Annotated in this window: 103 protein-coding genes, 7 pseudogenes, 3 riboswitches and 1 other annotated feature (1 of these 114 only partly in view); of the genes and pseudogenes, 35 read left to right on the top strand and 75 right to left on the bottom strand. The window is 35.2% G+C overall.

Annotated features, from left to right (window positions below; translation table 11 throughout):
- Positions 1-162: 162 nt before the first annotated feature.
- Positions 163-729, top strand: a complete 567-nt coding sequence (locus tag B3D94_RS19485; protein WP_291759592.1) for a TetR/AcrR family transcriptional regulator — start codon at positions 163-165, stop codon at positions 727-729.
- A gap of 57 nt (positions 730-786) precedes the next feature.
- Positions 787-2646 (top strand): alpha/beta fold hydrolase, encoded by a 1860-nt coding sequence (locus B3D94_RS19490; protein ID WP_291759594.1) that lies wholly within the window; start codon positions 787-789, stop codon positions 2644-2646.
- A 617-nt stretch (positions 2647-3263) separates the two neighbouring features.
- Here B3D94_RS19490 and B3D94_RS19495 read toward each other — a convergent pair.
- The gene (locus B3D94_RS19495) at positions 3264-4673 is read right to left on the bottom strand and encodes a VanZ family protein (RefSeq protein ID WP_291759597.1); all 1410 of its coding nucleotides are present in this window, start codon (positions 4671-4673) and stop codon (positions 3264-3266) included.
- A 465-nt stretch (positions 4674-5138) separates the two neighbouring features.
- Positions 5139-5459: a general stress protein gene (locus B3D94_RS19500; protein WP_069481407.1), complete on the bottom strand. Its 321-nt coding sequence runs from the start codon at positions 5457-5459 to the stop codon at positions 5139-5141.
- Positions 5460-6243: 784 nt separating this feature from the next.
- Between B3D94_RS19500 and B3D94_RS19505 the strand changes: the two genes are divergently transcribed.
- The 7 genes and pseudogenes from B3D94_RS19505 (at position 6244) to B3D94_RS19535 (ending at position 13313) form a co-directional block, all read left to right on the top strand.
- On the top strand, positions 6244-7098 hold the full coding sequence (locus B3D94_RS19505) for a M23 family metallopeptidase (RefSeq protein ID WP_069481408.1): 855 nt from the start codon (positions 6244-6246) through the stop codon (positions 7096-7098).
- A gap of 306 nt (positions 7099-7404) precedes the next feature.
- Entirely contained in the window at positions 7405-7851 is a 447-nt protein-coding gene (locus B3D94_RS19510) for a GNAT family N-acetyltransferase (RefSeq protein WP_069481409.1), read from the top strand.
- A gap of 128 nt (positions 7852-7979) precedes the next feature.
- Positions 7980-8375: a DUF3888 domain-containing protein gene (locus B3D94_RS19515; RefSeq protein ID WP_069481410.1), complete on the top strand. Its 396-nt coding sequence runs from the start codon at positions 7980-7982 to the stop codon at positions 8373-8375.
- 359 nt (positions 8376-8734) lie between these two features.
- Entirely contained in the window at positions 8735-9511 is a 777-nt protein-coding gene (locus B3D94_RS19520; RefSeq protein WP_291759605.1) for a GNAT family N-acetyltransferase, read from the top strand.
- Between the two features lie 898 nt (positions 9512-10409).
- Positions 10410-11086: pseudogene (locus tag B3D94_RS19525) on the top strand (C39 family peptidase).
- A 50-nt stretch (positions 11087-11136) separates the two neighbouring features.
- The gene (locus B3D94_RS19530; protein WP_291759608.1) at positions 11137-11676 is read left to right on the top strand and encodes a TVP38/TMEM64 family protein; all 540 of its coding nucleotides are present in this window, start codon (positions 11137-11139) and stop codon (positions 11674-11676) included.
- A 125-nt stretch (positions 11677-11801) separates the two neighbouring features.
- A complete protein-coding gene (locus tag B3D94_RS19535; protein ID WP_291759611.1) occupies positions 11802-13313 on the top strand; it encodes a multicopper oxidase family protein in 1512 nt (503 codons plus the stop codon).
- 893 nt (positions 13314-14206) lie between these two features.
- Here B3D94_RS19535 and B3D94_RS19540 read toward each other — a convergent pair.
- Positions 14207-15634 carry a serine hydrolase domain-containing protein gene (locus tag B3D94_RS19540; protein WP_069481414.1) on the bottom strand — a complete coding sequence of 476 codons (1428 nt, stop codon included), beginning with the start codon at positions 15632-15634 and terminating at the stop codon, positions 14207-14209.
- Positions 15635-16163: 529 nt separating this feature from the next.
- On the opposite strand from B3D94_RS19540, the gene B3D94_RS19545 reads away from it, so the two are divergent.
- Positions 16164-16625 carry an SAM-dependent methyltransferase gene (locus B3D94_RS19545; protein ID WP_291759616.1) on the top strand — a complete coding sequence of 154 codons (462 nt, stop codon included), beginning with the start codon at positions 16164-16166 and terminating at the stop codon, positions 16623-16625.
- 317 nt (positions 16626-16942) lie between these two features.
- On the opposite strand, the gene B3D94_RS19550 is transcribed toward B3D94_RS19545, so the two are convergent.
- Together B3D94_RS19550 and B3D94_RS19555 are read right to left on the bottom strand one after the other, a co-directional pair.
- On the bottom strand, positions 16943-17380 hold the full coding sequence (locus B3D94_RS19550) for a DUF3021 domain-containing protein (RefSeq protein WP_254664282.1): 438 nt from the start codon (positions 17378-17380) through the stop codon (positions 16943-16945).
- A 4-nt stretch (positions 17381-17384) separates the two neighbouring features.
- Entirely contained in the window at positions 17385-17825 is a 441-nt protein-coding gene (locus B3D94_RS19555; protein WP_069481416.1) for a LytTR family DNA-binding domain-containing protein, read from the bottom strand.
- A gap of 188 nt (positions 17826-18013) precedes the next feature.
- Between B3D94_RS19555 and B3D94_RS19560 the strand changes: the two genes are divergently transcribed.
- The 6 genes from B3D94_RS19560 to B3D94_RS19585 all read left to right on the top strand — a co-directional run bounded on the left by B3D94_RS19560 (position 18014) and on the right by B3D94_RS19585 (position 23575).
- The gene (locus B3D94_RS19560) at positions 18014-18643 is read left to right on the top strand and encodes a CPBP family intramembrane glutamic endopeptidase (protein ID WP_291759619.1); all 630 of its coding nucleotides are present in this window, start codon (positions 18014-18016) and stop codon (positions 18641-18643) included.
- A gap of 1427 nt (positions 18644-20070) precedes the next feature.
- Entirely contained in the window at positions 20071-20397 is a 327-nt protein-coding gene (locus B3D94_RS19565; RefSeq protein WP_069481418.1) for an ArsR/SmtB family transcription factor, read from the top strand.
- On the top strand, positions 20390-21445 hold the full coding sequence (arsB, locus tag B3D94_RS19570) for an ACR3 family arsenite efflux transporter (protein WP_291759621.1): 1056 nt from the start codon (positions 20390-20392) through the stop codon (positions 21443-21445). The genes B3D94_RS19565 and arsB overlap by 8 nt, the downstream gene beginning before the upstream one ends.
- Positions 21446-21456: 11 nt before the next feature.
- Positions 21457-21882: an arsenate reductase (thioredoxin) gene (arsC, locus tag B3D94_RS19575; protein ID WP_291759624.1), complete on the top strand. Its 426-nt coding sequence runs from the start codon at positions 21457-21459 to the stop codon at positions 21880-21882.
- A 34-nt stretch (positions 21883-21916) separates the two neighbouring features.
- Positions 21917-22117 carry a hypothetical protein gene (locus B3D94_RS19580; protein WP_291759627.1) on the top strand — a complete coding sequence of 67 codons (201 nt, stop codon included), beginning with the start codon at positions 21917-21919 and terminating at the stop codon, positions 22115-22117.
- A gap of 99 nt (positions 22118-22216) precedes the next feature.
- Positions 22217-23575 carry an NAD(P)-binding domain-containing protein gene (locus tag B3D94_RS19585; protein ID WP_291759629.1) on the top strand — a complete coding sequence of 453 codons (1359 nt, stop codon included), beginning with the start codon at positions 22217-22219 and terminating at the stop codon, positions 23573-23575.
- 172 nt (positions 23576-23747) lie between these two features.
- On the opposite strand, the pseudogene B3D94_RS19590 reads toward B3D94_RS19585, so the two are convergent.
- The 6 genes and pseudogenes from B3D94_RS19590 to B3D94_RS19615 all read right to left on the bottom strand — a co-directional run.
- A pseudogene (locus tag B3D94_RS19590) lies at positions 23748-23831 on the bottom strand (hypothetical protein); the annotation flags it as partial.
- Between the two features lie 28 nt (positions 23832-23859).
- Positions 23860-24438: a tyrosine-type recombinase/integrase gene (locus B3D94_RS19595; protein WP_291759632.1), complete on the bottom strand. Its 579-nt coding sequence runs from the start codon at positions 24436-24438 to the stop codon at positions 23860-23862.
- A gap of 630 nt (positions 24439-25068) precedes the next feature.
- The gene (locus B3D94_RS19600; protein WP_291759635.1) at positions 25069-25887 is read right to left on the bottom strand and encodes an SPL family radical SAM protein; all 819 of its coding nucleotides are present in this window, start codon (positions 25885-25887) and stop codon (positions 25069-25071) included.
- Positions 25888-25923: 36 nt separating this feature from the next.
- A complete protein-coding gene (locus tag B3D94_RS19605) occupies positions 25924-26457 on the bottom strand; it encodes a methylated-DNA--[protein]-cysteine S-methyltransferase (RefSeq protein WP_291759637.1) in 534 nt (177 codons plus the stop codon).
- The gene (locus B3D94_RS19610; protein WP_291759640.1) at positions 26441-27079 is read right to left on the bottom strand and encodes a bifunctional transcriptional activator/DNA repair enzyme AdaA; all 639 of its coding nucleotides are present in this window, start codon (positions 27077-27079) and stop codon (positions 26441-26443) included. Before B3D94_RS19610 ends, B3D94_RS19605 begins: the two co-directional genes overlap by 17 nt.
- Before the next feature lie 86 nt (positions 27080-27165).
- Entirely contained in the window at positions 27166-27879 is a 714-nt protein-coding gene (locus B3D94_RS19615) for a 2OG-Fe(II) oxygenase (RefSeq protein ID WP_291759643.1), read from the bottom strand.
- 163 nt (positions 27880-28042) lie between these two features.
- Between B3D94_RS19615 and B3D94_RS19620 the strand changes: the two genes are divergently transcribed.
- Complete coding sequence (locus B3D94_RS19620; protein WP_069481431.1) at positions 28043-28954, top strand: DNA-3-methyladenine glycosylase family protein; 912 nt, start codon at positions 28043-28045, stop codon at positions 28952-28954.
- Positions 28955-29043: 89 nt separating this feature from the next.
- On the opposite strand, the gene B3D94_RS19625 is transcribed toward B3D94_RS19620, so the two are convergent.
- The 3 genes from B3D94_RS19625 to B3D94_RS22960 all read right to left on the bottom strand — a co-directional run bounded on the left by B3D94_RS19625 (position 29044) and on the right by B3D94_RS22960 (position 31199).
- Entirely contained in the window at positions 29044-29901 is an 858-nt protein-coding gene (locus B3D94_RS19625; protein ID WP_291760679.1) for a LysR family transcriptional regulator, read from the bottom strand.
- A gap of 634 nt (positions 29902-30535) precedes the next feature.
- Positions 30536-30982: a hypothetical protein gene (locus B3D94_RS19630; RefSeq protein WP_349679808.1), complete on the bottom strand. Its 447-nt coding sequence runs from the start codon at positions 30980-30982 to the stop codon at positions 30536-30538.
- A gap of 19 nt (positions 30983-31001) precedes the next feature.
- A complete protein-coding gene (locus B3D94_RS22960) occupies positions 31002-31199 on the bottom strand; it encodes a RepB family plasmid replication initiator protein (RefSeq protein WP_349679809.1) in 198 nt (65 codons plus the stop codon).
- Positions 31200-31290: 91 nt separating this feature from the next.
- Between B3D94_RS22960 and B3D94_RS19635 the strand changes: the two genes are divergently transcribed.
- Complete coding sequence (locus B3D94_RS19635) at positions 31291-32190, top strand: PhzF family phenazine biosynthesis protein (protein ID WP_291759648.1); 900 nt, start codon at positions 31291-31293, stop codon at positions 32188-32190.
- A gap of 353 nt (positions 32191-32543) precedes the next feature.
- Here the strand turns inward: B3D94_RS19635 and B3D94_RS19640 are convergent, their stop codons facing one another.
- The 3 genes and pseudogenes from B3D94_RS19640 to B3D94_RS19650 form a co-directional block, all read right to left on the bottom strand.
- Entirely contained in the window at positions 32544-33200 is a 657-nt protein-coding gene (locus tag B3D94_RS19640) for a Type 1 glutamine amidotransferase-like domain-containing protein (protein WP_291759652.1), read from the bottom strand.
- A 261-nt stretch (positions 33201-33461) separates the two neighbouring features.
- Positions 33462-33856: pseudogene (locus tag B3D94_RS23095) on the bottom strand (GrpB family protein); the annotation flags it as partial.
- 398 nt (positions 33857-34254) lie between these two features.
- Positions 34255-34608, bottom strand: a complete 354-nt coding sequence (locus B3D94_RS19650) for a LysR substrate-binding domain-containing protein (protein ID WP_349679820.1) — start codon at positions 34606-34608, stop codon at positions 34255-34257.
- Between the two features lie 51 nt (positions 34609-34659).
- Here B3D94_RS19650 and B3D94_RS19655 point away from each other — a divergent pair, with 51 nt between their 5' ends.
- Positions 34660-35427, top strand: coding sequence for a sulfite exporter TauE/SafE family protein (locus tag B3D94_RS19655; RefSeq protein WP_291759655.1), 768 nt, complete (start codon positions 34660-34662; stop codon positions 35425-35427).
- Positions 35428-35500: 73 nt separating this feature from the next.
- Here B3D94_RS19655 and B3D94_RS19660 read toward each other — a convergent pair whose 3' ends face one another.
- Together B3D94_RS19660 and B3D94_RS19665 are read right to left on the bottom strand one after the other, a co-directional pair.
- Positions 35501-37222 (bottom strand): sensor histidine kinase, encoded by a 1722-nt coding sequence (locus B3D94_RS19660; RefSeq protein WP_291759658.1) that lies wholly within the window; start codon positions 37220-37222, stop codon positions 35501-35503.
- Complete coding sequence (locus B3D94_RS19665; RefSeq protein ID WP_291759661.1) at positions 37219-37950, bottom strand: response regulator transcription factor; 732 nt, start codon at positions 37948-37950, stop codon at positions 37219-37221. Before B3D94_RS19665 ends, B3D94_RS19660 begins: the two co-directional genes overlap by 4 nt.
- 224 nt (positions 37951-38174) lie before the next feature.
- Here B3D94_RS19665 and B3D94_RS19670 point away from each other — a divergent pair, with 224 nt between their 5' ends.
- On the top strand, positions 38175-38861 hold the full coding sequence (locus tag B3D94_RS19670; protein ID WP_069481442.1) for an ABC transporter permease: 687 nt from the start codon (positions 38175-38177) through the stop codon (positions 38859-38861).
- Positions 38861-39769: an ABC transporter ATP-binding protein gene (locus B3D94_RS19675; protein ID WP_291759666.1), complete on the top strand. Its 909-nt coding sequence runs from the start codon at positions 38861-38863 to the stop codon at positions 39767-39769. The genes B3D94_RS19670 and B3D94_RS19675 overlap by 1 nt, the downstream gene beginning before the upstream one ends.
- Before the next feature lie 308 nt (positions 39770-40077).
- Here B3D94_RS19675 and B3D94_RS19680 read toward each other — a convergent pair whose 3' ends face one another.
- The 16 genes from B3D94_RS19680 to B3D94_RS19755 form a co-directional block, all read right to left on the bottom strand.
- The gene (locus B3D94_RS19680; RefSeq protein WP_254664284.1) at positions 40078-40401 is read right to left on the bottom strand and encodes a stage III sporulation protein AH; all 324 of its coding nucleotides are present in this window, start codon (positions 40399-40401) and stop codon (positions 40078-40080) included.
- Positions 40402-40636: 235 nt separating this feature from the next.
- Positions 40637-41266: a DUF3885 domain-containing protein gene (locus B3D94_RS19685; RefSeq protein ID WP_291759670.1), complete on the bottom strand. Its 630-nt coding sequence runs from the start codon at positions 41264-41266 to the stop codon at positions 40637-40639.
- A gap of 73 nt (positions 41267-41339) precedes the next feature.
- Positions 41340-42260, bottom strand: coding sequence for an ABC transporter ATP-binding protein (locus B3D94_RS19690; protein WP_069481446.1), 921 nt, complete (start codon positions 42258-42260; stop codon positions 41340-41342).
- Between the two features lie 11 nt (positions 42261-42271).
- Entirely contained in the window at positions 42272-43483 is a 1212-nt protein-coding gene (locus tag B3D94_RS19695; RefSeq protein WP_291759673.1) for an ABC transporter permease, read from the bottom strand.
- A gap of 17 nt (positions 43484-43500) precedes the next feature.
- Complete coding sequence (locus tag B3D94_RS19700; RefSeq protein ID WP_291759675.1) at positions 43501-44625, bottom strand: ABC transporter; 1125 nt, start codon at positions 44623-44625, stop codon at positions 43501-43503.
- Positions 44626-45160: 535 nt separating this feature from the next.
- Entirely contained in the window at positions 45161-45913 is a 753-nt protein-coding gene (locus tag B3D94_RS19705; RefSeq protein ID WP_069481449.1) for an SDR family NAD(P)-dependent oxidoreductase, read from the bottom strand.
- 107 nt (positions 45914-46020) lie between these two features.
- Positions 46021-47319 carry an opine metallophore biosynthesis dehydrogenase gene (locus B3D94_RS19710; protein ID WP_291759679.1) on the bottom strand — a complete coding sequence of 433 codons (1299 nt, stop codon included), beginning with the start codon at positions 47317-47319 and terminating at the stop codon, positions 46021-46023.
- A 688-nt stretch (positions 47320-48007) separates the two neighbouring features.
- The gene (locus B3D94_RS19715; RefSeq protein ID WP_069481451.1) at positions 48008-49099 is read right to left on the bottom strand and encodes a low temperature requirement protein A; all 1092 of its coding nucleotides are present in this window, start codon (positions 49097-49099) and stop codon (positions 48008-48010) included.
- Positions 49100-49484: 385 nt separating this feature from the next.
- Positions 49485-50363: an Hsp33 family molecular chaperone HslO gene (gene hslO, locus B3D94_RS19720; protein ID WP_291759684.1), complete on the bottom strand. Its 879-nt coding sequence runs from the start codon at positions 50361-50363 to the stop codon at positions 49485-49487.
- Positions 50364-50688: 325 nt separating this feature from the next.
- The gene (locus B3D94_RS19725) at positions 50689-51126 is read right to left on the bottom strand and encodes a MarR family winged helix-turn-helix transcriptional regulator (RefSeq protein WP_036148446.1); all 438 of its coding nucleotides are present in this window, start codon (positions 51124-51126) and stop codon (positions 50689-50691) included.
- 583 nt (positions 51127-51709) lie between these two features.
- Positions 51710-52567, bottom strand: a complete 858-nt coding sequence (locus tag B3D94_RS19730) for a CPBP family intramembrane glutamic endopeptidase (protein ID WP_025115222.1) — start codon at positions 52565-52567, stop codon at positions 51710-51712.
- 2 nt (positions 52568-52569) lie between these two features.
- Complete coding sequence (locus B3D94_RS19735; protein WP_139133733.1) at positions 52570-52917, bottom strand: hypothetical protein; 348 nt, start codon at positions 52915-52917, stop codon at positions 52570-52572.
- 11 nt (positions 52918-52928) lie between these two features.
- Positions 52929-53222, bottom strand: coding sequence for a M1 family metallopeptidase (locus B3D94_RS19740; RefSeq protein WP_144422585.1), 294 nt, complete (start codon positions 53220-53222; stop codon positions 52929-52931).
- Positions 53223-53738: 516 nt separating this feature from the next.
- Positions 53739-54020, bottom strand: a complete 282-nt coding sequence (locus tag B3D94_RS19745) for a hypothetical protein (protein WP_291759703.1) — start codon at positions 54018-54020, stop codon at positions 53739-53741.
- Between the two features lie 10 nt (positions 54021-54030).
- Positions 54031-54420 carry an SHOCT-like domain-containing protein gene (locus tag B3D94_RS19750; protein WP_069481455.1) on the bottom strand — a complete coding sequence of 130 codons (390 nt, stop codon included), beginning with the start codon at positions 54418-54420 and terminating at the stop codon, positions 54031-54033.
- Positions 54421-54432: 12 nt separating this feature from the next.
- Entirely contained in the window at positions 54433-54801 is a 369-nt protein-coding gene (locus tag B3D94_RS19755; protein ID WP_036126004.1) for a DUF2089 domain-containing protein, read from the bottom strand.
- 308 nt (positions 54802-55109) lie between these two features.
- Here B3D94_RS19755 and B3D94_RS19760 point away from each other — a divergent pair, with 308 nt between their 5' ends.
- Positions 55110-55280, top strand: a complete 171-nt coding sequence (locus B3D94_RS19760) for a hypothetical protein (protein WP_291759711.1) — start codon at positions 55110-55112, stop codon at positions 55278-55280.
- A gap of 33 nt (positions 55281-55313) precedes the next feature.
- Here the strand turns inward: B3D94_RS19760 and B3D94_RS19765 are convergent.
- Positions 55314-55581: pseudogene (locus B3D94_RS19765) on the bottom strand (heme-binding protein); the annotation flags it as partial.
- Positions 55582-56002: 421 nt separating this feature from the next.
- On the opposite strand from B3D94_RS19765, the gene B3D94_RS19770 reads away from it, so the two are divergent.
- Positions 56003-56968 (top strand): arsenic resistance protein, encoded by a 966-nt coding sequence (locus B3D94_RS19770; RefSeq protein ID WP_291759714.1) that lies wholly within the window; start codon positions 56003-56005, stop codon positions 56966-56968.
- A gap of 449 nt (positions 56969-57417) precedes the next feature.
- Positions 57418-58896, top strand: coding sequence for an Lsa family ABC-F type ribosomal protection protein (locus B3D94_RS19775; protein ID WP_291759717.1), 1479 nt, complete (start codon positions 57418-57420; stop codon positions 58894-58896).
- Between the two features lie 131 nt (positions 58897-59027).
- On the opposite strand, the gene B3D94_RS19780 is transcribed toward B3D94_RS19775, so the two are convergent.
- From B3D94_RS19780 to B3D94_RS19810, 7 genes are all read right to left on the bottom strand, one after another.
- The gene (locus B3D94_RS19780) at positions 59028-59852 is read right to left on the bottom strand and encodes a sugar phosphate isomerase/epimerase family protein (RefSeq protein ID WP_291759720.1); all 825 of its coding nucleotides are present in this window, start codon (positions 59850-59852) and stop codon (positions 59028-59030) included.
- Positions 59849-60823: a DUF6005 family protein gene (locus B3D94_RS19785; RefSeq protein WP_069481467.1), complete on the bottom strand. Its 975-nt coding sequence runs from the start codon at positions 60821-60823 to the stop codon at positions 59849-59851. The genes B3D94_RS19780 and B3D94_RS19785 overlap by 4 nt, the downstream gene beginning before the upstream one ends.
- A gap of 13 nt (positions 60824-60836) precedes the next feature.
- Positions 60837-61094: a petrobactin biosynthesis protein AsbD gene (asbD, locus tag B3D94_RS19790; protein ID WP_069481468.1), complete on the bottom strand. Its 258-nt coding sequence runs from the start codon at positions 61092-61094 to the stop codon at positions 60837-60839.
- Positions 61091-62326: an AMP-binding protein gene (locus tag B3D94_RS19795; protein WP_291759725.1), complete on the bottom strand. Its 1236-nt coding sequence runs from the start codon at positions 62324-62326 to the stop codon at positions 61091-61093. Before B3D94_RS19795 ends, asbD begins: the two co-directional genes overlap by 4 nt.
- The gene (locus B3D94_RS19800; RefSeq protein WP_069481470.1) at positions 62323-64074 is read right to left on the bottom strand and encodes an IucA/IucC family protein; all 1752 of its coding nucleotides are present in this window, start codon (positions 64072-64074) and stop codon (positions 62323-62325) included. Before B3D94_RS19800 ends, B3D94_RS19795 begins: the two co-directional genes overlap by 4 nt.
- Positions 64046-65869 (bottom strand): IucA/IucC family protein, encoded by a 1824-nt coding sequence (locus B3D94_RS19805; RefSeq protein WP_291759728.1) that lies wholly within the window; start codon positions 65867-65869, stop codon positions 64046-64048. The genes B3D94_RS19800 and B3D94_RS19805 overlap by 29 nt, the downstream gene beginning before the upstream one ends.
- A gap of 476 nt (positions 65870-66345) precedes the next feature.
- Entirely contained in the window at positions 66346-66864 is a 519-nt protein-coding gene (locus tag B3D94_RS19810; protein WP_069481472.1) for a GNAT family N-acetyltransferase, read from the bottom strand.
- A 121-nt stretch (positions 66865-66985) separates the two neighbouring features.
- On the opposite strand from B3D94_RS19810, the gene B3D94_RS19815 reads away from it, so the two are divergent.
- The gene (locus tag B3D94_RS19815; protein WP_069481473.1) at positions 66986-67618 is read left to right on the top strand and encodes a YczE/YyaS/YitT family protein; all 633 of its coding nucleotides are present in this window, start codon (positions 66986-66988) and stop codon (positions 67616-67618) included.
- Positions 67619-67733: 115 nt separating this feature from the next.
- Here B3D94_RS19815 and B3D94_RS19820 read toward each other — a convergent pair whose 3' ends face one another.
- From B3D94_RS19820 to mmgD, 6 genes are all read right to left on the bottom strand, one after another.
- The gene (locus B3D94_RS19820) at positions 67734-68792 is read right to left on the bottom strand and encodes an enoyl-CoA hydratase/isomerase family protein (protein WP_069481474.1); all 1059 of its coding nucleotides are present in this window, start codon (positions 68790-68792) and stop codon (positions 67734-67736) included.
- A 14-nt stretch (positions 68793-68806) separates the two neighbouring features.
- A complete protein-coding gene (locus B3D94_RS19825; RefSeq protein WP_069481475.1) occupies positions 68807-69592 on the bottom strand; it encodes an enoyl-CoA hydratase-related protein in 786 nt (261 codons plus the stop codon).
- 10 nt (positions 69593-69602) lie between these two features.
- Positions 69603-71261 carry an acyl-CoA dehydrogenase family protein gene (locus B3D94_RS19830; RefSeq protein ID WP_291759738.1) on the bottom strand — a complete coding sequence of 553 codons (1659 nt, stop codon included), beginning with the start codon at positions 71259-71261 and terminating at the stop codon, positions 69603-69605.
- Positions 71262-71292: 31 nt separating this feature from the next.
- Entirely contained in the window at positions 71293-72207 is a 915-nt protein-coding gene (prpB, locus tag B3D94_RS19835) for a methylisocitrate lyase (protein ID WP_291759742.1), read from the bottom strand.
- Between the two features lie 42 nt (positions 72208-72249).
- Complete coding sequence (locus B3D94_RS19840) at positions 72250-73683, bottom strand: bifunctional 2-methylcitrate dehydratase/aconitate hydratase (protein ID WP_291759745.1); 1434 nt, start codon at positions 73681-73683, stop codon at positions 72250-72252.
- Between the two features lie 98 nt (positions 73684-73781).
- On the bottom strand, positions 73782-74903 hold the full coding sequence (gene mmgD, locus B3D94_RS19845; protein ID WP_291759748.1) for a citrate synthase: 1122 nt from the start codon (positions 74901-74903) through the stop codon (positions 73782-73784).
- A gap of 190 nt (positions 74904-75093) precedes the next feature.
- A riboswitch (cobalamin riboswitch) is annotated at positions 75094-75288 on the bottom strand.
- 229 nt (positions 75289-75517) lie between these two features.
- Here mmgD and B3D94_RS19850 point away from each other — a divergent pair.
- A complete protein-coding gene (locus B3D94_RS19850) occupies positions 75518-76003 on the top strand; it encodes an NUDIX hydrolase (protein WP_291759751.1) in 486 nt (161 codons plus the stop codon).
- A 47-nt stretch (positions 76004-76050) separates the two neighbouring features.
- Here the strand turns inward: B3D94_RS19850 and B3D94_RS19855 are convergent, their stop codons facing one another.
- The 7 genes from B3D94_RS19855 to B3D94_RS19885 all read right to left on the bottom strand — a co-directional run bounded on the left by B3D94_RS19855 (position 76051) and on the right by B3D94_RS19885 (position 85364).
- Positions 76051-76869 carry an ABC transporter ATP-binding protein gene (locus B3D94_RS19855; protein WP_291759754.1) on the bottom strand — a complete coding sequence of 273 codons (819 nt, stop codon included), beginning with the start codon at positions 76867-76869 and terminating at the stop codon, positions 76051-76053.
- A 2-nt stretch (positions 76870-76871) separates the two neighbouring features.
- Positions 76872-77645, bottom strand: a complete 774-nt coding sequence (locus B3D94_RS19860) for an ABC transporter ATP-binding protein (RefSeq protein WP_069481480.1) — start codon at positions 77643-77645, stop codon at positions 76872-76874.
- A gap of 10 nt (positions 77646-77655) precedes the next feature.
- Positions 77656-78438, bottom strand: a complete 783-nt coding sequence (locus B3D94_RS19865; RefSeq protein WP_069483357.1) for an ABC transporter permease subunit — start codon at positions 78436-78438, stop codon at positions 77656-77658.
- A gap of 22 nt (positions 78439-78460) precedes the next feature.
- The gene (gene nikB / locus B3D94_RS19870; protein WP_069481481.1) at positions 78461-79414 is read right to left on the bottom strand and encodes a nickel ABC transporter permease; all 954 of its coding nucleotides are present in this window, start codon (positions 79412-79414) and stop codon (positions 78461-78463) included.
- Positions 79415-79485: 71 nt separating this feature from the next.
- A complete protein-coding gene (gene nikA, locus B3D94_RS19875; protein WP_291759760.1) occupies positions 79486-81105 on the bottom strand; it encodes a nickel ABC transporter substrate-binding protein in 1620 nt (539 codons plus the stop codon).
- A 144-nt stretch (positions 81106-81249) separates the two neighbouring features.
- Positions 81250-81442: riboswitch (cobalamin riboswitch) on the bottom strand.
- A gap of 130 nt (positions 81443-81572) precedes the next feature.
- Entirely contained in the window at positions 81573-83870 is a 2298-nt protein-coding gene (gene metE / locus B3D94_RS19880; protein WP_291759763.1) for a 5-methyltetrahydropteroyltriglutamate--homocysteine S-methyltransferase, read from the bottom strand.
- 282 nt (positions 83871-84152) lie between these two features.
- A riboswitch (cobalamin riboswitch) is annotated at positions 84153-84331 on the bottom strand.
- Between the two features lie 157 nt (positions 84332-84488).
- Positions 84489-85364: an aminoglycoside phosphotransferase family protein gene (locus B3D94_RS19885; RefSeq protein WP_291759765.1), complete on the bottom strand. Its 876-nt coding sequence runs from the start codon at positions 85362-85364 to the stop codon at positions 84489-84491.
- Between the two features lie 446 nt (positions 85365-85810).
- On the opposite strand from B3D94_RS19885, the gene B3D94_RS19890 reads away from it, so the two are divergent.
- Positions 85811-85999 (top strand): DUF4177 domain-containing protein, encoded by a 189-nt coding sequence (locus B3D94_RS19890; RefSeq protein WP_008177708.1) that lies wholly within the window; start codon positions 85811-85813, stop codon positions 85997-85999.
- Between the two features lie 596 nt (positions 86000-86595).
- Positions 86596-86853 (top strand): IS110 family transposase, encoded by a 258-nt coding sequence (locus tag B3D94_RS19895; RefSeq protein ID WP_291759767.1) that lies wholly within the window; start codon positions 86596-86598, stop codon positions 86851-86853.
- Between the two features lie 71 nt (positions 86854-86924).
- Here B3D94_RS19895 and B3D94_RS19900 read toward each other — a convergent pair whose 3' ends face one another.
- The 5 genes and pseudogenes from B3D94_RS19900 to B3D94_RS23100 all read right to left on the bottom strand — a co-directional run.
- A complete protein-coding gene (locus tag B3D94_RS19900; RefSeq protein ID WP_291759769.1) occupies positions 86925-87365 on the bottom strand; it encodes a hypothetical protein in 441 nt (146 codons plus the stop codon).
- 87 nt (positions 87366-87452) lie between these two features.
- Complete coding sequence (locus tag B3D94_RS19905; RefSeq protein WP_291759771.1) at positions 87453-87962, bottom strand: MepB family protein; 510 nt, start codon at positions 87960-87962, stop codon at positions 87453-87455.
- Between the two features lie 229 nt (positions 87963-88191).
- The gene (locus B3D94_RS19910) at positions 88192-88548 is read right to left on the bottom strand and encodes a hypothetical protein (RefSeq protein ID WP_291759773.1); all 357 of its coding nucleotides are present in this window, start codon (positions 88546-88548) and stop codon (positions 88192-88194) included.
- A gap of 468 nt (positions 88549-89016) precedes the next feature.
- Positions 89017-89511: a GNAT family N-acetyltransferase gene (locus tag B3D94_RS19915; protein WP_291759775.1), complete on the bottom strand. Its 495-nt coding sequence runs from the start codon at positions 89509-89511 to the stop codon at positions 89017-89019.
- Between the two features lie 556 nt (positions 89512-90067).
- Positions 90068-90303 (bottom strand): annotated as a pseudogene (locus tag B3D94_RS23100) (hypothetical protein); the annotation flags it as partial.
- A gap of 470 nt (positions 90304-90773) precedes the next feature.
- Here B3D94_RS23100 and B3D94_RS19920 point away from each other — a divergent pair.
- Positions 90774-90920 (top strand): YrzI family small protein, encoded by a 147-nt coding sequence (locus tag B3D94_RS19920; RefSeq protein WP_083244685.1) that lies wholly within the window; start codon positions 90774-90776, stop codon positions 90918-90920.
- 558 nt (positions 90921-91478) lie between these two features.
- Here the strand turns inward: B3D94_RS19920 and B3D94_RS19925 are convergent.
- Positions 91479-91982, bottom strand: a complete 504-nt coding sequence (locus tag B3D94_RS19925; protein WP_291759776.1) for a DUF6241 domain-containing protein — start codon at positions 91980-91982, stop codon at positions 91479-91481.
- Positions 91983-92371: 389 nt separating this feature from the next.
- On the bottom strand, positions 92372-94405 hold the full coding sequence (locus B3D94_RS19930) for a peptidase G2 autoproteolytic cleavage domain-containing protein (protein WP_291759778.1): 2034 nt from the start codon (positions 94403-94405) through the stop codon (positions 92372-92374).
- A 933-nt stretch (positions 94406-95338) separates the two neighbouring features.
- Between B3D94_RS19930 and B3D94_RS19935 the strand changes: the two genes are divergently transcribed.
- Positions 95339-95758, top strand: a complete 420-nt coding sequence (locus tag B3D94_RS19935; protein ID WP_291759780.1) for a hypothetical protein — start codon at positions 95339-95341, stop codon at positions 95756-95758.
- Positions 95759-95789: 31 nt separating this feature from the next.
- Here B3D94_RS19935 and B3D94_RS19940 read toward each other — a convergent pair whose 3' ends face one another.
- From B3D94_RS19940 to B3D94_RS19950, 3 genes are all read right to left on the bottom strand, one after another.
- Positions 95790-98210, bottom strand: coding sequence for a hypothetical protein (locus B3D94_RS19940; protein ID WP_291759783.1), 2421 nt, complete (start codon positions 98208-98210; stop codon positions 95790-95792).
- Positions 98176-98883 (bottom strand): ABC transporter ATP-binding protein, encoded by a 708-nt coding sequence (locus B3D94_RS19945; RefSeq protein ID WP_291759785.1) that lies wholly within the window; start codon positions 98881-98883, stop codon positions 98176-98178. Before B3D94_RS19945 ends, B3D94_RS19940 begins: the two co-directional genes overlap by 35 nt.
- Before the next feature lie 1129 nt (positions 98884-100012).
- The gene (locus B3D94_RS19950) at positions 100013-101059 is read right to left on the bottom strand and encodes a 6-bladed beta-propeller (RefSeq protein ID WP_291759787.1); all 1047 of its coding nucleotides are present in this window, start codon (positions 101057-101059) and stop codon (positions 100013-100015) included.
- Positions 101060-101342: 283 nt separating this feature from the next.
- Between B3D94_RS19950 and B3D94_RS19955 the strand changes: the two genes are divergently transcribed.
- The 3 genes from B3D94_RS19955 (at position 101343) to B3D94_RS19965 (ending at position 103627) form a co-directional block, all read left to right on the top strand.
- Positions 101343-101813, top strand: a complete 471-nt coding sequence (locus tag B3D94_RS19955) for a DUF2975 domain-containing protein (RefSeq protein WP_291759789.1) — start codon at positions 101343-101345, stop codon at positions 101811-101813.
- A gap of 370 nt (positions 101814-102183) precedes the next feature.
- Positions 102184-102438: a GlsB/YeaQ/YmgE family stress response membrane protein gene (locus tag B3D94_RS19960; RefSeq protein ID WP_069481490.1), complete on the top strand. Its 255-nt coding sequence runs from the start codon at positions 102184-102186 to the stop codon at positions 102436-102438.
- Positions 102439-103351: 913 nt separating this feature from the next.
- Positions 103352-103627, top strand: a complete 276-nt coding sequence (locus tag B3D94_RS19965; protein WP_069481491.1) for a YqhV family protein — start codon at positions 103352-103354, stop codon at positions 103625-103627.
- Positions 103628-104031: 404 nt separating this feature from the next.
- Here the strand turns inward: B3D94_RS19965 and B3D94_RS19970 are convergent, their stop codons facing one another.
- The 7 genes and pseudogenes from B3D94_RS19970 to B3D94_RS20000 all read right to left on the bottom strand — a co-directional run bounded on the left by B3D94_RS19970 (position 104032) and on the right by B3D94_RS20000 (position 111512).
- Complete coding sequence (locus B3D94_RS19970) at positions 104032-106188, bottom strand: ATP-dependent helicase (protein WP_291759792.1); 2157 nt, start codon at positions 106186-106188, stop codon at positions 104032-104034.
- A 301-nt stretch (positions 106189-106489) separates the two neighbouring features.
- Complete coding sequence (locus B3D94_RS19975) at positions 106490-107614, bottom strand: S-layer homology domain-containing protein (protein ID WP_069481493.1); 1125 nt, start codon at positions 107612-107614, stop codon at positions 106490-106492.
- Positions 107615-107918: 304 nt separating this feature from the next.
- Positions 107919-108587 carry a DNA alkylation repair protein gene (locus tag B3D94_RS19980; RefSeq protein ID WP_291759795.1) on the bottom strand — a complete coding sequence of 223 codons (669 nt, stop codon included), beginning with the start codon at positions 108585-108587 and terminating at the stop codon, positions 107919-107921.
- 275 nt (positions 108588-108862) lie between these two features.
- Positions 108863-110224 (bottom strand): amino acid permease, encoded by a 1362-nt coding sequence (locus B3D94_RS19985; protein ID WP_291759797.1) that lies wholly within the window; start codon positions 110222-110224, stop codon positions 108863-108865.
- An 81-nt stretch (positions 110225-110305) separates the two neighbouring features.
- Positions 110306-110557 (bottom strand) — a binding site (T-box leader).
- A gap of 121 nt (positions 110558-110678) precedes the next feature.
- Positions 110679-110759, bottom strand: a pseudogene (locus B3D94_RS19990) (N-acetyltransferase); the annotation flags it as partial.
- 51 nt (positions 110760-110810) lie between these two features.
- Positions 110811-111016, bottom strand: a pseudogene (locus B3D94_RS19995) (helix-turn-helix domain-containing protein); the annotation flags it as partial.
- 10 nt (positions 111017-111026) lie between these two features.
- A complete protein-coding gene (locus B3D94_RS20000; RefSeq protein ID WP_069481498.1) occupies positions 111027-111512 on the bottom strand; it encodes a DUF2975 domain-containing protein in 486 nt (161 codons plus the stop codon).
- A 317-nt stretch (positions 111513-111829) separates the two neighbouring features.
- Here B3D94_RS20000 and B3D94_RS20005 point away from each other — a divergent pair, with 317 nt between their 5' ends.
- Positions 111830-112450: a class I SAM-dependent methyltransferase gene (locus tag B3D94_RS20005; protein WP_069483358.1), complete on the top strand. Its 621-nt coding sequence runs from the start codon at positions 111830-111832 to the stop codon at positions 112448-112450.
- A 246-nt stretch (positions 112451-112696) separates the two neighbouring features.
- Here the strand turns inward: B3D94_RS20005 and B3D94_RS20010 are convergent, their stop codons facing one another.
- Together B3D94_RS20010 and B3D94_RS20015 are read right to left on the bottom strand one after the other, a co-directional pair.
- Positions 112697-113716, bottom strand: coding sequence for a C45 family autoproteolytic acyltransferase/hydolase (locus B3D94_RS20010; RefSeq protein ID WP_069481499.1), 1020 nt, complete (start codon positions 113714-113716; stop codon positions 112697-112699).
- Between the two features lie 3 nt (positions 113717-113719).
- Positions 113720-114496, bottom strand: a complete 777-nt coding sequence (locus B3D94_RS20015) for a MerR family transcriptional regulator (RefSeq protein ID WP_069481500.1) — start codon at positions 114494-114496, stop codon at positions 113720-113722.
- A gap of 373 nt (positions 114497-114869) precedes the next feature.
- Between B3D94_RS20015 and B3D94_RS20020 the strand changes: the two genes are divergently transcribed.
- Positions 114870-115343 carry the start of a methyl-accepting chemotaxis protein gene (locus B3D94_RS20020; RefSeq protein ID WP_291759804.1) on the top strand. 1236 nt of this gene lie beyond the right edge of the window, so only the first 474 of its 1710 coding nucleotides appear in the window; it begins with the start codon at positions 114870-114872; its stop codon lies beyond the right edge, outside the window.

The raw sequence follows: 115343 nt of genomic DNA on the forward strand, positions 1-115343 counted from the left end.
CAAGTGATTGTAAAGGGAAAGGTATTGCCTCAAAGCTCTTTAAAATAGCAGTAAAATCAATTAACGTTAGCTTTTTTGCTCAATTTTTTATTAAACTAACAAAAATACTTGCGACACCTATTGTAGTACTGTATAGTACTACTTATGACAAGAGTAAAATTAATGAATCAAAAACGTGTGATTGAAGTAGCTGCAACATTATTTTTAGAAAAAGGGTTTGCTTATACAAGTATGGATGAATTAGTTCGTGTAAGCAAAGTTTCAAAGTCTAATGTGTATTATCATTTCTCTAATAAGGAAGAATTGTTGGAAGGGGTCGTTGATTATTGGATTGAAATGTATCAAACTGCAATTGATGGCTTACTATCTCAAAACCAATTATTAGTTGAAGATCGTATCCAACTGTTTTTAAAGCAATTATCACAAGGAGTTCAGACGAGAGAATATCAGGGGAGCTGTCCATTTATTACGCTTTATATTCAAAGTCCTACAAATGCCACAAAAGTAAAAGAAAAAATAGGTCTTTTCTTTATAGGATTACAAACGAAAGTTTCTCTATTCCTTAAACAAGGAGTAGAGAATGGCGAATTTAGAAAGACAATTAATATTGACGAGGTTGCATCTCTTTTTATTACAAATCTTGAAGGCGCGCTATTTATTTCAGAAACACTGAAGGATGCAACTGTAATCATGAAAACAGCAGATCATTTTTTTAACTTGCTTCGATAAAAGAAGCATTTTTTTTACATCAAATTAGTACTAACTAGTACTAAAAGGAGGATTTATATGAGAACAGTATTTTTAACAGGTGGAACAGGTTTTATTGGAAAGCAATTAGTGAAGGAATTAGCCAAAGAAGAGCAAGTTACAATTCTTCTATTAGTGAGATCGAAAAGTAAAGCAACACGCATTTTTCAAGAAAGAGGCATCTTAAAAGAGGCAGTGATGCAGTTTATTGAAGGTGATTTAACGAAAATAGACTTAGGTCTAAGTGCTGAAGATAAGGAGTTGGTATTGAAAACGGATGTGATTATTCACGCAGGTGGTCCCATGGATATTCAAGCGACAAGTAAAGAGGCAGCTTCCGTATTTTTGAATGGTGCCCAACATATTAGTGAATTCGCTAAAAATATTCACCAATTGAAGGGATTGCAACAATTTATTCATGTTGTAGGTTATATGAGTCCCTTTGATGATAAAAATAGCAAGATTGCGATAGATGTGTTTAAAGAAGGAAACGATTTTTTGAAAATAAAAAATCCATATGAGAGAACAAAGTTTTTAGCAGATCTTTATATCCGTCAGCAGGCATCAACAGTAGGTTATCCGCTGTCTGTCATTAATCCGCCAACTGTGGTCGGTAGTAGTAAAACAGGGAGTACAGAGCAGATAGCAGGATTAGGTTTGCTTGTGACAAGTATGCGAAGAGGGCTCATGCCAGTGATTCCTGGAGGTAAGGGATATAGGTTGCCACTGATTTCAAACGATGAGTTTGCGAAGTTTATTGTGCAGGTTTTCAAATTGGGGCAGCCGGCTATTCAAACATATACACTTGTTGAAGACAAAGAGAACGATCCGAACATTGCTGAATTATTAAGTGTTATGTCGGAAAGTATGAATATGAGGGCACCAAAAATCTCTGTTCCAATGCCGCTTATGAAAACAATAATGAAAAGTGGAGTAAGTAAAATAACAAACATTCCTTCTGATGGATTGAATTTTATGACAAAACGAACATTTTCAAATGTTTCGGTGAAAAACATGATGGGGGGAGATTGGTTTAAAAAGACGAGTGTCATGAACTTTTTCCCTGCCGTAGTAGCTGATCTGGATTATCGATTGATGTATCAAAATGGTGAGCAGCATCATTTTTTTGAGCGAACATTATGCGATAACAATACCCTTTACCAATCACAAGGAGAGGATAAACCGTTTATTTTATTACATGGTTTATTAAGTGATGGAGAGGATTTATTTCCTTTAGGGAAAGAACTTCATGAAAAAACGGGTCGACCTGTATGGATCATGGACCTTCCAGGTTTGGGACGTTCTCCTTCTAAACGAGGGAAAAATCTTTTAGATATCTATTTGAATGTAGTGAAAAATTTATTGGAGAAAGCTACTAACGGTGCCCATCTAATTGGTCATTCATTTGGTGCCTATATTCTTTTGGAAGCATTAGTACAAAAGTACATAGATAAGAAGTATACAATTACTTTACTTCAGCCACCTGTTGCTAAAAAAAATGCTAAATCGATAAATGTTCCTCCATTTATGAACAAATGGACATTGAAATTGGCAACTACTAATTTGATAGAGCGATATTTATTAAGTAATGGTTTATTTGAAAGTATAGAGAGCATCCCTGAACATTATATTGAAAAAATAATTAAAAGTTTTACTTCTCCTAGAATTTTAAATACTACCGTTCAGCTTAACAATTTACTATCGAAAAACGTTCAAGGTGATTTCAATGAAGTAACAAAGTATAATCTTCACATTATTTGGGGGGATTCTGACAAAGGCTATTCTGCTCCTTCGCATCTGGGTAAGGTTGATTTTGTTCCATATGGTCATCATTTTCCTCTTAACCATCCGAGTGAAACGGCTAATTTGGTAATAAAAAATAGTAGCACTAGCAGATGAGCGTGTGGGATAAATAAATAGCGTGTAGTAAGATTGTGCCAAAAAAGGATGAGATCTTGTCTCAGGTGATAAAAACTATCTGACCTTTTATCAGGAACATTATTAATGGAAACTCCCGTTAAAAGCAGCATAAAGCTATTTCACAGAGTTCTTTTTGAGTAAATAGAAGATAATTTGAATTTGAAGACCAACAAAAATTGGTCTTTTTTTGTAGAACCGGTCAATCAAAATCTCTTTTATTTATAAAAATGCTGGCTTGTGTAGTTTTATAGAAACATTTGATCATTTAAAACAAAGTTCGATCATTTATAATAAAATTTGTTTAAACATCCTGTGTTTATATGCAGGATGTTTTTGTTCAACAAACCGGCCAGATTGTTAAGGGACAGTTATTTTGCAAGTACAAACGAGGCTTTGCTAAGGTTATATATACTGTAGACTGGAATTCGTAAAGTATTTAGAAAGGTGGTGTTGTTAATTGGAAAACAAAGAAACCTACCTTATAGTATTAGATAAAGAAAAATATCTTTCAATAAATGACTAGTATGAACAAAAAACCCGAATAGCTACACTTTTTCAGTGTTTACTATTTGGGCAAGTTCGGTTCGGTTTTTTATTTACTGAATAGCTGAGATTAATACTTCAATTATGTAGTCTGAATCATTTACAATGCAGGTAAATACATATACGGGCTGATAATAACCTTTTGTATCATAAGTATAGGTTAGGCGAACATCCGTTATCGTTAATGTATCACCTTTTTGTAAAGGATTGTATGTGCTAAACTCTCCGGTTACCAATACATTGTATGCTTGCTGTTGTGAAATTAATTGCTTTTTGGCAACCATTTCATTGTCACTGATGTCAAATAATATGTCGGGTACTTGCTGATTAAAAAGACTAATCAAAACCAGACCCTTAGAGAAATCTTCACATGTGGATTGTAAATTCTCTGGTTCAGCTAAATCCCATCGAATTGTACGTTCATCTTGCTGCTGATAGATAGCGTTATTAGGTAATAATCCTTCATTTTTTAACCAATTTTCTAAAAGTTGCTTTTGCTGTTTAACATCAACTTTTTGGGGGGCATCATTTATATTATCGAATGATAAGGACCAAGAACCATTTGACATGAAATAAGTTAAATAATAGGCACTGCCTTCATCGTCTTGAAATGTAAATATACGATTATCCACTTCAATCCGTATGCCACCTTGTTGTTTCAAATTAAATTGTTTAGCAATGGATTGGGCAATTAATTTTCCTTTTTTTATATCATTCACATCTTTATTGTAATAAACACATGCGTTAGGTGATTTATTGGAAAGTTCAGTTTCCAGTTGCATCTGTATGTGTTCCATATTTTGCTTTTGTGCAGGTTTGAATGGCAGATTCCCAAATTCTTGTGCGTTATATACCATATTTGCTACGCCAAATAACGTAATAAAAACTAGTGGAATAGAAATAGCTTTCACAATCGGTATGAATGTTAATTTTCGTTGTTCGGTCCATAAAATGAATACCATCACGATAAAGTACCCTGCTAAACTCCCAATGGTATTATGCAAAAGGTCGTCTAATTCAAAAATCCCTTTACCTGTAATCAATTGGGAAATTTCAATACACGACGTGAAAGTAATTGATATGACGAGTACACGCCAAAATGATTTGTTTTTATGATGAATCAACGGTAATAGGGCGCCTAACGGTACAAACATTAACATATTAAAGATGATTAATTGAAATTCAGTCAGTGACCACTTGTTCCATGCATTTACATAACTGGTGAATAGACTGAAATTAATCTGTTCTGTATATTTTGCCCCTCTACTAAGAGTAGTGATTCCAAATACAACAATGAACCAACAAATTAGTAAAGTGATGAAAACAAATTTAGAAAGGTGTATTGGATACTTCCCCTGATAAAATTTTCTATATATTAAGTATCCAATTATCAAGATTATGATCATAAAAATAGAATATTTTACATACGGTAAAAGACCCGATACTATACTAATTAAATCCATTGCAACGTAACCTCCTAAATAATTTGATTTGTTCATTGTAGCAAGTAATTCTTAAGGTTTTTTAAGTATAAAACTTAAGATTTTATGAAGTATGTTTAGTTATTAAGTATTTAATAATGGCTGTTTTTAAAAAGTTCGTTGTTATTCGACTAATAGGGGCTTTACTTTAACAAGCAAAAGACTAATCACCGACTTGATATTCGGCAAAAGGGCGCTTTCCTGGAAACAAGGGAAGTGCCTTTTTAATTAGAGTCGAACTATCAATATTTTTTTAGTTTGTTGAATATCCTTGTATAGTAAAATCTTTCATTGAACATAATGTCCTCGAGCAGATCATTGACAATAAAGAAGGATGGTTTTTTTACTGACTTGGTTGAAAGGCTATCTGGAATACAGAGTCCACGGAATACGAGGAGGACTTGTAAAATGAAAAACAAACCCGGGATTGGATTCCCGGGTTTGTTTTTACTTATTGGCAACTATGACCAATTTACCTGTATCCAGTTCCTTTTCGAATTGAGCAGCTTCCGATTCACTTAATCCGACAGAAGCTAACTTATTGCGGAGTTCATCTCCACGGGAATTCACCAGGTTCTTCATAGAAGTCAGGAACCCTTGCTCGCTAATACCAGCTTCCTCTGTCCCGAGTGCTTCGTTAATATCATCTTCACGCTCTTCATAGTGCGCAAAGATGTAAATGTTATCTCGAAGATATCCTTGCGCTTCTAATTTCTCCACTTCTTGTTTCGCCTGTACTACGTTTTCTACTGTCAATTTGACTGTCATTATTTATCCCTCCTATATATGTTCACATTCAATCTATTCCACTAAATTGAATGAATAAAACATCTTTTTAGTTTTTAATTATGTTAGACTGGCATTAACAACTAATGGAATACTAATGAACAACTCGAAAACATTGTAAGTTTTTATTCTATAATTGGGCACTATTCTATTTAGGGATTGTACCTTATTCAAGAATAGGGCGCGATTCTGTAATAAGGATCAGTGCTCGTTTTCATTAAAGGGCCAGATTGTGGAATAACGAATTTAAATAATTTGAGGGAATTATGTTAAAATAGGGGTCATTGTGTTCAACCAATTAATACCTACATAAGAAGGAGTAAGATAATGCGCTCTACGAAATTAATGTTATTTGGTATCTCAATAATGATAATCTCATTATTTATTCAAAATGAAGAAGGAATTAGATTTTATGGTAACGAGATATTTATATTAGCTTTTGGTTTTATCTTGACACTAATTGGATTCTTTATTAAAGGTAAAAGTAATAACAGTTAAAGTATATATCCTAAAACGAGAATTAAATAATGAACTTCCACAATCGGGTGCTTTCCTTGAATAGGAGAGTGTCCTTTTTTCATGAAAGGGCCAAATAGTGTAACAACAGTTTTTGATAAGTAGCAAACTACGCTTTGGGAAAATTTCTTCACCTAACGATGCAGGTTTGTTTAATAGTGAAACTTTATTCTTTCAGATTCGTACTTAAAATATAAGTGAAAATTAAACCACTTATGTTAAATACAGTTAACTGTATCTAGGAGAGAAAATGATGAAGCCAAAAGACTTATCCGATGTTTTACTTAGTGGAAACTTTGAGAAAGTGTACAAACAAATAAGCGAATATTTTCAAAACGAAGTATCCTTAAAGCAGTTTCAGGAGTTATGTGAAGAATTTAATAAAGATATTACTAAATTTATATTACAGTCTGAGCTTCCTTACGATAACGGGGCAAAACAATATGTATGGACTGATGATAGTGGTACTAAAGGAATAATTGCAGTTTTTGACGTAGATTACGTTATACAGGCATTACAGCTGATTCCACTAGCTGTTCATCACGAAACAGATGAAATTTTCACTAAAACAAATTTACATTTACCTTTTCGAGACGAGTGGTTCGTATTTTGGGGAGGTACGAACAAGCTGGTAAATTACCATTATGAATTTGAAAATCAACGCTATGCTTATGATTTTGTAATAATGAATGAGAATAGGTCCTACAAAAGTGATCCAACCTTAAATGAAAGCTATTTTGCATTTGGCAAGGAATACCTGGCACCTGCTGATGGAGTGGTTGTTAGTATGGAGAATAATGTAGAAGACAATCGACCAGTTGGTACATTTAATGAGGAACAACCTTTAGGTAATTATGTTATTCTTGATCATGGAAATGAGGAATTCAGTTATCTTGTTCACTTTAAACACCAGTCAATTGTAGTGAAGCAAGGGGATAAAGTAAAGCAGGGTGACTTGCTTGGACTCGTCGGAAATTCAGGGAATTCCAGTGAACCTCATATCCATTTTCATGTAGCTGACTCTCCAAACCCCATGAATTCAAAAAGTATCCGTATCAACTTTAACGGAAAGAGGGATCTCATTCAAGGGAATTTTGTGAAATAAATCCTTTTTGAATTAGAAGGTAGCTTTATATAAACACTACAGGGGTTTTAGTTGAAAACAATCTTCAATAATCGGGCGCAAATGTGGAAGATCAAAGGTAGAAAATGATTTTATAAAAACCAAACTTAAATCTGTTGTAAAATATAGGTTTGTGAGGTGAAAAAATAATAATTTGATTTTAATTGTACTTTTAAGGAGGCGTTGTCGATGAGAAATTATTTATACTTGATTGGGCGAAAAAACAAGGGGATAACGTTTCAATAGCCCGTAAACTACGTGGTTCCCCTTCAAAGGAAGAGTATCAGATTGAAGAAAATTTATTTAAAGCCCATTGACAAAAGTAATTGGGAAGAAGCAATTAGATTATCTGTTAAAGAAGAACAACAAACATTTATTGCATCCAACCTTTATTCTATCGCAGAAGTTCAATTTCTTGATAATTTCTATGCAAAAGGTATTTATCTTGATAATAAAATGATAGGATTTACTATGTTTGGAATAGACCCTGATGATAATAATTATTGGATTTATAGACTTATGATTGATGAAGAATTTCAAGGTAAAGGTATAGGCAAACAAGCTATATATCTGGTTATTGAAGAGATAAGACGAAATAATAATGCAAATATTTCTTTAATAATGATTGGATATAATCCTGAAAATCTTACAGCAAAATTTGTATATAAAAAAGCAGGATTTATTGAGACTGAATTATCATCTTGGGGTGAACAATTAGCTAAGTATTCCTTGTAAGCACGTGAATTTACCACAATGACTTTTAGACTTATTAAAGTAAAGGGCCAGTTTAGTTAAACAAATAAATAACTTTTATAAACTGGACAAACTACCTTAAGTGATTAAATAAGGTGGTAATTAATAATATGAAAAACAAACAATTTACCTTTATTTTGGTTTTATTCATTTTGTTATTGACGTTATTTGCTACGGGAGTAATGTTATCGAACAAAGATACAGCTGAAGCTGAGAATGTCGGTGCTGAAAAAATACACTCTGATTTATATGATGTATTATTAGTTTTATTAGACCCTGAAGCAAGAAAAGTAATTAATAAGGAATACCCAAATCGTAGTTATGCACTTTGGAATGCAGAAATATTAGAAGTAAAACGACTAACTGGCAGGTATTCTCAATATGATTTTACTGTGAAAGTAAAGTATGATACGTATACAGGTCCTTTTAATCCACCTGAAGGTCCTATTACAATAACCTTTCATGTAACCACAGATGGAGTTTCAGTAGTAAAAATTCAAAAATGAATCTCGATACACTCGATACATTGTATCTAATTTATCTAACACGAAGACTTTAGTGAAACTAGGATTTATAACGTATACAAACTAAACCTACTAAACGTTTCCAAATCAAAGTTTAGAAAGAGATCAAAATCCAAGAAATGCTGTTAAACCAACATTTCTTGGATTTACCTTTGAATATTGTTTATACAGCTATATATGCAAAAATATATACAGGAAGTTAAGCATCTTTATTCATGGAAAGGGCTATATTCTGAAACAAGGAAAAGCGTCTTTTTACGGATAAAAAAGATTGAGTTGAACGTCTTCTTTTGCAATAATTGGTAGTAATCAATAAGTTAATTAATGAAGGAGGGTAGCCCATGGATAAAAATGAATTACTATCACTATTTCACAAAGAACTTCGACAAGAGGCTCAAGTAAAAGGGTACAGAAGAGAGGAAACAGAGCATGTTGTACGTCACATTTCACAGTTTGGTGAAAAAGGATTCATTGTCTCATCTAATGTAAACGAAGGTGATGTAAGAGAAATTATTAAGAACGAGTTAAACTATTTTAGTAACATTGAGCAGGATTTTGAGTGGAAGGTGTATAACTACGACAAGCCTGATAGTTTAAAAGATATTCTTAAACAAGAAGGATTCACAATAGATGATCCTGAAGCATTAATGGTCATGAAGTTAGATAATCAGCACCCCTTGCTTAATAATGGCCAACACGTCAATTTAAAGGAAATAACAGATGAACAAGGTATTCAAGACATTATTAATCTAGAAGATGCCATCTGGAATGTACCGCATGCTGAGCTGGGAGAAAGACTTTGGAGAGATAAACAGAATAATCCTGAATCCCTATACATTTATGGAATTTATGAAGATGGTCAGCTTGTAAGTGCTGCTTGGATGTACTTAGAAAAAAACTCCTCCTTTGCTAGCTTATGGGGAGGTTCAACGCTACCGTTGTTCCGAGGAAAAGGTTACTATACAGCACTTTTAGCTACTCGTGCAAAAAAGGCATATGAAAATGGGCATCCTTTCCTTACTGTTGACGCCAGTCCAATGAGTAGACCTATCCTAGAAAAGTGTGGTTTTCTATGTCTTGCATACTCTTATGGCTGCCAGTCACCTACTACAAAGTAGTAAAGCATCTTATTATAAAACTAGCAAATAGTTGTTCATGTGTAATGGACGCTATTGTTGAACAACATCGCTGAAAACAATCAACCTTTTTTATAAAAATCTCATACTTATATAAAAGGAGTAACTCCATTTTGAACAATCTTTTTTCAAAATGGAGTTTTTGAAGTTGCTATTAGATAAGGAGTGAAGGATATTTTTTAATCAATCTTTACTCGAAAACTACAGTAACATCGATAAAAAGGTAAAGATAAACAATTCCAGAACGAAAAGTAGGGACTCGGCAACATTACCGTTTAGTAGAGAATCAAACGCCACTGATGAAGGGCATTTTAGAACAAATTCATTCTTTAAACAGGTGCAACTGTGGCACAGATTGTTGCCATGTAGGCTACTACTGGCGAAAAAGTAACAAATCATAAATGGCTAACAGAAAGTGAGTTATCTTCTCCATAAAAAATTAATACTAAGAGATGTTCGATGAGTCAATTTTGATAAATTGAACATCTTTTTTTATATAAGAAATTCTAAAAATCCTCTTTAATTTTAATCCATAATTTCTCCATAATTGTTCGTTATATTCATTATTAATAATGTAATAATAACCGAGGAGGTATGGGAAATTAGAAAGAGGGGAATTATTTTCACTTTAGGATTATTAGCTGTTTTTTTAGAGGGTTGTACAAACGAAAATACAAACTTAAATAAAATAACAATTTTAACAGTAGAATATTTTAGTGGAGAACCACTTAATGGTTTATATGTGGAATTATTTGATGAAGAAGGAAAAGAAGTAGATTCAACAATTAGTTTTGATAACGGTGAGGCTGAATTTAATGATTTGCAACCTAATGAAACTTATACAGTAAAAGTAGGGAGCCCAAACAATTTTACAACAGGAATGTATTTAACAGAGAAAAAATTTACGTATACGTCATCTACACAATCAATATTAGTTCAAACATATGCAGTAAATCATAATAAAGGATTTGGAGTACCTGTAATTCTACAAAATCCTGAACTACCAAATGGGTGTGAAATAACTACTCTAACAGCAGTACTTAATTACTATGGTGCAGAAACATCTAAATTAGAAATGGATCAAAATTATTTACCTAAACAATCGTTTGAATACAAAATGAAAAAAAAGTATGGGCCAAATCCTAATCAAGCATATGGTGGCGAGCCAAGTAATCTAGAAACGGGAACATACGTTTTGCCGAACCAATTGTCAAAGCAGCTAATAATTTTATCACAGAGAGAAAGTTAGATTTACATGCAAAAAATAGTAGTGGAAGTACAATAAAAGAAATAACAAATTATATTAGACAGGGAATACCAGTTATTACATGGGTAACATTGGACCTCTCACCACCAAAGGTTAAAGGGGGATGGATTATTGAAGAAACAGGTGAGTACCATCAAATGTATCAAAATTTACATACAATGGTACTATTATCTGTGGGAAATAATACTGTGGAAGTAATGGATCCACGTAAGGGAATAATAACATTGGATAAGGGAGCATTTTTTAATAGTTATGAAGCATTAGGTGAACAGGCAGTTGTTATTTATTAACAAAAGTTCATGATATGCAAGTAATAGTTTAAAAAAGATAGAGTTTAATCATGGAAGAAAAATTACTTCAATTACTTGAACAATCTGGATTATTTGCAATTTTGGTTAGTTTAATGATAAATACTTTGGTTAGTATTATAGGTGTACTACCAAGTGTTTTTATTACAGCCACTAACCTTGTGTTTTTTGGAGTATTCAACGGGTTGCTAATTTCTATTATCGGTGAATCACTTGGTGCAGTTATTAGCTTTATTTTATATAGAAAAGGACTCAATAAATGGAAAAGACCATTCGTATTGCACCCTAAACTTTTAAGATTAAAGGAGTTGGAAGGATCTGATGCATTTTGGATAATTGTCAGTTTAAGGATTTTACCTTTTATGTCATCAGGTCTTGTGACTTTTACTAGTGCATTTTCTAAGGTGTCTTTAAGCACATTTACGCTTGCTAGTACTATTGGAAAAATACCAGCTTTAATCTTTGAAGCAGGAGCAGTATATGGTTTTATGCAAGTAAATTTTATATGGAAAATTGTAATAAGTATCTTATTTATTTCAATTATCATTTTGATTTGGAAAGTTAAGAAATAAAAGAAGGTATATTAAAGTTTTCTTAGATAGAGTGGTTAATATTTGTCTCATTTAATTTCAAATCCATAAATTCTCCATATTTATTGGTTATAGTGCCTATGTAAAGAATAAAAGGAGGAAACATAATGAAATCTAAACTTTTGATTACTTCATTATTAGTAGGCGCTATTATAATAGGAGGATGTAGTGCGGGTAATTCGGAATCTAATAATAAATCAAATATGGACCATTCCAAGATGAGTGATGAAGAAATGAAAAACATGGAGGGTATGAATAATAAAGATAGTAACATGGAAAATGGTCATGCGAGTCATAACAATCCATTAGCATTAAATAATTCAACTGGGGAAAATGAGCTTGCGCTTCCACCTATTCTTGAACCTAAAAATGGAATTGTTGATATTACTGCTCAACAAGGAACAACAGAAATCTTTAAGGGAACTAAAACAGAGACATATGGATATAACGGTTCCTTTTTAGGGCCAATCATTCGTATTAATAAAGATCAAACGGTAACGTTTAGAACAAAAAATGATTTATCTGAACCAACAACATTTCACTGGCATGGATTAGAAATTCCAGGTAATGGTGATGGTGGTCCACATCAAGTCTTAGAATCAGGTGTAACAGAAGATGTAAATTTTACAGTTAATCAAGGAGCATCTACGCTGTGGTTCCACCCACATCCAGAAGGTGCTACAGCAGAGCAAGTATATAAAGGTTTAGCTGGCTTAATTTATATTGATGATGAAAACTCGCAAAAAATCAATTTACCAAATGAGTATGGTGTGAATGATTTTCCGTTAGTATTCCAAGATAGACAATTTACTGAAGAAAAGCAATTAAATTATCAAGTAGTCCTTAATGAAGATGGTACAATAGGAGATACTTTATTAATTAATGGTACTTTGAATCCTAAACTTACTGTTGGTAAAGAAAAAGTAAGACTTCGATTATTAAACGGTTCTAATGCTCGTAATTATACTTTTAGATTGAATAATGGAGCTACATTCCAACAAATTGCTACTGATGGAGGTTTCTTAAATCAACCTACTGATATGAAAGAAATTACCTTAACACCAGGTGAGCGAGCAGAGGTAATAGTGGACTTTTCAAAAATGGATGACAAAACGGATATAGCATTAATAAATGAAGAAGGAACTACCCTTTTACCATTTAAAATTGAACAAAAAGCTGCAAGTACAAGTAACATTGCAGAAAAATTAAATGATTTTGGTGTTACTGAAGAGGAAAAAAACTTACCAGTTAAAAAGAATCTTGAACTATTTGGTATGGGAACAATGGTTTCAATAAATGGTTCACAGTTTGATAGGAATCGTATTGATTTCACTCAAAAACAGGGAGAGACTGAAATTTGGGAAATATATAATAAACCTGATATGATGGGTGGAATGACACATCCTTTCCACATACATGGCACTCAATTTAAAATCGTATCGATTGATGGGAAAGAACCTCCTTTAAATTTAAGAGGGTGGAAGGATACTGTTTCAGTTGAAGCTGGTCAAACAGTTAAATTAGCAGTTAAGTTCAATAATAAGGGCATTTACATGTTCCATTGCCATGTCCTTGAACATGAAGAAAATGGTATGATGGGTCAAGTTGAAGTAAATTAATAATAGATACATGTTAAAAGCCTCCAAATACAATGGAGGTTTTTTTATGGGATATATTGATACTGAAAGTATACAGGAGGTTTACATGAGCTTATTTCTATAATTTTAGGGTTATTGGAGAGAGCTTAAACAAAAAAACTGCTCACTCAATAGAAATAATCGCCGGATTCTTTATTATTTGCCATCAATGACTACCTTGGATTAAAGGAGCAGGTGAAATGATTGTGGCATTGAAACGAGTGCTTACCCTTCAGGTAATGAAAGATTGAAAAGTTGCCTTGCAATCCTTTCGCACTTTACCAATCCCGAAATCCTCGAAATAATATGTGCGATTATCTTAAAATGCTTGATGGATTAAATAATCTTGTTGAGGTTGGTGCGTCCGAAAGAGAAATAAAGTCCTTTAGAAGTATATTGAAAATCCTTTTACTTTAGGTATAGGCTAAAAAATAGCCATAGTAATGGGAGCTATTTAAAGAATACATATGCAATTGCGAATAAAACACTAACCCACCTAAACGAGAAGGTAGTAAATGAGCAACAAAAGATTTATCGTTTAAAACAAGTTTGAACATTTATAAAAAAGTTTGATTAAAAATCCTGTGTTGATATGCAGGATTTTTGTTGTTCAACAAACGGGCCAGATTGTGGAATAACAGTCTTTTAAGAAATGTTACCTAACGACGACGCATGTGCAAAATAATATAGGTGTTAAAAAAACCTTATTCCACGAACGGAGCAGGTTAGTGGAAGTAATAGTAATTAGGTTTGACTGGGAAAATTGTCAATGATATTAAAAAAGACACCGAAGTGTCTTATGTTATTTCAAATAAGGATACCAATAAATTGAAATGTAATTCCTTAACATTATGCTTATAATGGGAGCGAGGCAATTATCGGTGAGTGTATAAAAACCATGTAATGCTTGCTGTTAATAATGCTGACGAAATCAAAGCTGTAAGAACACTATATGTTCGCCAAATAAGTATCGTTGACCAATCTAAAGCACAGCACAGTATACCCAGGGCAATCGTAGCGATCAGGAAAATAATTGTTACGATTATTCTCTTTTTTGTCATTGGCTGCCGCTCATTCGTTTTCCTTCTGCGTAATCCTAAGAGAAATAACAAAACGGCCAATAGGCAAAGAATAATTGTGATAGACGACAAAGTGATATCCAAAAGCTGTGTGCCGCTTATTTCATATGACTGAGTTAGATTGCCGTCTAATATATCTTTAACTTTTAGTACCAGGTTTATATTGGTATTTGCACCGTTGCTCAGCAAGCAGACGGCTGTTCGTTCATTTAGCAGTATGGCTACTTCGGTTCTGAAATTTGGATTGCCCCCAGTGTGTTCTATAATCGTTTGGTCGGCGTTTACCGACCAGCCTGCCGCATAATGCATATCGTTGACAGCCGAAACAGACATATCACCCCTATGTGATTTTTCGATAACCGTGTGAAATATTTCGGGTATGTCCTGCACAATACCCATCTGTATACCCATCCAACGCGCCATATCTTTTGTATTAGAAATGATGTAGCCTGCGGGTTTATTCCCCGCATAATCCGGAGCTTTAAATGGAGTTGTCATAAAAAAGGAAGTACGGTAGCCCTGTGCCAACTGTCCAGTGGCTTGAGCATCTTCTTTATAAGCATACGTCTGGTGAAGACCTAACGGCTGAAATACCTGTTCCCTCATAAAGTCTTCATAGCTTTGTCGCGACACAATCTCAATAACCAAACCCAATACGTCATAATTAACGGTTCCATAGTTATACTGTTCACCGGGAGGGAACGCCAATTCAGCATCTACGAGCATTTCCACAGTCTTTTGCAACATATCCGGTGTATTGCCTTGTGGAATATTTTGAGTATGTCTACTATTTGTTAGACCACTGGTATGGTGAAGAAAGTTATTTAGTGTAAGGCTTTGCATATCAACAGGTTTCCCTTGATACTTTAACGTAAACCAAGGTAAATATTTTTGGACAGGGTCAGTCATTGAGAGCAGCCCTTGTTCTTCCAACAGCATAATACCCATACCGGTAAAAGCTTTACTGACCGAAGCTAACTCATAGAGTGTATTTTCACTTGCAGACAACCCCTTTTCACGGTCTGCATACCCTGAAGAAAAGTAGAACACTTCATCATCAGCAAGTATTGAGATTGACATTCCCGGCACACCTGATATACGAGAGGCATCATCTAGCAACGCTTGTATTGCCGCAGATTTCGAATCTGACAACGCATAACTTTGTGTTACGAATCCTGACAATAATATTAATATCGTTAATACAAAAACAATAATCTTTTTCATTAACTCACCTTTTCGAAAAATTATAAGAGAATAATATAAATAACCTACTTAAAACTAAATTTTAATTTAACTTTCTATTCACCTATATAATATCAAGTAATTGTGAAGAGTTACAATCGGGCCCGATTCTGTATTAAGAATCAGCGCTCGTTTTCGTTAAAGGGCCAGAATGTTGAGGAATGGTTCTATGCTCCTAAATAATAAGTTAGATTTATATTTAAATTTAAGGTTACTATTTTATTAAAGGAAAGTTTCATAAGATAAACTTATGCTTATTAATAATTAATTTAAGATTTACTTATATATTTTTTGCTGTACTATTGGAAATATAAGGATTATAACTAAACCTTCCTGATAAAATAGTCTAAAGATGAAATGCGATAATAAAAAACTGTAAGACAAATTCAACTCGAAATAGAGGGCAAGGTGAAGCCCTTTATATCGACTTAGTAAGCAACAATTACGATTTATAAAGTGTACTAAACAATGTTTTTGTTAAAAATTATATCTAGAAACATAGGGGGTAATTATGTCATTTATCATTGAACCAGTTGCTTTTGTAAACAATAATAGAAAAGAGATTTTGGATGATAATTGGGGATCAATTCTATCCGCAATTGAACTAGCAGAGAACATAGATGTATCTGCAATAAAAGGTATAGAAGAGTTTTCGCATTTAGAAATCGTTTTTTACTTTAATAAAGTAGAAGATAATAAAATTCAGTATGAAGCAAGGCATCCAAGAAACAATAAAGATTTTCCTTTGGTTGGGATATTTGCTCAACGAGGAAAAAACAGACCGAATAAATTAGGTATCACAATTGTAGAACTTATTGAGGTGAAAAATAGCCGATTAATTGTAAAAGGATTAGATGCTATTGATGGCACGCCAATAATTGATATAAAACCTGTAATGAATGAATTTTTACCTAAAGAAAATGTGAGACAACCTAATTGGTCCACAGTTTTAATGGAAAATTATTGGGGGTAATAAAAAACTCATATTTATAAAATTAGTATACCTGCCTTTATTATTGATCTACTTCAATTGCAGGATTTTAGTTGAAAAACCATCTTCAACAATCGGGCGCTTTTCTGTAATAAGGAGAGCGTCTTTATTTGTGGAAAGGGCCAATTAATTGAATAAAATACGATAATTAAATTGGACATGGCGATTGTGAAGAAAAGTACTTCAACTAACGAAGCAATTTAGTTGAAGAATCTTTGGTTCATACGGCAATGATAATTGTAAAAGAGGCTTATTTTTGTTGACTAGCCTCTTGAATTATTGAAATTCTATCAAAGAATCTATTGATTATTACTACTGTCTGTATGCTCAATAATTTTCTTCTTCATTTTTTTTACTTCCGTTTGACTATAAAAATAAAATAACAGCCAAACAAATGCAAAAATTAATACATTGAAAAGCAACAACAGGATAGTTAATGTTATCGAAAATGTAGGAATCCATTTTAAAGAAAAGGCAACAACTATAAAGGTACCTATAGCTATAAAAAAATGATAAGCACTTTGTTGTAAGAATGTTAAACGTTCTATTCTATAGATGTAAGAAGGGAGTATACATGCAATTCCAACAATAATTGATCCTAATACTTGTTGAGGAAAAGTAGCCATAACAGCATCTAAAAATAACTCTCCTTTAAACCAATATCCAATAAGATTAACAATAACAAACACTGTACATCCCATACTTATACCGTATCCTAAACTCTTGAAAAAGTTCATGTAACTATACCCCCAAACGCTCTTTAAAAGTTTTTTTATAATTACGAGAAATCACTTCTTTTATTCCTAAAATAAGCTCAATTTCCATTGTTCCATTAAAGGAAGCTTCAATATTTCTGATTTTTCTAGGATTAATTATTGCTGATTTAGAAATCCGGATAAAATCATCACCTAGCTGCTGTTCTAACTCATATAAAGGTTTACTCATAATAACACGATTACCATCGTCGCTATATAGTACTAATTCTTTTCCTTCTGTTCTAATAACAATTACAGTATGAGGTTCGATAATATGTACTTTATTGTTTGCAGTCCCTGTTAAAATTTGTTCATTTTCTTGTTGTAAGAGTGAGATTGCAGCCTGAATAGCTGGTGTTAATTTGGACACGCAGATTGTTATATAGGGTTCATCGATTTGTGTATCAATTTTTATTTCTATCTTCATCACTATCACCTCTCTCTAAAAATATAGCATAAATTACGATTCGAATAATGCAGGTTATATGTAATAAAAAGCATTTCACCTAACAATAAAGACATGTTACTCGTAAAGTATTGTTGCTAAACTTTTATGTCGTTATATTTGGCTTTAACAAAAGTAACTTAAGAATATAACTCAAGGAGGCAGCTAGTATGAACGAGGTAACAACACTAAAAGACCGAATTAAAACGGGATGGATATTAATAAGCATATCAAGTATGCTTACAATAAGTGTTATTTATTGGTATATAAATAATCCTAAGAGGTTTATTGAGAATGGATTGGGATATTCACCGGAAATGTTACTTAATTTACCTATGTGGTTTTTCACTTTATTAATTGTTATAGGGTATATTTCCTATACGATGTTTGCAATACCATTTGTGAAAAGAAATTTATTAACATTTTCTTGGATTAAATTAATTGGTATATGGGCTGCTATTGTAAGTGGAATAGTAGAAGAAGTTGTATTTAGACATCTGCTCATGGATTATCTATTATCTATTGGATTTCCATATCTTTCACAAGTGTTAATCTCAGGAATTACGTTTGGGGTTGTTCATGGTTCATGGGTATTAATGCGAGGAGAGATAAAAATTGCACTTCCAGCCATTCTTTCAACTACGATCTTAGGTTGTCTTCTTGCTATGCTCTATATTTATACTGGAAGGAGCGCCCTTGCACCAATTATAGCTCATGTTTTAATCAATATGGTAATAGAGCCATGGTTAATGTTATCTGCCATTTCAGGGATATGGCAAATAAATAAAAGTTTAAAGTAATAATTGAAGGGGATGTTGAATAATTTCACCTCTAAATCAAATAACTCTATGGGTAAAAGGCTAGTTAATATACCACCGTTAGCAAATTTGATTTTTTTCAGAACCTATGAGAAAGTAAGGTTCACCGTCTTTCATCGAATAGCTCAGTTGTATAATCTAAGTTCTTCAACTAACGGGGCGCTTTAGTCGGATAAGGATCTTCAACAATCGGGCGCATTTCTTTAATAAGGAATGCGCCTTCTTCCATTAAATGGCATATAATTGAACACCACTTTTAAAAGATCTGGATATTTATGTTAAGATATAGGTCAGATTGTGAAGAATGACACTTTAACTAACGGTGCAGGTTATGGGGTGCTTTACTTGAAGTGAATTGAGCTGCTTGGGTAGCTCTTTTTTCTTATTGAACTAACGAGGCAGTTTAGTTGAATAAGAATTTATAGTTAAATATTACATAATAGAATTTTGGAGGTATTTTATGGAATCACTCATTTATGCTTTGTTTTTTTTAATTTATATGTGTATTGGTTCGATACTTAATATACTGCTTAAGACGACTCAAAAACGAATTGGCTTATCACATTCTTTGTAAAGTAATGAACAAACCAAATAAATTTTAAATAGAAATATTTAAAATTTGATGAAGAAACATCCGAGTGAAACAGCAATGAAAATTATGGCAAATACTAAACTATTCCATAGGCCTAGCATAATAAAAGGAGAAGTACTTTTATCTCCGTCTTTCTTGATGCCTGTGAATGTTCGCCAGGTTATTATTAGCTGCCAAATACCTATCAATAAGAAAATGAATCCAAATAAATATCTTATATAATTACCTCCTTTAAATAAAAATACCATGTTTGGAAAGAGTTATCAATAAAATTGGAATATAATGAAAAAATGTTTTATATTGTTAATCGCGAAGTAAGTTTAGGTTTAGCAAGAATAGTCGTACCACTATTAAATTTATCCACTGCAATTTTTTTGGATGAAGACTAACAGATGTTTATTAAGCTAACGGGTGCTTATCTTCAATAAGGTACTCAACAATCGGGCGCGATTATTGACAACATAGCTGGAAATGAGCAAACTTTTTATAAAAATCTCATACTTATTTAAAAGGATTAAAATGGAGTTTTTGAAGTTGTTATTAGATAAGGATTGAGGGATATTTTATAATTAGTCTTTATTCCAAAACTACAGTAATATCGATAAAAAGGTAAAGATAAACAAATCTTAATTCTGATGGATTGTTTAACGGAGCAGAAAAAAGAAATTTTCAAATTGGGCAAATTTCTGTTGCAATCCAAAACATTAAATCATAATATAAGAATATAGTTATATAAGAATTAATTCACCTTTCTTTAACGAGGTGATTTTATTTAAAATAATATATAAGCAAATAGTTATATAAGGAGAGCAGATAAATGGAAAACACACTAATTGAAAAACAACTAAAAGCAGCAGCAGATTTAAATCGCATTAAATTACTTGCATGCATGAAAAATGGGGAGGTATGTGTATGTGATTTTGTGGATGTGCTAGGAATATCACAACCAGCCGTTAGTCAACATCTACGAAAATTAAAGGAGGCAGGCATTATTACGGAACGAAAAGTAGGGACTTGGAAACATTACCGTTTAGTAGAGGATCAAACGCCACTGATGAAGGGCATTATAGAACAAATTCAGCCTTTAAACGGGTGCAACTGTGGCACAGATTGTTGCCATGTAGGGGGGACTGAACATGAGTAATGAGTCTTTAACCAAACAGCTATCTTTTTTAGATCGTTACCTTACCCTTTGGATATTCGTTGCGATGGGAATAGGTGTTGTATTAAGTATCACCATGCCTAATGTTGGGGAAGCGTTAGAGGCCATGTCTATTAGCACAACGTCCATACCGATTGCTATCGGGTTAATTGTCATGATGTATCCACCATTAGCGAAAGTAAAGTATGAAGAGATGTGGCGTGTATTTAAGGATTGGAAAGTGCTTTTACTTTCTCTTTTTCAAAACTGGTTACTAGGCCCGTTCCTTATGTTCTTTTTAGCGATTATCTTCTTACATGATTACCCAGAATATATGGCTGGGCTCATTATGATTGGCTTAGCTCGATGTATTGCAATGGTAATTGTGTGGAATGATTTAGCGCGTGGAGATCGCGAATATGTAGCTGGTTTAGTTGCATTTAACTCAATTTTCCAAATTTTAACATACTCTATCTTTGCTTACTTTTTCTTAAATGTATTACCTGGTTGGTTTGGTTTAGAGAATTTCAATGTATCAATTTCTATGTGGGAGATTACAAAGAGCGTACTTATATACTTAGGTATCCCGTTTGCTGCAGGGTTCCTCACACGTTGGATAGGGATTAAAACAAAAGGAAAGCAGTGGTATGAAGAAAAGTTCTTACCGAAAATTTCACCACTTACTTTAATTGCACTGTTGTTCACGATTGTGATGATGTTTGCTTTAAAAGGTGAGCAATTAGTAGAACTGCCACTTGATGTAGTGCGAATTGCTATTCCATTATTTATTTACTTTGTGATCATGTTTGCTGTGTCATTCTTCTCTTCCCGTAAAGTAGGTGCATCTTATCCTGTCACAGCAGCTCTTTCTTTTACAGCTGCAAGTAACAACTTTGAGCTAGCGATTGCGGTTGCAGTTGGGGTGTTTGGCCTGCATAGTGGCGTGGCATTTGCAGCTGTTATTGGACCACTTGTGGAAGTACCAGTACTCATAGGACTGGTATGGGTTGCCTTACGTTGGCAGAAAAAATACTTTAAAACTATTAAATAGGGAGCAATATTATGACAAATACACTTTATTTCTTGTGTACAGGGAACTCATGCCGTAGTCAGATGGCAGAAGGATGGGCAAAAAAGCTACTACCAACCAATTGGACAGTTAAAAGTGCTGGTATTGAAGTACACGGGGTAAATCCGAATGCCATTAAAGCAATGGAGGAGGTAGGAATTGATGTTTCAAATCATACATCTGATTTAATTGACTTTGAGACATTAAACAGTGCCACACTAGTGGTTACATTATGTGAAGATGCAGCTGATAAATCCCCAATGACACCTCCTCACGTTCGTCGTGAGCATTGGGGATTTGAAGATCCTGCAAAAGCAACAGGTACAGATGAGGAAAAATGGACTGTATTCCAAAATATACGTGACGCAATTGGCCAACGAATTGAACATTTTGTAGCTGAGGATAATACGGTCTGTTAGTAATTATTCAATCTGTTGAATGGAGGATTTAAAAATGACAGTAAATCATGCTAGCGTATTAACTAAAGATTATTTTATTGCTTATTTAAAGTTAATAATGAATAGTAGAGAATACACAATAATAGAGGCTAAAGAGTTTGCTTTTAATTTCTTCTTTAAAGGAGATATAGATCGTTACGGCACTTCGACATGTTTGCAAATTGATAAAACAATGTGTGAAATTGAAATGTGTTAATTACACATGCAAAGTTTACAACGTCTAGCTAACTGCTAGGCGTAAAAAATATATTTTATATAAGGAAATGCTTATGTAAAGAAAATAGAGGAGAAGTTAATGATAAAAACACTTAAAATAATCAACCAAAATGGATCTTGTTGTACTACAACTAAGGCTATTGAAGTCCAAGAGACTGTTAATAATTCCAATAAGAATTTACCGATTGTCATAATTGGTGCAGGTCCAATTGGATTAGCTGCAGCTGCTCATTTAGTGGAGCAAAAGCAAGCATTTATTTTACTAGAGGCTGGGCGTGAAATAGCACACAATATTCGTACCTGGGGGCATGTTACATTATTTTCACCATGGCGATATAACATTAATAAGGCTGCTAAAGCTTTATTAGATGCCTCCGGTTGGGAAGAACCTAATTTAGATATTTTACCGACAGGACATGAATTAATTGATCTTTATTTAAAGCCTTTATCTGAGCTAGTACAAATAAAGCCTCACATTCAATTGAACACAAAAGTAGTAGGGATTTCACGACAATTGAATGATAAGATGAAGACAAAAAATCGAGTAGTACAGTCCTTTACTATTTATATTGAACAAGAGAATGACATCCATATGATTGAGGCGAGAGCAGTTATTGATGCGACGGGTACATGGGGGAATCCAAACCCAGCAAATTCTACAGGTGTATGGCTGCAAAATGAAAAAGCATTAGCAAATTACATTGAGTATGGTATCCCAGACATAAATACCAATGCAAAGCGATATGCCAATAAAAAGATTGCAGTCATTGGTGGTGGCCATTCTGCTATCAATACATTATTGGCACTTGCGGAATTACAAGAAGAGAATCCTGCAACAAAGCTAGTGTGGATTATGCGTAAAAAATCTGTAGAAGAAGCCTATGGTGGAGAAGAAAAAGATGCATTAGCAGCACGTGGCGCACTCGGTGTTCGCATTCACGAATTAGTGGATACAGGCAAGGTTGAAGTAATAACACCTTTCTATATCTCACAAGTGAAGAAAGATGAGAACATCCATATTGTTGGTACTATAAACGAAGAACAAAAAGTATTAACAGGATTTGAAGAGCTTATTGTCAATGCAGGAAATAGACCAGACCTATCAATTAACAGTGAACTACGCCTTTCCATTGATTCAGCAACTGAAAGTGTGCATGCATTAGCGCCATTAATTGATCCAAATGTGCATAGTTGTGGCACAGTAAGAGCGCATGGAGAAGAAGTTCTACGCCAACCAGAAAAGGACTTCTATATAGTCGGAGCTAAAAGTTATGGACGCGCACCAACATTTTTAATGGCAACTGGCTACGAACAAGTTCGTTCAATAACAGCTTATTTATCAGATGATGAAGAAGCTTCAAAACGTGTGGAATTGGAATTACCTGAAACGGGTGTATGCGGTATTAATCTTGCCAATTCATCTAATTCATGTTGTTAAAATTTTGACTGTTAGGGAAAGCTAGCAGTCCTTTTTTAAATACTAAGGGGGAATTGGCATGGACACACTTATAATTCGTGGAATGGAAAATAAGGATTTAAAACAGGTATTAAAGATTTTGAACTGTTCGCAAATCCACGTTTTCTTTATTTTGCTGTAACATCAATGTTGCAAAAGTATGCCGTAAGTGATGTAGCGTGAAGCGGGTAGGTGGGAGGCCTGCCTTTTTCAGCACATCTTTAAATATGACATGCAAACCACGTGGATCTAATGCTTTACGATTTTTATTCAGGAAAACAGGCTCTGATTGATCTTAAAGAAGCTTTATAAGATGCCAGAAGCGGAATTAAGTGTGGATGAAGGGGCAATATCCGTTCTTTTTTCCCTTTTCCATCAATTCGAATCGTTTCATTTACCAGATCAACTTGTTCCCATGTTAATGAAACAAGTTCAGAACGTCTTATACCTGTTGTTGCTAATAATTTAAACATGAGCTCATTCCGCATCGAAAAACGCGATTGGGCGCGTTCTAGATAGTCAAATAGCTGCTTTAGATCCGTTAATGTCATATACACAGGAAGTTTATCATCGGTCTTTGGCGATTCAATCCCGTGCGTAAAATCATTAGCAAGATATTGTTTTTGTAAACAATATTTGGTGAATGATTTTAAGGAAGAAATTTTTCGGTTCACCGAACGAGGTTTTTGTTTTAATGATCCTAATAGATATTGGATAAAGCGACGTACTTGGGTCTTGGTAATCTCATTTAAACAGGTTGAACAGCCGTGATCCGTTAAAAAGGTTAAGAAGAGCTGTAAATCGTATTCATAACTCGTAACCGTATTAACTGAGTAATTCGTCAATGGCAGCGTGTAGTTGCAAGTATAAAACCTCCAGATATCGTATTAAACAATAATTATTATCTGTACAAAATCATCCATTATCATCATCCCATTATCGTAAAAATCGTTCACATGATTATTATAAGGAACTTAAGAATGACAAGTCGAAAAGTACAGATATTATGGGGAGTTGACGTATCCAAGCCCTCCTCCACGCCAAATAATTTTAGTTTACATAATATAAATTATAGGAAGTTACGTTTCATTGAAAAGTATACTAATAATAGTGAGACGGAATTGAAATTGTGTTAGTAATCGCTCAATTAATTAATTATCTTTGGTCAACAAAATTTTATATGGGTACATGTAAAATGACCCGTCCATAGATGCTTCTATTATCTTTAAACAAATTATTTATACCTGCTTGTTACCAAACGTTTTTTAATTTACAGAAGATCATTGTTACTTTTTGTGCTTATTAATTAATATGTGTACTATTAATTAATAAGCACGTAGTCTCAAACCATCATTCCTTAATAAAGTCGCTATTACAGCTAAAACTCCATTAAGAAATGCATTCCTGAGAAAACCTTCAAGTGCATGATTATGTGGTTCTCTAAACGCTATTCATCTCTATAAATTACAGTCTTTTTAAGGCTCAAACCCAGCCTGGCTCACATAAACTTGATTTTCGGGAAAGACTTCAATAAATCGGTTATATACATTTTTAAGAACATGTGGTCCATACCATTCCTCTAAGCCAAGTTGGGCGTATTTGTTCTCAATACCAAGTTTTCGTGTGCGTTTACCACCACTGCCATCGCCCATGAAATAGTCATCGATACAGATCCGATCGACATATGACTTTAGTTTCAACGGAAAATGGTCCCCACTTGGTAATATGGGAGCTATAGCAACTTGGGTTGGTATGCCTGCAGCTGCTAATTTTTCCAATGTTTTAAAGCGCGCCTGGATTGGCGGTGCCTTTGGAGTGAAATGTTTTCGTATCGTTTCGGAATCGGTTTCAATCGTCATACTTACTCGAACTTTGTCCTTCAATTGTTGCAGCAAATCGATATCTCGACTTACCAGTGGGCTTCTAGTCTGTATTAATAAGAAGTCAGGTGGATCTTCTACCATAACTTCTAGTAGAGATCGTGTCACCTTTTCCTTTTGCTCTATTGGTTGATATGGATCTGTACTTGATGACATAAATATGGTTACATTCCCTTTAGTTTTGGCGCGATGAAGTTCTTTTTTTAATAAATTTGCAGCTCCATTTTTAATATCTACCCAATTTCCCCATTCACCTTCTCGAAACAAAGATACTGGCATTTCACGTACATAACAATAGGAACACCCAAAAGTACAGCCTGTATAAGGATTAAGTGAATGCGTATATCCAGAAAGGAAGCCAGTCCCTTTATTCAGAATTGTTTTTGGATTTTTATAGAATAATTCACTACTCATGACGGCATCTCCAATCGTTGTGCAGTAATAATTAAATTACTCAATGTTTAATGAAACTCTCTTTTCCAGATCAAGTAGCCATGTTTTCATTTCTAATCCGCCCCGATAGCCAGTTAATGAGCCGTTCTTTCCTATTACGCGATGGCATGGCACAGTAATTAATATCGGATTAGCCCCGATAGCCGCTCCTATTGCCCGAACAGCTGCCGGTTTATTAATATCATTTGCAATATCGGAATAGGATTTCGTCTGTCCATAAGGGATATCACAAAGTGCCCTCCAGACTGCTAGCTGGAATGGTGTACCTACGTACTCAAATGGAATCGTAAAGGTTTTCCGTCTTCCATCTAGATACTGAGTGATTTCAACGACAAAGGGCTCAAGCTTTTCAGCATCTTCAACAAGCGGACATCCTGGAAAGTGTTTCGTCGCCCATTTGACTAATTCCTCGAATGGCTTGTACTGTGAACCTATAAAGACAAGACTTTTTGTCGTTGACGCTATATGGAAGTTCCAATCTTTAAACTTTAGTAAAGACCAGTAAAGTGTTGGTTTATTCATTTTTTCCATTGTCCTGTTCCTCCATCTTCCTCATTTGACGAAATTGCGCTGGTGTCTGGCCCGTTTTCTTTTTAAATAAAGTAATAAAATAAGACGTGTTAGCCATCCCCACACAAATGGCGATATCTCCAATCGCTTTATTTGTCTGAATCAAATACTTTTTAGCTGCGTGAACTCTAATTTGCTGTATATACTCAACTGGCGTAATGCCTTTAACCTTTTTAAATGTCCGTTGCATATGATACGGACTTCCATGACAAATATTTGCTAACGATTCTAGCGTTAGTTTTTCTGTAAAATTTTTATCAATGTATTCCGTAATTAAATCAACCCACTCGCTATCAGGCAGATTTTCATTTGTGGGCTTGCACCGTTTACAAGGGCGAAAATTAGCACGGAGAGCTTGTTCTGCGTTTTGAAATATGCATACATTTTCTTTTTTTGGAACGCGTGATTTACATGAAGGCTTACAAAATATTCCTGTTGACTTCACAGCGTAAAAAAAATGATTATTGTACGCTATATCATTATTTATGATGGCTTGCCACTTCTCATCGGTTATCATTTCTACATCATTCAAATGACTATGAGCATAGCTCTCTTTGTGGCTGTGATCAATTCTATCTGGCATTTTTCTCACCTCACCTTATAATATACTCCCTATCCATTCGAATGGACATTTCAAAGAATGGACTAGCAAAATATTGAAATTAATGTTTATTTAGAATCGTGAAAAATAATTCCAAGACCGTATCGTTCTCCCGAAGTAACCGTGCTTACACCGTGCCGTACTGTATTTTTGTAATAGCCTTTTTTACCAAGCACAGGTCTGTGGTTAGTAGGAAAAATAAGTGCGCTGCCTTGCTCTAACGTAATGACATGTCCCCTGCTTTGAGCACGTGGGATTTGTTCTATTAATAAAGATTCTCCACCGCAAAAGTCTTTATCTCGTTGATTTAATACAAACACTACTTGAAACGGAAAAAATAGATCGCCATATAAATCTTGATGCAAACAATTAAATCCGCCTGTTTCATACTTTAATATCAAAGGTGTCGGTCTCATTTGATGATACCCCTCACACGTTTTCAAAAAATCTTGAAGTTGTTCTGGATACTGCTCTGTTTTCTTTAAATAACTCAGCCACCGATTCGCTGTTTTCGCTAATTCCAAATAAAAAGACTCTCTTAAATGTTGGATGATATCGGGTAATGGATAAGAAAAATATTTGTACTCCCCATTCCCAAAGCGATATCTCGTCATATTGATGGTCGTTCTGTATGACTCCTCCTCACTATACATCTCCATGAAAGATTCACATTCCTCTTTTGTTAAAATTGCTGGAAGCTTTGCGAAACCTTGCTCATCTAATTCATTTTGTATGGACTCCCAATCTAAGCTTTCGACACGTGTCTTTATGTCTTGCGCCATTTTATCCCTCCTATTTAGCATTCTTGATAACTAACACTATAACCTCATCAATCGAAAAAAATAAGGTGTTTAGAATGTAATAGCAAGATAACAAAATTAGGACAGGTGATGATGTGATAAAGTAAAAATGACATCAATGTATTTTGTAAAGGAGAATGAAAGAATGATATGGCATGAAGTCAAGAATGGTATTGTCATTACCCTACCTGAACATTTCAACATGAATGCCAATCTAGGCTATCTATCAAGAGAAAAGAAGGAATGCATGTATGAAATAGAGAACGACAGCATTATAAAAGTGATAGCTGTGGGAGAAATTCGGTATTTAGTACAGGTAAACGTCATTAAGAATAAACAAATGATCGTTCAATTCTTAAATGAATCTAGGCCTATTGAAAGGTGGCAGCTAGAACAGGTTGTAAAATTTATTCATGAGTGGTTTGATCTAAATAACGATTTAACACCATTTTATGAAATGGCAAAGGGAGATCCTTTACTTAAAGTACCTGCCCGAAACTTCTATGGATTGCGAGTAATAGGCATTCCTGATTTATTTGAAGCTTTATGCTGGGGCGTTTTAGGCCAACAAATTAACTTAGCCTTCGCGTACACCTTAAAGAGGCAATTTGTAGAAAAATTTGGCGATTTCATCGACTGGAATGGTAAAAACTATTGGGTGTTCCCAACGTACGAAAGAATTGCAAAGTTAACACCCTCGGACCTTGCAGATATTAAAATGACCGTAAAAAAAAGTGAATATATCATTGGCATTGCGAAATTAATGGCCAGTGGAGAATTATCGAGGGAAAAATTAAAGGAAATGGACTTTAAAGATGCTGAAAAAAGCTTAATTAAAATACGGGGAGTCGGCCCTTGGACAGCCAATTATGTATTAATGCGCTGCCTCCGGTTCCAAACAGCCTTTCCAATCGATGATGTAGGTCTTATTAATTCGATAAAAGTATTACAAAATATGAATCGAAAGCCAACGAAAGATGAAATCTTAGAATTATCAATGCCATGGAAAAACTGGGAATCCTACGCTACGTTTTATTTATGGCGTGTCCTTTACTAGATAAGAGCGATACGAGAACAATTATAAAGAGCATGCTTTGAACAAATGAATCAAAACATGCTCTCTGCCTCTTCGCTTCAAAATTCATATTAAAGCTGTAAATCTTTCATACAATCCATCGTTGTCTTTATAAACGCTTTGACAGCAGGAAGGGATTGCTTCTTTGATCGAGTAATAATGCTTATTTCACGGGAAGGTTCGGGTAAGAGAGGTTTTACAATGGAACCTTGTAAATTATAGGGTAAAGCTAGCTCCGGCATGATGGTAATGCCTAATCCTTCCCGTACCATTGCAATGATAGTTTGATTATCCTCCACATTAAACTGGATGTTTGGGGAAACTTGTTGTTCCTTTAAAAATTTCTTTACACTCACCTCACATCCTAGCTTGGGCATAATAAAAGCCTCCCCTTGAAGATCTCTCACTTTTACTTGTCCATTTATTGCAAAATGATGATGAATAGGTAATGTCAGGACTAATCTATCTCTAAGTATAGGGATTGACTCCAAATGATCCAATGGATTACTTAAAGACGTAAAACCTATATCCACTTTCCCCTCTTCTACCCAACGCGTAATTTGATCATAGCTGCCCTCATAAAAGTTTATTTCAATTCCCTTAAATTCTCCTCTAAACTTTGAGATGATAGTAGGCAACACTTTTGATGAGAAACTTGAAAAGCTACCAATATTTATCTTTCCATTTTGTATACCTAAAATAGAAGCGGTTTCTTGTTTAATGCTTTCTGCTTCAGATAAGATATTTCTCATGTTCTTTATAATCCGTTCTCCACTATCTGTTAATGAGATTCCATTTCTCCTTCTATTCAAAAGTGTAATTCTGAGTTCTGACTCTAAAGAAGCAATATTATGACTGATTCCAGATTGTGTCATTGCCAATATTTCCCCTGCCCTTGTGAAGTTACCAATATCGACTACTTTGACGATTTACATTATTAATGAAAAAATGTAAATAGAAAGGAGGCTAGAATCTTATGAAATTATATTTGATGATTATGTTTTGGAGTTCAATTTTGGTGTTAGCTATTCTAATTATTAAAGATTATCAAAATAATGTTAATCCGTTTACCGAACCTCTCACTGCTCTTGTGTATTTAATAATTATTTTTTGGATTATATTTTATTCTATAATGTATTTCACAAAGTATAAGAAAATTAAAATGGATTAGAAGTTGCTACTCTTACTCTTTTTTATTTATTCCCTTTCTTCTAGCCAACTGTAGAAGGCTGATAGAATATCGCTGTTTTTTAGTAAATATAATATAAATTTCAAATAAAAAAACGTTCCCAAATGAAAGTTTGGACACACACCAAAAAGCCATGAATGTTGTTAAATCGCGTTTTATGGCTTTTTTGATGAACGTTGTTTATACAGCTTTTTATACAGGCAGCGTAAACACTTGATACATCAATATTTACACGATTATGGCTTGCTGTTTCGTGTGCATAAAATCATGTATATTTCTTAGCGTTGTAAATCCACCTTTTTAGTTATTTATTCATGTTCATCAAGCCAGTTATAAAATGGCACATAGTTTGGTTTGCTGGTAATGTCTTTCTTTCAACGTGCATCATCTAATTGACTTTGTAAGCTGCATAGATGACCTTTTAAGCGTTGTAAAATTTCATTAGCCTTTATACTGGTTAATGTCGTTGTCACTTCTACACGACATTTTAAAACCTTTTGAATGATGTTCATCAGGTGCAGTTTTTCAAGATCCATTTCGCCCAGTTCCTCAAGATAGTTCCACATATCAACTTCAACTGCATCAAGAATCGTTGTAATTTCTTTCAATTGATTTTCCGTAGCAGCTGTCTCTTGTTTACTTGCGACTGACCAATGTAAATCGAAACCGACAATCACACGTCCCTTCTTCTTCTCTACATACCAGGACTCTAGTTCCGTATATTGATTAATTTCTCTAATCGCTACATCAAGAACACCACGTTTAAATTGTGCTGAATCTTTGTAGGAAGAAACACCTTCTACACTGAACAATTTCAACAAATCAACTTTACTCATTTCTTTATGCCAATAACCATAATGCCCTTTCAAAAGTCCATGTAAATGAGCTTTTAAATTTAGAGGTAATAGTCAACTCATTAGTAATATATTTTTCTTTCAAGTTTAAAATATGCGGTAAAAATTTAGGACTCCATTCAAATTTAAATAAACCTCGTTCATACTCCATTCCTAAAAAAAATATTCCAGTAAATCTTTCCATTCGAATTCCTCATGTTGATGATCAAAAACATGAATTTTACTTATTAATTTTATCATAATACAATAATCATAGAATAAAGGAGGAGTTAGTCATGAATAAAAAGATAGAGTTCTTTTATGTAGATGCTTTCACAACAGAAACTTTTGGAGGAAATCCAGCTGGCGTTATACCGAATGCAGAAAACTTAACAGACGAGGAAATGCAAAAAATAGCGAACGAATTAAACCTTTCGGAAACGGCCTTTCTTTTACCACCAACGAATGCAAATGCCAATTATAAAATAAGATATTTTACACCTACCAAAGAGGTAGATTTTTGCGGTCATGCCACTTTAGGTACAGCATGGTTAATGGCCAATAAGTATAATTGGATTGATAAGGACGATAAAATAGTCTTTGAATCAAATATAGGCCTAATTCCAGTAAAATGGCTGATGGAAAATAATCAATTAACTCGAGTATCTATGACTCAAGTAAGTCCCCAAGTAAAAAGTATCGACATTAGCCCAGAAGTCGTTGCGGATCTTGTAGGTATACAGGATACTGACATTGATGATAGATATCCAATAAAAATAGCGAATACAGGGGTACCACATCTTATGGTTCCAGTGAAGACCCGTCAAGCAATTGACCAAGCAGAACCTAAATTAAACGAGCTTAAAAAGATGAACAATCATTTTAACCTATCAACTACTCACCTCTTTACCTTTGATACAAATGGGCAATTTGATATTTATACAAGAGATTTTTGCCCCAATATAGGAATTGATGAAGATCCAGTTACAGGTGCAGCAAACGGCGCATTAGGCGGTTATTTATATCTGGAGAATATACTAGCTCAACAAGAAAGACATCAAATAATGATCGGTCAAGGACATACGATCAATAGACCAGGGATTCTTTATGTAACGATTACACCTGATGGGGAGAATGCAGTTATTGAAGTAGCAGGAGCGGCAGTTGTTTCCATTGAAGGAAAAATATTTGTATAAAGAGCAATATATATTATTTTCTGAATTTTTAGTATTTATTTCCGAGATAGAATAATCTTCTCTAAATTCTTCGCTTTTTGCGCATTTAGAGAAGTTTTATTTTAGGTGGAAACACCATTTTAAAGTCATTGATGGCACCTGAAACCATTGCTAATAATATCATTGTGTTATCTCAGTAATTTCCAGATCCCGCATGGTCGAACAAAAGGTACAATTCATGATAAAACCTAAACTTCTTGTTGCCAAGGTTTGATCAAATTGATACTTGAAAAAGATCAAAGCAAAGAGCGTGTTTGGATATAAAGATTGATCCAAATGCGCTCTTCCAGTTAAGCTATTACCATCCACTACAGCTAGAGCGTCTCATCTAATTTCTGAATTTTTGACTGAGAAATTAAATATACGTTGCCTAAAATGTCGATGTTGTCTCCCTTTACACGTATAGCGCAATCTTTATTCGATGCATAAATATTTAGTTCTTCCGATAAAGAAGACAGTTCGTCCTGCACCAACTCCATGTTATTTTCAAGATCAAAATGAGACAGGACGGAAAAATTGTCAAGACCGATTCCGTCGTATAAAGAGCTTTTTTCAACTGGATAGCCAAAATTTTTCGAGCATAACCATTTAGCGGACATATTGATTGCTCCAGCGCTTGCCCCTAACACAACCGCTGTGCTTTTTTTGATTATATCCGCCAATTCATAGTCTATTAAAAACCGATTCTGTTTAAGAGTATTTCCACCTAACAAGAAAATGGCTGACGCATTTTGAATGAAGGCTTGGGCATCTTCCTTCTGTACGTGATAATTAATTAAATGATAGTCTTCGAACATAATGCCTGCCTGGTCAAGCCACGAGCGTTCAGCAGCGCCAACATCTTCATTCAAAAGTGGATTCGAGCTAATCATAGCAAGCGATTTTCTATCAGCTATATCCTCCTCTAACACCCTGCCTAGATTCTCTGGAAAAAAATCATTAAACCAACCTAAATAATAGTGTGTTTTCATATGTACCTCCGTTACTCATTCTGTTTCTAACACTAACTCAATACGATCCATATGTTCTGCTTGTCGTTCTAAATGTAATGATTGCGATACAATTTTATCAAATTCTTCCAAACAATACGACTTTATTTCAAATCTATATTTCTAATAATGTATAAATTAAAAAGCCCCTATGTAGGAGGCTTGAAAAAGTTGCTTTTTTGAAAAGCCGTATATATTAAGTTAGGCTCTTTGTTATTTCTCTATAAATCTCTTACTCCATTCCTAAATAGAAGGGACCAAAGATTGGTTATCGTCATACCATGCCAATGCTTTTCGTTCTAATTCTTTAGCAAAAGAATCTTTCTCAGCTATGTATGACTTCATGTTATTAGGAAATTGTTGTGCTAATCTTTCCTTTAAACTTCCATAAAGCTTCATTTCATCAGGATGTGATGTTAAATAATCCCGAAAGGCCAGATGCCTTGTGATTTCACCGCTTCCAATCTGATAAAAGTGAACGTAATGCGTGCGATTGTTCCCACCTTTTGAAAGTATCTACGCTGAGCTATTCCATTTTCACCTTTAGCAACATACCCTATTTTTTGCATCTCCAAATTGAATGTATCAACGAGATGAATATCTTTCACGACAGGTAGGATGTCTATGATTGGTTTAGCCTTTAACCCAGAACAGAGGTACTACCTATATGATAGATGTCTATGATTTCATTTTTTTAATATAAAATTCAGTTTTTCAGCCTCTTCCATAAACAGTTGAATCCATTGCTCATCGTACAAACTGACTACTAGTTTTCGCAAAGTATTTCCTCCTAACCACTTCATTAACCAATACTTTATAATGTTCGTGTTTTACGAAAAAGCAAATGTGTCCAGCCGGTGAGCAATTCGCATTTCATTATTAAAAACACGAACGATTAATTATTTTCACAACGTTAACGTACGCCTTTTCTCTTTACTGCCAACAATTACTACTAACTATATAGCTCGCTCTACGTACTTAATTGATTAAATTGAGTCAACCAAAACAGCATTGAACTTTTTCACGGTTTTATTAGTTAATCATTTAAATGAGCTTTTAAGAATTGCATAAATGGTTGCTCAATTAAATCAGATTTCCGCGAGCAAATAAATAAACTTTGCTGAATATCTGCCTGCTCAACATATACTTGAGCTAATTTTCCATTTGTTATACTTTCAGACACACTATAGGACGGAGCTAAAGTCATACCGTATCCTGCCTCCACTACTTTAATGGATTCATGTAAGCCCTGCATTTGAAGTCCTAATTTAGGTAACGGAGCATTAAACGTGTAAAAAATGGACTCCAATAAATCGAGTGTCGAGCTGCCACGTTCCCGATAAATAAAGTCTTCGTCCGATAATTCATAATATGAATAAGCAATAATTATATATTTGTTTTATGTATAGTTTATCAGTAATTTAAGTATAGAGGTGATGAAATGGAAATTTTACTACAGGAATGGTTATCAATAAAAGGGTTTATTTTATTTACGATTGGTTTACTCGCGGCCATAATAGGAGTTCTGTTTGGTGCAGCAGGCTTTATTTTGATGCCTTCCTTATTACTCGTTGGCATTCCCATTCATACAACGGTCGCCGTTAATAAATTTGCGACAGGAATATCTGCCCTATCGAATGTTGTTTCATTTGTTATAACAGGACGTTTATCTTTTAAGAAATACTTTTCTTTCATGATAGTTTCTTGCTTAGGAGGTGCCTTGGGTGCATTATTTGCAATTCTCTTATCGGAGCGAATCATGAATGTGGTTGCTTGTATAAGCTTAATTTTCGCATTTATGATGGTCCTTCGCAGTAATAAATGGATTGTAAAAGATGTCAAGGAAACAGAGGAACAACGTATTAACAAGCTTGTTCCATTTGCCATTTCAATGTATGACGGAGGTTTTGGACCAGGCTCAGCACTTATGAATATAACCTATTTCTTAAAGAAACAACACAATTATTTAAAAGCAGTGGAATTAACAAGAATAATCTCGTTGTCAAGCTGTACAGGCGCTTTCCTCTTTTATTACTTTAATGGCATTGTAAATTGGGGAATTGCTATTCCTGTTTCGCTTGGCTCAATTGCTGGCTCTTTCTTAGGCTTAAAGATTATTCCCCACATCCAAACAAAATGGATTCAAATTATATTACCCATCATTTTTTTATTCTTAATTGTTCAAGTTGTGACGGATTTAATAAAATAAACTTACATCCACGCAGAAAACAAGTCCTACCCTTTATATCCAAAATTTAAGGACATAAAAGGCAGGACTGCCATCATGAATAAAATTTTAAGACAATGACAGTACCCTCTCCGGGAGTACTAGAAGCAGATATTTCCCCTCCATGGGCTACTGTTAGTTGTTTAGCGATGCTCATGCCCAGCCCTGAACCACTTGTATTTTCCTCTGAATTAGTACCACGATAGTACCGTTCAAATAATTGCTCTAACGTGGATGAATCCATTCCAATACCATTATCCTGAATACGAACAGTGAAGTAATGATCACTTTCCTTCTGCACAATAATATCAATTCTCGTATTTGTCGGATTATGCTTAATAGCATTAGAAATCATATTATCAATAATACGCGTGAACCATTTCATATCAAGAGGATATGTTATCGACTCTTCAGCAGCATGAAATGTAATATCATAGGAAGTAAATTGTGGATCATTTATAAAATGAATAACGGCTCTTCGAATGACTTCGTTTACTTCTTGCGTTTGACGAACCATGGGCAATGCATTGTTTTTTAGGCGATATGTTAAGCTTAAATCATCGATTAATTCAGACATAAAGGTTGATTTTTCACGTAATGTTTTCCCAATCTGCTTAAACTCTTCTTGTGACCAATTGTAGGGGGCTGATTCAAGGACATGCGCATAACCATTTATAGAAGATAGAGGTGTTTTCAAATCATGAGAGACACCAACAATCCACTCCTCGCGAGTTTGTTCAATTTGTTTGCGAAGCTTTTCGTTCTGCTTAAGCTGCTGGTTCAAATCATTCAAGGAATCATTAATTTCTCGAAATAAACGGAAGGACCGCTTCTTCTTGCCACGACGATTAAGTGACCTATCTTTTTTCTTAGCCTCTTGCTCGTGATAATTACCATCTGCCAATCGTTGAATAAAGTTAACAATATAGAGAACGGGTTGCCCAAATCGTTTACCATACCAAAACGCTGTGGCGATGATGAATAAAATAAGGGCTACTCCATATAGTAGAAATGTTTTTCCTAAATAGGTATTATGCTTACCTCCCTCCACCTTTACTGCAGCGGATGGTACTTCAATGACCCATGTCTGCTGTTTCTCTGCATCAAAATATATATATTGGCTGCCATTATTTCTGAGATGATCAGCCTTATCCCCAAGTAAATGATCGAGTGAAAGTTTTGCTTCAGGATTTTTCACATGCCCATATTGTTGGATGATCTCCCCATTGGCTGAATAAATTGCTAGCGTACCATGAGCTTTTTCCAATAGCTGCTTCCCTCGCTGAGAAAATCGATTTCCATCCCATTCTAATGTAAGTTTTTCTGCTAGCTGTCGGGCAGGACGTTTTTGACCAACTACAACAAAATAGGTTTGTCCACCTTTCTCCTCTTGGCTAATAATGAGCTCGTATGGGAACGGAATGCTTTTCTGCCAAAAGGCTATTAATTGACCAGGTTCGTAGTGCGGTGGAACATCAGATGGTAGTTTGGAAGAGGCCAACATATTTCCATGAGAATCGATTATTTGTAGCCATTCCTCACGTTTTTCTATATCAGAAATTTTGTTAGCATCCAACAACACATCGTTATTTTCAATTGAAAATGTTTGCCTTAGTGTACTATTGCTACCACTCGATACTTCCTGTGTTTCAGGTTCACTTTCTAACTGCAACCCAACATATACTAAAAAAATGATGGTACCTATTGCTAAAGTCACTAATACAAAAACAATTTGTGAAATAAAGGTAAAGGCAAGTCGACGACTAATTCGATTCATACCATCCCCTCTTTTTGAATTAATTTATAGCCTAGCCCTCTAATGGTTAATAACAATTCGGGGTCCTTCGGGTCCTTTTCTATCCTCTCCCGTATACGGCCAATATGTACGGTAACCGTATTATCATCCCCAAAGCTATGATCACCCCAGACAGCTTCATATAACTGACTTTTCGTAAATATTTGATTAGGATGCTTGCAAAAAAAGAGTAGTAATTGATATACCTGAGCAGGACAAGAAATGACTTGTCCATCCACCATTAATTCCCCAGCACGCTCATTCACCTGGAATCGGCCAAAATCGTAAATGAACGTATTGGAAGATACGTGCTGTGGTCTTTCCTCCTCATATAATTTAACGCGGCGTAGTTGTGCTTTCATTCGAGCGACTATTTCTAATGGGTTAAAAGGTTTTGTAATATAATCATCCCCGCCCATAGCAAAGCCTGTTAATTTTTCTAAGTCTGAGTTTTTTGCTGTAATAAATAAAATTGGGGCATCTGTTGTCTCCCGAATAAATGGACAAATATCAAAGCCACTCCTATCTGGCAGCATGACATCCAATAGGATCATGTCGTATGACTTCTTATTACATGCATTTAACGCTTCTTGAGCAGTGCTTGCACGATCAATTTGTCGAAAGCCCTCTTTCGTTAAAACCATTTGTAACATATCTAAAATTGCTGATTCATCATCAACAAGTAAAATGGCCACATCCTGTAAATTCATATTTTAAATCTGTCCTTTCCCGTCTAACATGGAATTCATTTTAACATGTTTTTTCCAATGAATAATACTGCTAGTTTGTCACCTCTACGAAGGAATATAAACAGAACATAAACAGCATTCTTAAAAGTTTATGAAAACGTCATCCAACGTTTCGGCTTACGTAAAAATCAGCCTTTATACTTTAAAGAGTGTTAAAAATATATTTCTATTATGGAGGAACCACTATGATTGCTATTTGGAAAAAGGAATTTATTCAATCATTTCGCAGTATCTTTTCACTTATTACGATTGGCATTTTTATTGCCGTCTCCTATTATTTATCTGATTTTGTCACAAATAGCAGTCTCCTTACTGGCATTAAATTTGCCGAGGCTGGCTATGTAAGTGGGCTGGTATTTCTAATTTATATGATGGGCTTTTTATTTATCTTTTCTTTATTTCACGACACCATTAATAGGGAAACGGAAAGCAGAACAATTCGGTTCCTAGTAACAAAAACATCCCGATCTTCTATTATTGTAGGCAAATTATTAGGAATCTTTTCATACTGGTTTATTTGCTTATTAGCTTCATTTAGTATTATTGCATTCTTTTCTCATGAATTTTATATTAAAACATTCGGTAGCTTATTTGTTATGCTAGCGTACATCGTGTCTTTATGTGTGCTACTTTCCTGTCTCATTCCTAAACGATCGATGTCAATGTTTATCGGATTACTAATTAGTATGGCTATTCCTACATTCGGTTTATGGAGCCTTTTTTCAGAAAAACTCTGGTTAAAAATCATTAAATATATGACTCCGTACCATTATATGCTAGAGGGCGGAACATGGGGATGGCTCGTTGTTCTGTTATTTGCAGCTATTATGGTAGGAGTCTCGATACTTAGTCTTCAGAGGAGGGATTTATAATGACCGTAATTGAAACAATGGATTTAAAAAAATCCTATCACAAGCATTTAGTTGTACGGGGCATCGATTTACAAGTACAGGAGGGAGAAATCTTTGGCTTCTTAGGAAGAAATGGTGCAGGGAAAACAACTTTCATTAATATGCTTACAGGAATTGTCCTTCCAACTAATGGTCAATTTCGAATATTAGGTGTACCCAACAATCAGCTTGATCGTGTCAAACGCAAAGTTGGTGTTCTTCCAGACTACACAGAGTTTTACGGCAATGATACAGCTCTGGAACATCTTCAATTTTTTGCAAAGTTACAAAAGCACAAGGTGACTAAACAACAATGTGTGGATTTATTAGAACAGGTTGGTTTAAAGAGCGCTGTACATGTTAAAACAAAAAAATTCTCGTTTGGGATGAAAAAAAAGCTAGGCGTAGCACAGGCTGTCATCGGAAATCCAGATTTAATTTTCCTAGATGAGCCTACTTCGGGGATGGACCCGGAATCTTCGTTAGAGATGCAAAAATTCATACGAACATTAGCCAGTCAAAACAAAACTATTTTTATGACATCTCATAATTTAAATGAAGTGGAAAAGCTATGTAGCCGAATTGCTATTATGAAAAACGGCATTATTTCAGGTCTAGGAACCATCGATCAATTGCAAAAGCAATTTCAGACAACGATTGAAACAACTATTAAGCTCTTACCTAAAAATGACACGTTGTACCGTCATGCTCGCGAGGAAATCGAAACTTGGACGACGATTAACTATTCAGATAACCAACACATTACTGTTGAAATACGCGATGAATCAGATATTGCTAGCATTGTGCATTCCTTATGTAAATTTGATACGGACATTTTTGATATTCAAACGAATCGACCTTCGTTAGAAGAGATATTTATGAATGACTAACAACAAGTAAGCAACTACTTTTGAAGAAGTTGCTTACTTGTTGTTTTGAAAAGGCTATATTTAAATTTATCGTTAAACCATTAATGGAGTCCAACAAAGCAGTACATGATTGTAAAGATCAACATAAAGGTTAAAACGGCTCCTAGTACATTTTGGTTATACGTATTTTTTCCATTTATTAGTTTTCTTAAAAAAGTAGTGAAATTTAAAAAATATAAAACTCCTAATACTGGTATGACAAACAACGTTATAAATAACATAAAATACTCCCCCTTATTTTTCATTATATTAAGAATAAGAATACATCTTTAGCTTAATAAAAAACGGTCCCATACCTTTTCATCCACCCAGAAGAAACCCTCGGGCGAGCAAGCTGCTAATACACATTGTTCATCTTCATAAAACATCAAATCCTCTGGTAATTCTGGCGTAATCCAACCAAAAAGTGAATCGCTACGCTCCTTCAAGAATTGAGCAGTCGTATCGTTTAATAGAAAATAATAAACAAATGCCGTATTTTCGCTAAGCGTTGTCGTCTCCCATTCATTTTCTACCTTTCTTTCGATAAGCTGATTTTTAATAGGAGCCAATAGCTCATCAACAGCCGCTAACCGTAATTCTTCATTATCCATTAATTGTCTGTTCTCAACGAGCTATATTTCAAACAAACACCCCTATATGCCCCATAAAAAAAGAGCTGCGGGTAGCAACTCAATGATTTTGAATGAAAGCCATCGTAAAATGCACTCAGTGATTATTTTTCTTAACCTTTGCTTGTCATAACTAATGGATGCGAAATCATTAAGGTTTATGTTGAATAGATTCCTCCATCCATTAGTTCAATTTAGAATGTATAACGATGTCATCTCATTTGCGATTAACTATCCAGTTCCTGAATTTTAGATCGAAAGGTTTTATTGTTTCTTTATTCGTCGCGATGACCTCGCAACCTCTATCATCATAAATAAAAAAGATGACGTTTTTGGTCAAATTTATAAAAAATACATCTGGGTAGTTATAGCCTGTACCGAATTTGGGCTTCAAACAGAAATCCTCATTACAGGCAGCTTTGATAAGTGATACATAGTGAATATCTTGTTTGTGGCACTTTAAGGAAAATCGTGAAATATAAATATCTTCATTATCAGATACATACGGCAAGGTTTGTTGTTTTAAATGGTATTTTATCTCTTTATTTTTTATATAACGATCATAAACCTTTATACGATTTTTCTTACCTTCAGCAAGCTTATACTGATAAACATTTGTCACAAGTAAAATTTCATCCGAATACGAAAAAATTTCGTTAAAAATGGTCAAAGCTTGATGGTATACATAATTAAACATGGCTAGATTTAGATGACCATTATCTTTCAATTGATAAAATCCAGCCCCAAATTCAACGTGAATACCAATATCCCATTGCTGATAAAGGCTAGGTGTTAACGTAAGTCCAGGAAAAGCTTTATTTAAATATTGTTCTACATCTATCGTCATTCACTCAAATCTTCCTTTAATTTTAATTAAATATTACACTTTCCCACATAATCTAGCATAAAATTCAAAAAAACTAGGTCACATTTTTATACTCATGATAATACATAGAATACAAATCATTTAATGTCACTTTTCCAAATGCAAAATCCACTACATTTCTCTCAACTAAAAAAGATGTAAGCGAACTTAATAAAGCGGCTTCAGAGCTTGGTAAATGAATTAATGTTATTCCATTTGTAAGTGTTTGAAGCTTTATGTTTGGAAATAGCTCATACAGTTGTTTTTCAGTAGAACTCTCCATATTATTCACGCGGATAGTTTTAATATGTGCTTGACTGAAACCTTCTATTATTTGATTGGTATCCACTAGTTTTCCTTCGTTAAACAAGAAAATTCGATCTGCATATTTCTCTAAATTATCGAGTAAATGCGAGGCAATAATAATAACCTTCCCCTTCGCCTTTTTCTCTACTAATATTTTCGAAATAATCTCTACATTATTTGGATCAAGTCCGTTCATAACTTCGTCCATCATCATAATGTCCGTATCCGTTACTATTTGCATAGCAAAGCAAAGACGCTGGCGCATACCAAGGGAATACGTGCCTGTTTTTTTATTTACATAATGCCCCATATTCAATATTTCAATGGTTTCATCTATAAGTTTTAAATCGGATTGCCACATGGTTGCAAACATTTTTAAATGTTCACGCCCGCTTAAGTGATTATACAAGTCACTTTGGTCTGGCATCATCGACACAAAACTATGAATTTTTACTTCATTTGATTTATTCGAGTAGCAAAGACCATCTTTAAATAGTACCTTCCCTTTCATAGGCTTTACATAATTCATCAACACATTCATAAATGTAGATTTTCCTGTTCCATTTGGTGCAACAAGCCCAATCATTTCACCTTGCTCAAATGTCATTGAAATATCATTTAACACTTTATTTTCCGCAAATTGCACAGTAATATTTTGAATGTCAATCACCTGTGTCCCTCCTATTTAATTAGCTTATAACGTCTATTCATAACAATAAGTAGCATGAATAAAATGACGACTACAGCTAAGACAAGTAACAACTGTAATCCTAAATTGAAATCTAAAAAATCGTTCATATAATAAAAATTCCTTTGTTTAGAAACAATTTGTCCGACTTGAATGTAAGAAGTTGGATAGATTTGAATATCCCAAAAGTAACCAACATATCGGCTGAAATAAAACTTCTCGCCAAAAATAAGGAGTAAGCCGATGGCAAAATTCATCATCTCGTTACGGAATATGATACTGCACAATAACACAACGTTGATGATGACCATAAACCAAGTTAAAAGCAAAATGAGGGTTTGTCCTAAAAACATCCCTAAAGTCATCGGTTCAAATTTACCCTCCTGACGCCATTCGAGATGAGGAGCATACATTGGAGATGGTAAATTGAAAGTTCCAAAGCCGGATTGTAAGCCTATAATAATGAGCCCAGCTATAAGGGGTACAAATAATACTAAACTCCCTAGTAGGACAACGATCATTTTCACCAATAGCTTTTTCCAATCGCTAATAGGAAATCCTTTGATAATGGATGGATGACGGCGATCTTTTGTGACGATATCAATGGCTAAAAGTAGTACACACACAATTAAAATAACAGGTAGTAATCCCTTTAATAAACGCTCGAACGTTTGCAGTGCTGTCCGCTGTTCGAAAATTTCCATTGATAATTCATACTTTGCGTTCGCATACGTATCATAACGGGCTGCCTGCTCTAAATAAGCATAAAAGGCATCATCTTCAGCATAATCATTATTTTTTATAAAATACTTTGAGTTATAGGAGAATGAATCACTTTTGTATGTAATCGCATTCGTAAAGTAGTACCAATCACTAGTTACCTCTGCATATTTTTTTAGATCCCCCTCATCTAATGCCTCTAATCTCGCTTTATCTATTGGATTTATTTGCTTAAATATATCAATCGCAAAGATGATGGCCGGATGTAGTCTATATATGTTTTGACCTTCCATCGAATCTAAAAATTCCTGCCGTGTTAAATAGCGAGCCTCAATTTCTTCATATTCGACTTGTTCAATCGGATCATATGCGGGTGCTATTTTAAATACATAAAAGAAGGTTGCAAAAGCAAGCAAAAAATAGATTGCTACGTTTTTCTTATTCGTAAAAAATTGTTTGAATTCAAATTTGAAATAATTCCACATGCTAATGAGTACCTCCCCTATGCCCTTTTAATTTTCCCTGTTGAGAAAAACGTTTTAATAATGAATAACATTAAAATAATACAGATAAATATAATAATTAAGCCTAGATTCATCGTAATATCAACAGGCTGTGCTAAATCTACTGGTGCGCCTCGTAAAATATCATTGAAGTTCATGAAATTAAAAGGATTATAGGGAAATACACTTATTAAAGATGGGAAAATCATCGGTAAAAAGAACAAAATAAAGTGCACAAATAATGTTAAATACATATTTTTCAGTAACACATTCAATATAATCGACAACAGCATGACGAAAATTGAAATGACTAACATATACCCAAGGCTCATCGCGATATATTGGATGGAAGAGATTAATACAGCATCGCCTACGTAAATTCCTACTGGATCTAGTGGGTTACCAAGTCCATGTACGATCCATAAAGGACTAGCGCAAATAAAAATGAGTAAAAAGCTTGTTAGGATGGTTAACAAAGAAATCATACATTTGGATAAAATATAGGAATCAAAACGAACAGGAAAGCCTTGAATTAAACTAGAATGCTCAAAATCATCTAGCAAAATAGAACTTGTTTGGAAGCTAATAAATATGTACCAGCCTGCACCTACGTAACTAAAGAAAAATAATAAGAAAGGTATGTATTGAAATAAGTCGGTTATTGTATCCCTTCCAGCATCATTCATCCATTTAAAATAAAGATAGTCCATCGAATTTTGTAATTTAGAGGGTAATAATTCTGCGATATCATTGTATCCTTCTAATTGGAATGCCTCTTGTCTTAATTCAGCAAGCTGAAGTGAAGCCTCATAATACATGGATTGTCTGTCCATCGTTAATGTGGCTATTTGCAATGCAATCTTACTTTTTTGCTTCGTTAAATTTTTAAATATGTCGCTGCCATCACCTGTTTCAGAGGCATCCTTCACTTGAAACTTTGATAGTATGGCCTGTGTTGAATAATAATCACCCTTTTTCTCAATAAGCTGATTACCAACGGCTTGCGCCTTTATATAAAACATAAAGCCAAAAACGATCATGACAACAGCAATTAGTGCAACTAAATTTCTTCGATTCGCTCGCTCTATCACTAGACCTACTTTTAATGCTTTTAACACTGGCATCCTCCTCGCTTTGAATTGTGAAAGTCTTTAGAATACTATGATAATGCTTCGTGGATATTTTTTCAATTTTTTGTATTTTAAAGGTTGTGAATATTACAAATAAAAAATTTTCTATTTATTGGATGAATAGCAAATAAATAATATGAAACTATAAAATCTAGATACTTTTTAATAGCTTATTTAACCATTCTAAGTATTTAGATTGTCAAATTGATAGTAATTATCTAGTGTGCTGCTTTTAAAACAAATTTTAATATAACTGGTACATTTATAAACGTCATAAATAAAAGGACTGCTTTTACAGTCCTCAATTGATCAATTATTTAAAATGGCTTATTTTCATTGTTCCACATAAGTTAGAATGAAAATTTATAGCCAGTATAATTAAACACCTTCTAACCATTTTAGTTGAACTTTTTTTGCTTCTGGAGTTCCCTACATTTACTAAAATCAGCATTATCTAATTCTATGATCATCCAACATCCCTTCCTTTTCTACTATGAAAGATACTCTGCTACATAGGCTATTATGTTATTTATCTCCCACCACTAACATTTATAATTTCACCAAGAATATAGTTGGCGGCATCAGAAGAAAGGAAGGCAATGACTTCTGCTACTTCCCTAGCGGTTGCAGCCCGTTTAATAGGTACAGTAGAAGTCAGCCGCTCAAGTCGATGATCGCCAGGAGCAAATTTATCGTGGAAAGGTGTCTCTACCATTCCAGGTGCAACCCCGTTTACAATAATTCCATAGTCAATTAGCTCTCTGGACATGCCAATTGTCATTGTATTTATGGCCCCTTTTGCAGATGCGTAATGGATACTTTCCCCTGCCCCTCCAATTCGTGCAGCTGCTGAAGAGACATTAATGATTTTACCGGATTTTACGGGAATCATATATTTTAATACTGCTTGGGAGCATAGGAGAACACTAGTAACATTTAATTGAAATGTTTCCTCCCATAGCGCCTCACTCATATCCATAAATGTACTTTGACGGATGCCACCACCTGCATTATTAACTAACACATCAATTGTGCCAAAAGAGGAAATAGCTTGTTCAACCATTGCGTTCACTTCGTCTTTATTCCTAACATTAGCTTGAATGGCAATAGCCGCTCCATCCTTTTCTTGAATACGTTGGACCGCTTCCATGGCCCCATTCACATTTGTATGATAATTAATAATTACTTTAGCGCCCTGAGCGGCCATCAACTCCGCAGTAGCAAGCCCAATACCTGAGCTTGCGCCTGTGATGAGAACAACCTTTCCTAATAAGTTCTGCATAGCTTCTCTCCTAACAAAACGTTTACATTGGTTATTCTCTATTTAACATTGTTAAACCTTTTAAGAAGGTTCGTATATTCATGTAAATATAACTATTACTATTTTGGTTATTTACTTGAAATTAATTCCTTACATATTAACTCAATGTCTTGTGAAAAAGATTTTACTTGGAAGGCATCTGAATATGCTTTATTTTCAGATGAAGCTACTACTTGTTGCAGTTTTGCCTCATAGGTTTGTACAAAATAATCTAGTGTTGGACTTTTCAAATTCAAGGCTTTTGCAACACCCTGAATGATTTTTACACGATAGTAATCTTCTTTTGGCATTCTAGGAATATCCCATTCTCTATTATGATTAATAAAAATCCTTTTAAGAGGAACTGCTGAGAAATCATAGTACTTTCCTTCTCTATCTGGTTTAGAGTATGGATCAATTAACAAGGATGCATAACGAATATAGAGCAAATACTCTTGATGGATAGACTCAAGGTTATTAAAATTTTCTATATCTTTCCTATCTATACTTGCTGGATGCAATGGATAATTATCATCTACCATAAACTTTAATAGATTTAGAGGTTGAATATTGAAATCATTCACCACTGTCATTACTTCTTTCCAATAATTTAGCATATGACGGATTGTTGTGTATGTGATGGGACCTTCAGGATAAAGTTTATACACATACTTTGGTGTCTTTGGTTCATCAAATATTACTTGTAAGGAAAAATCATTCATAAATAAGGGAGGATGTACGTATAAAGAAATATTTCTTGTTTCTGCTTCAAGTGGAGATGTGAATTTTGTTAATTGAATTCCCAAACGATTAAATAATTTACATAATTCATCTAATCGTTCTGTTTTTAAGTTAGTTGAACCAATATAAAGTGTTTTCTTTACCCCAGTTGTCATTACTTTATTTGACGGAATGTCATCCAACCATCTAGTATCTCCATAATAGGTTGAAAAACTAATGACTTCTGCATGTGTAGATAGATTTTTTAGGAAATTGGTAATTAAATGACTTGAGCCGAACGTTGGTGAAATTAATATAAAGCAGTTAACTTCCCTCAAAACTTTGATATCTATTTGTTCTAATACAGTAATATAGGAATCTGAAGTAACGCTTAGTACAACGGTATCCCAATTACCGTATATTGTATGGTATCCTTTAAATAATCCATCAATTGTACATTCTCCTGCAACAGATTGATGTTGTGTATTTTGAATAGAAACCTGAAGTGCAAGCTGATGTTGAACGATAGTTTTAAAGAAAATTTTAGAGCGTATAGATTCACGACCTGCAATAGCTACTTTACTATTAAGATGACTTTTAAAATTTACAGCTAATTGAATGGCTGTTGGTCCTGTTCCTAATATCAACACACTATTAAAATATGTCATAGCTTTCTCCTCATCTAAAAAAAGTCATTGTTCTTTTGATGTAAAATAACATCACTTTGAGGAAGTATTATTTCACCATTATTCGCCATTTTGTCTGGTCTACTTTTTACATTGAATCATAAAAAAAGATGGTAGCCCCTCTCCATGACGCATATCAACTAGAACATCTTTACTTAATCCGGCTTATTATTGGTTTATGTCATATTTACGCTAAAAAGGTGATATCTATATCTATCACTTCCCAACTTCTATTTTAGAGGATTAAAATTCAATATATGCCATATCCTTTATGACTATTTCGATGTATTTTTTACTTTAATGTCACAGTATAAATTGTATTTTTATGTCATCTTTGTTTTAGCTTTCATTTTGTTAGTGGTTAGAAGATTCTAGAATGGTTTTACTACGGGACGTCAGAGGCCCAATAGGTAAATTAGATGCCATAAATGATGTTAAAAAATTGTATACCATGTGCCTTGGCTTACATTATCGATAACATTAAAAAGGCTATGAATGATGATCATTCATAGCCTTATGCTTATTGAATTAATTGGCTATCGTCTCTTTAGCTCAGCAGAGGTCAAAACCGAAATGAATTACTTTTAAAAATTTTAAGAACAAAGCTGTGCCTAGACATCTTTCGTTTAGTACTTAAATAAGCATGTCTTTTAGATCTATAGCATTTTATTCATGTCGTTGTTAATTTAGCGTATATGATAAAAAACAACGTCAACTCTCCCATGATGACAACGTTTGGGACTTCTACTATCAAATTAATGATAAAGAAAGTGGCTAAGATCCCAATAAATAATGTTAAATGATAAAGCGTTAAACGATCTTGTTTAAACCTATACTGATGAAAAACTATAGTAGTTGTCATGAAATATAGGCATACAGAGCCGAATATAAAATATAAATCAAATGAATAACGAACCTCATTTAGAAACAGAAGCTTGATGGAAGCGGCAATCATGCTCAAAGACATTAATACAAACAGATGGCCATAAATAATGGTTTGACCAGATGTTTCGATTGATTTGTCCACTTTCTTTTCTACATTTTCGAAATACTGCCACCACATCGAAACAATTAAAATAAACGAGATGATTGAAAATAAAATAGAATCCCAATCTCCTTTTTGTGGCTGTAGCACATACAAGGTGCTAACAACTGATTCTCCGAAAAGGATTAATGTCAATGAAGCAAAACGTTCTAATAAATGAGATGTATTAGTCGGAGCCTTCACCAAATATTTACGTCCCCAAAAAGGTACAAGGATATCAATCAGAATGCCTATATACAATATGATATAGCGAATCCATGAATCAAATAAGATAGAAAAACAGGATATAATTATGCCAATCCAAAAACGTGTGCCTAAATAGTGAGCAACGTCCTTTCTATTACCTTCTTCATAACGGTGAACAACTAGATATTGGACCGCAGTAAGGGCTCTTAATCCAATATAGCCAATTAGAAATGGCAAATAATATTGATCAAAGTTAACCGATAAGCTAGATGTCATAATTAGGACAAATAGCATCTGGAATATTGTAAAAATCCTTTGGTGTAAAAAATCCTGTCCAAAACGATTAATAAACAATGTTTGTCCTACCCAAGACCACCAAATAGGGATAAATATTAAAACAAACTTCAAAAAATACTCTGGGCGAATTTCACCTTTTTCAACATGAAGTAATACATTAGTGGCAGTTGAAACAGCTGCTACAAAAATCAAATCATAAAAAAGTTCTAACCATGTTATTTTCTTTTCTTCCATCTCATCAAACTCCTTCAAATCCTATTAGCTAATCATATAATAAAATGCTTTTCTTAATAAAGAACCTGTTTAAGCTTAAATCAAAAAATTTTAGGCAAACAAAAAAGGAACTGGAGTCAGTTCATTTTTTGTTTGCCTTGCGAATACGATCCATCCCACTTACTTAACAATACTAGTATGAAAATTGATAACATAGCAAAGTTGAGTAAAAATAGACCGATATTTACAGAAATAATGATACAGGGATCTCAGTCTTATCATTTTAGATGAAAAATCTAAAATGCTTGTACGTACGCCAAAACTTTAGCTATTGTAGAAAAAAACACCTCCTTTGGATATTACATTCAAAGGAGGTGTTTTTATAGTAAGTAACTTAATTTAAAGATTAAACGGCTTGTTCTAGCATTGCTTCTAATTCATTTTTGTCAAATTGATACGTTTCATTACAGAAATGACATTGTGTTTCTGCTTGCCCATCTGTATCGATCATATCTTGGAGTTCTTCGCTACCTAAGCTCACTAGCACATTCGTTGAGCGATCTTTTAAGCAAGTGCATTGGAATAGGACTTCTTGTGTTTCGAGAATTTTTACATTCCCCTCTCCTACAACCATTGTTAGGATTTCTTCTGGTGTTAGTCCATCACGTACCATTGCTGAAATCGTTGGAATACTTTCTAAACGTTTTTCAATTTCTTCAATAATTTCTGCCTCCGTGCCAGGTAATGCTTGAATAATAAAGCCCCCTGCTGCTTGGATTGTATTATCAGGGTTAACGATAACTCCTACCCCAACGGAAGAAGGTATTTGCTCAGACTGTGCTAAATAGTATGTGAAATCTTCCCCTAATTCCCCTGAAATAATAGGTACCTGTCCTACAAAGGGATGTTGTAGACCGATATCTTTTGAAATGGTTACCATGCCATTTGTTCCTACGGCTCTTCTAACATCTAATTTCCCAATACTGTTTAGGGGGAAATGTGTTTGCGGGTTTGTTACATAGCCTCGTACCTTACCATTTGCGTTAGCGTCAACAAGGATTGTACCTAAATCACCCCCACCATTTATACGAATGGTTAATTTGTCTTCATTTTTTAACATAGAACCAAGCATCACGCCGAAAGTCATTGAACGTCCTAACGCTGCTGATGCGGTCGGCCATGTATAGTGTCGATGTTGAGCTTCCCCTACTGTATCGACTGTTCTTGCTGCTATAACCCGAACTTGTCCGTTATATGCTAAACCTTTCACTAAATAATCTTTCATTATTATCTCTCATTTCTTCAATTTTTTAATAGATGAATCAGTGTTCCCCTTAATAAATCAGCATCTTCTGACGTCCCTAGCCCAACAATTTTCCCATCGACGATTCAATGATCCGATTATCGTGCTATTGATTTACCTAAGCCTTCAGTTGCATATCTATAATTTAAGGGCATTTGATCTCTTTCACATGTCCATGATAACGATAGTTCACTTATTCCTACCAAAGAACATAAATCATCGTTTTGATGGGGCAAAAACCGCTGATAGAAAACAAATAGTTCAATTATGAACTATAAGGGGGAATAAAAGTTAGAACATATCTGCTCTAACTTAAGTTACCTAACATTTTTTGGAGTAAAGTAAAAGAAGTAGCTTTTTCCTCTTCACTGAATCCATGAAACATTTTCTTTGTAAGATGATCAAAAATTTCTTCAAAATATTTCTGGACATCCAGTGCTTTTTTAGTTGCAACGACATACATTACTCGTTTGTCCTCGCTATTTCCCTCTTTTACAAGATAACCAGTCTTGACTAAACGGATAATCATTTCAGTAATGGTTGATTTTTGTTTGAGCATTGTATCACAAATACATTTAATTTGTATGCGTCCGCCATTTTTGTACACAATGTATAACAGCATAAAATGGCTTGGGGCTAAGTCATTATAGCCTAATCGTTTTAACTCATGCTTTAGTTCATCTTGTACAGCGGTAGAAATTATGGTATTAAATAAAATTGCTTCATGTGATTGTGTATTTGCCATTCGTATCACCGCCTTTAGAATAGTTCAATTTTGAAGTTATTTCAACTAATAGACTCATTTTAATGTTCTTCACTTTCTTTCTCAATGATTTTTTTGTTCGCAATTCATGAGCGGATACGAATGTTGAGAAACTATTTGCCCTAAGCCCTCTATCGGATTTCACAAGGCAACTACCACACGAGCTGTTCAGTCCTATACGACGGGATATAAAATTACAATTAAATAAAATAGTGCATCTGCTTTTATTGTAAAAGATCTGCAGCATAACAATAGAAGATGATTATTTCAATAAATAACCATCTTCTATATGGAGTTGTATAGGGTGATGGTTAAAAACATGATTTACAAGCCAGCCATTGGCGAAAGAAATAAGAAGGCAAAGTGATTGTGAATGGTGAACAATATACAATGATTCTATGTGATTATGAGCAGAAAGAAGAAAAAGTTGAATTTAGTAGCAAACATTCTTCCGATATAAAAGAACTGTCGTAAGTAAGGAGACCTTCCCCACCCAAGAATTCTTTAAATCCTAGAAACCTTGTTAGATTAACGGCTTCTAGAACTTTTTTCATCGCTAAAATTTTTAAACGATGGCTGTTGTAGTCGATTTTGAAACAAGTTCTCTCTCCAGCTTTTTTCGCTTAGTTCGTAATAAAAGCCCTACCATTAGGTAAAGCATTGTAGTAATAATGCCTGCCGTTGGAGAAACAAGAAATTCTTTTCCCTGAGTAATTTTGATATATCCATCAAGAATAAGTGGATTCACAAGCGCATCTTCTGTCATATGCATAAGGACAAGTGGCCAAATACTTTTCGTCATTAAATAAATTTCTGTATACATGACTGTCCAACAAATCATCGTCACAATACCTATCAACGCAAATAGCCACCTATTTACAGGAATTACACTGAAGATATCACTTTCTGATAAGAACACTAAAAAATACGGAATATGCCACGCTCCCCAAACAACACCAACAATAAAATACAACCAAAAATCATTTACCTTTAACGTTAAAAGTTTACTTGTCAAATAACCTCTCCAAACGGATTCCTCAAAAAAGTTTTTAACAAATTGGAGCAGTAAACCACCAACAAAAACTGAAATTAATACATCTAAATTAAAATCCGAAAAATCCATCCAGCCAAATATATAGCTTACTAATAAAACTACAGAAGTTATCACAGGATAAATCAGGAACGAGACAATATACCATTTTATGTTACCTTTCAAATTAGGTAATAAGCCTATATCTCGACACCCATCTCCTGCAAAGACACGTAACAGTATAGTTGTCAGCAACGGAAATACTAGCCAAATGCCCATCCCAAGCGTGTCACCTTTAGGCTGTTCAGAGATGAAATGATCTACAAAAACACCAAGCCAGCCACATAGCAAGACAACAACTATAAAGATTATTAAGTTCCGTTTAGTTTTCATTATCAATCCGCCTCCCTGTTTTCAAGAATTGAAATAACCCACCTTGAATTGGGACAAAGAGTTTCAGGATGCAGCGCAATGTATTGGGTGATTCCTTGTATAGAACACCAAAATGCTACCGCAAGCGCTTCAGCATTTCCCTGTTTAATTTCACCTAGCAATTGCCCCTTTTCTATTAACAGAATACTCTTTTTTATTAATTTATCTGCTTCCGTAAGAATTTCTTTTAAATCTTCCGATAAGGAATCAAGATGTTGTGCATTTTCCATTAGCACAAACATTTTTGCAGCAGACGGGTGTGTACGGATCATGTCAAACAAATCCTCAGCAGCCGCTGTAAATATTGCCAATGGCGATTCATTCATAAAATATAATTATTATTACTCTTCGTAAATCTAAAGCATTCATCAGGCAAAGTGAATTCATAGGAAAAATGAACTTTCATTTCTTGTTTAAGTGTCAACTTTTCATGAATTTGAATATTTAATGTATCTTTTTCAAGTGTGTAAGTTGCCGTTTTTCCATCAATTGTAATGTTATGAAACGCAACGGTCGATGGCTGTTCTAGCTCGGGTGAGACAGCTTTTGTAAACATATTGGGTATAAAATAAAAAACTAATTGTTCCCAATCATCAGTGGAGAGATTTTTAACCAAGATGGTCGATTCTAGGTGGAATTTCCCGTCATTATCCACCTAAAGTACTATATAATATTCACCGAAATTACCAGGATTTATCTCCTGCAGCATGAATTCTTTACCATTAACCTTCGTAATAACCGTCGACTTTTCATTATCATCTTGTTTATTTAAATTGCAAGCAACAAGGAAAAAACAAAATAAAGCCAAACAAATAAATAAAGATTCTTCTTAATTTTTTCGGCCTCCAATCAATATGATAGTTCTGAAAATTATCAATATACAAAAAATATACCAACTAATTCCAAGTGTTTTCAATAACGTTTCTTTATATTAGGTATAAATGTTATATTTTAGAAACATAAACCTTCTTTAACTTCTGGTTTTTCGGATAAATTTTTTCAAACTAAATGGTGTATAAATTACCTTCCCTATATCGACATGTATTACAATTAGCATTATGACTTGATTGACGGTTGCAAATGCAAAAAAACCACCTACTATTTCAGATGTAAGTGGTTGTAATTCAATAAATTATAGTTTAACTTTTACCACTGTACCGTCCTGTGCTTTGACATCAACTAGCAAGATCCCTTTATAATTCTTCAGCTCCTGGACAATGGGCTTGAGTGTTTTTTTGTCTATTGGCGGCAAGGTAAAGTCCAGTTTTTTTCTTTCAAAGTATTCTTTTGTCCATTTGTTTATATTACGCTGAAATAATGTTGAAGACAAAATGGAAATAACAAGGTTTAACATCGCATATGGGATTGGGATGTTAAGTCGAACATCCTTTGTTTTCACTTTGACATGTATCATCAGTCGGTCACTAGTCAATGAACACAGAAACGGAATCCCCGTTTGCCGATTTAATATCAACGATTTGGCCATCTAATTCATTTTCAATGGCTTCCATTATAAGGCTGATATCTAGATCTTTCACATATTTTTCAGATTGTGGAATACTAGCTGCGATACTGTGTCCAGCCATTAATACTACCTTGACCAACTTGATAGGTAAATTGACAGTGACGTTATCGTTTTCGGTTGATATAATACGAACTTTTAATGTTTTATCTAAATATTTAGTTGGTTTTTCTAAAAGCTTATTCCCTGCTTCATCTTTCTCTTGCAATACTTGGATAAGTTCGGAACCTTTTTCTGCATCAATTTTCCCTTCCTGAACCATCGTTAATACTCGTGCAATTTCCTCTTTCATGATTTATTCCTCCTATTCTTCTTTTAAAAGCTTAATGGCTTCTTCTGCTGTGATTTCGCCATTTTCTAGCAGAGTAACAACATTCTTTTGATCTACTTCATTTTTCTTCTTCTTCTGCTCATATCCGAGGGATGAAATAATATCTGTTAGCTTTCCTCTAACCGTTGGGTAGGAAATTCCAAGTTCTTTTTCAACATCTTTAATATTTCCTCTACACGCTAAAAATACTTCCACAAAATGAAGCTGATCCTTTGATAAGGATGCCAGTTTCGATAATTCAAATTCATTTTCAATCGTAGTGTGGCAGTGAGAGCACTGCAACTTGGTAATTTTTAAAGTTTTACTGCAAACAGGACAATTTGTGATTACTTGATAGGCCATAATGAAATTCCTTTCTTTAGGTTGATTTGATTATATAACAAAGAATTTAAAAAATAAATAATTAAGTTTAATTATTTATCGAAAAAAATTAAAAATATTAATTTGTTGTTTAAAATAATTAATTTTAAAAAAGATATCTATATAAAGTGGAGGAACGTCATTTTATTTTAAAATGATAACCAATTGGAGTAGGTAGAGGCAATATGGTAAAAGAAAATTCCCCCTTCTTTCAATGATTCAATCCAAGTTACTGAATAGATCGCCTTAGTGGTTCAGGTCTTTTCACTGAGCTATTAGAAGGTTAGAAAGTGACAAGAAATTTTCCCTATATGCCAAGTGAAATGTATCCCATGTACGGTGGATTTGGACGTAATCCTATAAAGCGAATGGTTTTCTCATTGGATGATTTCAACCATATCGCTACCCCTAAACAGCTATCCTCGCTATGTATAATTATTAATCTTTCAGTCAACGAATGATTTTTGTATAGGAGTAGCAGCATCAATACAAACATGATGAGCAACTCCACTTACCTCACACCTTATCTGCTATAATAAGAGCTATGATTATGCAAAGAATCGACTCGTTTTTTACGCTCAATCTATTTGGTATTTTCCTCTGCCATTCCTGTCATTTTCAAGTGAAACAATTGCATACCGTTTTTAGTTCAATCGCTATAAATGTTTACTCTTTCTGTGCAGTTTCAACAATTTATAAGCCTAATTGGAAGGCATATTCATTTGTTAATGAGGAAAATTGTAGTGTTTCCTCCTTATAAATTTAATCCCCATAAAAACTTTATTATTTTGTTATTTGTTCACCAATGTTACAAACTAACAATAAGGATAGTTCAATATTCTTTTTATACATATCAGAAAACTATGTTTTAAGGTGGGAATTAGCTGATTACTCTTTCAGATTAAGAATTAAACCTATTGCATACTATCTTTAAAAATATCTGGCAGAAAAACTCCACAAATGTATTATAAGAACTGTTCTAAACAAAAGTAAGTACGCACTTTAAAGTTCCTATCCACCAACTTAATTTCTTCAGAACAATCATTCATGGCAAGTCTTCCATTGAAAATAGGTTTTATGAATGAATTTGCATATATCATCCAATAAGATAATTTTATATGATACCCTTAAAGAGAAATTTCCCTAGTAATATACTGGGTTAAAAAATAGGAGTTCAATGATTATGATTTCAAAAGAAGCATTAGAAAAAAATCAGATTTCCCTGTATGTATTTGTTTTATTACTGGCAGGAGCTATAGGGTTATTTGCCCCTAATATAGGCATGCGCTTGGACATTATCCTTTCTTTTGTTATTGCGTTATTAATGTACAGCATGTTTTCACAAATTCCTTTCGGCTCTTTAAAAGAAGCTTTTGCAAATGGTCGTTTTTTGGGGGCATTGCTAACGGTCAACTATATAGCGGTACCCATGGTTGTATGGCTATTAACTTTGTTTTTACCAAACCACCCACCTTTATTACTTGGTGTCTATTTGGTATTATTTACACCTTGTATTGATTATGTCATTGTTTTTACAGCACTAGGTGGGGGAAATGAAAAAGCTATGCTGATTTCGACACCTATTCTTTTCATTACACAAATGCTATTACTCCCTTTCTATTTGTGGATATTTATTGGACATGAAGCAGCGGAAATAGTTGAAGTGGGCCCTTTCCTAGAGGCGTTTTTGGTGCTAATCGTCATCCCATTAGTCATCGCTATAATTGTTCAGCTACTTGCTAAAAAATCTGTAATCGGTCATACAATCATTCAATTTTCTGCATGGCTTCCAGTTCCCTTTATGGCATTGACGCTGTTTGTTGTTGTCGCTTCACAAATCGGAAAATTATCGACATCCATTGATTTGATTGTTAAGGTCATTCCCGTTTACATGGCCTTTATGCTTATCATGCCATTTATTTCAAAATTTATTGGCAAACGATTCAAGCTTGATCTTGCATCTGGTCGAGCTTTAATTTTTAGTGGTTCAACACGCAATTCGCTTGTCGTTCTGCCATTGGCCCTATCTTTGCCAGATCCAATTCATACAGTAGTGGCTGCTATTATCGTTACACAAACGATTGTCGAAATTATAGGAGAAATCATTTACATTCGTGCTGTGCCTTATCTACTGTTACGCGAACAATAGGCTGATTTGTAATTCATGAAAAAATTTGGTACGATATACATACAATTATGAGAGGACTGATGGATGAACAATGATGAACTAAACTATATTTTAAGTTGAAATCAATAACTTCAAACTAGAAAATATAGGATTAGTCTGTCCACTTTTATCAATCAGTTTATACTTTTTTCGTCATTTTCCTATGGCAAAAAAGTCCTTTATCAATACCTGTAACCGACTAATCCTTCCAATGACAATTGGGGGGATTTTTTTATTCTCTCATAGTTACATCAAAATCCTAAAAAAGGAGTGTGGAAAATGAGCGATTTAGACACAATTGTTACACATGTATATCTCCGTATAAGTCGTTAATATCCATCCTACTTATGCGGAGACATGGACACCAGATGGATATGCCGACTTTGTATAAAAGAAAGAAAAAATTATTGCTATACAAAGGAGGAGTTATCATGTCAATGATACAAGTTCAAAATTTAACATTTTCCTATCCAGGTAGCTTTGATCCTATTTTTGAAGGTGTTAACTTTCAATTAGATACGGATTGGAAACTAGGATTTATCGGTAGAAATGGTCGAGGGAAGTCAACATTCTTTCATTTATTATTAGGGAAATATGAGTATAGTGGGAAAATAAATGCTTCAGTAGATTTTACTTATTTCCCCTACCCTGTTGCAGATCGGAACAAATATACGTATGAAATTTTTGAGGAGATTTGCCCGCAAGCAGAGGATTGGGAGTATCTTCGTGAAATATCGTATCTACATGTAGATGCGGAGGTTATGTATCGCCCCTTTTATACATTATCGAACGGAGAACAAACAAAGGTTTTGCTTGCTGCTCTTTTTTTGACGGAGGGTCAATTTCTATTAATTGATGAGCCGACTAACCATCTTGATACAGATGCGCGAAAAATTGTCGCTAACTACTTGCAGAAGAAAAAAGGATTTATTTTGATTTCGCATGACAGAACCTTTTTAGATGGCTGTGTGGACCATATCCTATCCATCAACCGAGCCAATATTGACGTTCAAAGTGGTAACTATTCTTCATGGAAGTTAAATTTTGATAGACAGCAGGAACACGAGGAAGCAACAAACCATCGTCTACAAAAGGACATAGAAAGATTAAAACATTCCTCGAAGCGTTCGGCGGGCTGGTCCAATCAAGTCGAGGCTTCCAAAAATGGGACAACGAATTCAGGTTCTAAGCTAGATAAGGGTTTTGTCGGACATAAGGCAGCTAAGATGATGAAGAGAGCGAAGCACATTGAATCTAGACAGCAAAAAGCAATCGATGAAAAATCAAAATTGCTAAAAAATGTAGAAAAAACAGAGTCATTAAAATTAGAGCCATTGGCATTTCAGTCAAAGGAACTAATAACTTTGACCGATGTATCTGTTCGATATGATGACCAAATGATTAATCAACCATTAAGCTTTAAAGTTGAACAAGGTGATCGTATTGTTCTTGATGGAAAAAATGGAAGCGGTAAAAGTAGTATTTTAAAACTCATTCATGGAAATGACATACAGTATACGGGTACCATCCATGTAGGCTCAGGTCTTATTATATCTTATGTGCAGCAGGATACTTCCCATTTGAAGGGATCATTATCGGATTTTATTGAAGAGCATGGCATTGATGAAACATTATTTAAATCCATCCTTCGTAAAATGGATTTTGATCGAATTCAATTTGAGAAGAATATAGCTCATTATTCAGGTGGGCAAAAGAAAAAACTACTTATTGCCAAAAGTTTATGTGAGAAAGCTCATATATATATTTGGGATGAACCACTAAACTTTATAGATATCTATTCCCGTCTACAAATTGAAGAGCTCATTCAGAGCTTTAATCCTACTATGGTGTTTGTAGAGCATGACCAAATATTTCAGCAAACGGTGGCGACCAAAATTATTTCTATGTAGCTAAGTATGAAAGCTTTGAAAACTGATCGTTATTAAGCTCTCCAGACGTTGCGCTTAATAACGCCAATATAAAGAAGAAATCCCAAGGAAAGACGACAAATGTTTTCCTTGGGATTCTCTATAGCCTTATACTAAATTTGCACTAGCTGTAAAGCCTTCTTAATATCCTGTATATCCTTTGTTAGAACACTCTTCACATTTGATCCAAACCATTCTAGTGAGGCATCTATCTCCATATTTGGATCTATTTCTGCTAGGAATTCACCGTAATCAATGGCCCCTGCAAATAATGGAACCATCCCTTCTCGAGTCCCTGATGCAGCATAGACATTGTTTGGTGCAAAAACATCAAGTTGTGTACGGGAGGCAATATTTTTAAAGTGAAAATGTGAAATATAAGGGCGAAGTTGCTTCATGGCGACAATAGGGTCCATCCCTGATTCCCATACGTGTAAAACGTCAAAGTTAACTCGTAGGCTTGAGTGTTTCGTTTCTTCGAGTAACTGTATGGTTGAGGGTAGATTATCTGTCAAAGTATTCGGATGAGTTTCAACAAGCAAGTATTGTCCTTTTGACTCGAGATAATCACAGACCAATTCAAGTCTGAAAGTAAGTTCTTCTCTTTCCTTCTTACTCGTTTCTAAGCTGCCCTGCTTGCCGACAAAAGTACGAATCTTATTTGTTCCCCAGCGCTCTGCAAGTGCAGATAACCTCTCTGTTTCAGCCATCATTTCAGAAACAGGTGCCTCTAATGGTAAATAATCACTAAGCATACTCGTTTCTAAACCGAAGGATTTTAGCCAATCTGCTCCATACTGAAGATCATCTGCTAAGTTCTTTGCATGAATACCCCAAAGCTCAATACCCTGAAAGCCTTGTGCTTTGGCAAAGTGAGCTAATTGATCTATTGAATGAAGATGGTGTCGAAACGAGATTGTACAAATAGATAGTTTCATAACGTGACCTCTTTCTTGTGCTGTAGTGTTAACCATGCTTGAAAGCATTCTTGTAATCCTTGCTTGATCTTGAACTCAAGTAGATTTTGTTCTTCTAGCTTCACAAAAATATCTTCTATTAATAATGGATCATATGTCATCGCAAGCTTCATCACTCGATATTGAACTGTTGTATAGCCCTTCACTAAATGCTCAATTTCATCACACCATGTGTCAAAGCCTTCTTCAGTACGGCCAAGTGCTTCCCAAAAATATGCAAATGCATGCTCATAGGCATATTTTCTTATTGCTATAACTGGCAATTGTTTTATTGCAGCCGGAAGTTTTGAGATACTTTCTTTATCATTTTTTACAGTATGCTCATTAATAATTTCAGCAATGGCATCTGTCAATGGATTACAATGAAGCTTGATACATGTATTAAAATAGGCTTCAACCGTCTCTGTAGTTGGAGCAATAATCGCCTCCGAATCAAAATAATAACCTCCTCCGACAGTTGGCTCTTGGATGGCAGCTAAAATTCTTTCCTTCGGTAATAACCCCTCCCAACGGAAATCAGGGTCATACATAAACCACTCTTCTTCATTTTCTGTCGATTCTAGCATCACATAATGAGGGAACGGACTTTGATGAAATTTATTCTCTCGCTCTGGAAGCTTTGATAAATCTAACATCACCATTACATGTTGCTGGGGAGATTTATGTTCTAATAACGCTAGTAGCTTATTTATATTTTCGTGTTTTGTTTGATTTTCGTCATACCATTTGTGAAGCTTGATTCCATAAAGCATTTCATACCATGTTTGAAAGAAATGGTGATCAATTTGATCAGAGTGGTATGTCAGCACGCCATTATCAAGCACATCGAAATCTGCATCCCATACCCCAAAATAATAAGGCCTATGATCGACGCCTTTGGTCTTCTTAATAGCCTCACAAACACAGCTTACAAAACAATGAACTTTTATCATTTTTAGCCTCCGATTATTCTACCTTTTGCTGTTTTTCTAAGAAGTTTGCTAGTGTCCCTACTGTTTTGAAATCTTTAGGAACAAGCACTTCATCGGGAATAGAAATACCAAGGTCCAACTCTATATGAAGAATGAGTTGAAGGACCATAATGGAATCCATATACAAATCCTCATTTAATCGGGCATCTTCATTAAAAGAAGACAATGTCTGCAACTCTAATGAATTTTCCATAATATCATAGATGCCTTTGATCAATTGTTGCCGTGTCATACGGGTATGCCTCCAAGTTTTTTTCTACTAATTTTTCCATTAGGTAGCTTTTCGATTTCATGAACAAACACGAACTCCACCGGAATTTGATGTGGAGCAAGAAATTTCCGACACCATTCTCTAAGTTCCATATGATCAATCGGTTCGGTAGACACATAGAGTGCGCAAACTCGCTCTCCTGATAAATGGTCTTGTTTCTTATATACGACTGCTTCGACTATTCTAGGCTCATCCATTAACACGTTTTCTACTTCTTGCGGATACACATTCAAGCCTGCTACATTAATCGTGTCATCGATTCTTGCAAGAAAAGAAAGAATATTATTTTCTAGATAGCCAAGATCTTTCGTATAAATCGTTTGTGTAGATGTTTCAATGATAATCTCGCTTGGTGTTTGTTTGTCACCAGCTGTCACCTTCACATGAGGGAGAGGATATCCCATTTCTTTCGGATCTTCCACATTAGGGTGAATCGCAACACAGCCGGATTCGGAGCATCCATACTGCTGAAGGACTTGGTTAGATTTCTCTCTTAATGATGTTAACCAGCTATGTGGCATCACAGTCCCTGACGTCATCACACGATCAAATTGTTGATCAATCGGTAATAATCGACATAATGTATAAAGTAACGCTGGGGCTCCATAGAGTATGTGCTGAGGAAATTCTTTTAGCTTTTTCAACATATATTTAGGATTATTATTCGTAATAATAACCGGTTTTGCTCCTCTTCTTATACAAGCTAGGACACCACAAATAAGTCCATAAGAGTGAGTAACTGGACAAGCAACGATAGAATTTGTCAAGGAATCAACAGGTAATGTCTTAACATAGCTTTCAATCTCCTCGTCCACTGAGCTCCACGTTCGTTCAATGCACTTCGGATCTCCTGTTGTACCAGAGCTCATTTGAACTAATACCCCTTCTTGGTTATTGGAAAGATTGGATAATTCGATACAATCATCAAAGGATTGGAACAATAACAGATGACTACCCGCTGTCGAAGCGATTCTTACTGCCCCCTCTTTGGGCGTCGCTGGATGGATGGGGACAACTGAACCTCTTTTTTCACGAATGTATAAACAAAGAGCTATATATTGGAAAATATCATCCGTACAAATTGCTAATCTCCGATTGTTACATTCCTTTAGATGAGGTAAGCGTTCAAAAATATCAAACTGTTTTTCAATATCTTCTACTGTATAAAATTGATCATTGACATAAAACATCATGATTTCCCCTTTTCATTCTTTTGTGCCAACGCATTGTTGACGATATGGCGAAAATTACCTTCTTCTTGATTTTGCACTTTCTTTTTTAGTAAGGATTCAACATAAATATATGTGCTAGTATGCTGAAGCTGTTCATTTCTTGCACGGAAAGATGGAAAGCGTTCAAAGTGCTTCTGTATGCCGCCCTTAATTTGATTCCAAAAGCGTTTTTCTTCATATCCATATTGCTCTTCTAGCAAATTAGATAGCTCACTTAAATGAAACACGAATAGTGTATCCATCGCTAACTCACGTAAATTCTCTACAGAAGACATCCAATAATAATGATCGGCAGGTGCATCTTTAAATCGGTCATGTATCATTCCAAAATCGGGAATGAGGTTTCGATCTGCTATGAATTCTTCCGTATATTCGATACTGTCATGGAAATCTCTCAGTACAACCCGAGTCGGCCACCCATTTTCATGCAATAAAATCATATTTTGCGCATGGGCCTCCACTGCAATTCCGTGAGCGACAAGTAGGTGCCATACTGGAATAACACTCACTTCAATCAAGCGTTTTATCCACGCCTCCGTTCCATATCGGCATAGCCAATCATCAATAAACGGACGCCCATCTAACTCCATCATCATGAGTACCGTAAAGGGTACTGCTTCCTCCTCCTCCTTCATATACACGCGCACACTTTCTCGCCAGATGGTGCCAAGCTGACCTTCTAATTTACTACTATGCTTTGTGGCATGCGGTTCAAAAATAATGCCTGCATATTCTTCCAGTACAATAACAGTCTTTTGTAAATAGTCATCTGATTGAAGTACCTGTTTAAGCCATGCAGAAATATGAGGAGCAGCACAAACAGCATGAGCATGTAACTTTCGTAACGAAGAGGTATTCACCATATTCATTGAACATTTTAATTGCGCCTTTTTGGGGTGTGAAGAATTCCATAATGTTCGCACTGATTGAGTTGCCCTATAGTCATCTCCTTTCACATCTAGAGGTATGAAATCTTTTTGTTCCATTAAATCAGCAAGTTCCTGTTTCATGATACGCCATTGCCATGGATGAACAGGTAAGAACGTATAGTCTTCGAATGTGCCATTGAATACCGCAAGCTTGCTAAGAAGGTCGTCCCACAGTAAATGCCCTAGCTCTCTTTTCCAGAAATCTTCTTCTTTCTCAAGAACAGCGATTCGTACATAGCTTCTTCTCACTGCCACCCATTGAAGGGTGAATGATTGCTTTCCTTCAGGGCCATAGTCTATATGGTCGTCTATCGTAAAACCGGTTCTAGATTTAAAACATGGATGATACGGATGTCCTTCCATAATTTCCGATTCTAATTCCTCATAGCTCGAATTTCTTCTCGATATCGGCATTTGGAGATGTCTATCGTTCCAATCGCAAAGATTACTCGTTAAATGAAGTTCTTTCAGTAACCGAACTTTATCTTGCCGACTCGTCAGTAATTCATCAACAAGTTCCTCAAATGTTGCCTCCAGTAACGTCTCATCCTTGCTTACTAGAAAAATATGATCCCCCTTTATTCGGATGCGATCAAATGCCATTCTTCTTCCTTCACAGCGAAAGGTGTATGTCTGTCCAATAAGAGTAAAAATTGAAGTCCATTGATCTAGATATGTTTCTTCATAGTTGATTAGTCCTTCAAAGATCATCGCTTCTACAAGCTGCCGCCTTACACGTAGCTCTCCTCTTTTAGAAGCTAAAGGCTGTAGCTGCTGCATAGTCTGCCTCCTCATACTGACGAACAAATGGGTTTGGAATTTTCGTATATACGGCTTGTTCAAGTTCGGCTTCGAGTTCATCTACATCATGAAACCTTGTTAAAAGGTTTGCTTTGAAGGCAAGCTCTTCTTGATTTAGAATGTTCCGAACAAACGCTTTCCCGAAGCCGGTAAATTCTTTTTCTAATAAGTGCAGTTGATCGATAGACCACTTTAAAAGAACATTTTCGTTAATAAGCTGATCCGCTCCAAATCGAGAAATAACAGGAAACAGTTGATTCATAAATAAATAATACGTAAATCTATCTTGAATAAGGGTATCTTCGTAAAACAGCTCTTCCGTTTCATGTAAAGATGGCTCTATTGAAAGAAGTACATCTTTATAGGCTTTTGATAAGTAATAACCTTGGTTATCGCGATAATAATATGTGGTTGGATAACCAGAAGAGATGTTTAATAGACTGTTTTGCTGATGGGCTTCGAGAGCGATCCCATTCTCATCGTATAATCTTAATAATGGTTCAATCGCACATGTCCAATAATCTTTAAACCAATCTAAACTGACACTCTCTAACGGACGGAATTCGGATTGAGCGATTTTCATGATGAGCTGACATAGCTTTGAGTTTTCTTCTAGCAGGGGCTCTTGCACAAGCGTTGCGATCATGCAGATTCCTTCATCTTGGCCTTCATGAAATACGTTTGAACGAAAAATAACCTCAAACCCTGATTCCGTCTGTTTTGGAAACTCTACAGTCATATAAGCAGGGTCATGAATCATCTGAAAGGATGGATGATTTTGTAAGAAGTCTATCTTATGCATTAATCGAGCCATAGCAATACCAGCTTTAAGTTCATGAGTTCTATTGACCCTCAATGAGTTTGTTATTTTTACAGGGATTGAAAACTTATACATCATTTCTTCCTGTGAGTTATAAACCGTTCTGATTGAAGAGGTTGCTGTATAAAAAGCGCCTAAAGCACCTTCGTATTTTATGAATCCTTCAGCAATCGCCCTTTTTACATATTGTTGCTGTAGAAGCCATTGTGCTTGTAGAGGGTGTACCGGAATGAAACAATTCTTCTCTGATGTAACAAAATCAGGCTGTGATTTTAGTAAAGATTGAACAATATGATCACTCGCACTTTTTTCTAATATGGAGGACTCTTTCACCATTTTACGGTCGACACGAAAATAGTGAAGTTGGAAAGAACCATGTAACTCTGGAGCAAAACTGGTTTGTTGCCAGTCTGCCATCCCTTGTCTACTTTTGGGTGTTGGATGAAGCCAATGACCAAGTAGGAGAGACTGCTCCGCTTCAATAAACGTACCGCTAGCTTCTGGTTGCTTGTCACCTCCCAAACTCTTTTCAATATAATTGGCCATCGTTTGATAGCTCTCAATTATACGAAGAATGAGTTCATCATAATGAGAAGAAAGTTTAAGACAGCCATCCATCTTAGCCATACAATGCAGTTCCTGAATGAGCGTGATAAGTATCGTTAATTTATCCTCGACAAGCCATTGTTTTTGTTTTGTACAATACTTCAACGGCGTACCAATGACCTGTCTTCCAACAAGAGATTTATATTCTATGCCAAATGCAAAACGTATGTTTTGTCTTGGTAACTCAAGCTCTAATATATGTGCCTCTGTAATCAGTGCTGATAGTCTTTGTTCTTTAATCCACTCCTCCTTTTTAACCCAATGCCCGCTTCTCACCTCTCGTATATAACAATTTATAAACGCCTGAAACGTTGCATTTTCTGCAATCTGTTTAGCAATCTGTTGCATGAAATAAACCAATCCTTTCACAGAGCCTTTTTACTATTAATTGATAATGATTATCACTCATTGTTAAAAAAATGAGTCTCCCTTATTAGAAAGACTGAGAAGTAAATGGAAACAATGTTGATTATAATTGATAATGATTATCGTTTTCAATAATAATTACATATTATAGGTAATTTGGAAATGACTCAACTGTCTAAAGACCTATATGGCAATATAAACCATCGAAATAGGTAAAAGTATAGAAAAATACGTCGTTTTTTGCATCATCCACGAAAGATTATTAATATTTAAAGGGTTATAAAGGCGAAATATTACAAAAGAATAGAAAGAAGAGGTCAATCTCGGAATAGTTCTTATGGCTGGAATGTTTTTATTTTTAAAAGCAATTGCATCAAGATGTTCATGCAGAAAAATATTAAGTATGCATAGAAAAATGGCAGAAATGCTGCGATATCAACGTTTCTGCCAGTTAAAATTTAAATGAGTGTTTTTGTCATAATTAAATCTATTTGTTCTTCCTCACCCATGTGAAAGCTGTGCGCCCCAGTTTGAACAAAGCCTATTTTCTTATAAAAGCCTATGGCATTGTCATTTTTATCCCAAACCCCTAACCAGATACTACTTTTGTTTTGGGCTTCAGCTAATTCGATGGCCTTATTCATAAGATATTTGCCAAGACCCCTTCCTTGAAATGACTGTCGAATATAAATACGTTCAATTTCAAGTGACTCATTCCCCATTTGTTCAGATTGGGCATCATTGACATTCACCTTTAAATAACCAGCAATGACATCATTGTCATAGATAAAATAGAATTCTGAAGCTTCATTACATAATTCCTTTTCCAGCTGAAACTCTGTAAATGCTTTTTCCAAGTAAGCAGTCATATTTTCAGGTGAATTCTGATCTTTAAAGGTATCATTGAATGTTTCAATACTCACCTCTTGGAGTTTTTTTAAATCACCTATGCTACATTTTGCTAATTTAATTGACATTGATAACACTCCTTTAAAACTCTTTATAGATTTTATATTGCAAATGCAACAAAAAGAATATATATTGAATGTAACTTAATTTTGTTGTATATGCAATAAAAAATGTAGGGAGGTAGTAAAAGTGAAGTATGTTTTCTATGTCATAGGCATTTTCATCTTAACACTGGGCATTTCTTTAACTATTCAATCCAATCTAGGTACTTCCCCCTTTGATGCTCTTTTAGTAGGATTATCTAAAAATATAGGGCTGACAGTTGGTAGCTGGGAAATTATATTGGCCATTATTTTAATAGGCTGTAATGCAATATTAAACAAACAGAGGCCCGAATTTTTGGGCTTTATTACAGCTTTTATTACGGGAATTGGGATTGATATGTGGTTATTTGTGTTACACAATGTGTTAACGCCTGTAGCTTGGTATAGTCAAGTCGTTTGTTTTGGTGTTGGTTTAATGGTAATTGGGTTAGGGACTGCCACCTATTTACATACGAATTTTGCACCGATTCCTGTTGACCGATTAACCTTAATAATTAAAGAGCTAACGAAAAGGAGCATCTTTTTTGCAAGAACGACTATTTATATCCTGTTTTTAGTGCTGGCATTAATGGTTAAAGGTCCAATTGGCTTCGGAACAATCATAACGGTTTGTTTAGGAGGTTTCATCCTCCATTTCTTTATGCCGATTACTGGTAGAATACTAGATAACATCCTATACCGCTCTAATACGTCTCAAAATGAAGAGCTTAAAAGCTAGTATTCATGTTTTGAATGGGGTGATGTCTTTTGATAAATTTTTTTGCCTAGTAGCTGGCAGTCCCCCCTTTCTTCCATAAAAAAATCCTGCTACTAACAGGATTTTTAAACGAAATCTATAATGTTACACTGTTTTCTTGAAAAAACCTTTTTTTATCCTCTTCTGTGAATTCTTCTAATGATTGATAGGTATAATGAGGATTTCGATCCTTATCAATGACAACGGAGCGGACACCTTCATAGAAATCCCTATGTCTTAAAAAGTTTCTTGCCAAAATGAAATCTGTCTTAAAGCATTCTTCTACTGTTTTTTCACGAGCGTCAATAAGCTGCTGTAACGTAATTTTTAAAGAGGAAGGTGATTTCGACAGAAGCAAGTGCTTCGTGACACGGGCAAATTCGCTTGGGTCACTGTCTAAGGATTGTATGATTTCCTCTACTGTATTTCTTGAAAAATGGTGGTTTATTGCAGTTTGAAGATTCTTAAGTTCACTGTTTGCGGATGCCTTACTGGAATATTTCTTTATTAGTTGGTTTAAGACTGAGTTTATATTGTTAGAATGCCAGTCCGTCTGTTTTGCACTTTGAAGGAAATCAAATAGCTTATCACTCGTCATATAATAATCTGCACCATTAGCTAAAAGGACGTCTGCTGCTTTAATAGTGGAAGCAGTTAATGCTAGGTAGTAACCAATAAAACCTGGCGCTTTGTTTAAGAAATAGCCCGCTCCAACGTCTGGAAAAAAGCCAATATTCATTTCCGGCATCGCCCATTTTGTACACTCTGTAACGATTCGGTGGCTTGCTCCAAAGGTTAAACCGACTCCACCTCCCATGACAATGCCATCAAGACAAGCAATAATGGGTTTAGGATAATGATAGATCGCCAAATCCACTTCATATTCCACTTCGAAAAAGTTTTCAGCCCCTAGCAATGCATCTTGACTGGTTTGTGCTTGATAAAGTGTTTTGATGTCACCCCCAGCGCAAAATCCCTTCTCCCCAGCCCCTTGCAGTACAATAAGACGAATTTGATCATTCGCTTCCCATTCTTTTAATTTTTCTCTAATGGGGTTAAGCATATCAGTGGTAAGTGAATTTAAAGCTTTAGGGCGATTCAATGTAATGGTTGCCGCTCCTCCATCTTCGACCGAAAATAATACTTCGTTTGCCATGTAGGACCCCTCCTTTAACAATGTTTAAAGTGTGGTTGTCTTTTTTCAATAAATGCCTGCACACCCTCTTTAGCATCATTTGTTAACAATAGCTCAGCAAAACGAGTTCGTTCAAGTTCAAGTCCTTGTTGTAAATTAGCATTCGTGCTTTGAATCACACATTCAATTGTACGAGAGACACTTGTCATACTTTTACCCTCAACAAAGGACTGCGCAACAATCTTAGCCGTCATCAAAAGTTCCTCAGGTTCTGTTACTAGTTGGATAATACCGAGCTGTAATGCCTCGTCTGCACTCAATTGTTTACTTGTTAAAATTAATTGGAGCGCCGTTGCTTGATTTGTTATTCTGCTAAGTCGTTGAGTCCCCCCGAATGTAGGGAGTAGTCCAAGCTTTAATTCTGGTAAGCCAAGAATGGCCTGATTCGAAGCAATTCGGAAATGACATCCTAACGCCAGTTCGAGTCCTCCTCCAAGGGCGGGTCCATTAATGGCCGCAATAACTGGCTTCTTCATGGCTTCCACTTCATCGCATAGCGCTTGCCCTGCTTGAGCCATTTGTAATGCTTTTTCCTGTTGGCCAAAGGCTGAAACAAACTCCTTTATATCAGCCCCAGCGACAAAAAATCGGCCAGTGCCTGTAATAATAATGGCGCTTGTTTCTTCATCCTCCGCTAGCTCTTGGAAAATACGACGCAGGTTTTCAATAGAAGCTGATGACAAAGTGTTTGCAGGTGGATGATCTAAATGGATAATAGAAATAGAACCCTCTTTCCTAACGTTTGCAAATGTACCGATCATGCTGTTCCTCCTAACTAATCATTTTTGGATTGTCAATGAATGTTCTCGTAAGTGCCCTTTTTTTCAAAAAGAGATTTTGCTGTAGTGGAATATTTAACTGTCGAATATTATTTAGCAAGCTTACTCGTTTTTGCTCATTGCTTTCAGCGGCCGTAATTATAGTAATCGCACTTTCTTCTATTTTGCGGTAACCCTCCTGGCATAATATGTCTGTCATCAATTGTTTTGTTTGCTCATGCACAGCTTTTTTCGACCTGAGCCAGGCTGATTCCATGACATAGCTTTCCATGGCTATATCTGCCAATAAACGCATAAATTCTTGCTCCTGTTCGAGTTGAATCTGTGCATTCGTAATGACTGTAATTGCTAATTGCATCAAATGCTTGGAAAGTAGGATATAATGGTGATTTTTATCTAATGGTTGATTGTCGATAAAATCATCTTCTATTGCAGTTATTTGTACATATTTTTTCCACAGCATTTTAGCCATTGTGAGGCGATTGATTTCATTCGTGCCTTCGAAAATACGGCTAATTCTTGCGTCCCGATACAAACGTTCCACATCATAATCTTGCATATAACCATATCCACCATGTATTTGAACAGCTTCATCAGCAATTTTTCCAAGTGCTTCGGAACAATGTACTTTATGGAGTGCGCATTCAAGTGCAAATTCGGATATTTTCTGAACCACTGTTTCATTACTACCTGATGCAATAGCCTCATCCATTTTTCCAGCCGTTCGGTATGCAGCACTTTCTGCTCCATAAATCAAAACGAACATGTTAGCAAGTTTTTCCTGTATCATTGTAAAATCAACGATAGATCGTTCAAATTGTCTCCGTCCCTTTCCGTAATTCACAGCTAATAGAAATGCCTGTTTGGCCGTTCCTATATTGGAAAAGGCTAGCTTTAGACGTGCCATATTCAAGATGTTCATAGCGACGATATGCCCTTTGCCGATCTCTCCAAGAACATGATCGATTGGCACCATAACGTCTTCTAAAATGAGCGTTGCCGTTGAAGAGCCTTTAATGCCCATTTTTTCCTCTTCCTGACCTACGGATACCCCTTTAAAGGAACGTTCGACAATCAACGCAGTCATCCCATTTTGCGTCTGGGCAAAAAGAACGAAGACGTCTGCTAGCTGAGCATTCGTAATCCATTGCTTTTCTCCGTTTACTATCCATGCTGTACCATCTTCTGTTAATCTAGCATTCGTTTTGGGGCGCAGTGCATCAGAACCTGAATCGGACTCTGTAAGTGCATAGGCACCAATCCATTCCCCAGATGCAAGCTTTGGTAAGTACCTCAGCTTTTGCTCCTCATCGCCAAAATAGACATAGGGTAATGTGCCCACCCCAGCATGGATATTGTAGGAAACGCTGAAAGAGCCCCCAAAGCCCATTTTCTCTGCTACAAGCCCAGAAATTGTTTTATTGAGCTCGAGTCCTCCATAGGCTTCTGGTATTTCAATAGCCAGTAAACCAAGATCACCTGCTTTTTGAAATAGTTGACGAGTGATCCCATACTGTTGCTGTTCAATAGATGAAATATTCGGTGAGACATCCTGTTTAATGAAGAGCTCAGCAGTTTTTGCAATGAGCTCTTCTTCATCATGAAAATCCTCTGGTGTAAAGATCGTCATTTTGTCTTCTAGTTGATCCATATGAGTCCTCCTTGAAAGAAAGTTATCTATCCTACTTTATTTCCTCCTTAGGTAAAATGGTTTTCGCTAATTCACGATCTAAATCCTCGTATTGATAATAGGAAATCGTTTCATATAATTCGCTTCTTGTTTGCATATCCTCAATTGCTTCTTGTTGTGTTCCAGTATTTTTTATTAATTCAAATACACGCTCGTATGCTTTCGCTGCAACTCTCATAGACGTAACAGGATAAATGACCATCGAGTAGCCCATTTTTTCAAATTCTTTGGCGGTATAATAAGGAGTTTGACCGAATTCAGTCATATTAGCTAATAAGGGTGCATCTAACTCATTGGCAAATTGTTTAAACTCCTTGTCAGTTTGTAATGCCTCTGGAAAAATAGCATCTGCCCCAGCAGCAACATATGCTTTGGCTCTTAGAATACCCTGCTCTAAACCTTCAACTGACCTTGCATCCGTGCGAGCAATAATTACTAATGTAGGGGCTATTTGTTTAATCGTTTTTATTTTTTGTATCATTTCTTCCATTGAAATAAGAGTTTTGCCATTTAAATGTCCACATTTTTTAGGAAGATTTTGGTCCTCTAGCTGTACGGCAGCTACCCCTGCCTCTACCATTTCACGAGCAGTACGAGCAACATTTAATACACCACCAAAGCCCGTATCAATATCCACTAGCATAGGTAAATTAGTAGCCCGAATAATATCACTAGCACGCTGAGCTATTTCATTTGAATAAATCATTCCTAAATCCGGTAGGGCTCTACTCGCTGTATAAGCGGCACCCGAAAGATACAATGCCTCGAAGCCAACTTTTTTAGCCATCAAACCAGCCATTGCATCATGTGCCCCTGGTATTTGCAAAATAGCTGAACGAGCGATCAGAGCTTTAAATTGTTCAGCTAATTGTTTTTGTGTCTTCGCTTCTTGGACAATCCACGCCATTTTTAAAAACCTCCTCTTTATTGTGTTCGGAATCCTTCTAAATTAAATAAATAGATTAATAAATTCATGGACAGCAATTTGTTCAAGCAGCTCTTTATTTGCACAAACCTCATTTATTGTATGGAGTTGTTTTTGAGAATAATGCGTACGAATGTTTTGCTGGAATTTATCAATGATCTGAGGAAATGCTTCCTTACGGCGGAAACGATGTCCTAAAGGATATTCACACTCAATTAGCTCGGATGATGTACCATCTTTGTAATAAACTTGAACAGCATTCGCAATGGATCGTTTATCAGGGTCCAAATAGTCGATTGTATATTGGCTTTTTTCCACGACAATCATTTTATTTCGCAAGTCATCAATGCGTGGGTCTACAGCCACCTCATCTTCGTAGTGATCTGCTGTAATGTCACCATAAATAAGACCAATAGCTGTAATATATTGAAGGCAGTGATCACGATCAGCAGGATTGTGAAGAGGCCCTTCTTTATCGATAATTCGTAAGGCTGATTCATGCGTCGTAATGTCAATGCGGTCAATTTCAGCTAGGCGATTCTTTACTTCAGGATGTAAATGAACAGCACATTCTGCAGCCGTTTGAGCGTGAAATTCTGCAGGGTAAGACACTTTAAAGAGGACATTTTCCATAACATAAGATGCAAGTGGTCTCGCAAGCTTTAATTCTTGCTTATTAAAGAGCACATCTTGGAATCCCCAGCCTGGTGCAGATAATGCAGTTGCATAGCCCATTTCCCCTTTCACAGCCATCATTGCTAGTTGTACCGCCCTGCTTGTAGCATCGCCAGCAGCCCATGATTTTCTAGAGCCCGTATTAGGTGCATGTCGATAGGTTCTTAAACTTGAATTATCAATCCAAGCATTTGATAAAGCATTGACAATTTCTTGATGAGTACCACCTAAAGCCTTTGTTACTACAGCTGTTGTCGCTATTTTGACGAATAAGACGTGATCTAAGCCAACACGATTTAAGCTATTTTCGAGTGCAAGTATTCCTTGTATTTCATGAGCTTGAATCATCATTTCTAAAACGTCTTTTATTTGGAGAGGCTCTTGCCCTTCTGCAACATGTACACGACTCAAATAATCGGCTACAGCCAATATGCCACCTAGATTATCAGAAGGATGCCCCCATTCTGCCGCCAACCATGTATCGTTATAATCCAACCAACGGATCATACAACCGATATTAAAGGCACCTTTTACTGGATCAAGGACATAGGATGTTCCTGGAATACGAGTACCATTTGGAACAACTGTACCTGGTACTACAGGACCCAGAAGTTTTGTACATTCAGGATATTGTAAAGCTAAAATGCCGCAACCTAACGTATCCAATAAAACATATCGAGCCGTTTCGTAAGCTTCTTCGCTCGTAATCTTTGTGTTTAATACGTAATCCGCAATATCAATAAGAAGCTGGTCTGCCATCGTTTTTTCATTCGTTTTAATCATCTATATCTTCCTTTCAAGGTATGAATTTGATATACTAGTATGCTGATGGGTATTGGTCAGAATGCCCATCAGCTCTTTGGCGAGTTGTTAAAACTTGATTATACCGACAATTCTTCAAGGTTATGACGCTCGCCTATATAATGAACACGAGGTCTAAATAATCGATTATTGTCATGTTGTTCGATCACATGTGCACATAAACCGATCGTTCGAGAGCCAAAGAAAATAGGCGTATATAATTCAATTGGTAAGCCCAGCATGTAGTACACTGGCGCAGCGTAATAATCTAAATTTGGATACAAGCCTTTTTCCTCCACCATCACTTTTTCACCAGCTTCACACATGTGATATAAGCGGTCATCCCCTTGCTCCAAGCATAATTTATACAAAGCTTCTTTCATGATCTGCGCTCTTGGGTCCATTTTTTTCATATAGACACGATGGCCAAAGCCCATTATTTTATCTTTATTTTTAAGCTTGTTTTTCAGCATCGCTTCAAAGCCTTCTGCAGTCTTAGCTTCAAGCAGCATATACATGACTGCCTCATTTGCCCCACCATGTAAATTTCCTTTCAATGATGCGACAGCACCAGTTAGAGCACCATACAGATCAGATTGTGTGGAAGCAATAACACGAGCAGCAAAGGTCGAATTCGGCATTTCATGTTCACTATATAAAACAAGTGATTGGTCAAAAATTTCCTCTTCTAATGGTGTTGGTTTTCTTCCAGTAATCATGTAATAAAAATTAGCACTATATGAAAGCTCACTATCCGGTTCTACTACCTCTTGACCATTTAATACACGGTAGCTATTCGCAACGATATTGGGCATTCCACCTAAAAGTCGATATGCTCGTGTTACATTCTTTTCAGTCGAACGATCATTGATATGCTGATCATATCCTGCTAACGCTGAAATTCCAGTTCTAAGGCCGTCCATAGCATGTGTCCCATTTGGTAATAAGTTAAAAATTTGAAAAAGCTCTTGTGGAACGTGGTAGTTTTCTTTCAAATTATCCTGTAAGTCAGCTTGTTGCTCAGTAGTTGGTAGGTTTCCGTGCAATAATAAATGGACAATATCTAAATAGGAATATCGCTGAGATAGTTCAATCAAATCATAGCCCCGTATAACAATTTGGCTTCCTACTACGTCTAAGAAAGACAGTTTTGTTTCCGCAGCAATAACTCCATCAAGACCTGGTGAATACGTTAACTCCATGAATTACAACCCCTTTGTATAATCATTCTTGTAAGCGTTACCATTCAAACTCGAAAGAACAACAAAAAAACAACTTCTACCCCTTTAGAAGTTGTTAATCTACAAAAGTATGACAGAACAAAAAACAGTGAACTTACATCCATTCACAATCATCATACAGTAGCTAACACCTCCCTATCCTCGTAGGTCAATTGATGCTTATTTAGCGGCAGGTCTCCTGACTTATAATCAACATTCCTATAACACCTTCCCGTTTTGATGAACAAAACAGTGGCCTCGTTATGAAACTCCTACATACAGTTGCGGGACAGTGTTGGACTCACACCAACTTCCCTTTTAATCAAATGGAATCAACCCCATTTGAACCACCAAAATTTAGCATATTCAATTTGTCTTTTTACCTTAACATAGTGGTTTCCAAACAATCAATATAGGTAAAATTCAGAAAAGACTGATTATAAAAAGCTATTTTTCTTTTTTGACGAACTATTCTGCATATTTAAGCATTATTTCGCTCAAAAAAAGATTGTTCATCAATCCCAATGAAGCTATATTTATGAAGTCTGCTTTAAAAGCGAATTGGTTTGCATAACGATGAAACGAGGAGTGACGGGATGGGTTATATAACAGAATTAAGAAAGCTTATCGGTAATAGACCGATTATAAGCGTCGGTTCGACAGTTCTTGTTGTTAATGATGATAAGAAGATACTCTTTCAACATCGTTCAGATATGTTGGATTGGGGATTACCTGGCGGCTCAATGGAAATAAACGAAACATTAGAGCAGGTTGCTGCTCGTGAACTTTATGAGGAAACGGGACTCGTGGCTAAAGAGTTTGATTTTATCGGTGTTTTTTCGGGGCCTGATTATTACTACTGTTATCCGAATGGCGATGAAATCTATACAGTCATTCACCTTTATAGAGCTAATCATGTAAGGGGGGTATTGGAAATGAAAGATGGTGAGAGCTTAAGCCTCACTTATTTCAGTAAAGAAGAACTTCCGAATAATATGGAACAGAGGACGATTGCTCTCTTAAACAACCTAGAGGGCAAAATATGGGGGTTCGAAAGCTCCTTTACGAAGCTTTCCAAATAACAATGTAAGAATTTTAATAAGGACTTTATTCGCAAAGGTATTTCAGATTATTCCAAACTAGTATTCTTGTGACTTCTTTCGCGAGGATGAGTGGGTAAAATCGCATTGTACAGCTCAAGTGATGCGGAATGCTTAAATTGTTCACCTTTCATACTTTCCTCTACTAGCTGACCATTTTGCATGACAAGGATGCGATCTGAAATAAAGCGTGTAGCCTGTAGGTCATGAGAAATGAAAATGTATGCAAGTTGCAAATCCTTTTGTAGTGTCTGTAGTAATTGAATGATATGTTTTTGCAAAATCATATCTAAACTACTAATGGCTTCATCTAAAACAATTAATTTTGGATGTAAGGCAAGCGCTCTCGCAATGTTCACACGCTGTTGTTGTCCCCCACTTAGCTGGGAAGGATACTTTTCGGCAATAGATTTTTCTAACTCTACATGATCAAGTAATTCCTTTACCTTATAATGTCTCTCAGCTGAGCTATACTGCTCGAAATTTAGGTATGGTTCCTCTAAAATTTGAAAAATGGTGTGCTTTGGATTTAATGAATGATAGCTATTTTGAAAGACTGCTTGTAAATCTCTCCGTATCATTTTTTTCTGTTGGCTAGTGGCATCATAAAGATTAACCCCTTGAAATAGAATCTCACCGGCTGTTGGCCTTTCCATCCCTAATATAATTCGGCCCAATGTGCTTTTTCCTGAGCCACTTTGTCCAACAATCCCTAAGCATTCCCCCTCCTGAAGTGAAAATGATACTTTCTGTAATACAGGAGCATCCTGTCTTCGCTTGAATATGAACGGTCTATGTGCATAGTTCTTCTCAATATTTCTCACTTCTAGTAGCTTCAATCTTTTCACCTCTAAAACATAATTCGGGATTGTAATAGTTTCTTTGTATAAGGATGCTGAGGTGCATCAAAAAAATCATAGACATTCGCTTGTTCAATTATTTTCCCCTTATACATCACGGCTACATCATCAGCAAGTTCAGCAATAACGCCTAAATCATGTGTCACAAGAAGGATGGCAGCCTGTGTTTCCAGGCGAATACGATCAAATAATGTCAATACCTGCTTTTGATTGACTGTATCAAGAGCTGTCGTAGGCTCATCAGCTATGTATACCGAGGCTTGAATTGCCAATGACAAAGCAATCATCACACGTTGTAGCATTCCCCCACTTAATTGGAATGGATAATAATGTAAAAGGCGCTCGGGATTAGGTAAATTAACTTTTGCCATGCTTTCAATAGCAATTTGTCTTATTTCATTTTTAGTTATAACAAAATGAGCCTTTAATGATTCACGAAAATGACTTTCAATGGTTTGAACACGGTCAAAGGCGGTCGAAGGATTTTGCATAATAATAGAAAGATGTCTACCACGATAAGCTCTCATTTGAGCAGCAGTTACCTTCAATAAATCCTGCTGATGGTAGAAAATTTGCCCTTTGGTAATCTGCGCACTAGTCGGTAAGGCTTGCATAATAGCTTGGCAAAGCATCGTTTTCCCACTACCGCTTTCCCCAATAATTCCTAACACTCGGCCTTGATACGCTGTTAAATGAATGGAGGATAAAATATTCTGTTCTCCAATTTTGACCGATAAGTCTTTCACTTCTAAAATTTTCTTCATAGCTACCCCTTTACTGATCAGGCTTCTTCAAACTACTTGCTAAAACATTACATACTAGGACAACAAGGACAATAGCAAGCCCAGGATATAGCATTAATTCAGGATGTTGGCGGATATATTGCTTCCCTTCATTTACCATCATTCCCCATTCAGGGGTGGGAGCCTGCACACCAAGCCCAATAAAGGAAAAGCCCGCAATCTCTAAAATGACCTTCCCCATATCTAATGCCACAATCGTTACAATTGGTGGCCAAACATGAGGGAGATAGTGACGAATAATTAATTTCGCACCTGTAGTACCACTGATTCTTGCCGCTAGAATAAAGTCTTTTTCATTCATACCAATAAATAAACCTCGGATTAGCCTCGAATAATAAATAAGCTGTGTCAAACTAAGTGCAATTAACACATTTTTCAAGCTCGGTCCTAATACACCTAAAAGCCCAAATGCTAGTACAAGTGTTGGAAAAGCTAATAAAATATCGCATACCCGAATAAATAGCGCATCTATTATACCTCTTTTTAAGGAGACCCATGCGCCCAGTAGTATCGCTACTAGAATAGCAATTATTTGTATGACGAGCGCCGCACCTAAAGAATACCGAATCCCTAAAAGCAATCGGGAGAAGACACATCTTCCTAAATGGTCTGTTCCTAATGGATAGTCCCATGAGGGGGCTAAAAATTTCTTAGAAATATCGACTGCTAAAGGGTCATGAGGCATAATGAGTGGGGCTAACAGTCCTAGTAAACCAATGATAATCAGTAAGGTGAGACTAAAATATCTTCTCATATGTATACGTCCTAAGTTCACTTTACCCTCTCCTATCCTTCATCATCAGATGAGGATCCAATAAACGATGCAATACATCTGTGCCTAAATTGGCGAGCACATAGATGACAGCAATCACCAACACATAGCATTGTACAACGGGGTAATCACGATTCGTTATGGATTCTATTAAATATCGACCGAGCCCCGGCCAACTAAATACTTGCTCGACTATGACAGCACCACCTAGCAAATTTCCGAGTGTCATCCCAAACAAAGTTGATATCGGTATGGCAGCATTCCTCCCCACGTGCCGGATGAGAATGACCGATTTTTTCAAGCCTCTTAGCTGTGCATATTTTACATATGGCTTCTCGTATTCTTCGATTACGGCAGAGCGGATAAACTGTGAGAACAATCCGATTGTAGGTAAAGCTAAGGTGAAGGCTGGTAAAACAATATGTGCTACCGAACCTTTTCCATTCGTCGGAAAAATGCCAAGTTTTAAGCTAAAAAGGTAGAGTAGGATAAACCCTAACCAAAATGTTGGAATGGATACACTTAGGACTGTAAACAATCGAATGATTTTATCGATAAAGGAATGCTTATATAATGCGCTCACAACCCCTAACGGAATACTAAAAGTTAAAATTAGGATAAATGCTACTAAAGCTAATTCAATGGTAGCGGGTAGCTTAGCAAATAGCTCATGAGCCACGGGTAATTTACTAACAAAAGATGTCCCAAAGTCTAGCTGTAAAACGCCTTTTACCCATAGCAGATACTGCATGATAAAAGGCTTGTCTGTCCCTAATTCTTCTCGTAAAGCTTGTATAGCCTCTGGTGTTGGGGCAATTCTTGAAAGTCGAAGGATGACCTCTGCCGGTTCTACTGGTACGAAACGAATAAACACAAAGGTTAGAATAGATACGCCTACTAATACAAATGGAAGTGTGAGAATTCTTTTTACACAAAACATCCAAGTCGATTCGTACATGTCGTCACTTCCTATTTCATCCGATGATAAAAAGAGAGTTGTCCTGATTCGACACACTCTCTCTTTCATACTTAGTTTTCTTTATCCATTTGTGCATATGGAATGTCATATTCAGAAGCACGTGGTGCAAAATCCTTCATATATGGTTGATAAATAACATTATTAGTTTCATACGATATTGGATAGAACAATGCTTGATCGTGGAACTTTGTTAAAATATACGTATATAGCTGCACGCGTTCCTCTTCATCGGTACCAACTAATAGTTGATGTATGTTTGTATCAATCTCTTGAGCATTTGGTAAACCTAATTTTGCTTCATATACACCACTAGCATTTGGTGTAGCTGATTCATTTGCAAAGCTATGTGGATCAGTTGGCGGTCCATTTGTTCGCCAGAAGTTAATATCAACCTGATCATCCATTAATTTTTGCAGACCAACCATAACATCAGCGCCTCCAATATTTAACTGTACCCCAATTTTTGCTAGCTCGCCTTGCATTAACTCTGCCATAGGTTTTTGAATGGCATCAGTAGCAATATAGATTAATTCTAATGTAAGAGGTTGACCATTTTTCGAACGAATTTTCTCACCCTTCTCTAGCGTCCAGCCCGCTTCATCTAGCAATTTCTGCGCCTTTTCAGGATTATATAAAATAGGTGCTAAATCAATATTGGCATAAGGAATGGCATCCCAAAATAGCGTGTTTGCCACTTTTTCTGTACCATGTGTAATACTATCTACCATTTGTTCTTTATTGATAGCATACTGAATAGCTTGTCGAACCTTTAGCTCAGCTAACGGTCCAGACTGAGTATTAAACAGTAATGCTTTCGTAGACAACGGCTCAGATGTAGCTGTTTTATATTTGCCACTATCTCTTAAGTACGTATAGTTATCTAAACTAATAATCCCTCGACCATAAATGACATCTAATTCTTCATTTTCAAAGGCTAATGAAAGGGATTCCGAATCTGGAATGATCTTAACCTTTATTTTATCTACGAGAGGTTTTTCACCCCAATAATGTTCGTTACGGCTAAATACAGCAAATTCATCTTTTTTGTAGTCGGTTAATACCCATGGTCCTGTGCCAATAGCTGATTGAATGGAATCATTTGTCGCATCACTGTCTGGGAAGCCATTATCCCCTAAAAAACGGAATGGTCTAACAAAGGCTATTTCGTTTAACACAGGGTAATACGGTTCATCTAATTGCAAACGTATTGTTGAATCATCTACTTTGACGACCTCTTTTATATGGTTGACCATACCCATCCAGGAATGCATGTCACGATTCGCTAATACCGCATCAAAATTGCGTATTACATTATCAGCATTAAAGGCAGTCCCATCCGAATAGGTAACATCCTTGCGTAAATGGAACGTATAGGTAGTTTTATCCTCTGAGATGTCCCAACTTTCTGCTAGCTTTGGGGTAATTGTCCCATCATCGTTATACTCCACTAAAGATTCATAAACCATAGCTTGAGCAGTCATCTGATTTGGTAAGTATGTATGGGGGTTTAATGGACCTACATCTAATGGCCATCCAATCGTAATCATTTTTTCATCTGTCTGTTCTGTTGATGCTAAATTTCCTTTATCGTTTTCCGAGCTTGTACAACCTGCTAAAATGCTCAAGGTCAAAACAAGCATGAAAGGCAGTGAATACTTCGTCCATCTCATCTTTTGTCTCCTATCTCTATTCCATGTTCATATCTACAAATTGAATAGAAAGAAGGCATAAAAAAACCTTATTCTACAAGAATAAGGACAGATGAACCTACAATACGTAAGCTTCCATCCATCTCCCTATCTTTCGTAGATCATCAATGAATCTTCTTACAAGCAGGCATTCTGGCTTATGAATCATCATTTTGCTTCACCTTTCCAAGATAGAACTTAGTGGTAATCGAAACAAAACTCCTCATTTACAGCTGCGGGACAGCATGGGATTTACACCCATTTTCCTTTTAATTGAATGAAAAATAATTTCATTCAAACTTGTAATGCAATATTTGAAATTAGTAATAAACATAACATGCTGAAATGTTCACGTCAATTTTATTTTCTGAATATAATAAAACCTCTATACAAAAAGACCAGGTAGGTAACCTGATCTTTGTTTAACTCTTTTTATTATGTTGTTTTCGTTATCTTGATATAGATTCCTTCACCTCCTGACGCAATATTTTAGTAGCACCTACCATATTAGTTAAAGCCGCGATTGTTTCTGGCTCTTTCCTTGTTTTTAAGCCACAGTCAGGATTAACCCAAAATTGATGTTTGTCTAGAACTTGTAAACTATCTCTCATGATGGCTAACATTTCGCCTTCACTCGGCACACGTGGGCTATGAATATCGTAAACACCTAATCCGATTCCTTTTGTATAAGGATTTACTTGAAGAGAAGAAATTAGCTCTCCATGGCTACGTGATGTTTCAATGGAAATCACATCTGCATCTAGCGCGCTAATAGGTTCGATGAAATCGTTAAATTCGCAGTAACACATATGTGTATGAATTTGTGTTTCATCTTTAACACTCGATGTAGCAAGCTTGAAGGCATTGACCGCCCAGTCTAAGTAAGCCCCCCATTCTTCTTTACGAAGAGGTAAGCCTTCACGGAGTGCTGGTTCATCCACTTGAATAATGGAGATGCCAGCCGTTTCTAGTGCTTCCACTTCCGTGCGAAGTGCTAATGCAATTTGATAAGCCACATCTTTTCGAGAAATATCATTGCGTACAAAGGACCAATTTAAAATGGTCACTGGCCCCGTCAGCATCCCTTTGACAAAGCGCTTCGTTAAGCTTTGGGCATATGCAGACTCTTTCACAGTAATGGATGAAGACCATGCAACATCTCCATAAATAATTGGAGGCTTCACACAGCGAGAGCCATACGAAACAACCCATGCTTTTCCAGTAAAGGCAAAGCCCGTCAATTTCTCACCGAAATATTCGACCATGTCTGTCCGTTCAAATTCTCCATGAACTAGTACATCTATATCAAGATCCTCCTGTAAGTGAATCCAGCGCTTTGTTTCCAGTTCAATAAATGCTTCATAGTCTTCATTCGACAATTGTTTCTTTCGCCAAGCATTACGATTTCTCTTCACCTCATCAGATTGAGGGAAGCTGCCGATTGTCGTTGTTGGGAATAGTGGCAGTCCTAATGCCAGCTGCTGTATTTTTTGACGTTGATTAAAATCACTATGTCGCTCAAAATCCTTCGTTGATACGGATTGAGCGGCTTGCTGGATCATTTTATTTTGACGAATCGAATGATTTTTTAGGGCTTCAATGGCCTTCATACTTGCTGAAAAATTATGACGTATCGTTCCGTCTTGATTTTTTCTATATTTAGTGAGCTCAATAATTTCTTCGATTTTTTCATCAGCAAACGCCAGTGCTTGTTTGAGAACAGGGTCCAGCTTTTTTTCAAGTGAAGTTGATATTGGTACATGTTGAAGGTTACTTGAAGGTTGAATCCACAATTCCTTAGCATCACAGAGCTTTTCAATAGCTTGAATCGTGGCGTTAGCCTCGGCTAAATTTGAACGCCATATATCACGACCATTAACAATACCTATAGCTAAAACTTTATCTGGAGGGAAACCAAATTGTCGAAGTGACTCCATATTCCCTTTATAGCCATGTACGAAATCTAAACCAAACCCTTGGACTGGCAATGAAATCAATGTTTCATAGGAGCATAATGCTTCAAAATATGTTTGTAGCATTAGTTTTGCTGCTGGAACGGTTGTCGTTAATTGAGCATAGATTTCTTGTACTAGCTTCCGTTCTGCAGAGTCAAGTGTCGTCACTAAAGAAGGCTCTTCTAATTGAATCCACTCGGCACCTGCATCTACTAATTCTTGAATAATCTGAGCATAGAGAGGTAATAAGGCTAATAAATATTCAACCTGTGTTAATTTACTGTAGCCCTTAGTTAGCTTATAAAATGTATAGGGCCCAATAAGTGTCGGCTTCGCAATAATTCCGAACGCTTCTTTTGCCTCTAAAAAGTCGGCCAATACCTTATTTTCTGTTAGTTGCAACGGTTGCCCTTCATATTCAGGAACAATGTAGTGATAGTTGGTATTGAACCATTTGGTCATTTCACTAGCTACTGCTGAATGATTTCCTCTCGCTACACTGTAGTAGGTATGTAAATCCACCCTTCCACCTTGCCAGTTAAAGCGCTTGGGTACTAAGCCAAACATTAAGGCTGTATCCAACATTCTATCGTATAGTGTGAAATCTCCCACTGTCACCATATCGATGCCAAGTTGTAGCTGCTTTTCAATCCGCGATAACCGAATACTTTTTAGGGTTGCCTGAAAATCCTCTTCCGTTCGTTCTTGACGCCAAAATGCTTCTAACGCCTTCTTCCATTCGCGATCATCTCCGATATATGGATAGCCAATGAGTGTACTAGAATAAGTCATATTTAATCTCCCTTTCATCAATAAGGTTATGGTTACTTGCTCTTACAAATTTGTGTCATCCCTTGCTAGATTGAGTGGCTCTATATGAAAACCAGTGGACTTTGCTTTCGAATACAGAATAACAGCATGAAAAAAAGCCATTCTCCTTCTCGGAAAATGGCTGCATGGTAAAATTATTAATACAAAAACAATACGAAAAAATAGAACTTTCGTTTAAAATCATTTGTTATCGCACAGTGCCTGTTTAGTCACTATTCACCACCTATTTCCACGTAGGTATTTGGTGTGTACTAGAAATTGGCAGGTCTCCTGGCTTCTCATCAACACGCCTCACAGCCTTCCCGGTTTCCCAGTGGCATTTGTGATTTGCTCCGAATTACAGTTGCGGGACAGCGTCGGATTTGCACCGACTTCCCTTTTAAGCCAGACTTTCATCTGGCACCATTTCTTACACTATATTCAGTTATGCCCCTACTATACCATATATTTCAGAATAGTAGAAATTGTTTTTACATAAAAATTTATCTATTTACTCTGTTTTTAATTGTAAATCATCTGGCCCTTAGTGATAATGCCTTATATTAATTGAACTAAGTCCAAGTTAATTGTACAAGCAATCTATCTATAATCTTTAATTCCATCTTCAAAAGCCTGTCTATCACCATTCTCAATCCCGTGCAATGCTTCTTGTAAAGCAAATGTACTTTTATAAAATTTAACTCGTTCAGATATTTCATTACCGTTAGGATATAGGTTGATACACATATCAAAAAAATCCTCACCATAGCTAGAAAGTATTCCAGCAAAGTCATACGCTGGATCTCCTAAACCCGAACCACCAAAGTCTATTATCCCTGAAATCATACTTGTTTTTGGATTCCACAAAATGTTAGATGCTCCGAAATCTCCGTGTATAAGTGATAGATCTAAATTTGAGAATGCCTTCCCTTTTAAGAACGTTTCAAAAGATTGTGAGATTTCCTGTTGAGCGTCTCTTCTAATAAAAGGAAATAATTTATTTTGAATCTTATTATACAAGTTATACATCTCTTCACGAGGGTTACGAACCTTTAATTTCAAATCTCGGCTTGCTTTTTCTCCAGAAATAGAATGAAGTTCTACAAGAAAAGAAACAAGTTGTTTTGCCAACCCGTTAACCAATTCAACACTCTTAACACCTGTTAAACTTTCCTTCCACATAGGAACACCATCTATTAGGTGATAACCAGTGAAGACCTTACCTGGTTCTAGCTCTTCAAAAGATTGATAAATTGGATTCGGAATAGGAATTGAAATGATACCTTTAATATATTTTAAAATTTCCGTCTCTCTTTTTAATTGAATGATTCCATTTTTATATTTTGGAAATCTAAAAACCAAAAATTTGTTTACAATGAATACATCATTATTCTGTCCAATTTCATTAGGATAGATGTCTTCAATGCAAAGGTCGGAATAAAGCGATTGAATGTTTTCAATAAAGTTATTATTCATTTAGTAATACCCCCTTTCAGTCTCTTTCTAGCTTTTTGATCTACTAACTCTTGTTGAACTTATCTGTTCCTTTAGTTTAAGAACAATTCTTCACAAGCTCAACTATACTTTAACAGAAAAATCCAAATCACTTTACAAGATGCTCCACAATCTTGCCCTTTCCATGAATAAAGACGCTTTCCTTATAAAAGCGCCTGATTGTTGAATAAACAACTGCATGATGTCTACGTATTGTTCAGTAAATCATCAGCGAAAATAGGATTGTCTGAATATTATTGGACTTTCTTTAAAAGAGTTGTGTTTTTAAGTGGGGCTTTATCTTCAACTCAATATTCAAAACTCACTATTGCCTTTGGTCGTTTATTCGAATTGAAAATCTACTTATGAAACTATCTTCTACTTTATTCGTATATTAATTAAGTCAACTAATTCTCGAGGTGATCATAATGTACGAATACCATTTCGTTAAAGTGGAACTAAATGCTTGGGGTAGTAAACCAAAAGAAGATTATCAAAATATAATTCACCAATACGCATCTGAAGGATGGAGATTTGTTCAAATTTTTGCTCCTTCAACTAAAGGATATGGTTCCGCAGCTTATTTTGAATTAATATTCGAGAGACCCCTTAATTAGATTTGAGGGGTTTTTCTATTTTTGGGAACATAATGTAGAATTCTGTTTACTTAAACTTAGCCTCATTTTTTACATTACTTTTTATTAGACATTAGTAATCTAATCTCTTTTTACAGCAAATGCTTCCTTTTATGATTTCTTATTGAATAAACTTGCCTCGTTAATTTAAGTATTCTTCACAATACCACCTAAATATTAAAATAAATATCCAATCTTATTCAAAACTATAATTGCATTAAATGGCCCTTTACATGAATAAAGACGCTTTCCCTATTACGGAAAAGCGCCAGATTGTTGAATATCAAGATAGTGGTCACTGATTTTTTACTTGTTAAACTAAAGCACCCTGTTCGTATTATAAGGTCAACCGGAGAAATCTGGTTAACTATTTTTTATTCGATTTATAGATTGATAGTAGCCGGATTAGAACGGAAGCATCCGTGGGACTGATCCCGATAACTAAACTGTTCGCCCTCTACTTATTAACACATGATTAGGCTGGTTGGGACATTGCGATCCCGTATAATAAGCGAAGATATGAATGACAAGGTAGATAGAGGTTATGGTCAATCCACTTCATAAGGAGGAGATAATTTATGAATCCAGTTGTAGGTCTGGATATCGCAAAAGGTGAAAGTCAGGTTCAAATGTTCTTGGATAAAAAAATACCCTATAAAAACAGTGTGAAAATCAAACATACGGTGGAAGGACTTAAAGAGTTACACTCTTATTTACTAGATTTAGAGCGTCAAACAGGGTTAAAACCACCTGTTGTTTTGGAATCAACGGGTCACTATCATACCCCTGTTGTACAATTTTTGAATTCGGAGGGTTATTTGAGTTGCGCTTTTTAGTATAGCATGAAGTGTTTTTTAACTTAAAAGATTTTTATTGACAATCTATTAGCTGGTTTAGTGAAAAAAACTTACTTAACTTCAATTACAAAGTTATAACTCGAACTTCCTTTTTCCCACTGCGCAGAAACACTATAAATATAAACCCCTTTTTCTTTCGGCATGAATAGAACATTATTATTTAATAGGACATTCTCCATTTCGTTTTTATTAAACCATATAGATGCGCTCAACGTATTTTCTAGTGGTTTACGATTAAATTCTATTTTTAATTCAGCTCTAGGTAATACAACAACAGGTTTAAGTTTTTGATTTTTAATAATATCTGGTGGGGAAATCTTATCAACACATTGAACATTAAAAAGCCTATCCCAACAATAAGAACCTTGTGCCACTTCTACAGTATTATTTTCAATAGTTATAGTTGGTTTAGGTGGTTTAAGGGTAAATACAAAATAAATCCCACCTACTAATACAACTACAGCTAACAAAGAAATCAATACCTTTTTCATACACTTCCCCCCTTGTTTCAAAACACCGATTGATTCACTCGAAATGTACAGCAAATATTTGAATGACACAGTTAAAGATATCTAATTTTAGAAGGAGTATAATTTTAATAGTTCATGTTTTGACAAACTAGTAGTAGCGTCTATTTTAACAAAATATGGTGATTGCCATTTTTTAGTTGCTATTGCTTGTTTGCTAATAGGAGTATCCCAACTAGGATAAACTCTAATAGCCATTTTCCCCTTTGAATCAGCATTTTTAAGGATCTTTTGTTTTAATAGAACTTCTTTTGGAAAAACAAATTGGCCAAAATCACCACTATTATTAAAAGTGTTTATTACCAGTAAATCAGTGGCATTCTCATATGAGAATGCTTGGTTTTTATTAGCTTCATCTTTTTCCCAAAAGGAAACAAATTGTCCTACCTTGGTAGGTGTTATTTTTGCGACTCTAAATCTAACAGATTTAGAATTCAACTGAAATATCCCAGCTCCGTACTCAGAATTTTGAGTTTCTTCTCGGATGTTTTTTATAATTAAATGGTTAGGTTCATAAAGTAATTCATTTACATATGTTAATGTTTCATTAAATTTATTCATAGTTTTACTCCCTATCTAATATTACGAATACCAGTATATCACCTGCCGACTTGTTACCGTAATTGCAAAAGCTTTATTTCATTAGTCTCTTTATTGGATTCACTGCACAATTTGTTTCAAGTAAGTAAACAAAACCACTTGAAGGTGATAACTGAAGAAGGCACAATTCCTTGTACAAGAATTGTGCCAGATTGTTGAAGATTAAGACAGTCAATCACTTTTTTAATATCTATTCAATCTTTTTTAAAATTTCATCCCCAGTTTCTTGTTCAATGATGAATATTTTATTATCTTCATTTACTGTGTAAATAAGTGTTCCTTTGTTATAATAATTTGAAGTTAAATCTTCTTTTATGATTCTATCTGAAGACATTACCTTTTTAAGAATTTCGCCGAATACTTGATCTTTTGTATATTTATCATCATCAAGTTGGTAAGAGTAATAATTATCACTATCAATAATTACGTATGGTACATAAGAATTATCTCCATTTTTTACAATATCATCTTGTTTGGCCGCTAAGGTACATCCACCTAATATCACCAAAACTACAATTGTAAATATGAAAAGCATGGATTTATTCATATTTAATCCCCTCCTATACTTTAGACTTTACATTTCAAATAAAGTTACATTCCTAATAACCCTAATAATCATCCACAAATAAATGGCTCTTTAACGGTAAAAGACCCTTTCCTTATTCAAGGAAAGCGCCCGATTGTTCGTTCATATCAATATCACCAAAAATTGTAATTATAGATTGTATTGAAAACAATATGTTTTTAATGTAAGCGATGAATATCCCTCGATTTTTTTATCCTGTTGATACCTTTTCCATGATTCGGATAATAACATGTGTCTTTCACTCTCCCACCTATAAATCTATTAATTCTAAATTCTATTATGTTCAATGAAAGATTTTTTCATACTAGGATATTCTACAACCTAAAAAATAGTGATAGTTTTGAACTCAAATTAATCTAAAAGGCACTTTCCATGTTTCCAGGAAAGCGCCCGATTGCGGAAAATTAAAGATAAAACAGCATCAGATTATTATTGGCCAGTAAAAAACATTTGGATTGGCCCTTCCCAGTCCGCCTTTTGAATTTCTTTATAATTACCCTTAGTATACTCAGAAATGATTTTCCTCCAGAATTTTTGTGCTGGAACGTTCACTTCCCTTTCCGCGATTCTCCATTTTTCAGGAAAAGAATCAAATAAATAAAATGCAGCTTGCCTGCCAACACCATCTTTTCGGTATTTTTTCATAACGAAAAACTCAGCCATCTCAACATAAGGCTCATAGTTCTCTCCATCTTGGGTTATTTTACGAACCAAGGCGAATCCAGCATAATTTCCATTCACCTTAATCAAAAAAGGAAAACGTTCTGGTTCTGTCCAATATTGATCAAAATACTCGTATCCGTATAATCCTTGTTCATTTACATCCAAGGGATCAAACTCACTAAAATCATATGTATATAATTCAAGTAAGTGTCTTAATACATTTTTTTGTTCTATTGGTGCTTGTATAATTTGTACATCCATTCATCTCATCCCCCATAACAAAACTATACACTCCTAAGTATAGCATTTCATTGAGATTCTATTTATATGTTACTGCCATTCAGAAAAATGTTACTCAACAATATGGCCCGATTGTGGAAGAAGATAAATTCCTGCATATCAAAACTGGATATTTTTTTCATTATATTTTGTAAGATCATTACTAACACTTTTTTCAAAGTACTTGTTATCAAAATTTAGGGTATCAAATTCAAAAATACTGTTTGGAACTTCATATATGCCTCCAGTAATTTTTTCTAAGGTTTGAATGGTTATATTCCTATTCCTATCCCCTCTTTCCACCCAAACCAATTATGAAGTTCGCAGTCCACATTTTTTGGCCAATTCTTCCTCAGTCAATCTTTTCAATTTCCGAATTTCATTTATGTTGCTACCAACTAACTGAAATATAAGGAAAAGTACTCCTCGGCAATTGTTTAACTTTTGTCAAGATATAGTCACAACCACTTACGTTGTTCCCACTTTATGAATAAACTTAATAAATATTGGACAAATTTACATTAAACGATAATGAGCATTATTTAAACGAATAACCCCCTTTTTTACGATAAATTAAAGGAAGTATTCGATAATGTAGTGAATTTGTTTGATTGGTAAGATTTATACTGCATATACTGTTCAAGGTAACTCCAATTCCACACGTTTTGGTACTTCTTCATTATCTGATATATAAGCTGTAATTGAACGAACTTGTTCATAGCCAGTTGCCATTAAAAATGTAGGTGTGCGTCCATAACTTTTAGCTCCGACTATACATATCTCTTAGTCTTCTTATTAATGTATGGGATACCATATTCAATGTGGCCTGTTAATGCTTTTTCATTCTGGAGCCATCCCCTGTAAAATTTGCTGGGTTTGGATTCCTCCATGTACCCGTCGCATCAAAAACGGCTCTCGCTTCAATAATCAGGAAATCTTAGTAAAAGATGTTTACAAACAACTTAAATATAGTTATACTTACAAAGTAAACAAAAATTCTTAAGGAGGTCGAATGAAATGTTCGTTATCGTTAAATTGATGTCATTGGTAGCTACAACTTCAGTAAAAATGAAAATCACACATTCGACCAGATCGGAATGGATCGCTTAAGGTTTTTTTGTAATTAAGCATGCCCATACCGCAGGGAGAAATGTGCCCCTGCGGTATTTTTGTGCCTTTTTCACCGTAGAGGAGTCTCTCTACGGTTTTTTTCATTTTTCATGGCAATTTAAGGAGGTGATAATATGATATTAAACTTTTTTGCTCTCACGATAACGATTACGAAACGTGAGGACTCTCTTGAGAAAGCACTTCATAATGAAAATGTGAAAAAAATCTTTGAAGAGAACCGAAAGAAAGTAGAAAATTATATTCGTATTCGTCAATATTAATTTGGTTAATTAAAAAACATGAAAGGTGGGAATTGAAATGATTTATATGATCAAAAGACGTCATGCAGTTTTATGGCTGGAGAAAGACACAACCACCAGATGAAGTAATATAAAGTGGCAATACAGCTATTTAATATTATAATCTCCGTAAAGCTAACCCGTTCTAATCTAGGACGGGTTGCTTCAGGAGGTATTATGCACTTTTTTAAGCCATCTTTTATACATACAACTTGATGTACTTTAAGAAAATGCGGTATTACAATAGGAGGAAAAACTAATTCTAAAAAGCGTAAAATTGAATTTGCAAATTTAGTAATTTCATTATTCTGCCCCGTCAGCCATCCATGTAGCTCAAAAACAGCGCCCAATTGTTGAATATCAAATCAGTGATTTGTCTTTTGTTTGTTAAAGTAAAGCACCTCGTTACTTGAAGAACACCAAAGTGTCCCCTTAAATTTTTTTGGTTACTTTCTACATAACTTTCAATTATTAGTCCACATTCAGTATGGGTTAGATTAACCGACTGATAAATAGCAAACAAATAAAAAATAGTGCTCATTATTGAGCACTATTTTCTGGTTTTAATGGTTTTGTAAAATAAAATTTAATATGAGCTTGTTCTTCCTCGGACGTCAACAAGCGAATTGCTTTACCAACCTCACCATCTTGCATCTCCCAAATTTCGTTATGATCTTCAACTGCGTTTGAAAAATCGTCTACCGACCATCTCTCCAAAATTTTTATATATACATCGCCATTGTCGTAATTTTTTATATTGAGTTTTGCTATTTCTAACAATCGATCTACTTTGGCTTGTGTTATTTGTGTATTTCCCACTTTATTGTCATCGTTAGTTTTGACTTTTTGGTGGGACATGTTGTGTATGATGTTTCTCATTTTATATTCTTCTAAGTTGTCAGGATATGGGACCTGTTCTTTTTCATCAGGAACAGTGGTATCTTCAAATGCTATTTCGACATATTCAGCGGTTGCTTTTTCTCTTTCTGGAGTAGGTTTATCTATTTGGTTATTGAATTTGATGTAACCAAAAATTCCTCCCATAGCTGCTACTATCGCAATGATAACGATAGCTGACTTTGTTTTTCTCTTTATGTTATTTCCCCCCTTATACTTGAAAAAGGAACTTTTAAAATATGTTTGTAATTTTATTTAATTAATTCCAATAAGACCTTCCATTAGAATACCAATAATCACTAAATATAACAATAATAAGACGATTTTCATATTGGGCTTTTAAAACAAGAGCATATACTCCAATTAATATGATGCGCATGATTGTCGTATTTCATTTCGCCACAAAAAAACACTCCTAAAGTTAGCCTTTCGACTCTAACTTTAGGAGTGTAGGACCCATCCAGGGTAATGCCTAATTATAGACTTTGACATTAAAATGGAAATTTAACCACAACTTTAAATAGCCTTATAAGTTTCTATTTAAACATAACCAAAATCTGATTTGGTCCAGTACGTTTCATCACTCGATAACCTTCATTGGAAGCTGTAGCAATTCCTTCACGATTCGGCATGCAATATTTTCCTGGTTTACATGTTCCGTCATCTCGGACTAACAGTTGCCCTAATAAACCCACAGCCACCCATTCTGGTCTTTTGAGCCTTGGAATGTATTCTTTTGTAGAATCCCAAGCAGGGTTCACTAAAGGATGTGATGTGGTTTGCTCGGGAGTGAGAACATTTCCTTGTTCATCCTTTTTTGCTGGAACAATAACATCTTTGTATTTTACTCTTCCCCATTCATCCAAAGCATATTTATTTTTCCATCTCAACTCTCCACTGTTACCTAATATAGCAGGAGTAGAGCTTGTAATTCCCAATATATAGTCATCTTTGTTATGCGCTTTTCTAATTTTATCACTTTCTTCATTAAAGGTAACAAAATACCCAACATCAATAGCAATTGAATCAACTGTTTCAAACAATTCAGCATAATCTGAAGCAGGCATACTCACCGTACCATCAATTTTTACGTTTCCATTACTTAAGATTTTAGCTGCAAGTCCTTTGTTTGTTAAACTCGTTCCGTTTGCTAAATACCAAGAGTATGCAAGCTCATTGGCATCCCCAAAACGCCCCATGATATGAGCACCCATAAGCCCATTTGTACTTGTATTATTTCCCTCAGCATGGGAAAAGGATCCGTCTGCGATTGTTTGGACTCCTTCTGCGTGGGATGCTCTTCCACTTGCTCTTGTTCGGTCTCCTTCTGCGTGGGAAATCAATCCACTTGCAATTGTAGCTGACCCTTCCGCATGGGAAATGACTCCACTTGCAATTGTAGCTGACCCTTCCGCATGAGAATTGGAAGCACTCGCCATCGTTGCTGACCCTTCCGCATGAGAATTCAATCCCCTAGCGATTGTATCGGAGCCTTCGGCATGGGCAGCCCGTCCACTTGCAGTCGTCCCTTGCCCTTCGGCATGAGAAAAATCACCAGATGCCGTAGTACGCCTAACAATTCCTCCTTCTGTATTCCTTGTTGGACCACCTTCTACATGAGAAGCTCTTCCTTCAGCTCTGGTTTCTTCTCCTTCGGCATGGGCAGCAAATCCTTTCGTAAGATCTCCAACTACACCCGCAATAGACCGAGTACCTTCCGCATGAGAAGCTTCCCCATTGGCAGTAGTAAAACTCCCTTCCGAGTGGGAAGCTCTTCCTGCTGCCCTAGTCTGCTCTCCTTCCGCATGAGAAGCTCTTCTTTCTGACCTTGTAGAATCTCCTTCCGCATGGGAAGCGATTGAACTAGCTATAGAGCTCACCCCTTCCGCATGAGAAGAATCTCCACTTGCTGTGGATTGACTCCCTTCCGCATGGGAAGCAATTCCACTGCCTATGGTATCTTGCCCCTCTGCGTGGGAAAAGTCTGCACTAGCTCTTGTTCGTAACCCTTCGGCATGGGAAGCTCTTCCTTCCGATTTTGACAACTCTCCTTCCGCATGGGAAATGAATCCACTAGCTTCAGTTTCCGACCCTTCTGCGTGAGAAATATCTCCACTAGCAATGGTCAGTAGACCTTCGGCATGAGATTGACTGCCTTGGGCTTTGGTCTGATCTCCTTCTGCGTGGGATATTCCACCGGATGCTACCGTTAGAGAGCCTTCGGCATGAGAAGCTTCTCCACTGGCGAATGTTCCTGATCCTTCTGCGTGGGAAGCAAATCCAAATCCAACTGTATTATTTCCTTCCGCATGAGAAGAACCACCTTGTGCAACAGTTTCTTGCCCTTCCGCATGAGAAGAACCACCACTAGCTGTGGTATTTGACCCTTCGGCATGGGAAGCAAATCCAACAGCAGCGTTAGCAGTACCTTCCACTACGGAACATCCATTTGCAGGATCAACTACAATACAATTACTACAACAAGGTGTAGGTGCCATAATCTCTACTTCCTTAACTTGCTGCTCTAACTTTAGGTTTTCATTGATCTTTTTCTTGTTTGAGTTTGACATAAAATCTCCTTTCATAAATATCAACTTTTTAAAGTATTTCTTTTTTCAAGATTGTAACGTAGGTCTTGTTCAGAGAAAACAGAGATGAAGTATATAAAATGCCATTTCTAGGCATGACATTATGAAACAGTCTTAAATTTTGAATTGAATTGCGTATCCACATTAAACCCCACCTCTTTAGTAGGAGCACTTTCTGTTTGTCAGCGTTTGACCTTTCTTCTTTTGAATACGATAGATCAGGAATCGATTAGGTGCTATATATATCGATCCATCAACTGATAGATACAATGAGGTTGTAAGTTGGAAAGATTCTTTTACGTAGAAACAGATTGTCGTTTACATAAAAAACTATTACATAAGCTTTTGATATCATTCTATTACAAGGCAGACATCACTTGTTTCAACGACAGGCATTCTATTTTGCACCCTTGTTCCTAAATCTGATCTATCTATAAATATGCATCCTCAAATCTATTTGACTAGGAATAAATCTTATAATTTTTTATTAAGATAAAATTATCGTTTCTATTTGCTTTCACTTGGTCAGCGTAGACTCTTCTCTTTTACAGATGCACCTCAGACATTTCACTCTGGACTATTAGCTATCCACACTATGATTTAGTCATTTACATTTTCCTTACAAAAAATAACACCCTATGTAAGCACACTAGTCCAATTTTGACATGGGTAGTTTGATCACTTACATTGAGTGTTTTAAGATCTTCTATATAGGTTGTTATTTATGAAAGGTCTTTTTTTTTCAAAACAAGAATTTTTACATAATTTAAGTATAAGTAGTAATTAAAATTATAATTTATTGAATATTCATTCATATAGCGTTTACATTCCATTTCCAATTGTATATAATTAATAGTAATATAATCCATAATAACAAAAAATGGATACAATTTAAAAACGAGGAGGAATTTAATAATGAAAATGAAGAAACTATTGTTCAGCGCGCTTGCAACTACATTTGTTTTAGGTGTAGGATATACAAGTGCATCCGCAGCAGCTTTGGAAGATGCAGGTTATACAGTATCCCCTACAGCTTTGGAATTCGCAGAATCTGAAGTAATCACACCTTATTATGTTCCCGTTGAAGCAGGCTTTGGTCAAGCAAGAGAAACATTAAATAACACTTCTAGTGTTAATCACTCTAAAAAGTTAAATTGGGGCGAAGGAGCAACTGCAACTTATCAAGTTTCTTATAATGATGGTATCGTTACTAGGGATTTTGCTGCAAACTACTACTCCACTTCATTGAATACTCAATACACTTGGGATAATACGCTTAGAGTATCGAATGGTGGTACAGCTACTGCCACTGGATATGTAAAGTTAGTTAGATAATTAAATATGTCTAATGTAATTTCAAAAACCATTAATTTTCACGACACTGCATAAATAAATTTCTTACTATTGTAACGAAGCTCACTACAATAAACAATATTGCTCCTGAAGATAGTATCCCCACTATAATCCAATTAATCATAACTCCCATCTTCAATAAGATTAGATAGCTGGTGATTAATCCTAAACAAATTGAGAAAGTCGCCCATAAAAAAATTTCCTTAGATAAATGAAATAATATACGCTTTCTTGTCCACCCGATTATATGATACATATTAAATTCCGCTCTTCTAGCATAAAATAAAGTATTTAAGCATTCAGTTAGACCGAAAGTTGATAAAATGAATGTTGAAATTAAAATGGATAGTTGGAACAAAAAAATTACATCTACTGTAAATTGTCCTAATGTAGATTCTTGAGACTTGAATAGCGTGTTTCCAAAATTCGCTATTTGAATAACTAATAAGATTGTAGATGTAAAGAGAATAGACATAGTAGGCATAATAATATGTCTATGATAGAAAAGAGAAGGAGAAAATTTATAAGCTATCACACGGTCTGAATTTTCCCTCTTAATGAAAAATATGATATTTATCATGAGAATTGCTACAATTAAAATACATGAAGCAATGAGATAATACCTTATTTCCAATTTTAATATAGTCATAAATGTAATACTTAATATAAATGCAATAAATAATAAAAAGTATTGTTCAAGATAATTTCTTCTGATAATTCTTTCATGTGACCATCCTAATATAGTCAATAATTCATCTTCCTTTTCTAACGTACCCTTTTCAAAAAGTAATCTAGATACAAACCATACTAAAACAAAAGTTGCAAATAATATCGTAGTTAAGAATGTTAAACCATTCCAACTTTCTTCTAATTCTTGTGCAACCCCTAAAGTTGTCCAAGGAGCTATTACTTTTCCTATGCCTTCAACTTCTAAAGTAGCATTTTTAAAAGAAGACCCTGCAACAATATCTACTTCATAACCGTCTTGTAGAAATTCAGTTGCTATTTTCTCAATTTTTTGCTGTGCTTCTTTATTATATTTTGAAATGCCCGCGACCTTAACTCTTATTGCGTCTATAGGCTCTGACCCCTTTATTATTTCTGCAGATTCAAGAGTAATTAATCCCCCTGCTGGTTGAGGAATAAAACTCCCAGGTACAGTAGTTGGTTTTAGTATTTTACCTTGCTCAGTTTCTATTTTGGATGTTGCATAAATACCCAAGGGACTAGAAGTAAGATTGTTTTTTTCCTTAATTGGGGAAAATGTCCCTACTTGCTCAATAAGGAACGGAGGGGGCGATTCATATAAGCTTTCCCCTTTTTTCTTTAAGAGTTTATATGAAGGTGGACTACCGTTTTCAACTATGCTTACATTTAAACCTTTTTCTGAAGTATTATATTGAAGCTTTTCAGCTATATAATAAATGGAAGTTTCTCCTCGATCAGAAGCAAAATCAGTTGCTAGCTCTACTTTAAAATCATTATTTATCTTTAGTGCAGTACCATCAAATGGCTTTTGAAAAGAAGTAAGATCTAAATTATATTCGGTAGTAGTTATAGCCTTTAACTTACTTAATTCTGCCATTACGTCCTCTTTATTTTGATCGTTTGCTGACATTAGCCACTCTTGATCGGCAATCCCTAATTTTTCTCTATAATCTGAAACATTAATATCTAGTTTGTCCACTTTCAATTTCATCATTATTGGAATGTTAATATCTTCTCTTTGAATGACTTTAATAATTGGAATTTCCCCGATATTTTTAGTTATCATTTCAAGGTCATGAGGATTAACATCCTTTTTTAATTCTGAGTAATCAACCTTCGTTAGCTTATGTTCACTTTCAATATCGATTGCTGATAATAAATGATACGTTGCAGGTAACATTACATCCATAATGGCTCCTACTGCTGTTTCACCTGGTATAACCTTTAAATACTCTATATAACCTGGTATTGATTCTTCGAAATAAACTAGATTTTGTGTCTTACTTATTGGATATTCTTTTTGTCCATCCGTTGTATAAAACTGGAAGGTATATCTTGTAGGGTCATCTAATTTTGGAAATTCAACGGTTAGCTTTTTACCACTGAAATAGCCAATTGAAGCAACTGGCGCTGCTACTTCAATTGAAGGATTTTGTTTGATTTTTTCCCATTCTTTAAGAGATATACCACCTTTACTATCCCCTATGTAATTTTCTTCTACCATACCAACTTTTTTTTCTATGTTAGATCTAGAAGAGCTTGGTCTTATTAAAATGTCATAAGTACCTCTACCATGTTCTGCAATAGAGTTCTCTACAGCTAGCTTTGTTTCTTTTGTATTTTGAAATCCCATTGGGATCAGTAAGAAAATTCCAAAAAAAGCTAAGATAATCGTAAGTGATACCAACTTCCTACTGATTATTCGATTCAAAATTAAACGAATCATTTTTTTTCATCCTCTCTTCCAAAATCCCATTAGATAACTTGTAGATTTTATCTCCATGATTTGCCACTTCTTCATCATGTGTAACCATTATGATTGTCTTACCTGAATTTTTAAATTTACTTAATAAGTCTAGAATTATATTACGATTATTAACATCTAAATTCCCTGTTGGTTCATCACATATGAGAACTTTTGGATTAGCAATTAGCGCTCGTGCTATCGCAATTCTTTGCTTTTCTCCTCCAGATAAGGCTTCGGGTAATCTATTAAACATTTGTTCTTTAATTCCCACTTCTTCTAATAGACTCTTTGCTTTAGTGTATAGAGATTTTTTTTGCTCATCATAAATTAATGGTAATGCTACATTATCCAGAACCGAATAATATGGTAATAGTTTGAAGTCTTGAAATATAAATCCTATATTAAGTCTCCTATATTCACTTTTCACTTTATCCTTAAGACTATAAATATCTATTCCTTCATGAATAATTTCACCTTCATCGGGTTGTAAAAGGCCTGCCACGCAATTTAAAAATGTTGATTTTCCGGCGCCTGATGGTCCAACTATCGTACACCACTGACCTTCTTCAATACTAATTGATATATTATTGATTATTTTCACTTTTTCAGAATGGTGGGTATAAGTTTTACTTATGTTTTTGATTTCTATCATGTATTTCTCCCCCGATTTCTTTGTTTCTTAAATCACTTAAAGTCCGTCTCATCAATAATTTAATATATTTTTCATAAGCACACTTAATAAAGTTATTGAATTATTTTACAGAACTACCAATTTTAATTATAAGTGAATACTCTGTTTTTTGGTAGCCTCTATTATTCAGACCAATGCACCACCACTTTTTGAATACACCCTCCATTCTTATATATGATAATTCCATAAAAGTACTCCAAAGCTATCTTTACCTTTTAAAACAACTCTACTTATTCTTCTACTGTTCAAATCGGTTCACTATCTAATCACTTAATTCACTTTGTTGAAGGCTAATAAATTTAAAAGCTTACGCATTTGAGCCTAAACTTCATCTAGTGATGATTGGTCTGCATGATAGAAGATCACGTCCCCTTCTTGTAGATTCAATTTATTACCGTAACTATGTGGGTAAGACTATTCTTGAAGGCATCCATATTCGTCCACTGACTCATATAGTGAGCTTTTTAGTAGGATAGATAAAGAGTATTTAGATCAACCTCTTGAATTGTCTCCTTGTCGAAAGTCCCAATAATATAACCATTTTTTAAGAACAATGGATGATTTTAATACAGCATACAGACACGTCCTGCTTCTTAAAAGTTCGCATTCTGTGGAACCACATATAGTTTTGCTGGAAGGCTATACTCTCCAAATCTCGTTTGTTCTTTCGTTACGACTTCTTTTGCTGGAATCATTGTATTTGGTACTATAAAAAGGGCCGTTTATAAAGATCGATTGATGAATAAACCTATGTCCTTATAATCACTATTGTCAATTGTGGCTCTCGTTCCCAAAAAAATAAGCACCTTCAATAGATATTAGGATACATTACCCTAAATGTAATTGAAGATGCTTTTTTAATTTGTCTAACCCAAAGGGTCAATTCAATTCATGCATAGTGCTATTTTGATTTACAATTATTATCGATTTATTGCTTCATTAACTGCCCAGCTTTGATGTTGGTGGAATAAATTTTCTATGGCCCGAGCGGGGTCGATTCATTTAAGGAAATGGTCTTCTTCTGTTTGTTTATTTATTTGCATACCCATATCGCATAAATAAAAATAACCATACATGTGTAGTTTATTTTTCATTGTTTGACCATTCTTTCTGTTGCAGCTGCCTCAATTTCTCCAAAGGCCCAATGTGGAGAAGGAACATCGTTAAATGTAGACGTTGTAATGTCTTCTAAAGCCGGACGTTCGAATAATTGGTTGAGTACTTTCACTGCCTGTGCGCGTATGAACGGGAGGGCGTCCGGTTCTGTTGGATAAACTGGCTCCGGTATCGGCTCTGGTGTCGGTGTAGGGATAGGTACTGCATTCACAGTAATCGTCGCCGTATCAGACGTACTCCCATAGGTTGCCGTTACAGTTACTGTTCCTGGAGAAATCGCTGTGAATTCGTTGTTCTGAATCGTGGCGATGGTTGGATCACTAACTGTAAACGTTGTGTTTGCTGTTTGGTCTTGACTCGTTCCATTTGTGAAGGTTTCTGTCAGTTGGAAACTTAGATTTCCTCCTACATTCAACTGCCCCGTCTTTGGTGAAAGAACAATACCTATAGTGTTAATCAAGCCGGACCACCTGTTTAGGAAATGCCCATCTCCATCGAACTTTTGGACTTGATGATTATTGGCTTCCGTTACATAGACGTGACCGTTATTGTCAATCGCTATACTATTCGGGAAGTTAAATTGTCCATCTCCGCTCCCCCATTGACTCACATAATTTCCTTCCAAATCAAACATTTGGATTCTGTTATTCTGTGCATCAGGGATGTATAGATGACCGCTTCCGTTGTCTACCTCAATACTAAAAGGATACCGAAACTGACCATCACCAGTCCCTTGAGTTCCCCATTTGCTTATGAAAGCACCATTGACATCAAATTTTTGGACTCGGTGTAATTCACTATCCGTTACATATACGTGACCCTGTGCATCAACTGCAAGACCATGTGGTTGTAAAAACTGACCGTCTCCAGTGCCTTCGCTCCCCCATTTGCCTAGATAGTTTCCGTTGCTATCAAAATATTGAATTCGACGATTATCACGATCGCCCACATACAGGATATCGTTATTAGTAATCGCGATTCCTGTAGGATTTATAAACTGCCCATCTCCATTAAAAGGCATACCGATTTGCTGTTGATTTGAAGTAAAATTATATCGTTTTACCCCCTATTGAAACCTCATTTGGAATGTTTTCTATGTAATAGCAATCTCCACTATATGGGTAATTCAATTACACACCACTTAATTGTACTAGAACTTGTTAAAGTAAAGCATCATTCGCTTAATAAGATATTAATTTAATTGAATAACAACAATAACATAATGAAAAACAAAATAAATATATTGATAAACGATAATAAATAAGCTAATATCATATTATCATTAAATCAGTGAGGTGCTTCAAATGAATGTTAAACTAAGTTCAACTTTCTTCTTAAAAATAGTTGCTTTCCTTATTGGCATTGCGGTACTTGCTGTGTGTGTATATTGGTTACCTCAAGCAGCTATACGAGATGCGAAAGTGCGTCCAGGAGATTACTCGATATATCCATTATTACTATGTGCCTACGGAGTATGCATTACGTTTTCTGTTGCGATGTATCAAGCATATAAACTACTGAGTTATATCAATCTAAACAATGCTTTTTCTGAGTTATCTCTTAAATCCTTGAAGGTTATTAAAAAATGCGCTTTTACAATTATTTTCTTCATTTTGATTTTACTAGTTTACCTAAGGGCTTTTGCTATGTTCACGGGTGACGATGCAGCAGGTCCGATAGCACTTGGTCTAATAGGGATTTTAGTAACAGCTATCATCGCAGCCATTATGGATGTACTTCAAAGGCCCATAAAAAACGCTCTAGAAAAAATCTAGATGTTTATTTTGCAAGAATAATAACTACTTTCCCTACTAAATGTTGACCCTTACATGAAAATTGGGCGCCTATTTTTTTTGAAGTGACACCACAAATTAAGATGTTCTATTAAGGTAAACAGCTATGAAGGATTGAATTCGGTATTGTACCGAGTTTAATCCTTTTAATTTCTCTGAACTCAGTTTTTATTTATTTCTCAACAGACCGAAGATAACTTTGTCATATACAAACACATTAGAACAATGTCCGTTAACTTCTTTTAAACTTCCACTAATTATAATTTTTTTCTCTATATAGTTTGAAGGGGTTTAAAAAAGGTTATATAACCCTATAGCGAAATATTAAAATACAAAATAGGAGATGGTTAGTATGAGTTTCATTTGGTTTTTAATAATTGGCGGGGTTATCGGTTGGCTTGCAGGAATAATTTTAGGAAAAGATATCCCAGGTGGAATTATTGGTAATATTATCGCAGGTATTATCGGTGCATGGATTGGTGGTATGCTTCTTGGAAGTTGGGGTCCTAAAATTTCTGATTTTTATATCTTCCCTGCTCTCATTGGAGCAATTATACTAGTTTTCATTGTGAGCTTAATTATGAAATCATTGCGTCAAGCTGCGTAAGCTAAATTGATCCTTTAGTTAATTTCTATACGGTCAAATGAATCAGACGTAACCAACAATAAATGGTGACTGTACGAATACTAAAAAGGCGGCCTTCCACAATCTAATCTGTGGAGGACCGCTTTTACTTTGTTCTTATTTACTTACCATCCTTGGCTCCGTAAATTCAAGGAACAGAACGGCTTATTCAACAATAGCACCCAATTGTTGACTATCAAGATTGTGTTCGCAATTAAAGAAGGAAATCAAATTCCGCTAAAACAAGAAAAATATGCAGGCTATTAAAGCAAAAATTCCAGTCCCTAAAGCAATAGTTCCATTAGCAATGTTATATTTATTTTTGTTTTTCAGCTTAAACATTAAAAGTAGTCCCGAGGTCGTTGAAATAAGGAAAATTATAAAAAAGCCGATAGGCACAATATACATTTAATTAATTCCTCCATTTTTAGGCTTCCTTAAAAGAGTTTATTTAATTTCATCTTCTGTCCTAATTACATGATTTGTCATTACCCTTACACCAAACTTCTTGAATATAAATTTGTTTCATTACAGATTTTTCAAAAGATCTTTTCTATACTTTATTTCTTCTAGTAAATAGTCTGGTAGTGTAATAATTAAGCTTCTAGCTTCTCCCCTCACTTAAAGGTAATTCAAATGAATGTTAGTGGAATTATTATGTGTGCCTATATAAAAATCTATATAAACAGAAAATGGATCTATCAAACTGATTCTATTAATAATTTCTTTTATCTAGAAAACCTCTTTTTAACGCAATACTATAAAGCATTATATAACAAGAATATTTGATAGGAATCCTACATATATTGATTTAGTATTTCTTTAAAACAGAAGTCTAAAATGATTCTATTCTAATGATGGAATTTTAATATAAGCGAAAATTATTTAAAAAAGGATGATGACTATTATTGATAAATCTCTTCTTGCTATGGTTATTTTACGGGTTTTGTCTGGAAGTATTGAAGTAAGTGCTGGATTGTTGATGCTAAAGTTGAATAGTTTAGAAAAAGCTTTCTATATTAATACAATGCTTGCTTTAGTTGGTCCAACAGTTTTAATCGTAACGACAGCAATTGCATTATTTGGACTAGCTGATAAAATTCCTGTAATGAGAATCGTTTGCCTATTTACGGGAATTACACTTATTCTAGTAAGCTCTCATATTAAGTAATAAAAAAGTATCCCAAAAATAACAAAGGCAAGTAATTCAAGTACAATAAAATCCTACAAACAGTATGTTTTACAATAGATGTTATTTAAATCTTAATACATGACATTTACTTTCTATCATGATTACTAAACAAACAGCCATTTATTTCTTCACAGCAAATAGACATGCCATTCATACCCCTATTAAATACTTTATTACAAGCATCACATTTATCTACCCTATTGATGACATATTATAATATCTACACTTTAATTAAAATCATCTGATCATCTTTTAACGTGATAACCATCAACAATGTCATCTGGTTTTGTACTTTACCAATTTACTCGCCACTTTAATAAAGTTTCGATGTGGATCTGACTGAGCGGACGCCTGTACATTCGAAAAACTCTAGAAAGCTTTATTTACACTTCCATCGTTTCTAAATAACCTTGCTGTAAACATGTATCCGTCACAAACTTCTTAATCCCTGTTGTAAATGACAATTCAATCGTGCTAGTCGTAACAGCTACTATTTCCCCTTCACCAAAAATCACATGCTTTACTTTCGAGCCAACAATTAACGCTGCCTCGGTTGTAATCGTCCGCTCATTATGATATTGCTTCAGTGCTTTTCTCAGGCTTTTCTGCGCTTTCTTTGGTACTTCCTGCGGTGAAATGATTTGTTTTAACTCCTTCATGAAAATCGATGGCTCCACACTTGTTTTAAAGCGCTTGCTATACGAAATTAATTCCAAATGGCGAATCGCTCGCGTGATCCCTACATAAAAGAGCCGCGTTTCTTCTTCAATTTCTTCTTCTTGCTCACTAGGTAAAATCCCTTCAATTAAGTCAATCAAATACACACGGTCAAATTCTAAGCCTTTTGAGCTGTGCAATGTTGTCAGTGTAATGGCATTCAAATCATTTTCTATGTGAGACGAGCGGGCTAAATGTTCAAGCTGCTTCAAACGACCTGCAAATTCGGTCATCGTCTGCGTATGGCGCGCAATTAAACCAAGTACATCTACAATATCTATTAAATTTTCATAATTAAAACCGAGAGTCTCACTCATTTTCTTTAAAGTACGCTCATAACCAAAGTCATAACGGATATGCTCTAACATAGCTGTCGGTGTCGTTTTATCAAATTGAATGCTATCATACGTTTTGCGAATTCGCTTAATATATTCAGGCTGATAATCCTTTAACTCAACATGCTCTAACAATTGTGTGAACACACAGCATTCCTCCGGCACCCTTTGTAGGGCCTTCAATTGCGCTGGTGTAATATAAGCATTCATTTTTCTGTAAATCTTTTCAAAGACAGTGATGTTTTTTGTATTGTACGCTAGACGCATGAAGTTCATAATATCCTCCACAACCCAATGCGTAAAAAAACGAATGGTGGAATCTTTCATATAGAAAGGCAAACCCGCCCTGTCAATCGCGTCCATAATCGGAATAGCGGACGTATTATTTCGATATAAAATAGCCGTTGAGCCACGCTTAGACAGATTTTTCAACTGGTCCACTAAATATTTGGCCTGTAAATGGTAATTCTCTAGGATTTTAAACGAGATTGGCTCTGCTGCAGGATTATCCGTAAACATTTGTTTGTTATAGCGTTTTTTATTGCGCTGAATGAATATATTGGCTGGCTCTACAATCGTTGCTGATGAACGATAGTTTTGTGTCATAAGTAAAACTTGCGCCTCCGGAAACACCTTTTGGAAATCCAACAAATAGTCTGGGTCTGCACCGCGCCAGCTATAAATGGCCTGATCTTCATCCGCGACGACGCATAAATTTTGGTGGACTGCGACGAGCTTCGCAATAATCTCATGTTGGACGGGCGATGTGTCCTGACTCTCATCCGTAAAATAATAATCGTAGCGGCGTTGGTATTGTGCCAGCACTTCTCGGTTTTTCGTAAAAATTTCATTCGCCATTAATAGCATATCGTCAAAATCAATTAACAAACGGTCACTACCTGTGCGTTTATATTCCTCATAACGTTGTAAAATCTGCACTTTTTTTGGCACCTTTACTTTTGCAATTTCCCATTCCTGTTCTAGCAGCATTTTATTTTTGATATACGTTATGTACGTCAGTAGCTCATCTAGCTGATCTTCGGTAATTTTTGTGTCATTTAATTGTTCAAAAATTTCGCGAAGCACTCGTTTTTTTGAAACGACACCCGGCTTGTCCGATTCTTCAATAATGCCGTACGAAATGCCCTGACGTTCAAGTGTCTGCCGCACAACTTGAAAAGCTAAACTATGAATCGTCGAAAAATCAACCGGTGGCAAATGCGGGAAAAACTTTGCAAAACGTGCCTTCATATCACCTGCCGATGCCTTGCTAAACGTAACAGCCTTTATGCGAGAAGGCTTCACGCCAAGCTCCTCAATCATATATCCAATACGCATAATAATCGTCGTCGTTTTTCCTGAACCAGGCGATGCTAATAGTAACAGTGGACCATTTGTTTGCAGCACTGCCTGCGTCTGCACATCATTTAGACGAACGCCAAGTGAACGCTCCTTTTCCTCAAAAAACGCTTTTTGCGCTCCATTCATATCAATCGCTCCATTCAAAAAATCTACACTATATTATAACCTAATGAATACAATGATGTGGATTCTGCAAAGGAAAGCAGCACAATTAACGCCACTTCATGTTCTTAATCCACAACAAAAACCGAAATCCACTTTATAGAAATAAGAAATTCCGGTTCGTCATATATATATAGATTGACTTTACTTCACCAACAAAAAGCAATCGTTTTTGGAGTAAAACAATTAAAGGTAAAAGTAAAAATTACTAATTTAATTTAAGAAAAAAAGCGGATTTGAGATAAATCCCTTCCGCTTTTCGTTCTTAGTTGATCTCAGTTTCTAATGTTTCTTTCCAATCTTGGTCAGAGTCATCTTCATCAAGAACAACGTTATAAATTTTCCATTTACCATCATCATTTTTCTTAAGATAAGCAGTACCTGATAAGTCAATGTTCATGTTAAAAGACATATCTGGAGCTGTCATAGATATTTTATATACTAGGTTATCAATGCGAACTTCAGCAAAATGATTAGTTACAGAAACTGCATTGATCACATGTTCACCAATCTGTTCCATTGTGAATTTAGTATCTGGATCTTCTTCAATCATATCTGCCAAATCCATACTATCAAGTGAATAAGCTAGTTGGTAACCCATTGTCGTTTCATGATAAAGGGCTTTTAATGCTTCTACGTCTTGTTGTTCAGTAAACTTCATCTCGTCTTTAATGTAACGTTCCACTGTTTGAATGCTTGTAGCTGGATCTTCATCTGTTCCTGGCACTAAATGTAAGGCACGGTCAATCATCACGATAGCTTCAGCGCGAGTTGCATCATTGTAGGGTTTGAAGACATTTCCATACCCTTTGATAATTCCTAAAGCTGCCGTTTTCATAACCGCTTCATAGGCAAAATTCCCCTTTGGTACATCCGGGAATACTTTTCCTGTTGCTGAAAAATCAAGCGTTGACTCAAATGCACGGTAAATCATGACTGCCATTTCGTTACGTGTAATCTTATCATTCGGTCGGAAAGTACCGTCTGGTTTACCATTGATGATGCCTTGGCTACTAGCAACCTTCACATACTCGTAATACCATTTCGCCGGTTTTACATCAGGGAACGATTTAACTGTTTCACCTGCACGTAAATTCATCGAATTCACTAAAATTTTCGTGAATTCAGCACGAGTAATAGAGTTTTTTGGTTTTATAGAGACGTATGTATATTCATATTTCTCCCCATCTTCCTCAAACGATTCTGTTTCCACATATCCGTCTATAATATCTGCATACAGGAAGCGTTCCAATTCATTGTATGCCCAATGATCGTAATCAACATCATCCAAATAATATAAATCGATGGGTTTTTCTGCTGCTGCTGCTGGTGAAACACAAATAAATCCAAAAAATACAAGGGAAGATAAAAAAACATAAAGTGCTTTCATTGGTGGTTGCCTCTACTTTCTTCTATTAAATTTTTACCAATAGACGTAGTTTACATGACTGCTACAAATATTAATAGAGAGTAAAATATGGAAATGTATAATATTTTCTATAAAAACAATTCATATCAATTAAGTCTGACGGAGGTTTAATTAAAGAAAGTTTTTCAGGAAAGTTTTTCTAGAGTGCAAAGTTGTTTGAATATGAGGAGGAGCTGGAATTGTGACTATCATAAAGACGCTTTCCTTAGTTCTGAAAAGCGCCGGATTATTTTGCAAGAAAGCCTAATTTATTTTTCAGAGGTAACTAATTGTTTTGTCGTTTGTTCACTTCAATCGTAATGAATTCTGGCAAATAGCTGGGCGTACATCCTTTTGCCACTTTTTCATTTTTGTAAAGACCCGTTTTCTCACCAAGTTTAATACAACGTGCACGATTCTTTTCATCATAAACACCTATCCAGCCTGCGGTGAAATTCATAGCCCACTGTACTTCCGGTTCTTCCTGCATAATATTAGCTTCTAATGCAGATAGCAGGTGTGCAGTGTTATCAGGGGGTATTTGCCCAGTCCATCTCAATCGCCCTTGATGATACCAAAAAGCTCGCCTTTGAAGAGTTGATTGACTATTCTCCCATGACTCCATTAACTCAATTTTCTTCTTGTCTTTTGTGAGCTGATTCGCCATTAACCAATCCATTAAGTTATTTCGCTCATCAAAAGTGTGAGTCTGCATATCCTTATCAAGCTTATTTAACACTTCATGTGAAAGACATTTTTTGTCCATAATTAAAATCGCTAATAGTCTAGGTAAAAACTCTTTGGTTGACCAAAGTTCCATAGCTAGTTCATGGTCTTTTTTTATGTCCTTCGCGATTTTTCGTAGGTCGCCTAGCTTCGTTTTACTATTGATCTGAGATAGAATGTTTTCTGCTTTTGAAGGGCGTGTTATTTCTGTATCTTTTTGTTCATCCATTTTATACAGCTCCTTTATTAAAGCATTATTTCATAATACGATATATCCAAAACTTAATTTCGTTATAAGTTTTATGGCCGTGCTGTTCCTCCAAAGTTTATCTTTTTTCATAGAAAAAGTCCAAGAAATGTTGGTTTAACAGCATTTCTTGGACTTTGATTTCTTTTTGGGACATTCACGTATTCTAGAGCATACAAATGATTAATCTTAAGTTGGGTGAATCCAATCGATTTACGTCCCATTGAAGGAAATATCGGTTAATTAAAATGATTTAACTATTTTTTCACATTTATACCTTTATATCCAACAAATAAGATTAAAAACCAAACTGGTGCGACATATAGCGCAATACGCATATCTGGAATAAACGCCATTAGCACAATCACCATTAATAAGAATGCAATGGCAATATACGTAGAAAGTGGATAAAGCGGAATTTTAAATTTCAGCTCGGCTACTTCCTCTTTCGTTTTTGACTTTCTAAATTTCAATTGTGCTAATAATATAATCATCCAACTTGTAATGACTGCAACAGTTGCAACAGCAGAAATATAGATGAACACTTTTTCAGGTACTACATAGTTTAAGACAACCGCCATTAGTAACACTGCTGAAGAAAATAAAATCCCTCTACGTGGACTACCGTTTTTGCTTACTGATTTGAAATATGTGGGACCATTTTTTTGTACTGATAAGTTATGTAGCATACGTCCTGAACCGTATAGACCACTATTAAATGCAGACATTGCTGCTGTAATGACAACAAAGTTAATAATGTGAGCAGCAGCAGGGATGCCGACGTAATCAAAAATTTGAACAAACGGGCTACCTTCTGAACCAACTTCGTTCCAAGGATAAATAATCATCATAACGCCTAATGCACCAATATAGAAAATTAAAATACGCCAAACAATGTTGTTAATAGCTGACGGAATTGACTTGCTAGGATTTTTTGCTTCTCCTGCAGAAATACCAACTAATTCAACTCCACCGAATGAGAACATAACTAATACTAATGACATTAAAATACCATGGAAACCATTTGGCATAAAACCGCCATGTGCCCATAAATTATCGAAGCCAATTGCTTCACCGTGGTTGCCAACACCGAAGAAAATAATGGCTAATCCTAGAACGATCATACCGATAATCGCAACAACTTTAATCATCGCAAACCAGAATTCGAATTCTCCGTAGGCTTTTACATTTGCTAAGTTTACAAGCGTCATCATAACAAGTACTACAAGGGCAGTTACCCATTGTGGAATATCAGGGAACCAGTAGTTAATGTATACACCGACTACTGTTAATTCTGCCATGCCAACGACAATCCACATGAACCAATACGTCCAACCCGATAAGAACCCAGCAAAGCGTCCTAAATACTTATTGGCGTACGTACTGAACGAGCCTGATACAGGTTCCTCTACTGCCATTTCGCCTAATGCACGCATAATTGTGAAAATAACTAATCCGCCAATTAAATAAGCTAGTAAAATAGAGGGCCCAGCCATTTGAATGGTTGAACTAGAGCCATAAAATAAACCGACCCCAATGGATCCGCCAAGTGCAATTAATTGCATGTGACGAGTACTTAATCCGCGCTTTAGCTGTGAATCTTGATGATTGTCTTTCATAATGTCTAACTCCTATTACATTTAGATTTTCAAATACTTTGCTCAAAAAAGGAATAAAAAAAAACGCCCTTTTGGATTAACCAAAAGGACGATTCAACTCGTGTTACCACCTTTAATTTATAAGCAATTCACATTACTTACCTTAAGAAGTACGGTCATTTGACGATACTCTCGCACATGATTACGGATGCTTACCGGTGTAGCCTACTTAGAATGATCTTTTCGGTACACAGCTCCAAGATGAATTCTCAATCGTTTTACATGCACCTCTCATCAACCGGTAACTTTCTGTTCGTAAAAATAATTGATACTATTTCTTTTCATAGCCTTTGTTCTATACAAATATTTTTGAATTGTTTTTCATTTTACAGCAAAAAAATATTTTGTCAATATAAAATTTCTTCATAACCCGTTTAAATTGCAGATGATATTTACTAGATAAATAGAATTCACCATTTATTTTGGCATAAACACAAGTGTCAGTCAGCTTGCTACCATCTGCGGATAGATCCTCATTCCTTAACGTTCCTTCCAATATGCTGAAAAATGACTGTTCCATACCATTATGTGTTTCACTTCTATTGTAACTGTCTTCGTCACCTTTGTACGCTAAAATATCAACTTGCTGGTAATCCAAAGTCTTGCTTCTAATGTTGAAAAAACAACCGCTTTTGCTCCCCCATTTTTCACAATAGTAAGATTCACCATAGTCAATCCAGCTCTTTCGGAAAGCTCCGTTACGCCCATTTTTTGTTTTGCTAACATCACATCAATATGAATAATAGTAGCCACATCATCCACCTCAGACCGTCCAATCATTTTCTGATTTTATATGAATCGCTTCTTGTAGAAGCCGTTGGAGGATAGAAGCAAAAACAGCAATCATCAATGAAGCGAAAATAATAATGAGCACTATTATGCCAATAGGAGGGTCAACTTTCCTTGCTATAAAATGGAAGATCGGCATTCCTAAAGCATACAACCCACTGATTAAAATCGCGCAACACTTTATCTTCTTTAATGCCTTTACAGATAACTTTGAAAACGTAGTATCCTCGTCAATATACTTTAAAAGTTTAAAAGCCTGATAGAGAGCAAAGAAAAAAGGCACGGCCGCTCCATACATCACGGTGAAAATAAGAGTTGTCATTGGAGAAAAATTTGGATACAAACTTGATGCGAAATTAGCGATTTGAGGCACTAAAAATATACATAAAGTAAGAATTGCAATTCCAGCCAGAAAAATAATAACCTTTAAGAAAGTCGTTGAACCTCGTTTAACACTCATTTTCAGCACCTCACTTATTTAATAACATTATCAATTTACCACAGAATTTATCGTTTTGCGATAAAATTAAATTGTTTTGGATTATATTATTATTGTTTTTTTATATAATACCTAAAATTTTAACTCAACTATAATGACCCTTTTTCTAAGATCTTCGAGCACATTGCACAGTCCCCGCCTTTAAGCTCATTTTAATTTTAATAGGAATTTTTTTATATTTTGATATGATAACAGTAAAGTACTTCCATTTTCGGAGGGTTCACAGAATTATAAAAATTCATATACTTAAATACGCTGTTGAAGGGTTGGATGATAGATTGAATAATACATGGAACAAAATAATTTACAAGATAGGCTCTTCCTTCTACGATAAATTTTTTAACACAGGTATTTTTCTAAAAGCGAGAAGGAGGATTTTTCAAGAAGTACCTTTTAAAAGCAAACAAAAAATATTGTATGTAGGCATTGGTACTGGAGCGGATTTAGAATTAATTGATTACGCTAAATATGATATTACAGCCATTGATTATTCTCCTGACATGTTAAATAAAGCTAAAAATAAATTCAAGAACTCTACTATTCATTTTTTAGAAATGGATGCTCAAAAAATGGCGTTTGAAGATGAATCCTTTGACTATATTGTAGCGAGTTTAATTCTTTCGGTCGTTCCTGATGGAAGTAAATGTTTTGGAGAAATGATAAGAGTTTTAAAAAAAGATGGAAGAATGTTGATTTTTGATAAATTTGCTCCTAAAAATCAAAAAATAACATATACAAAAAAGCTGTTACGTCCATTAATAAGTTTGTTAGGAACCGATATTGGTAGAAATTTTGAAACACTCATTATTCAAAACAAACAACGGATAAAAATAGAAAAAGATCATCCTGTAATGTTGAATGGCATGTATCGATATATTGAAGTAATTAAAGTATCTTAGCTACTATACTATATAGGCATAGTTGTCCTTATTGTCAAACATGCCCCTAGAAAATTAATAGTGGGAATTTAGTTACCATTAATTTTATTATGTAAACTAAATGCAATAAAATTTACGCACCAATACATGCTCAATGATTATGTATTGGTGCTTCCGTCAGTAATTAAAAGGACAATTAAGTTTTCTTTCTTCTTTTAATATCTCTAACATTCAAAATGGCACCTACTATAATGACCAATTAAGAAATCAGTTTATATTAATTTTTCCTTTAATAACACCTGGAATAGTTAAAGTCCCGTCCAAATAATCCTTTAGCGAAACCTTAATTGGTTCACAACTCTCTCCTACACCGATTATCAGAGATAAATCTTTTGGTGAATAGATCACTGTATGTAACGTTCCAAAATACTCTTTATAGTATTTAAAAAACAAGGGAGAGTTTCCATCATTAAAATTATTATATAAAGATATTGGTGAAAGTTTCTTTTTTAAAAGACTATTTACATATTCCTTCCGCTTTAATGATCCTTGTATCTCTCTTCTATTTTTCTCTTGTAATATTTCTGATTCAAAATGATTTGTACAGGATAGTGAATTGCCGAGACGGATAACCTGTTTGTGGGGAGAAGCTTCTACGACTACCCCTACTCCACTTGGATCTGTGATCGAATAATTGTAACAATATCCATGAGGAATATTTGAAATTAAGTCGACTGCCTCTTTTATACATCCACACTGATCTAATAACATTCGAACAATTGTTGTTGCCATAAAACCTTCTTCTTTGTCATGATTATTTACAAAATGTAATCCAACAACAAGCCCTCGCTCATTCATCCCATCAAGCCTGCCAATTACAGAATGGCTAAATCCAACACTTGCATAGCCATCTGTTGGATTACAAAATACGAGTCTTGCATCATATAACTCTGGACTAAAATCATAATTACGTGCGTAATAATTATCATTTATAAATGTAGTACAGCCCATCGGTGGAAAAGATACATCATATCCGCTATATAGCTTCACGATAAGGTCTAACTCCATCTCTAGCCCTTTTGCTATACCTTTAAGTTCCTCTAAAATACCTGGTGAAACAGTCTTTAGTATTTTTTGAGCCTTTGTTGAATTAGTGTTAGTACTTAACGTTTGAAGCAAATTTAATTGTTCGAACAACATGGATGATTTAATCTCTTCACTTTGTGTCAATCCCAAATCATTATAACTACCTTTTAACTCAACAACGCCTACAAACAACTCTTCCATGTCTCATACCCCTCGCCTTACAATTTGAGTAACTGGCATTAACAAATCCAATTCAGTAAAATCCACACCATGATACCACTCCAGGATTGAAGACGTTGGTGTCCATTTATGTTCGGAAGCATAGCGTAACAATTTGTGATAACCATTTTGAATTATTGAGATTGAATCATGATAAGGCATTGCAATACAGATGCATTGCGGTATGTGTTCTATAAAGGCAGTTTCTGATAAAGTATTTATTTCTAGATCAATTGGGATACCAAAACCAATTTGTGCTTTAATAAAATCATTACCAGATACATATTTCAAGTAACAATTTTTAATAGGAATTTTTAATTTTTTTAATTCATTTCCTCTACGCAAAAAGTGTTCTTTGAATTCTCCTATTTTAGATTCAGCATTATACCAAATAATTTGTTCTGCACTTTTTTCTGTTAGATAAATCTCGCGCCTTATAGAATCACTTTCTAAATAGCGTAGGCTGACCGTTAAATGGTCCCTTTTCTTGTTAATATTATTAATCCAATTCTCCATCATCTGCTTTTGTTTTGCTTCATCGTTCTCCATTAAATAAACTTTTATATCTTTTATTGGTATATCCGCTAAACGTAAACTGGAAATCAACTTTACTGTCGCGATTTGATCATTGGAATATACCCGATAACCATTCACGCTTCTTTCCCGTGGTATAAGTAAATTCTTTGCCTCATAATACCTTAATGCACTTTTAGAAATACCCGTTTTTTCAGAAAAAAGCTGTATATTCATGAATTCAGTCAAATTACCATCTCCCTAAGTCTAATGTTAAACCTTAAAGTAACTTGAATGTAAAGATAAATTTCCCAGAAAAAATGACTCACTCGTTCCAGCATGTCAATTCAAGAAATGCATTAATTATGTAAACCTTATTTACCCCATACATTTTTAGAAAAAAATTAAGTTTTACGAATGGATGTAATCCTATTTGCAACTAGTACGGTACGGAAAATAAACCGCTAAAAATATGGAAGAGCACCAACTAAGGGCAAGTCTTCATACAGTTAGAATTAATAACCTAAAGTAACATCTTTGTTCCAAATAATATTGATAATACATAACTAAAGAACTATAATTAAAAAAGTTGAGATAGTTAAAAAGAAGGTGGTAAGTATCTATGAGTCAACAGCTGAAAAATGGTAAGGTCAGAAAAGGAAGTTTAAAAAATCGCATTATCGGAATTTCACTTTTGCTGTTTATTTCGGTTATCAGCATTAGTTCCTACTTGAATATTAGTACAGTTAAAGAAAATGTTTCAGATGCGTTATTAGAAAAGAGTATCCAACAAGTCGATGAAATTGCACGTCAAGCAGAAAATATCTTACTTTCCACATCTAATCCTACAGTGGAATTGCAAAATTTCGTTGAAAACAAAGCTAAGCAAAGTGGAATAGCTTATGCAGTTGTCATTGATAAAAACGTTACGGCAATTGCTCATAGTGATCAAGAAAAAGTTGGTAAAAACTATGAAGATGACCCCTACTCTGTTGATGGAGCAAAACATGGGAAAACTATGACGAGTAGATTTTATGCTGATGTTCAGAAAAGTTGGACGTTCGATATAATGGTACCTATTTACATAAATAATACG

Origin of the sequence: Lysinibacillus sp. UBA5990 (assembly GCF_002429815.1) — a bacterium.
Taxonomy (GTDB): domain Bacteria; phylum Bacillota; class Bacilli; order Bacillales_A; family Planococcaceae; genus Lysinibacillus; species Lysinibacillus fusiformis.

Excerpts from the sequence above, each read along its gene's own strand:
- B3D94_RS19485 (WP_291759592.1), top strand. The coding sequence starts at position 163 with ATGAATCAAAAACGTGTGATTGAAGTAGCTGCAACATTATTTTTAGAA.
- B3D94_RS19490 (WP_291759594.1), top strand. The coding sequence starts at position 787 with ATGAGAACAGTATTTTTAACAGGTGGAACAGGTTTTATTGGAAAGCAA.
- B3D94_RS19495 (WP_291759597.1), bottom strand. The coding sequence starts at position 4,673 with ATGGATTTAATTAGTATAGTATCGGGTCTTTTACCGTATGTAAAATAT.
- B3D94_RS19500 (WP_069481407.1), bottom strand. The coding sequence starts at position 5,459 with ATGACAGTCAAATTGACAGTAGAAAACGTAGTACAGGCGAAACAAGAA.
- B3D94_RS19505 (WP_069481408.1), top strand. The coding sequence starts at position 6,244 with ATGATGAAGCCAAAAGACTTATCCGATGTTTTACTTAGTGGAAACTTT.
- B3D94_RS19515 (WP_069481410.1), top strand. The coding sequence starts at position 7,980 with ATGAAAAACAAACAATTTACCTTTATTTTGGTTTTATTCATTTTGTTA.
- B3D94_RS19520 (WP_291759605.1), top strand. The coding sequence starts at position 8,735 with ATGGATAAAAATGAATTACTATCACTATTTCACAAAGAACTTCGACAA.
- B3D94_RS19530 (WP_291759608.1), top strand. The coding sequence starts at position 11,137 with ATGGAAGAAAAATTACTTCAATTACTTGAACAATCTGGATTATTTGCA.
- B3D94_RS19535 (WP_291759611.1), top strand. The coding sequence starts at position 11,802 with ATGAAATCTAAACTTTTGATTACTTCATTATTAGTAGGCGCTATTATA.
- B3D94_RS19540 (WP_069481414.1), bottom strand. The coding sequence starts at position 15,634 with ATGAAAAAGATTATTGTTTTTGTATTAACGATATTAATATTATTGTCA.
- B3D94_RS19545 (WP_291759616.1), top strand. The coding sequence starts at position 16,164 with ATGTCATTTATCATTGAACCAGTTGCTTTTGTAAACAATAATAGAAAA.
- B3D94_RS19550 (WP_254664282.1), bottom strand. The coding sequence starts at position 17,380 with ATGAACTTTTTCAAGAGTTTAGGATACGGTATAAGTATGGGATGTACA.
- B3D94_RS19555 (WP_069481416.1), bottom strand. The coding sequence starts at position 17,825 with ATGAAGATAGAAATAAAAATTGATACACAAATCGATGAACCCTATATA.
- B3D94_RS19560 (WP_291759619.1), top strand. The coding sequence starts at position 18,014 with ATGAACGAGGTAACAACACTAAAAGACCGAATTAAAACGGGATGGATA.
- B3D94_RS19565 (WP_069481418.1), top strand. The coding sequence starts at position 20,071 with ATGGAAAACACACTAATTGAAAAACAACTAAAAGCAGCAGCAGATTTA.
- arsB (WP_291759621.1), top strand. The coding sequence starts at position 20,390 with ATGAGTAATGAGTCTTTAACCAAACAGCTATCTTTTTTAGATCGTTAC.
- arsC (WP_291759624.1), top strand. The coding sequence starts at position 21,457 with ATGACAAATACACTTTATTTCTTGTGTACAGGGAACTCATGCCGTAGT.
- B3D94_RS19580 (WP_291759627.1), top strand. The coding sequence starts at position 21,917 with ATGACAGTAAATCATGCTAGCGTATTAACTAAAGATTATTTTATTGCT.
- B3D94_RS19585 (WP_291759629.1), top strand. The coding sequence starts at position 22,217 with ATGATAAAAACACTTAAAATAATCAACCAAAATGGATCTTGTTGTACT.
- B3D94_RS19600 (WP_291759635.1), bottom strand. The coding sequence starts at position 25,887 with ATGAGTAGTGAATTATTCTATAAAAATCCAAAAACAATTCTGAATAAA.
- B3D94_RS19605 (WP_291759637.1), bottom strand. The coding sequence starts at position 26,457 with ATGGAAAAAATGAATAAACCAACACTTTACTGGTCTTTACTAAAGTTT.
- B3D94_RS19610 (WP_291759640.1), bottom strand. The coding sequence starts at position 27,079 with ATGCCAGATAGAATTGATCACAGCCACAAAGAGAGCTATGCTCATAGT.
- B3D94_RS19615 (WP_291759643.1), bottom strand. The coding sequence starts at position 27,879 with ATGGCGCAAGACATAAAGACACGTGTCGAAAGCTTAGATTGGGAGTCC.
- B3D94_RS19620 (WP_069481431.1), top strand. The coding sequence starts at position 28,043 with ATGATATGGCATGAAGTCAAGAATGGTATTGTCATTACCCTACCTGAA.
- B3D94_RS22960 (WP_349679809.1), bottom strand. The coding sequence starts at position 31,199 with ATGGAAAGATTTACTGGAATATTTTTTTTAGGAATGGAGTATGAACGA.
- B3D94_RS19635 (WP_291759648.1), top strand. The coding sequence starts at position 31,291 with ATGAATAAAAAGATAGAGTTCTTTTATGTAGATGCTTTCACAACAGAA.
- B3D94_RS19640 (WP_291759652.1), bottom strand. The coding sequence starts at position 33,200 with ATGAAAACACACTATTATTTAGGTTGGTTTAATGATTTTTTTCCAGAG.
- B3D94_RS19655 (WP_291759655.1), top strand. The coding sequence starts at position 34,660 with ATGGAAATTTTACTACAGGAATGGTTATCAATAAAAGGGTTTATTTTA.
- B3D94_RS19660 (WP_291759658.1), bottom strand. The coding sequence starts at position 37,222 with ATGAATCGAATTAGTCGTCGACTTGCCTTTACCTTTATTTCACAAATT.
- B3D94_RS19665 (WP_291759661.1), bottom strand. The coding sequence starts at position 37,950 with ATGAATTTACAGGATGTGGCCATTTTACTTGTTGATGATGAATCAGCA.
- B3D94_RS19670 (WP_069481442.1), top strand. The coding sequence starts at position 38,175 with ATGATTGCTATTTGGAAAAAGGAATTTATTCAATCATTTCGCAGTATC.
- B3D94_RS19675 (WP_291759666.1), top strand. The coding sequence starts at position 38,861 with ATGACCGTAATTGAAACAATGGATTTAAAAAAATCCTATCACAAGCAT.
- B3D94_RS19680 (WP_254664284.1), bottom strand. The coding sequence starts at position 40,401 with ATGGATAATGAAGAATTACGGTTAGCGGCTGTTGATGAGCTATTGGCT.
- B3D94_RS19685 (WP_291759670.1), bottom strand. The coding sequence starts at position 41,266 with ATGACGATAGATGTAGAACAATATTTAAATAAAGCTTTTCCTGGACTT.
- B3D94_RS19695 (WP_291759673.1), bottom strand. The coding sequence starts at position 43,483 with ATGTGGAATTATTTCAAATTTGAATTCAAACAATTTTTTACGAATAAG.
- B3D94_RS19700 (WP_291759675.1), bottom strand. The coding sequence starts at position 44,625 with ATGCCAGTGTTAAAAGCATTAAAAGTAGGTCTAGTGATAGAGCGAGCG.
- B3D94_RS19705 (WP_069481449.1), bottom strand. The coding sequence starts at position 45,913 with ATGCAGAACTTATTAGGAAAGGTTGTTCTCATCACAGGCGCAAGCTCA.
- B3D94_RS19710 (WP_291759679.1), bottom strand. The coding sequence starts at position 47,319 with ATGACATATTTTAATAGTGTGTTGATATTAGGAACAGGACCAACAGCC.
- B3D94_RS19715 (WP_069481451.1), bottom strand. The coding sequence starts at position 49,099 with ATGGAAGAAAAGAAAATAACATGGTTAGAACTTTTTTATGATTTGATT.
- hslO (WP_291759684.1), bottom strand. The coding sequence starts at position 50,363 with ATGAAAGATTATTTAGTGAAAGGTTTAGCATATAACGGACAAGTTCGG.
- B3D94_RS19725 (WP_036148446.1), bottom strand. The coding sequence starts at position 51,126 with ATGGCAAATACACAATCACATGAAGCAATTTTATTTAATACCATAATT.
- B3D94_RS19730 (WP_025115222.1), bottom strand. The coding sequence starts at position 52,567 with ATGAAAACTAAACGGAACTTAATAATCTTTATAGTTGTTGTCTTGCTA.
- B3D94_RS19745 (WP_291759703.1), bottom strand. The coding sequence starts at position 54,020 with ATGATACATGTCAAAGTGAAAACAAAGGATGTTCGACTTAACATCCCA.
- B3D94_RS19750 (WP_069481455.1), bottom strand. The coding sequence starts at position 54,420 with ATGAAAGAGGAAATTGCACGAGTATTAACGATGGTTCAGGAAGGGAAA.
- B3D94_RS19755 (WP_036126004.1), bottom strand. The coding sequence starts at position 54,801 with ATGGCCTATCAAGTAATCACAAATTGTCCTGTTTGCAGTAAAACTTTA.
- B3D94_RS19770 (WP_291759714.1), top strand. The coding sequence starts at position 56,003 with ATGATTTCAAAAGAAGCATTAGAAAAAAATCAGATTTCCCTGTATGTA.
- B3D94_RS19775 (WP_291759717.1), top strand. The coding sequence starts at position 57,418 with ATGTCAATGATACAAGTTCAAAATTTAACATTTTCCTATCCAGGTAGC.
- B3D94_RS19780 (WP_291759720.1), bottom strand. The coding sequence starts at position 59,852 with ATGAAACTATCTATTTGTACAATCTCGTTTCGACACCATCTTCATTCA.
- B3D94_RS19785 (WP_069481467.1), bottom strand. The coding sequence starts at position 60,823 with ATGATAAAAGTTCATTGTTTTGTAAGCTGTGTTTGTGAGGCTATTAAG.
- asbD (WP_069481468.1), bottom strand. The coding sequence starts at position 61,094 with ATGACACGGCAACAATTGATCAAAGGCATCTATGATATTATGGAAAAT.
- B3D94_RS19795 (WP_291759725.1), bottom strand. The coding sequence starts at position 62,326 with ATGATGTTTTATGTCAATGATCAATTTTATACAGTAGAAGATATTGAA.
- B3D94_RS19800 (WP_069481470.1), bottom strand. The coding sequence starts at position 64,074 with ATGCAGCAGCTACAGCCTTTAGCTTCTAAAAGAGGAGAGCTACGTGTA.
- B3D94_RS19805 (WP_291759728.1), bottom strand. The coding sequence starts at position 65,869 with ATGCAACAGATTGCTAAACAGATTGCAGAAAATGCAACGTTTCAGGCG.
- B3D94_RS19810 (WP_069481472.1), bottom strand. The coding sequence starts at position 66,864 with ATGTCAATTAAATTAGCAAAATGTAGCATAGGTGATTTAAAAAAACTC.
- B3D94_RS19820 (WP_069481474.1), bottom strand. The coding sequence starts at position 68,792 with ATGGCAAACGAAGTATTATTTTCGGTCGAAGATGGAGGAGCGGCAACC.
- B3D94_RS19825 (WP_069481475.1), bottom strand. The coding sequence starts at position 69,592 with ATGATCGGTACATTTGCAAACGTTAGGAAAGAGGGTTCTATTTCTATT.
- B3D94_RS19830 (WP_291759738.1), bottom strand. The coding sequence starts at position 71,261 with ATGGATCAACTAGAAGACAAAATGACGATCTTTACACCAGAGGATTTT.
- prpB (WP_291759742.1), bottom strand. The coding sequence starts at position 72,207 with ATGGCGTGGATTGTCCAAGAAGCGAAGACACAAAAACAATTAGCTGAA.
- B3D94_RS19840 (WP_291759745.1), bottom strand. The coding sequence starts at position 73,683 with ATGATTAAAACGAATGAAAAAACGATGGCAGACCAGCTTCTTATTGAT.
- mmgD (WP_291759748.1), bottom strand. The coding sequence starts at position 74,903 with ATGGAGTTAACGTATTCACCAGGTCTTGATGGAGTTATTGCTGCGGAA.
- B3D94_RS19850 (WP_291759751.1), top strand. The coding sequence starts at position 75,518 with ATGGGTTATATAACAGAATTAAGAAAGCTTATCGGTAATAGACCGATT.
- B3D94_RS19860 (WP_069481480.1), bottom strand. The coding sequence starts at position 77,645 with ATGAAGAAAATTTTAGAAGTGAAAGACTTATCGGTCAAAATTGGAGAA.
- B3D94_RS19865 (WP_069483357.1), bottom strand. The coding sequence starts at position 78,438 with ATGAGAAGATATTTTAGTCTCACCTTACTGATTATCATTGGTTTACTA.
- nikB (WP_069481481.1), bottom strand. The coding sequence starts at position 79,414 with ATGTACGAATCGACTTGGATGTTTTGTGTAAAAAGAATTCTCACACTT.
- nikA (WP_291759760.1), bottom strand. The coding sequence starts at position 81,105 with ATGAGATGGACGAAGTATTCACTGCCTTTCATGCTTGTTTTGACCTTG.
- metE (WP_291759763.1), bottom strand. The coding sequence starts at position 83,870 with ATGACTTATTCTAGTACACTCATTGGCTATCCATATATCGGAGATGAT.
- B3D94_RS19885 (WP_291759765.1), bottom strand. The coding sequence starts at position 85,364 with ATGAATAATAACTTTATTGAAAACATTCAATCGCTTTATTCCGACCTT.
- B3D94_RS19890 (WP_008177708.1), top strand. The coding sequence starts at position 85,811 with ATGTACGAATACCATTTCGTTAAAGTGGAACTAAATGCTTGGGGTAGT.
- B3D94_RS19895 (WP_291759767.1), top strand. The coding sequence starts at position 86,596 with ATGAATCCAGTTGTAGGTCTGGATATCGCAAAAGGTGAAAGTCAGGTT.
- B3D94_RS19900 (WP_291759769.1), bottom strand. The coding sequence starts at position 87,365 with ATGAAAAAGGTATTGATTTCTTTGTTAGCTGTAGTTGTATTAGTAGGT.
- B3D94_RS19905 (WP_291759771.1), bottom strand. The coding sequence starts at position 87,962 with ATGAATAAATTTAATGAAACATTAACATATGTAAATGAATTACTTTAT.
- B3D94_RS19910 (WP_291759773.1), bottom strand. The coding sequence starts at position 88,548 with ATGAATAAATCCATGCTTTTCATATTTACAATTGTAGTTTTGGTGATA.
- B3D94_RS19915 (WP_291759775.1), bottom strand. The coding sequence starts at position 89,511 with ATGGATGTACAAATTATACAAGCACCAATAGAACAAAAAAATGTATTA.
- B3D94_RS19920 (WP_083244685.1), top strand. The coding sequence starts at position 90,774 with ATGATATTAAACTTTTTTGCTCTCACGATAACGATTACGAAACGTGAG.
- B3D94_RS19925 (WP_291759776.1), bottom strand. The coding sequence starts at position 91,982 with ATGGGAGGAATTTTTGGTTACATCAAATTCAATAACCAAATAGATAAA.
- B3D94_RS19930 (WP_291759778.1), bottom strand. The coding sequence starts at position 94,405 with ATGTCAAACTCAAACAAGAAAAAGATCAATGAAAACCTAAAGTTAGAG.
- B3D94_RS19935 (WP_291759780.1), top strand. The coding sequence starts at position 95,339 with ATGAAAATGAAGAAACTATTGTTCAGCGCGCTTGCAACTACATTTGTT.
- B3D94_RS19940 (WP_291759783.1), bottom strand. The coding sequence starts at position 98,210 with ATGATTCGTTTAATTTTGAATCGAATAATCAGTAGGAAGTTGGTATCA.
- B3D94_RS19945 (WP_291759785.1), bottom strand. The coding sequence starts at position 98,883 with ATGATAGAAATCAAAAACATAAGTAAAACTTATACCCACCATTCTGAA.
- B3D94_RS19950 (WP_291759787.1), bottom strand. The coding sequence starts at position 101,059 with ATGCCTTTTAATGGAGATGGGCAGTTTATAAATCCTACAGGAATCGCG.
- B3D94_RS19955 (WP_291759789.1), top strand. The coding sequence starts at position 101,343 with ATGAATGTTAAACTAAGTTCAACTTTCTTCTTAAAAATAGTTGCTTTC.
- B3D94_RS19960 (WP_069481490.1), top strand. The coding sequence starts at position 102,184 with ATGAGTTTCATTTGGTTTTTAATAATTGGCGGGGTTATCGGTTGGCTT.
- B3D94_RS19965 (WP_069481491.1), top strand. The coding sequence starts at position 103,352 with ATGATGACTATTATTGATAAATCTCTTCTTGCTATGGTTATTTTACGG.
- B3D94_RS19970 (WP_291759792.1), bottom strand. The coding sequence starts at position 106,188 with ATGAATGGAGCGCAAAAAGCGTTTTTTGAGGAAAAGGAGCGTTCACTT.
- B3D94_RS19975 (WP_069481493.1), bottom strand. The coding sequence starts at position 107,614 with ATGAAAGCACTTTATGTTTTTTTATCTTCCCTTGTATTTTTTGGATTT.
- B3D94_RS19980 (WP_291759795.1), bottom strand. The coding sequence starts at position 108,587 with ATGGATGAACAAAAAGATACAGAAATAACACGCCCTTCAAAAGCAGAA.
- B3D94_RS19985 (WP_291759797.1), bottom strand. The coding sequence starts at position 110,224 with ATGAAAGACAATCATCAAGATTCACAGCTAAAGCGCGGATTAAGTACT.
- B3D94_RS20000 (WP_069481498.1), bottom strand. The coding sequence starts at position 111,512 with ATGAGTGTTAAACGAGGTTCAACGACTTTCTTAAAGGTTATTATTTTT.
- B3D94_RS20010 (WP_069481499.1), bottom strand. The coding sequence starts at position 113,716 with ATGGAAGAGTTGTTTGTAGGCGTTGTTGAGTTAAAAGGTAGTTATAAT.